This window comes from Ruegeria sp. BC8 (genome assembly GCF_056535705.1).
Genome location: NZ_JBQFIV010000001.1, coordinates 591,581 through 702,118 on the forward strand (window position 1 = coordinate 591,581; position 110,538 = coordinate 702,118).

At 61.5% G+C, this 110,538-nt stretch carries 113 protein-coding genes and 1 tRNA gene (2 of these 114 only partly in view); 50 read left to right on the top strand and 64 right to left on the bottom strand.

All coding sequences use genetic code 11. The annotated features are described in order from the left end of the window. From ACR3EK_RS03140 to ACR3EK_RS03165, 6 genes are all read right to left on the bottom strand, one after another. A protein-coding gene (locus ACR3EK_RS03140; RefSeq protein ID WP_480632654.1) for a bifunctional riboflavin kinase/FAD synthetase crosses the window boundary here: on the bottom strand, positions 1-834 show its 5' portion. It extends 99 nt beyond the left edge of the window; only the first 834 of its 933 coding nucleotides appear in the window; the start codon lies at positions 832-834; its stop codon lies off the left edge, out of view. Between the two features lie 80 nt (positions 835-914). Further along, positions 915-1,358, bottom strand: coding sequence for a MaoC family dehydratase (locus tag ACR3EK_RS03145; protein ID WP_093964645.1), 444 nt, complete (start codon positions 1,356-1,358; stop codon positions 915-917). Between the two features lie 101 nt (positions 1,359-1,459). Then, positions 1,460-2,335, bottom strand: a complete 876-nt coding sequence (locus tag ACR3EK_RS03150) for a TIGR01459 family HAD-type hydrolase (protein WP_170340548.1) — start codon at positions 2,333-2,335, stop codon at positions 1,460-1,462. Between the two features lie 84 nt (positions 2,336-2,419). After that, positions 2,420-3,511, bottom strand: coding sequence for a DUF389 domain-containing protein (locus ACR3EK_RS03155; RefSeq protein WP_170538049.1), 1,092 nt, complete (start codon positions 3,509-3,511; stop codon positions 2,420-2,422). A 108-nt stretch (positions 3,512-3,619) separates the two neighbouring features. After that, positions 3,620-4,540 (bottom strand): manganese-dependent inorganic pyrophosphatase, encoded by a 921-nt coding sequence (locus ACR3EK_RS03160; protein ID WP_170508930.1) that lies wholly within the window; start codon positions 4,538-4,540, stop codon positions 3,620-3,622. Between the two features lie 110 nt (positions 4,541-4,650). Continuing rightward, positions 4,651-5,634, bottom strand: a complete 984-nt coding sequence (locus ACR3EK_RS03165; protein WP_480632655.1) for a TraB/GumN family protein — start codon at positions 5,632-5,634, stop codon at positions 4,651-4,653. 115 nt (positions 5,635-5,749) lie between these two features. On the opposite strand from ACR3EK_RS03165, the gene ACR3EK_RS03170 reads away from it, so the two are divergent. The 6 genes from ACR3EK_RS03170 (at position 5,750) to ACR3EK_RS03195 (ending at position 11,612) form a co-directional block, all read left to right on the top strand. After that, the gene (locus tag ACR3EK_RS03170; protein WP_480632656.1) at positions 5,750-6,424 is read left to right on the top strand and encodes a DUF2161 domain-containing phosphodiesterase; all 675 of its coding nucleotides are present in this window, start codon (positions 5,750-5,752) and stop codon (positions 6,422-6,424) included. A gap of 167 nt (positions 6,425-6,591) precedes the next feature. Further along, complete coding sequence (gene groES, locus ACR3EK_RS03175) at positions 6,592-6,879, top strand: co-chaperone GroES (protein WP_093964650.1); 288 nt, start codon at positions 6,592-6,594, stop codon at positions 6,877-6,879. A 57-nt stretch (positions 6,880-6,936) separates the two neighbouring features. Continuing rightward, positions 6,937-8,580: a chaperonin GroEL gene (gene groL, locus ACR3EK_RS03180; RefSeq protein WP_170339978.1), complete on the top strand. Its 1,644-nt coding sequence runs from the start codon at positions 6,937-6,939 to the stop codon at positions 8,578-8,580. Between the two features lie 220 nt (positions 8,581-8,800). Then, a complete protein-coding gene (locus ACR3EK_RS03185) occupies positions 8,801-9,643 on the top strand; it encodes a DMT family transporter (RefSeq protein WP_480632657.1) in 843 nt (280 codons plus the stop codon). Positions 9,644-9,681: 38 nt separating this feature from the next. Further along, complete coding sequence (locus tag ACR3EK_RS03190; protein ID WP_480632658.1) at positions 9,682-10,455, top strand: alpha/beta fold hydrolase; 774 nt, start codon at positions 9,682-9,684, stop codon at positions 10,453-10,455. After that, entirely contained in the window at positions 10,452-11,612 is a 1,161-nt protein-coding gene (locus tag ACR3EK_RS03195) for an alpha-D-ribose 1-methylphosphonate 5-triphosphate diphosphatase (protein WP_480632659.1), read from the top strand. Before ACR3EK_RS03190 ends, ACR3EK_RS03195 begins: the two co-directional genes overlap by 4 nt. On the opposite strand, the gene ACR3EK_RS03200 is transcribed toward ACR3EK_RS03195, so the two are convergent. The 3 genes from ACR3EK_RS03200 to ACR3EK_RS03210 form a co-directional block, all read right to left on the bottom strand. Further along, positions 11,609-12,676 carry a 5-(carboxyamino)imidazole ribonucleotide synthase gene (locus tag ACR3EK_RS03200; RefSeq protein WP_480632660.1) on the bottom strand — a complete coding sequence of 356 codons (1,068 nt, stop codon included), beginning with the start codon at positions 12,674-12,676 and terminating at the stop codon, positions 11,609-11,611. The genes ACR3EK_RS03195 and ACR3EK_RS03200 overlap by 4 nt on opposite strands. Then, positions 12,669-13,157: a 5-(carboxyamino)imidazole ribonucleotide mutase gene (gene purE, locus ACR3EK_RS03205; protein WP_480632661.1), complete on the bottom strand. Its 489-nt coding sequence runs from the start codon at positions 13,155-13,157 to the stop codon at positions 12,669-12,671. Before purE ends, ACR3EK_RS03200 begins: the two co-directional genes overlap by 8 nt. An 81-nt stretch (positions 13,158-13,238) precedes the next feature. After that, the gene (locus tag ACR3EK_RS03210; protein ID WP_005981552.1) at positions 13,239-13,463 is read right to left on the bottom strand and encodes a YdcH family protein; all 225 of its coding nucleotides are present in this window, start codon (positions 13,461-13,463) and stop codon (positions 13,239-13,241) included. Positions 13,464-13,628: 165 nt separating this feature from the next. Here ACR3EK_RS03210 and ACR3EK_RS03215 point away from each other — a divergent pair, with 165 nt between their 5' ends. The 4 genes from ACR3EK_RS03215 to ACR3EK_RS03230 all read left to right on the top strand — a co-directional run bounded on the left by ACR3EK_RS03215 (position 13,629) and on the right by ACR3EK_RS03230 (position 16,131). Next, positions 13,629-14,042 (top strand): Hsp20 family protein, encoded by a 414-nt coding sequence (locus ACR3EK_RS03215; protein WP_093964658.1) that lies wholly within the window; start codon positions 13,629-13,631, stop codon positions 14,040-14,042. Positions 14,043-14,045: 3 nt separating this feature from the next. Continuing rightward, positions 14,046-14,270, top strand: coding sequence for a DUF1150 family protein (locus tag ACR3EK_RS03220; RefSeq protein ID WP_093964659.1), 225 nt, complete (start codon positions 14,046-14,048; stop codon positions 14,268-14,270). A 107-nt stretch (positions 14,271-14,377) separates the two neighbouring features. Then, entirely contained in the window at positions 14,378-15,265 is an 888-nt protein-coding gene (locus tag ACR3EK_RS03225; protein ID WP_170585430.1) for a PhzF family phenazine biosynthesis protein, read from the top strand. Next, entirely contained in the window at positions 15,262-16,131 is an 870-nt protein-coding gene (locus ACR3EK_RS03230) for a hypothetical protein (protein ID WP_480632662.1), read from the top strand. The genes ACR3EK_RS03225 and ACR3EK_RS03230 overlap by 4 nt, the downstream gene beginning before the upstream one ends. 37 nt (positions 16,132-16,168) lie before the next feature. Here ACR3EK_RS03230 and ACR3EK_RS03235 read toward each other — a convergent pair whose 3' ends face one another. From ACR3EK_RS03235 to trxB, 4 genes are all read right to left on the bottom strand, one after another. Next, positions 16,169-16,726: a hypothetical protein gene (locus ACR3EK_RS03235; protein ID WP_480632663.1), complete on the bottom strand. Its 558-nt coding sequence runs from the start codon at positions 16,724-16,726 to the stop codon at positions 16,169-16,171. Positions 16,727-16,920: 194 nt separating this feature from the next. Then, the gene (locus tag ACR3EK_RS03240) at positions 16,921-18,639 is read right to left on the bottom strand and encodes a bifunctional sulfate adenylyltransferase/adenylylsulfate kinase (RefSeq protein WP_170340581.1); all 1,719 of its coding nucleotides are present in this window, start codon (positions 18,637-18,639) and stop codon (positions 16,921-16,923) included. 195 nt (positions 18,640-18,834) lie between these two features. Beyond that, on the bottom strand, positions 18,835-20,526 hold the full coding sequence (locus ACR3EK_RS03245) for an adenylate/guanylate cyclase domain-containing protein (RefSeq protein WP_480632664.1): 1,692 nt from the start codon (positions 20,524-20,526) through the stop codon (positions 18,835-18,837). Positions 20,527-20,635: 109 nt separating this feature from the next. Beyond that, complete coding sequence (gene trxB / locus ACR3EK_RS03250) at positions 20,636-21,577, bottom strand: thioredoxin-disulfide reductase (protein ID WP_480632665.1); 942 nt, start codon at positions 21,575-21,577, stop codon at positions 20,636-20,638. A 222-nt stretch (positions 21,578-21,799) separates the two neighbouring features. Between trxB and ACR3EK_RS03255 the strand changes: the two genes are divergently transcribed. Then, positions 21,800-22,300, top strand: coding sequence for an Lrp/AsnC family transcriptional regulator (locus ACR3EK_RS03255; RefSeq protein ID WP_093964666.1), 501 nt, complete (start codon positions 21,800-21,802; stop codon positions 22,298-22,300). 122 nt (positions 22,301-22,422) lie between these two features. On the opposite strand, the gene ACR3EK_RS03260 is transcribed toward ACR3EK_RS03255, so the two are convergent. From ACR3EK_RS03260 to lgt, 4 genes are all read right to left on the bottom strand, one after another. Further along, the gene (locus ACR3EK_RS03260) at positions 22,423-23,205 is read right to left on the bottom strand and encodes a Hint domain-containing protein (protein WP_170357143.1); all 783 of its coding nucleotides are present in this window, start codon (positions 23,203-23,205) and stop codon (positions 22,423-22,425) included. 731 nt (positions 23,206-23,936) lie between these two features. Beyond that, on the bottom strand, positions 23,937-24,695 hold the full coding sequence (pgeF, locus tag ACR3EK_RS03265) for a peptidoglycan editing factor PgeF (RefSeq protein WP_170357144.1): 759 nt from the start codon (positions 24,693-24,695) through the stop codon (positions 23,937-23,939). Then, positions 24,692-25,759, bottom strand: coding sequence for a class I SAM-dependent methyltransferase (locus tag ACR3EK_RS03270; protein WP_480632666.1), 1,068 nt, complete (start codon positions 25,757-25,759; stop codon positions 24,692-24,694). The genes pgeF and ACR3EK_RS03270 overlap by 4 nt, the downstream gene beginning before the upstream one ends. Next, entirely contained in the window at positions 25,756-26,643 is an 888-nt protein-coding gene (gene lgt, locus ACR3EK_RS03275) for a prolipoprotein diacylglyceryl transferase (RefSeq protein ID WP_170365472.1), read from the bottom strand. Before lgt ends, ACR3EK_RS03270 begins: the two co-directional genes overlap by 4 nt. Before the next feature lie 97 nt (positions 26,644-26,740). Between lgt and ACR3EK_RS03280 the strand changes: the two genes are divergently transcribed. The 5 genes from ACR3EK_RS03280 (at position 26,741) to ACR3EK_RS03300 (ending at position 29,948) form a co-directional block, all read left to right on the top strand. Beyond that, a complete protein-coding gene (locus ACR3EK_RS03280) occupies positions 26,741-26,989 on the top strand; it encodes an accessory factor UbiK family protein (RefSeq protein ID WP_170357147.1) in 249 nt (82 codons plus the stop codon). A 322-nt stretch (positions 26,990-27,311) separates the two neighbouring features. Next, positions 27,312-27,812 (top strand): type III secretion system chaperone family protein, encoded by a 501-nt coding sequence (locus tag ACR3EK_RS03285; protein ID WP_093964674.1) that lies wholly within the window; start codon positions 27,312-27,314, stop codon positions 27,810-27,812. A 39-nt stretch (positions 27,813-27,851) separates the two neighbouring features. Beyond that, positions 27,852-28,667 carry a pyrroline-5-carboxylate reductase gene (proC, locus tag ACR3EK_RS03290; RefSeq protein WP_170450929.1) on the top strand — a complete coding sequence of 272 codons (816 nt, stop codon included), beginning with the start codon at positions 27,852-27,854 and terminating at the stop codon, positions 28,665-28,667. Next, positions 28,660-28,998: a tRNA-binding protein gene (locus ACR3EK_RS03295; protein WP_170450927.1), complete on the top strand. Its 339-nt coding sequence runs from the start codon at positions 28,660-28,662 to the stop codon at positions 28,996-28,998. Before proC ends, ACR3EK_RS03295 begins: the two co-directional genes overlap by 8 nt. Next, on the top strand, positions 28,998-29,948 hold the full coding sequence (locus tag ACR3EK_RS03300) for a 2-hydroxyacid dehydrogenase (RefSeq protein WP_480632667.1): 951 nt from the start codon (positions 28,998-29,000) through the stop codon (positions 29,946-29,948). Before ACR3EK_RS03295 ends, ACR3EK_RS03300 begins: the two co-directional genes overlap by 1 nt. On the opposite strand, the gene ACR3EK_RS03305 is transcribed toward ACR3EK_RS03300, so the two are convergent. Continuing rightward, a complete protein-coding gene (locus ACR3EK_RS03305; protein WP_170369629.1) occupies positions 29,945-30,523 on the bottom strand; it encodes a thymidine kinase in 579 nt (192 codons plus the stop codon). The genes ACR3EK_RS03300 and ACR3EK_RS03305 overlap by 4 nt on opposite strands. 356 nt (positions 30,524-30,879) lie before the next feature. Between ACR3EK_RS03305 and ACR3EK_RS03310 the strand changes: the two genes are divergently transcribed. Then, entirely contained in the window at positions 30,880-31,341 is a 462-nt protein-coding gene (locus ACR3EK_RS03310) for a hypothetical protein (protein WP_170340605.1), read from the top strand. Positions 31,342-31,432: 91 nt separating this feature from the next. Here ACR3EK_RS03310 and ACR3EK_RS03315 read toward each other — a convergent pair whose 3' ends face one another. Beyond that, entirely contained in the window at positions 31,433-32,182 is a 750-nt protein-coding gene (locus ACR3EK_RS03315; protein WP_480632668.1) for a hypothetical protein, read from the bottom strand. A gap of 192 nt (positions 32,183-32,374) precedes the next feature. Beyond that, positions 32,375-33,499 carry a beta-ketoacyl-ACP synthase III gene (locus tag ACR3EK_RS03320; protein WP_480632669.1) on the bottom strand — a complete coding sequence of 375 codons (1,125 nt, stop codon included), beginning with the start codon at positions 33,497-33,499 and terminating at the stop codon, positions 32,375-32,377. A 166-nt stretch (positions 33,500-33,665) separates the two neighbouring features. On the opposite strand from ACR3EK_RS03320, the gene ACR3EK_RS03325 reads away from it, so the two are divergent. Genes ACR3EK_RS03325 through ACR3EK_RS03335 form a run of 3 tightly spaced genes read left to right on the top strand, consistent with a single transcriptional unit; the run spans position 33,666 to position 38,226 of the window. Next, entirely contained in the window at positions 33,666-34,133 is a 468-nt protein-coding gene (locus tag ACR3EK_RS03325; RefSeq protein WP_480632670.1) for a MarR family winged helix-turn-helix transcriptional regulator, read from the top strand. After that, positions 34,130-35,167, top strand: coding sequence for an efflux RND transporter periplasmic adaptor subunit (locus ACR3EK_RS03330; RefSeq protein ID WP_480632671.1), 1,038 nt, complete (start codon positions 34,130-34,132; stop codon positions 35,165-35,167). Before ACR3EK_RS03325 ends, ACR3EK_RS03330 begins: the two co-directional genes overlap by 4 nt. An 11-nt stretch (positions 35,168-35,178) precedes the next feature. After that, the gene (locus ACR3EK_RS03335; protein WP_480632672.1) at positions 35,179-38,226 is read left to right on the top strand and encodes an efflux RND transporter permease subunit; all 3,048 of its coding nucleotides are present in this window, start codon (positions 35,179-35,181) and stop codon (positions 38,224-38,226) included. Positions 38,227-38,282: 56 nt separating this feature from the next. Here ACR3EK_RS03335 and carB read toward each other — a convergent pair whose 3' ends face one another. Continuing rightward, complete coding sequence (gene carB / locus ACR3EK_RS03340) at positions 38,283-41,636, bottom strand: carbamoyl-phosphate synthase large subunit (protein ID WP_480632673.1); 3,354 nt, start codon at positions 41,634-41,636, stop codon at positions 38,283-38,285. A gap of 172 nt (positions 41,637-41,808) precedes the next feature. On the opposite strand from carB, the gene ACR3EK_RS03345 reads away from it, so the two are divergent. From ACR3EK_RS03345 to ACR3EK_RS03355, 3 genes are read left to right on the top strand one after another with little or no spacing between them, the layout of a single operon-like run. Continuing rightward, positions 41,809-42,942 carry an aminodeoxychorismate synthase component I gene (locus ACR3EK_RS03345; protein WP_480632674.1) on the top strand — a complete coding sequence of 378 codons (1,134 nt, stop codon included), beginning with the start codon at positions 41,809-41,811 and terminating at the stop codon, positions 42,940-42,942. Next, a complete protein-coding gene (locus ACR3EK_RS03350; RefSeq protein ID WP_480632675.1) occupies positions 42,897-43,544 on the top strand; it encodes an aminotransferase class IV family protein in 648 nt (215 codons plus the stop codon). The genes ACR3EK_RS03345 and ACR3EK_RS03350 overlap by 46 nt, the downstream gene beginning before the upstream one ends. Further along, positions 43,541-44,212: a CPBP family intramembrane glutamic endopeptidase gene (locus ACR3EK_RS03355; RefSeq protein ID WP_480632676.1), complete on the top strand. Its 672-nt coding sequence runs from the start codon at positions 43,541-43,543 to the stop codon at positions 44,210-44,212. Before ACR3EK_RS03350 ends, ACR3EK_RS03355 begins: the two co-directional genes overlap by 4 nt. Positions 44,213-44,217: 5 nt before the next feature. On the opposite strand, the gene ACR3EK_RS03360 is transcribed toward ACR3EK_RS03355, so the two are convergent. Continuing rightward, positions 44,218-45,444: a class I SAM-dependent methyltransferase gene (locus ACR3EK_RS03360; RefSeq protein ID WP_480632677.1), complete on the bottom strand. Its 1,227-nt coding sequence runs from the start codon at positions 45,442-45,444 to the stop codon at positions 44,218-44,220. A 205-nt stretch (positions 45,445-45,649) separates the two neighbouring features. Here ACR3EK_RS03360 and aspS point away from each other — a divergent pair, with 205 nt between their 5' ends. Beyond that, positions 45,650-47,425, top strand: a complete 1,776-nt coding sequence (aspS, locus tag ACR3EK_RS03365; protein ID WP_170441700.1) for an aspartate--tRNA ligase — start codon at positions 45,650-45,652, stop codon at positions 47,423-47,425. 263 nt (positions 47,426-47,688) lie between these two features. Here aspS and ACR3EK_RS03370 read toward each other — a convergent pair whose 3' ends face one another. Beyond that, on the bottom strand, positions 47,689-48,408 hold the full coding sequence (locus ACR3EK_RS03370) for a response regulator (RefSeq protein WP_480632678.1): 720 nt from the start codon (positions 48,406-48,408) through the stop codon (positions 47,689-47,691). A 134-nt stretch (positions 48,409-48,542) separates the two neighbouring features. Here ACR3EK_RS03370 and mce point away from each other — a divergent pair, with 134 nt between their 5' ends. Both mce and ACR3EK_RS03380 read left to right on the top strand, forming a co-directional pair. Next, entirely contained in the window at positions 48,543-48,947 is a 405-nt protein-coding gene (gene mce / locus ACR3EK_RS03375) for a methylmalonyl-CoA epimerase (RefSeq protein ID WP_093964690.1), read from the top strand. Positions 48,948-48,969: 22 nt separating this feature from the next. Then, positions 48,970-49,245, top strand: coding sequence for a DUF1467 family protein (locus tag ACR3EK_RS03380; protein ID WP_093964691.1), 276 nt, complete (start codon positions 48,970-48,972; stop codon positions 49,243-49,245). On the opposite strand, the gene ACR3EK_RS03385 is transcribed toward ACR3EK_RS03380, so the two are convergent. Beyond that, on the bottom strand, positions 49,246-49,947 hold the full coding sequence (locus tag ACR3EK_RS03385; protein ID WP_480632679.1) for an EI24 domain-containing protein: 702 nt from the start codon (positions 49,945-49,947) through the stop codon (positions 49,246-49,248). After that, positions 49,944-50,522: a nitroreductase family protein gene (locus ACR3EK_RS03390; protein ID WP_480632680.1), complete on the bottom strand. Its 579-nt coding sequence runs from the start codon at positions 50,520-50,522 to the stop codon at positions 49,944-49,946. The genes ACR3EK_RS03385 and ACR3EK_RS03390 overlap by 4 nt, the downstream gene beginning before the upstream one ends. A 123-nt stretch (positions 50,523-50,645) precedes the next feature. On the opposite strand from ACR3EK_RS03390, the gene ACR3EK_RS03395 reads away from it, so the two are divergent. Then, positions 50,646-50,921, top strand: coding sequence for a DUF167 domain-containing protein (locus ACR3EK_RS03395; protein ID WP_480632681.1), 276 nt, complete (start codon positions 50,646-50,648; stop codon positions 50,919-50,921). On the opposite strand, the gene ACR3EK_RS03400 is transcribed toward ACR3EK_RS03395, so the two are convergent. Then, complete coding sequence (locus ACR3EK_RS03400) at positions 50,918-51,157, bottom strand: hypothetical protein (protein WP_093964694.1); 240 nt, start codon at positions 51,155-51,157, stop codon at positions 50,918-50,920. The genes ACR3EK_RS03395 and ACR3EK_RS03400 overlap by 4 nt on opposite strands. Before the next feature lie 151 nt (positions 51,158-51,308). Between ACR3EK_RS03400 and ACR3EK_RS03405 the strand changes: the two genes are divergently transcribed. The 5 genes from ACR3EK_RS03405 to ACR3EK_RS03425 all read left to right on the top strand — a co-directional run bounded on the left by ACR3EK_RS03405 (position 51,309) and on the right by ACR3EK_RS03425 (position 53,204). Beyond that, complete coding sequence (locus tag ACR3EK_RS03405; RefSeq protein ID WP_367647963.1) at positions 51,309-51,974, top strand: M48 family metalloprotease; 666 nt, start codon at positions 51,309-51,311, stop codon at positions 51,972-51,974. Next, positions 51,971-52,339 (top strand): YigZ family protein, encoded by a 369-nt coding sequence (locus ACR3EK_RS03410; RefSeq protein ID WP_170365505.1) that lies wholly within the window; start codon positions 51,971-51,973, stop codon positions 52,337-52,339. The genes ACR3EK_RS03405 and ACR3EK_RS03410 overlap by 4 nt, the downstream gene beginning before the upstream one ends. 69 nt (positions 52,340-52,408) lie before the next feature. Then, positions 52,409-52,660: a DUF6455 family protein gene (locus ACR3EK_RS03415; RefSeq protein WP_170357168.1), complete on the top strand. Its 252-nt coding sequence runs from the start codon at positions 52,409-52,411 to the stop codon at positions 52,658-52,660. Positions 52,661-52,677: 17 nt separating this feature from the next. Then, a complete protein-coding gene (locus ACR3EK_RS03420) occupies positions 52,678-52,950 on the top strand; it encodes a DUF6455 family protein (RefSeq protein ID WP_280525634.1) in 273 nt (90 codons plus the stop codon). Then, positions 52,947-53,204, top strand: coding sequence for a DUF6455 family protein (locus ACR3EK_RS03425; protein WP_170364760.1), 258 nt, complete (start codon positions 52,947-52,949; stop codon positions 53,202-53,204). Before ACR3EK_RS03420 ends, ACR3EK_RS03425 begins: the two co-directional genes overlap by 4 nt. A 5-nt stretch (positions 53,205-53,209) precedes the next feature. Here the strand turns inward: ACR3EK_RS03425 and ACR3EK_RS03430 are convergent, their stop codons facing one another. Next, on the bottom strand, positions 53,210-53,452 hold the full coding sequence (locus ACR3EK_RS03430; RefSeq protein ID WP_260065055.1) for a CDGSH iron-sulfur domain-containing protein: 243 nt from the start codon (positions 53,450-53,452) through the stop codon (positions 53,210-53,212). A gap of 229 nt (positions 53,453-53,681) precedes the next feature. Here ACR3EK_RS03430 and ACR3EK_RS03435 point away from each other — a divergent pair, with 229 nt between their 5' ends. Continuing rightward, entirely contained in the window at positions 53,682-53,870 is a 189-nt protein-coding gene (locus ACR3EK_RS03435; protein WP_244952318.1) for a hypothetical protein, read from the top strand. 58 nt (positions 53,871-53,928) lie between these two features. Here the strand turns inward: ACR3EK_RS03435 and rimO are convergent, their stop codons facing one another. Beyond that, positions 53,929-55,320: a 30S ribosomal protein S12 methylthiotransferase RimO gene (gene rimO, locus ACR3EK_RS03440; protein ID WP_170365509.1), complete on the bottom strand. Its 1,392-nt coding sequence runs from the start codon at positions 55,318-55,320 to the stop codon at positions 53,929-53,931. A gap of 98 nt (positions 55,321-55,418) precedes the next feature. Here rimO and ACR3EK_RS03445 point away from each other — a divergent pair, with 98 nt between their 5' ends. Next, positions 55,419-57,398, top strand: coding sequence for an AsmA family protein (locus ACR3EK_RS03445; RefSeq protein ID WP_480632682.1), 1,980 nt, complete (start codon positions 55,419-55,421; stop codon positions 57,396-57,398). 31 nt (positions 57,399-57,429) lie between these two features. On the opposite strand, the gene ACR3EK_RS03450 is transcribed toward ACR3EK_RS03445, so the two are convergent. The 4 genes from ACR3EK_RS03450 to ACR3EK_RS03465 are packed head-to-tail and all read right to left on the bottom strand — an operon-like array spanning position 57,430 to position 61,992. Further along, positions 57,430-58,926 carry a phosphomannomutase/phosphoglucomutase gene (locus ACR3EK_RS03450; protein WP_170368015.1) on the bottom strand — a complete coding sequence of 499 codons (1,497 nt, stop codon included), beginning with the start codon at positions 58,924-58,926 and terminating at the stop codon, positions 57,430-57,432. 15 nt (positions 58,927-58,941) lie between these two features. Beyond that, positions 58,942-59,775 (bottom strand): 3-deoxy-8-phosphooctulonate synthase, encoded by an 834-nt coding sequence (gene kdsA / locus ACR3EK_RS03455; RefSeq protein ID WP_170340066.1) that lies wholly within the window; start codon positions 59,773-59,775, stop codon positions 58,942-58,944. A gap of 5 nt (positions 59,776-59,780) precedes the next feature. Further along, positions 59,781-61,355 (bottom strand): KpsE/RkpR family capsule polysaccharide export protein, encoded by a 1,575-nt coding sequence (locus ACR3EK_RS03460; protein ID WP_480632683.1) that lies wholly within the window; start codon positions 61,353-61,355, stop codon positions 59,781-59,783. Continuing rightward, on the bottom strand, positions 61,333-61,992 hold the full coding sequence (locus ACR3EK_RS03465; protein WP_093964707.1) for an ABC transporter ATP-binding protein: 660 nt from the start codon (positions 61,990-61,992) through the stop codon (positions 61,333-61,335). Before ACR3EK_RS03465 ends, ACR3EK_RS03460 begins: the two co-directional genes overlap by 23 nt. Positions 61,993-62,226: 234 nt before the next feature. On the opposite strand from ACR3EK_RS03465, the gene ACR3EK_RS03470 reads away from it, so the two are divergent. Further along, a complete protein-coding gene (locus tag ACR3EK_RS03470; protein ID WP_170340662.1) occupies positions 62,227-62,814 on the top strand; it encodes a uracil-DNA glycosylase family protein in 588 nt (195 codons plus the stop codon). Then, positions 62,807-63,595, top strand: coding sequence for an SseB family protein (locus tag ACR3EK_RS03475; protein WP_480632684.1), 789 nt, complete (start codon positions 62,807-62,809; stop codon positions 63,593-63,595). The genes ACR3EK_RS03470 and ACR3EK_RS03475 overlap by 8 nt, the downstream gene beginning before the upstream one ends. A gap of 52 nt (positions 63,596-63,647) precedes the next feature. Here ACR3EK_RS03475 and yghU read toward each other — a convergent pair whose 3' ends face one another. Beyond that, complete coding sequence (yghU, locus tag ACR3EK_RS03480; RefSeq protein ID WP_480632685.1) at positions 63,648-64,526, bottom strand: glutathione-dependent disulfide-bond oxidoreductase; 879 nt, start codon at positions 64,524-64,526, stop codon at positions 63,648-63,650. A 241-nt stretch (positions 64,527-64,767) separates the two neighbouring features. On the opposite strand from yghU, the gene ACR3EK_RS03485 reads away from it, so the two are divergent. After that, positions 64,768-65,286, top strand: coding sequence for a YHS domain-containing (seleno)protein (locus ACR3EK_RS03485; protein ID WP_480632686.1), 519 nt, complete (start codon positions 64,768-64,770; stop codon positions 65,284-65,286). Between the two features lie 56 nt (positions 65,287-65,342). Here the strand turns inward: ACR3EK_RS03485 and ACR3EK_RS03490 are convergent, their stop codons facing one another. Further along, positions 65,343-65,996, bottom strand: a complete 654-nt coding sequence (locus ACR3EK_RS03490; RefSeq protein ID WP_170365522.1) for a J domain-containing protein — start codon at positions 65,994-65,996, stop codon at positions 65,343-65,345. Positions 65,997-66,177: 181 nt separating this feature from the next. Beyond that, positions 66,178-67,044 carry a methylenetetrahydrofolate reductase [NAD(P)H] gene (gene metF / locus ACR3EK_RS03495; RefSeq protein ID WP_170436534.1) on the bottom strand — a complete coding sequence of 289 codons (867 nt, stop codon included), beginning with the start codon at positions 67,042-67,044 and terminating at the stop codon, positions 66,178-66,180. A gap of 94 nt (positions 67,045-67,138) precedes the next feature. On the opposite strand from metF, the gene ACR3EK_RS03500 reads away from it, so the two are divergent. Both ACR3EK_RS03500 and ACR3EK_RS03505 read left to right on the top strand, forming a co-directional pair. After that, positions 67,139-68,044, top strand: coding sequence for a LysR family transcriptional regulator (locus ACR3EK_RS03500; protein WP_480632687.1), 906 nt, complete (start codon positions 67,139-67,141; stop codon positions 68,042-68,044). 108 nt (positions 68,045-68,152) lie between these two features. Then, the gene (locus tag ACR3EK_RS03505) at positions 68,153-68,938 is read left to right on the top strand and encodes an inositol monophosphatase family protein (protein WP_170404728.1); all 786 of its coding nucleotides are present in this window, start codon (positions 68,153-68,155) and stop codon (positions 68,936-68,938) included. Positions 68,939-69,014: 76 nt separating this feature from the next. Here the strand turns inward: ACR3EK_RS03505 and bhcD are convergent, their stop codons facing one another. Genes bhcD through bhcA form a run of 4 tightly spaced genes read right to left on the bottom strand, consistent with a single transcriptional unit; the run spans position 69,015 to position 73,363 of the window. After that, positions 69,015-70,001 (bottom strand): iminosuccinate reductase BhcD, encoded by a 987-nt coding sequence (gene bhcD, locus ACR3EK_RS03510; protein ID WP_480632688.1) that lies wholly within the window; start codon positions 69,999-70,001, stop codon positions 69,015-69,017. Positions 70,002-70,015: 14 nt separating this feature from the next. Then, positions 70,016-71,179: a 3-hydroxy-D-aspartate aldolase BhcC gene (gene bhcC, locus ACR3EK_RS03515; protein WP_480632689.1), complete on the bottom strand. Its 1,164-nt coding sequence runs from the start codon at positions 71,177-71,179 to the stop codon at positions 70,016-70,018. Continuing rightward, positions 71,176-72,162: a beta-hydroxyaspartate dehydratase BhcB gene (bhcB, locus tag ACR3EK_RS03520; RefSeq protein WP_480632690.1), complete on the bottom strand. Its 987-nt coding sequence runs from the start codon at positions 72,160-72,162 to the stop codon at positions 71,176-71,178. The genes bhcC and bhcB overlap by 4 nt, the downstream gene beginning before the upstream one ends. Before the next feature lie 10 nt (positions 72,163-72,172). Continuing rightward, entirely contained in the window at positions 72,173-73,363 is a 1,191-nt protein-coding gene (bhcA, locus tag ACR3EK_RS03525; RefSeq protein ID WP_480632691.1) for an L-aspartate--glyoxylate aminotransferase BhcA, read from the bottom strand. A 196-nt stretch (positions 73,364-73,559) separates the two neighbouring features. On the opposite strand from bhcA, the gene ACR3EK_RS03530 reads away from it, so the two are divergent. Beyond that, entirely contained in the window at positions 73,560-74,399 is an 840-nt protein-coding gene (locus tag ACR3EK_RS03530; protein WP_170357183.1) for an IclR family transcriptional regulator, read from the top strand. Here the strand turns inward: ACR3EK_RS03530 and ACR3EK_RS03535 are convergent. The 3 genes from ACR3EK_RS03535 to putA are packed head-to-tail and all read right to left on the bottom strand — an operon-like array spanning position 74,375 to position 78,926. Next, the gene (locus ACR3EK_RS03535) at positions 74,375-74,746 is read right to left on the bottom strand and encodes a GFA family protein (RefSeq protein ID WP_170340688.1); all 372 of its coding nucleotides are present in this window, start codon (positions 74,744-74,746) and stop codon (positions 74,375-74,377) included. The genes ACR3EK_RS03530 and ACR3EK_RS03535 overlap by 25 nt on opposite strands. Further along, positions 74,743-75,486, bottom strand: a complete 744-nt coding sequence (locus ACR3EK_RS03540; RefSeq protein ID WP_170357184.1) for a rhomboid family intramembrane serine protease — start codon at positions 75,484-75,486, stop codon at positions 74,743-74,745. Before ACR3EK_RS03540 ends, ACR3EK_RS03535 begins: the two co-directional genes overlap by 4 nt. Positions 75,487-75,527: 41 nt before the next feature. Continuing rightward, entirely contained in the window at positions 75,528-78,926 is a 3,399-nt protein-coding gene (gene putA / locus ACR3EK_RS03545; protein ID WP_480632692.1) for a bifunctional proline dehydrogenase/L-glutamate gamma-semialdehyde dehydrogenase PutA, read from the bottom strand. A gap of 102 nt (positions 78,927-79,028) precedes the next feature. On the opposite strand from putA, the gene ACR3EK_RS03550 reads away from it, so the two are divergent. Then, on the top strand, positions 79,029-79,517 hold the full coding sequence (locus tag ACR3EK_RS03550) for an Lrp/AsnC family transcriptional regulator (RefSeq protein ID WP_170368032.1): 489 nt from the start codon (positions 79,029-79,031) through the stop codon (positions 79,515-79,517). Positions 79,518-79,547: 30 nt separating this feature from the next. Then, the gene (locus ACR3EK_RS03555) at positions 79,548-80,114 is read left to right on the top strand and encodes a tetratricopeptide repeat protein (protein ID WP_480632693.1); all 567 of its coding nucleotides are present in this window, start codon (positions 79,548-79,550) and stop codon (positions 80,112-80,114) included. 54 nt (positions 80,115-80,168) lie between these two features. Here ACR3EK_RS03555 and ACR3EK_RS03560 read toward each other — a convergent pair whose 3' ends face one another. Further along, a complete protein-coding gene (locus tag ACR3EK_RS03560) occupies positions 80,169-82,058 on the bottom strand; it encodes a PhoX family protein (RefSeq protein WP_480632694.1) in 1,890 nt (629 codons plus the stop codon). Between the two features lie 307 nt (positions 82,059-82,365). Between ACR3EK_RS03560 and ACR3EK_RS03565 the strand changes: the two genes are divergently transcribed. The 4 genes from ACR3EK_RS03565 to ACR3EK_RS03580 all read left to right on the top strand — a co-directional run bounded on the left by ACR3EK_RS03565 (position 82,366) and on the right by ACR3EK_RS03580 (position 87,368). Then, a tRNA-Gly gene (locus ACR3EK_RS03565) sits at positions 82,366-82,439 on the top strand. A gap of 128 nt (positions 82,440-82,567) precedes the next feature. Further along, positions 82,568-84,388 carry an ABC transporter transmembrane domain-containing protein gene (locus ACR3EK_RS03570; RefSeq protein WP_480632695.1) on the top strand — a complete coding sequence of 607 codons (1,821 nt, stop codon included), beginning with the start codon at positions 82,568-82,570 and terminating at the stop codon, positions 84,386-84,388. A gap of 154 nt (positions 84,389-84,542) precedes the next feature. After that, entirely contained in the window at positions 84,543-86,432 is a 1,890-nt protein-coding gene (locus ACR3EK_RS03575; RefSeq protein WP_480632696.1) for an acyl-CoA synthetase, read from the top strand. 12 nt (positions 86,433-86,444) lie between these two features. Next, positions 86,445-87,368: an alpha/beta hydrolase gene (locus ACR3EK_RS03580; protein WP_480632697.1), complete on the top strand. Its 924-nt coding sequence runs from the start codon at positions 86,445-86,447 to the stop codon at positions 87,366-87,368. Between the two features lie 6 nt (positions 87,369-87,374). Here the strand turns inward: ACR3EK_RS03580 and ACR3EK_RS03585 are convergent, their stop codons facing one another. The 16 genes from ACR3EK_RS03585 to ACR3EK_RS03660 form a co-directional block, all read right to left on the bottom strand. Continuing rightward, complete coding sequence (locus tag ACR3EK_RS03585; protein WP_170405376.1) at positions 87,375-88,211, bottom strand: alkaline phosphatase family protein; 837 nt, start codon at positions 88,209-88,211, stop codon at positions 87,375-87,377. A 158-nt stretch (positions 88,212-88,369) separates the two neighbouring features. Beyond that, positions 88,370-90,007 carry an ABC transporter ATP-binding protein gene (locus ACR3EK_RS03590; RefSeq protein ID WP_170357191.1) on the bottom strand — a complete coding sequence of 546 codons (1,638 nt, stop codon included), beginning with the start codon at positions 90,005-90,007 and terminating at the stop codon, positions 88,370-88,372. After that, entirely contained in the window at positions 90,004-90,819 is an 816-nt protein-coding gene (locus ACR3EK_RS03595) for an ABC transporter permease (RefSeq protein ID WP_170340710.1), read from the bottom strand. The genes ACR3EK_RS03590 and ACR3EK_RS03595 overlap by 4 nt, the downstream gene beginning before the upstream one ends. Continuing rightward, on the bottom strand, positions 90,816-91,772 hold the full coding sequence (locus ACR3EK_RS03600; protein WP_170340107.1) for an ABC transporter permease: 957 nt from the start codon (positions 91,770-91,772) through the stop codon (positions 90,816-90,818). Before ACR3EK_RS03600 ends, ACR3EK_RS03595 begins: the two co-directional genes overlap by 4 nt. 15 nt (positions 91,773-91,787) lie before the next feature. Next, positions 91,788-93,374, bottom strand: coding sequence for an ABC transporter substrate-binding protein (locus tag ACR3EK_RS03605; protein ID WP_480632698.1), 1,587 nt, complete (start codon positions 93,372-93,374; stop codon positions 91,788-91,790). A gap of 127 nt (positions 93,375-93,501) precedes the next feature. Continuing rightward, positions 93,502-95,496 (bottom strand): CocE/NonD family hydrolase, encoded by a 1,995-nt coding sequence (locus ACR3EK_RS03610; protein ID WP_480632699.1) that lies wholly within the window; start codon positions 95,494-95,496, stop codon positions 93,502-93,504. A gap of 51 nt (positions 95,497-95,547) precedes the next feature. After that, positions 95,548-96,651: a glycerate kinase type-2 family protein gene (locus tag ACR3EK_RS03615; RefSeq protein WP_480632700.1), complete on the bottom strand. Its 1,104-nt coding sequence runs from the start codon at positions 96,649-96,651 to the stop codon at positions 95,548-95,550. Next, a complete protein-coding gene (dtd, locus tag ACR3EK_RS03620; RefSeq protein WP_480632701.1) occupies positions 96,651-97,088 on the bottom strand; it encodes a D-aminoacyl-tRNA deacylase in 438 nt (145 codons plus the stop codon). Before dtd ends, ACR3EK_RS03615 begins: the two co-directional genes overlap by 1 nt. A gap of 24 nt (positions 97,089-97,112) precedes the next feature. Continuing rightward, positions 97,113-97,793, bottom strand: coding sequence for a nitroreductase (locus tag ACR3EK_RS03625; RefSeq protein ID WP_480632702.1), 681 nt, complete (start codon positions 97,791-97,793; stop codon positions 97,113-97,115). 99 nt (positions 97,794-97,892) lie between these two features. Beyond that, on the bottom strand, positions 97,893-99,008 hold the full coding sequence (locus ACR3EK_RS03630) for a TFIIB-type zinc ribbon-containing protein (protein WP_480632703.1): 1,116 nt from the start codon (positions 99,006-99,008) through the stop codon (positions 97,893-97,895). 6 nt (positions 99,009-99,014) lie between these two features. Further along, complete coding sequence (locus tag ACR3EK_RS03635) at positions 99,015-99,332, bottom strand: CPCC family cysteine-rich protein (protein ID WP_170404669.1); 318 nt, start codon at positions 99,330-99,332, stop codon at positions 99,015-99,017. Positions 99,333-99,341: 9 nt separating this feature from the next. Continuing rightward, the gene (locus ACR3EK_RS03640; RefSeq protein ID WP_480632704.1) at positions 99,342-100,490 is read right to left on the bottom strand and encodes an SPFH domain-containing protein; all 1,149 of its coding nucleotides are present in this window, start codon (positions 100,488-100,490) and stop codon (positions 99,342-99,344) included. 22 nt (positions 100,491-100,512) lie between these two features. Beyond that, a complete protein-coding gene (locus ACR3EK_RS03645; protein ID WP_480632705.1) occupies positions 100,513-101,466 on the bottom strand; it encodes a DUF2927 domain-containing protein in 954 nt (317 codons plus the stop codon). Positions 101,467-101,479: 13 nt separating this feature from the next. Continuing rightward, on the bottom strand, positions 101,480-102,670 hold the full coding sequence (locus ACR3EK_RS03650) for a toxic anion resistance protein (RefSeq protein ID WP_170340124.1): 1,191 nt from the start codon (positions 102,668-102,670) through the stop codon (positions 101,480-101,482). A 30-nt stretch (positions 102,671-102,700) separates the two neighbouring features. Further along, positions 102,701-103,615, bottom strand: a complete 915-nt coding sequence (locus ACR3EK_RS03655) for a 5-bromo-4-chloroindolyl phosphate hydrolysis family protein (RefSeq protein WP_480632706.1) — start codon at positions 103,613-103,615, stop codon at positions 102,701-102,703. Between the two features lie 177 nt (positions 103,616-103,792). Continuing rightward, positions 103,793-104,668: a pseudouridine synthase gene (locus ACR3EK_RS03660; RefSeq protein ID WP_480632707.1), complete on the bottom strand. Its 876-nt coding sequence runs from the start codon at positions 104,666-104,668 to the stop codon at positions 103,793-103,795. On the opposite strand from ACR3EK_RS03660, the gene ACR3EK_RS03665 reads away from it, so the two are divergent. Further along, the gene (locus tag ACR3EK_RS03665) at positions 104,667-105,137 is read left to right on the top strand and encodes a nucleoside deaminase (protein WP_480632708.1); all 471 of its coding nucleotides are present in this window, start codon (positions 104,667-104,669) and stop codon (positions 105,135-105,137) included. The two genes, ACR3EK_RS03660 and ACR3EK_RS03665, sit on opposite strands and share 2 nt — an antisense overlap. A 7-nt stretch (positions 105,138-105,144) precedes the next feature. Here ACR3EK_RS03665 and ACR3EK_RS03670 read toward each other — a convergent pair whose 3' ends face one another. Together ACR3EK_RS03670 and ACR3EK_RS03675 are read right to left on the bottom strand one after the other, a co-directional pair. Then, positions 105,145-106,323: a M24 family metallopeptidase gene (locus ACR3EK_RS03670; RefSeq protein ID WP_480632709.1), complete on the bottom strand. Its 1,179-nt coding sequence runs from the start codon at positions 106,321-106,323 to the stop codon at positions 105,145-105,147. After that, positions 106,320-107,012 (bottom strand): metal-dependent hydrolase, encoded by a 693-nt coding sequence (locus ACR3EK_RS03675; protein ID WP_480632710.1) that lies wholly within the window; start codon positions 107,010-107,012, stop codon positions 106,320-106,322. The genes ACR3EK_RS03670 and ACR3EK_RS03675 overlap by 4 nt, the downstream gene beginning before the upstream one ends. Positions 107,013-107,069: 57 nt before the next feature. On the opposite strand from ACR3EK_RS03675, the gene ACR3EK_RS03680 reads away from it, so the two are divergent. Beyond that, positions 107,070-107,756 carry a ceramidase domain-containing protein gene (locus tag ACR3EK_RS03680; RefSeq protein ID WP_170441783.1) on the top strand — a complete coding sequence of 229 codons (687 nt, stop codon included), beginning with the start codon at positions 107,070-107,072 and terminating at the stop codon, positions 107,754-107,756. Here the strand turns inward: ACR3EK_RS03680 and ACR3EK_RS03685 are convergent. From ACR3EK_RS03685 to ACR3EK_RS03695, 3 genes are all read right to left on the bottom strand, one after another. Then, on the bottom strand, positions 107,716-108,474 hold the full coding sequence (locus tag ACR3EK_RS03685) for a class I SAM-dependent methyltransferase (protein WP_480632711.1): 759 nt from the start codon (positions 108,472-108,474) through the stop codon (positions 107,716-107,718). The two genes, ACR3EK_RS03680 and ACR3EK_RS03685, sit on opposite strands and share 41 nt — an antisense overlap. 6 nt (positions 108,475-108,480) lie before the next feature. Beyond that, the gene (locus ACR3EK_RS03690; RefSeq protein ID WP_170369522.1) at positions 108,481-109,044 is read right to left on the bottom strand and encodes a DUF4202 domain-containing protein; all 564 of its coding nucleotides are present in this window, start codon (positions 109,042-109,044) and stop codon (positions 108,481-108,483) included. Positions 109,045-109,245: 201 nt separating this feature from the next. Then, the gene (locus tag ACR3EK_RS03695; protein WP_170340142.1) at positions 109,246-109,407 is read right to left on the bottom strand and encodes a hypothetical protein; all 162 of its coding nucleotides are present in this window, start codon (positions 109,405-109,407) and stop codon (positions 109,246-109,248) included. Positions 109,408-109,634: 227 nt separating this feature from the next. Between ACR3EK_RS03695 and gatC the strand changes: the two genes are divergently transcribed. Next, positions 109,635-109,922 (top strand): Asp-tRNA(Asn)/Glu-tRNA(Gln) amidotransferase subunit GatC, encoded by a 288-nt coding sequence (gatC, locus tag ACR3EK_RS03700; protein ID WP_005981734.1) that lies wholly within the window; start codon positions 109,635-109,637, stop codon positions 109,920-109,922. Positions 109,923-109,925: 3 nt separating this feature from the next. Then, positions 109,926-110,538, top strand: the 5' end (the start) of a protein-coding gene (gene gatA / locus ACR3EK_RS03705) for an Asp-tRNA(Asn)/Glu-tRNA(Gln) amidotransferase subunit GatA (RefSeq protein ID WP_480632712.1). The gene runs 875 nt beyond the window's last position; 613 of the gene's 1,488 nt are visible here — the first part of the coding sequence; its start codon is at positions 109,926-109,928; its stop codon lies off the right edge, out of view.

Consider the following 110,538-nt stretch of genomic DNA (forward strand, 5'->3'; position numbering starts at 1 on the left):
TTCGACCAGACCCACCGAGAGGGTCGCCCCATAAAGATCGCCGGAGAAGTCGAACAGGAAGGTTTCGATATTCGGCACCTCGCCATGGAACATCGGCCGCACCCCGACCGAGGCCGCACCGTGATAGCTGCCGGCATGTGGGCCATCCAGCACGTCGACCAGAACCGCGTAGACGCCGAATTTTGGGGGGTGGATTCCTTCGATCGACATATTGGCCGTGGGAAAGCCCAATTCGCGGCCGCGCTGTTCGCCGCCGATAACCTCGCCTTCGATCCGGTGCCAGTGGCCCAGCATGGCCGCCGCGTCCCGCGGGCGGCCGTCGCTCAGGGCTTGCCGGATCGCGGTGGACGAGACCACGTGATCGGACTGCTGCATCAATGGGGCGATGGTGACACCGAACCCCATCTGCTGGCCGAACTGAACCATGTCCTGCGCCGTGCCGCTGCGGCCTTTGCCGAAACAGAAATCGGCCCCGATCACCACATGGGCCAGACCCAAACCTTCGCAAATCACGTTGTGGGCGAATTCCTCGGGCGTCAGCCCGGCAAGCGCGGCGTTGAACGGCAGTTCGTACAGCTTCTGCACGCCCAGCTTCTCTAGCCGGTGCGCACGCGCATTGCCGCGCATCAGACGAAAGGGCGGGGCATCGGGGGCGAAATACTCGCGCGGGTGCGGCTCGAACGTTAGAACGCCCAAGGGTGCCTCGGGGCATGCCTGCCGGGCCAGATCGATCACCGACTGGTGGCCAATATGAACGCCGTCGAAATTCCCGATCGCAACGCTGGCGCTGCGGTCTTCTGGGTCTACAAACTGGAAATCCCGGATGATCTGCATGGGGCTTGCCTAGCGGGACTGTCCGCCGGGTTCAAGCGGCAGTTCCGGACCAGCGTCCAGCAGGGCGTCAAAACCTGCCGTCAGTCGAATTTCCGTGACGGAGCCAGAACCATCGCCTCGCCAACCAGAACCTTCTTGCCGTCTACTGCGCAATGGCAATCCAGCTTGACCCGGCGCTTGGCGAAGTCGATGTCGATCACCTTGACCTCGGCATAGACCATGTCGCCGGGGCGGACCGGCGCAAGGAATTTGAGCGACTGACCCATGTAGACGGTCCCATGGCCCGGAAGCTGTTCACCGATCACGGCCGAGATCAGACCGGCGGTCAGCATCCCGTGGGCGATGCGCCCTTCGAAGATCGTATCGCGGGCATAGTCGTCATCCAGATGCACCGGATTTCGGTCGGTTGAAACCTGGGCAAACATCTCGATGTCTTCGTCCGTCACCACTTTCCGCAGGTAGCGGGTCATGCCCATTTCGATGTCTTCGATACAGATCGTTCCGCGTGGAAGATTGTCCAACATGTTGCCCTCACTATGCATCGGTCCGGCAACAAAAAATCACCAACGACCCAAGGTTGGCAACTTTATTACTTCGCAACTGCAGAAAATCAAGCGTTTTCTGCTTAGCGTAGGCGGCCGATCGTATAGGTTGGGTTGATGTTTTCCTTGGAAATATAATCGCTTAAAGCATCCGGATCCGGCTGGTGCGACGTTTTTGTTTCCGATGCGGCCAGACCACCGCTGATGAACAGGGAATCGATTCCCTCTCCCATGCCGCCGGCGATGTCGGTATGCGGACCGTCGCCGATGGCGAGAATCTCGTCATCCGGAACGTCCGTTCCCAGCGCATGCAGGCGACGCCGGGCCAGATCATAGATGGGCGGGTGTGGTTTGCCGAAATACAGGCTCTCGCCGCCCATTTCGGTATAAAGCTTGGCCAGCGCACCGGCGCACCATTCCCGCACTTCGCCCCGATCGACAACGATATCAGGATTGGCGCACAGCAGCTTCAGGCCTTTCTGCTTGGCATACAGGAAGTCCGGGCGGTTCACGGCCGGGTCGGCCATCGGGTCGAACGGGCCACAGCAGACGATCCCCTCGGCCTGGTCCAGCGGCACGCGTTCGATGTGGATCGGATGTTCCAGGATTTTCAGCGGCTCGAAGAAGCCGGCGTCGCGCTCCCACTCACCCATGAAATAGACTTTCTCGCCCACGGCCCCGCGGAACATGGCGGACCGGGCCGAGTCACCACTGGTCGCGATGGTGTCGTAGCAGTCCGCGGGGACGTTGAACTGTTTTAACTGCTCGGCAACCCCGGCACGCGGCTTCGGAGAGTTCGTCACCAACACCACTTTGCCGCCCCGGTCGCGATAGGCCTTCAACGCGGCAACAGCTTCGGGGTAGGCGGTGATGCCGTTGTGGACGCAGCCCCAAAGATCCACGAACAGCGCCTTGTAACGGTCGGAAATCTGGTCAAGCGCGGAGATGATCTGGGTCATGCGGGCCTCGGGCTGTTGAAACGGCGTTGCGCCACCTATGGCAAAGCTGGCCCCGCTTGACCAGAGGTAGCCGGGTGCTGGCCGTCATTCCTCGTCGCTCAACTTTTCGACATCCGGGGCCTGTTGCACGGTTTCGGTGCCAAGAATGACCTGCGCGCCGATGCGGGTCTGGTACCGGATGACGGCGAGATAGCCGGGGCCAAGTTCATCCTGCAGAACGTCCACCAGTGACGTTTCCCGTAGGCTCTCGGGCAACAGCCCGGCAACGGACGAGACCTTGAATTGCGCCTCGGGCGGCAGATCTACGATCACCCAGACCTCGGCCCGTTTGCGCTTGGCATTCACGTCGATGCGGATGATCTCGACCGATACCGGGTCCGCCCAGTCGCGGATCGCTTGCGCAACCTCGGCCTCGGTACGGGTTTCCAGGTAACGGTTGTAGGTCGATTTTCCCAACTGGACCACGACGAGGGCCAGGAACGCCATGGTTATGACCACACCGGCAGTAAAGTTGAGCTTGCGCCGGCCCTTGCCGAATGCAACCGACCTTGCGGCATAGACGATATAGACCGCGCAGGCCGACAGAACGATCGCGCCAAGGTTGGTCGCGAACAAAAGACCCGCCTCGTAGGCGTCGGCGGGTTCCCCGAAATACAGCAGGATCCCGGACGCGGATAATGGCGGAACCAAAGACACGCCGATGGCGGCGCCGGGCAGCAGGCTCAGTTCGGCCTTGTTGATCTGAACGTATGCGCCGGCCACGCCGGCCGCGAGCGCCACGATCAGATCTTCGGTGCCCGGGTCGGTGCGGGCCAAGACCTGATCGGGGATCAGGATGCCGCGCGGGACATCGGCAAGATAAACCAGGATCCAGGCCATCAGAACGCACAGTACCGCCGCAATGCAGACCGTCAGGGTCAGAACGAAAGCGCGTTTCAGCCAGCCCATGACCATCGCAGCCGCAATGCCCAGAATTGGTGTCATCAGCGGCGCGACCAGCATCGCGGCAATGACCACGGCGCCAGAGTTCCGCAGCAGTCCCATGGTTGCGATGATCACCGAAAGGGTCAGCAGCATGGCAAAGCGCCGCCAATAGGCAAGCCTGTCGCCGCCTTCGAACAGCAGAATGCTGCGTGTCGTGCTGTATTTCCGTGTGACCACCGTGTCTCGATCCACCCTGTCCCTTCGTCCAGCCTAGCAACGATTTGCCATCCGGCAAACCTTTCGACGCGCAAACAAAAAAGGCGCCCGGTGGGGGCGCCTTTCGCTGAACTGTGAACGGGATCAGACCTTGAGGTTCGGAATGATCTGCTTCTTGCGGCTCATGATGCCTGGCAGAACAACCGTGTCGCCGGACACGGAAGCGCCAAAGCTTTTTTCGGCAACCGATTTGACCAGGTCGTTCGGCACCAACAGGGTGGCCTCTTCGTTCAGGATGTCGACGACGAACAGCAGCACCTGGTCCACACCGTCTTCCTGGGCCACCTCGACCATCGACTGGGCCAGGCTGTCCTTGCGGTCAAGCACCACGCCCGGTGCGGTAGTTTCCAGAACGGACACGCGGAACTTGGTGCCGTCGACCTCGTATTCCTTGCTGTCCATGCGGATCAGTTCGGCGTCCGAGAAAGACGATACGTCCGATTTCGCGGCGAACATGTCGGCAGCATAGGCCGAAACATCCAGACCCAACTCGGCGGCCAGCTTCTCGGCCACTTCGCGGTCATGCGCGGTGGTCGTGGGCGAGCGGAACTCCAGCGTGTCCGAGAGGATGCAGGTCAGGGCCGCGCCCTTGACGGCCTCGGGCATCTTGGCGGCGTCGTCGCCCATCAGGTCGATCATGATGGTCGCCGTGCAGGCAAGCGGGCGAACGGTAATGTCGATCGGGCCTTTGGTTTCCAGCCCACCGACCAGCTTGTGGTGGTCGATGATGGCGCGGATGTCGGCATTGTTGACATTGGCAGGCAGCTCGGCCGGGTTGTTTGTGTCAACGATGACGACGGGCGCATCGGTTTCGACATCCTCGATGATGCGCGGCTTGGGCAGGTCCCAGCGCTGCAACATGAAGGCGGCTTCGGTGTTGGGTTCGCCCAACAGAACGGCCTCGGCCTTTTCGCCTTTGACTTCGTTCAGATACCAGGCCCACAGGATCGGCGATCCGGTCGAGTCGGTGTCGGGAGATTTGTGGCCAAATACTTGGGTGGTCATGTCTGTTTCCTGCACATAAGGAGTTTGCGCGCCTTATAGGGTGGTCCATTGGCGTTGTCACCCGGCAGAAACACGGCTGCGACGGTTGGTCTGACAGAAGCGCTGACCGCTCAGAATTGTGCGCGGCTCAGTTGATATCCGGCGCGTTCCAGCTGTTGCAAGAGTCCGTGGTCTCCACCCAGATGGCCGGCACCAACCGCGATCACCGCCGTCTGGTTTTCGATGGTCAGGATCGTTTCCATCCAGTTGTCATTGCGTTGAACCAGAAGCTGGTCCTCGAATGCGGCCCATTCCTGTGCAAACACATCAGGCGCCAGGCCCGAAGCCTCGCGCCCATATATCTTTGCGAATTGCAGGATTTCTGCGTGCTTCTCCTCGAAATATGCGCTGGCCATCGTCACCATGTGGTCATCGCCGGCGTCAAAGGCATCGACCATGCGCACCAAAGACTGCACCTGCTCTTCAAGCGTGTGGCTGTCGAAGATCGCGATCAGGTCGTCGATCTGTTCCAGAGAGTATTGCGGTTTGCCTTCAGCTTCGGCCAGTTCGGTCAGGCGCGCATCCATTCCCCGGTCTGCATCTGGCACCTGGAGCATGCAGGGTGGCATACCCAGCATCATCGACAGGAACCAAGGGCGCAGTTTCGCGGCCATCCAACCGGGAATGCCGCGTGCCGAAAGCGCCTTGGAAATCACGGCCCAGTCCTCTTCGCTCATCAGATCGATCAGAGTTGGTCCCGAGTTGATCAGAACCGGGCTGAAATCCTTGGCCAGGTCTTGTTCGAAAGCGGACATGTCGGATTGGGTGATCTCGAAGTAAAACGCGTCGGCTTCGCTCAATGTCGGCGCCAACCGGTCGACCACCGGGCCCATTCGCGGATCGTTGACGTGCAATGTGCCAATCAGATGCAAAACAGTGTTGTCCTTCTGTGCAATCCAGTGATTGCCTTCGGGATATGCCATCTGACTGGTGGCCGCGTTCAACTCGGCCCGGGCCTCAGGCGTCATGTCTTGCCGCAAATCGCGCCCGTCACAGGCGGCATTGGCCACAATTGGATGCAGAGCAGCAAGCAGGGCAAAAAGAAACACGCGCATCGAGACCATTCCGATTGTGGCTGAAAGAACTTGGGAACAGATAGCCACGCCCGCCTACCGCGCGCAAGCCGTGTATCCGTATGGCGTTTCTCGGAAAAAACCATAGCATGGCGTCATGAACCGCGAACAGGATCTCTATCCTCCGATCAAGGCGCTATTGCAGCGGCAAGGGTACTCCGTGAAAGGAGAGGTGGGCGCCGCCGACATCGTGGCCGTCAAGCCCGGTTGTGATCCAGTGATCGTTGAATTGAAGCTGAGATTTTCGCTGGCCTTGTTCCATCAGGCCGTGACCCGGTTGAAGGTATCGGATCAGGTCTATGTGGCCGTCTGCAAGCCCACCGGCCGGTCGGCGCGCCGGGCGTTGCGGGACAACCTGTCCCTGTGTCGTCGGTTGGGGCTGGGTTTGATCACCGTTCGTGCGGATGGGCGGGTCGAAGTCCATTGTGACCCTGGACCCTATGCGCCGCGAAAGAACAAGGCCAAAGCTGCGCGACTGTTGCGCGAGTTCGAGCGGTTGGAAGGGGATCCGAACTCGGGTGGGGCAACCCGGCACGGAATCGTAACTGCCTATCGGCAGGATGCCCTGAAATGTGCCGCGCATCTGGCCGAACACGGGGCGACCAAAGGTGCTGAGGTCGCCAGTGCCACCGGCGTTGCGGCCGCGACGCGCCTCATGCGCGAAAACCATTATGGCTGGTTCGAAAAGGTGGCAAAGGGCGTCTATGAACTGTCGCCTTCCGGGTCCGAAGGTCTGAAGCATTGGGCTTACAGCTGGGAAGACCCGACCTGACCAGGCCGGCCTCAGGCTGCGCGCGAAAAAAATTCATCACCGATTGTTGACTCGCCGGAAATCACCCCCTAGCTATGCGTGCGTTAGCACTCGACCAAGCTGAGTGCTAACGCCCCGCAAGACCGCGGGGGGAGGAAAACAACCTTTGAGCCCAAGGAGCTGCAAAGATGGCATTGAAACCGCTTCATGACCGCGTGCTGGTTCGCCGTACCGAAAGCGAAGAGAAAACCGCAGGCGGCCTGATCATTCCCGACAGCGCAAAAGAAAAGCCCAGCGAAGGCGAAGTCGTTGCAACCGGCGAAGGCGCGCGGAAAGACAGCGGCGAACTGATCGCGATGGCTGTGAAGCCCGGCGACAAGATCCTGTTCGGCAAATGGTCCGGCACCGAGGTCCACGTCGACGGCGAAGAGCTGCTGATGATGAAAGAAAGCGACATCATGGGGATCATCGAGTGACGCGCACGCGCTTGCTCTGATCGTCATTTCAAACACATTTCTCGAGGAGAAAAAGACATGTCTGCAAAGGACGTCAAGTTCGACACCGATGCCCGCAACCGCATGCTGAAGGGTGTGAACATCCTGGCGGATGCTGTGAAGGTGACCCTCGGCCCCAAAGGCCGCAACGTGGTTCTGGACAAATCCTTCGGCGCGCCGCGCATCACCAAAGACGGTGTTTCGGTCGCCAAGGAAATCGAACTGGAAGACAAGTTCGAGAACATGGGCGCGCAAATGGTGAAAGAAGTCGCCAGCCGCACCAATGACGAAGCCGGTGACGGCACCACCACCGCGACCGTTCTGGCTCAGGCCATCGTCAAGGAAGGCCTCAAGCAGGTTGCTGCCGGCCTGAACCCGATGGACCTGAAGCGCGGCATCGACATGGCAACCGCCAAAGTCGTCGAAGAAATCAAGAACGCTGCCCGCGAAGTCAAAGACAGCGACGAAGTCGCGCAGGTTGGTACCATCTCGGCTAACGGCGAAGCTGAAATCGGCCGCCAGATCGCAGACGCGATGCAGAAGGTTGGCAACGAAGGCGTCATCACCGTCGAAGAGAACAAAGGTCTGGAAACCGAGACCGACGTCGTCGAAGGTATGCAGTTCGACCGTGGCTACCTGTCGCCCTACTTCGTCACCAACGCTGACAAGATGGTCGCCGAGCTGGAAGACTGCATGATCCTGCTGCACGAGAAAAAACTCTCGTCGCTGCAGCCGATGGTTCCGCTGCTCGAGCAGGTGATCCAGTCGCAGAAACCGCTGCTGATCATCGCCGAGGACGTTGAAGGCGAAGCGCTGGCAACTCTGGTTGTCAACAAGCTGCGCGGTGGTCTGAAGATCGCTGCCGTCAAGGCTCCGGGCTTCGGCGATCGCCGCAAGGCAATGCTGCAGGACATCGCAATCCTGACCGGCGGTCAGGTCATCAGCGAAGACCTGGGCATGAAGCTGGAAAACGTCACCATGGACATGCTTGGCACCGCCAAGAAAGTGTCGATCACCAAGGACGAAACCACCATCGTCGACGGTGCTGGCGAGAAGGCCGAGATCGAAGCACGCGTTGCCCAGATCCGCACCCAGATCGAAGAAACGACCAGCGACTACGACCGTGAGAAGCTGCAAGAGCGCGTTGCCAAACTGGCAGGCGGTGTTGCCGTTATCCGCGTCGGTGGCATGACCGAAGTTGAAGTGAAAGAGCGCAAGGACCGTGTGGACGACGCTCTGAACGCAACGCGCGCCGCCGTTCAGGAAGGTGTCGTCGTGGGTGGCGGTGTTGCCCTGGTTCAGGCCGGCAAGGCTCTGGCCGATCTGAAAGGTGTCAACGCCGATCAGGACGCCGGTATCAACATCGTTCGCAAGGCCATCGAAGCGCCGCTGCGTCAGATTGCTGAAAACGCAGGTGTCGACGGTGCCGTCGTTGCCGGCAAGGTTCGCGAGTCCTCGGACACCGCCTTCGGCTTCAACGCTCAGACCGAAGAATATGGGGACATGTTCAAGTTCGGCGTGATTGACCCGGCCAAAGTGGTGCGTACCGCTCTGGAAGACGCAGCCTCGGTTGCAGGTCTGCTGATCACCACCGAAGCGATGGTTGCCGACAAGCCCGCCAAAGAAGGTGCAGGCGCCGGTGCTGGCATGCCCGACATGGGCGGCATGGGCGGCATGATGTAAGACGACCGGGTTCGCGCCAGCGAATTCAGACAACCCGCAAGGGAAAGTCTTACCGAAAATTTCAGCGGGGTCGCCTTCGGGCGGCCCCGTTTTGGTTTATATCAGTAATCCGCGGGGTTTCGGCCGGCGCTGCTTGCAATTCTGGGGATCGCCGCAGCCGGTCACGCGGAAGCGCAGGAAAGCGGGTGTCCATTGTGTGCAGACACGATATTGGAGGGGTATGCAGCTGTTTCTTCTGACCGCCCTGACAATGTGTGCCTTTGCGGCCAATTCCATCCTGAACCGGTTGGCCATGGAGAGCGGAGCCAGCGACCCGGCGAGTTTTGCCGTTGTTCGTGTGCTCTGTGGTGCGCTCGTTCTTTGCGTTTTGGTCGTGTCGCGGGGTGGCACCCTGCGGGTGTTCGACAGGCGCCGAGTGATCGGAGCAGGCTCCTTGTCGCTTTACATGGTCGGGTTCTCGATGGCCTATCTGTCACTTGATGCGGGATTGGGCGCCTTGATCCTGTTTGCGGTGGTCCAGATCTCGATGGTTCTGGCCGGCACCCTGACGGGGGCGATCCCGACTTTTCGACAGGTGGCGGGGGCAGCAATTGCAATGGCCGGATTGGCCTGGGTTCTGTGGCCAGGCGCTGAGGCACGAGTTGACCCGACAGGGGCAGCCTTGATGGCCGCCGCAGGGGTCGGGTGGGCTGCGTATTCGATTGCTGGTCGGTCCGAGCCCGATGCGCTGGCGGGAACGGCCTCGAACTTTGTGGTGGCCCTGCCGGTGACCGCTGGCATTTTGATCGCCGGCGCTCCGGCGTGGAACTTGACCTGGGCGGGTTTGGGGCTGGCGGCCGTATCTGGCGGCGTAACCTCGGGGTTGGGGTACGCCCTGTGGTATCGCCTGCTGCCCCAGTTGGCGCCTGCGGTTGCAGCCGTAGTGCAGCTGAGCGTCCCGGTGATTGCGATCATTGCAGGTGTGGCGCTGCTCGGCGAGCAACTGAGCCTGCGGCTGATGGCAGGGGCAGGGTTGGTTGTGGGCGGTATTGCATTGGCAGTTATGCGCGTGAGGCGGCGCTAGGTCTTTCCTCTCTGAAGAATAGCGATTATCTGGCAGCCATGCGGATCCTGTTTTTCATATTGCTTTTCCTGATGCCGATCGCCGCGCAGGCAAAATGCGTTGTCCTGCTGCATGGGCTTGCCCGGACCGAAGCATCGTTTTCGGTCATGGAGCAGTTGTTCAAGGTGCACGGGTACACCGTTTTGCGGCCGGGTTATCGCTCGACGGATCTTCCGATTCCGGAACTGGCCGACCGGACCATACCCGAGGCGTTTGCGGCGTGCGGAGATGACACCGTCAACGTTGTCGCGCATTCGATGGGGGGTATCCTGTTGCGCTACTGGCTGCAGGATCACCATCCGCAGAATCTGGGCCGCGTCGTCATGCTTGGCCCGCCCAACCAAGGCAGCCAATTGGTCGATGAACTGGGCGATTGGGAAGTGTTCGGTCTGTTGAACGGCCCCGCCGGCCTGCAGCTGGGTACGGGTCCCGAAGGTATTCCGCGTCGCCTGCCACCGGTCGACTTCGAGCTGGGGGTAATTGCAGGCGAGAACTCCTTGAATCCGGTCTTTTCGTCGCTGGTTGATGGACCGGATGACGGCAAGGTCGCTGTCGAAGAAACCAAAGTCCAGGGCATGACCGACCACATCGTGCTGCCGGTGACGCATACGTTCATGATGAACAACCCGCAGGTCATGGCGCAGGCTTTGCACTTCATCGAGTTCGGTGAGTTCGATCCCAACATAACCTGGCTGGACGGTGTGATGGACATCATTGATGAGATCTGCATCGGAGAGGACTGCGCCGAACCCGCCTCGGAACCCACGCGATGACCGCATTGGAGCTGACCTTTTCCGGGGCGCAGGTTCTGCACCCTGATCGCGGACTTGTCGGTAACGATCTCTCAATCGCGGACGGCTTGATCCAGGAGGGCAGCGGTGCGCCGGTCGTTGATCTGAGCGGCTATCTGATCCTGCCGGGCATCATCGACCTGCACGGGGACGGGTTCGAGCGTCACATCGCCCCGCGCCGGGGGGCCATGAAGCAGATGGACGAGGGCATCCGCGCCGCCGAGGCCGAACTGGCAGCCAATGGCATCACCACCGCCGTGCTGGCGCAGTTCTACAGCTGGGAGGGCGGCGTACGCGGCCCAGAGTTCGCCGCCGACGTGTTCCGCGCGATCGCGGCGGTGAAGGGCAGCGTGGTTACCGACCTGATCCCGCAGTTGCGGTTCGAAACCCACCTGCTGGATGACTATGCCGACCTGCCGGGGCGCATCGCCGACTGGCAGGTGCCCTATGTCGTGTTCAACGATCATCTGCCCCATGACCGTCTGGCGCAGGGGCGTACCCCGCCGCGTTTGACCGGGCAGGCGCTCAAGGCTGGTCGCAGCCCCGAGGCGCATCTGAAGATGCTGCAGGCGATGCATGCCCGGACCTCCGAGGTACCCGCCGCGCTTGATGCGCTGTGCGCGGCGCTGGCCCAACAAGGCGTGCGTCTGGGCAGCCATGACGACGCGACGGCAGAGGCCCGTTCCCAATGGCGCAAACGCGGCGTGCATATCGCCGAATTTCCCGAAACGCTCGAAGCGGCCGAGGCTGCCAAGGCTGCGGGCGATCACGTCATTCTGGGCTCGCCCAACGTGGTGCGGGGCGGATCGCACAAGGGCAACGTCAGCGCGCTGGACCTGATCGCCATGGGGCTGTGCGATGCGCTGGCGTCGGATTACCACTATCCCAGCCCACGCAGGGCGGCGTTGATGCTGATGAAATCGGGGTTGCTGGATCTGGCGGGCGCGTGGGCGCTGGTGTCGTCGGGGCCCGCGCGGGTGCTTGGCCTTGAGGACCGCGGGTCGCTGCACCCCGGCAAACGCGCCGATCTGGTCATTCTGGACGCTGAAACGCAGCGCGTGGCGGCCACCATCGCCGGCGGCCGGGTCAGTTTCCTGTCGGGGGATGTCGCCGGGCGGTTCGTCGCCGCAGCGCGCTAGCGTTTGATCCGGTTGAAATGGCCCATCTTGCGGCCCGGCTTGACCTCGGCCTTGCCGTACAGGTGCAGGGCCACGTCGCGCTGTTGCGCAAGCTCGGGCACGCGGTCCATGTCGTCGCCGATCAGGTTCTCCATTACAACATCCGCGTGACGCTGCCCGTCGCCCAGCGGCCAGCCGGCCACGGCGCGGATATGCTGCTCGAACTGATCGACCGCACAGCCGTTCTGCGTCCAGTGACCCGAGTTGTGAACGCGCGGCGCGATCTCGTTCACGATCAGGCCCTGCGGCGTCACGAACAGTTCGACCCCCATGACGCCGACATAGTCCAGCGCATTTAGGATATTCGCGGCCAGCAGCACCGCGTCGGTCCGCAGGGCAGGGGACAGGCGCGCGGGCACCGTGGTCGTGTGCAGGATGCCGTCGCGGTGCACGTTCTCGCCAGGGTCGAAGCAGGCCACCTGGCCGTCCAGCCCGCGGGCGGCAATGATCGACACCTCGTGGCTGAAATTGACGAAGCCTTCCAGGATCGCGGGCGCGCCCTGCATGTCGGCCAGTGCGGACCGGGCGTCCTCGGGCGACTTCAGCCGCGCCTGCCCCTTGCCGTCATAGCCGAAGCGGCGGGTCTTGAGGATGGCCGGCGTGCCGATCCGTTCGATGGCGGCCTGCAGGCTGTCCAGGTCGGTCACATCGGCAAAGGGTGCGGTGTTCAGGCCCAGGCCTTGCAGGAATGTCTTTTCTGTCAGCCGGTCCTGACTGACCCGCAGCGCCTCGCGTCCCGGGCGGATGGGGCGGTGCGATTCCAGAACGTCCAGCGCCTCGGTCGGGATGTTTTCGAACTCGTAGGTGATGACATCGACCGATTGCGCAAAAGCGGCCAGCGCCTCGGCATCCTCATAAGGTGCGGTGGTTACGCGATGCGCCACCTGGCCCGCCGGCGGGTTGGCGCCCGGCTCGAAGATATGGGTCACAAAGCCCAGCCGCGCCGCGGCCATCGACAGCATCCGCCCCAGCTGGCCGCCGCCCAGAATTCCGATCACCGCGCCGGGCTGCAAGGGGTTACTCATCGCGGGGCTCCTCGGGGATCGAGTCCGACAGCGCCGCGCGCCAGGCGTCCAGCCGGTCGGCCAAGGCTGCGTCCTGCAGGGCCAGAATACCGGCGGCCATCAGGCCGGCATTGGCGCCGCCGGTCGAACCGATGGCCATGGTCGCAACCGGGAAACCCTTGGGCATCTGCACGATGGAATAGAGCGAGTCGACACCGGACAAGGCCCGCGTCTGTACCGGAACGCCGATCACCGGTACCCGCGTCTTGGACGCCATCATCCCCGGCAGATGTGCGGCACCGCCAGCGCCGGCGATGATCACCTGCAGCCCGCGCTGCACGGCGGTCTTGCCGTACTCCCACAAACGAACCGGCGTGCGGTGGGCCGAGACGATCTTGGTCTCGTAGGCCACGCCCAGTTCGTCCAGTATCTCTGCAGCGCCTTTCATGGTGGGCCAGTCCGACTGGCTACCCATGATGATTCCGACTTTGATCTCGCTCATCCGCCCTGTTCCCCGCCTGCTTTAGGAAGCGCGCACTATAGTGAAATCCGCTTGCGTGGCAATGCGGTTGACCGCGCCGGATCAGGCGATGATGTCAGGGGTCAGGCGATCCTCGATCAGCCGGATGATATCCTTCAGGCGCAGCTTCTGTTTCTTGAGCCGCTTCACCGTCAGCTGGTCGGCAGTGCCGGTCGCCTCGAGCGCCTTGATCGCCTCGTCCAGGTCGCGGTGCTGCTGGCGAAACACCTCCAGTTCGACGCGCAGAACCTCGTCGGTTTTCATCGAAATGTCGGTGGGCGCGTTCATGGGCGACTCATGTGTGGCTGGTGGTGCGTGTTACACAAGATAGTGCGTTCAAGTGAATCCGCCTAGACCTTGTGGAGACACACGTTTCATCCCATATTGTCTTGTGCGCAGCTGCCGTTACGGGGCCGCGCATCACGTCGCTTTGACAAAGAAGGACGAGAAAACGTGTCAAAACTTACTCTTGGCTCATACCCGCATCTTCTGGGGTTCGAGCAGCTGGAACGCCTTCTGGAACGGTCTGCAAAGGCCGGAAACGAAGGGTATCCGCCCTACAACATCGAACAGACGTCGGATCATTCCTACCGCATTACCTTGGCCGTAGCCGGGTTTGCCGAGGACGACCTGTCGATCACCATCGAAGATCGGCAACTGGTGATCCGGGGTCGTCAGCGCGACGACAGCGAGGGGCGCGTGTTCCTGCACCGCGGCATCGCGGCCCGTCAGTTCCAGCGCATGTTCGTGCTGGCCGACGGTGTCGAGGTCGGCGAGGCCATTATGGAAAATGGCCTTCTGCATATCGACCTGACCCGCGCCGTGCCCGAAACCGTTGTGCAGACGATCAACATAAGGAAGGGGTAAGCCATGAATACACCGTATGAAATCAACACCGAAGGCAATCGGATCGTCTATGTGAAGGCTGTGAACGTGGCCAACCTGCCGCACGAGGTGCGCACGCAGGTGGGTGATCTGGATCATCTTTATGCCGTTCACGATTCAGATGGGCAGCAACTGGCGCTTGTCGCCGATCGAAAGCTGGCCTTCGTACTGGCGCGGCAGCATGACCTGTCTCCGGTGGCCGTGCACTGACACGGCCACAGACCGATTCAACGTGACAAGCGGCGCGTGAGGCGTCAAACATGCCACCCGCGGGTTTGCATTCCCGGCACTTTCTGACTGCAGGCACGAGAGGGCGCATGAGCTGGTTCGATTTCGATTGGGTGGATGCTTTCAGCGACACGGCATTCGGCGGAAATGGCTGTGCAGTCGTGCATGGTGGCGCGCATTTGCCGGAAACGGTCTGCACGGCGTTTGTCCGCGAGACGTCTTTGGTCGAATGCACGTTTACCGGCCCATCGGATGTGGCGGATATTCGAGTGCGGTATTTCCTTGCCAGCCGCGAAATTCCCTTTGCCGGACACCCGACCATTGCGACCGTGGCAGCCATGCGCTCCCGTGGAATGATATCTGGTGACGCATTGACGCTGGAAACCGGAGCAGGGATCGTGTCGATCGAGCTGCATGGCGACCAGATCGAGATGACCCAGATCGCGCCCGAATTCGGCACGCGGGTGCCGGAAGACCTTGTTGCAGCTGCGATCGGCCTACCTGCAAGTGCGATCATTTCGCCGCCGCAGATGGTTTCGACCGGGCTGCCGTTCTGCATTACAGTTCTGCGGGATCACGCAGCCTTGCGCGCGGCACAACTGAATGTGGATGCGCTGCAACGGGTGGCGGAAACTGCCGGATATGCCGGGTCCGACATGGCCGAACCCTTTCTGGTGACCCTGCAGGGGGCCACGGCTCAAGGGGATACGTTCTCGCGTCTGTTGCTGGCGCCGCCCAGCCCGCCCGAAGATCCGTTCACCGGCTCCGCCACCGGCGCAATGGCGGCTTACCTGTGGAAATACGGGCTGATGCCGAAAGACAGCTTTATCGCCGAACAGGGCCACGACATGGGCCGTCCCGGCCAGGCGACCGTAACGCGGGTCGGGCCAACGGATGCGATGACGGGCATCAAGGTTGCCGGGCGCGGGTTCGTCCTGATGCGCGGACAGACCGACCTGCCGGACAGCCTGCAATGACCGAACCTGCGATCGCGATTCTGCCCTATGGCCACCGTCTGGGGCCGAAACTGGCCTCGGTTCCGCTGGCAGATCTGAATTGGCCGCTGGGCTGCCCCGAGCGCCTGTCAGGAAAGACCGTTGGTGACCTCGCGCCCTCCGACCACCTGATCATGTATCCCAATTCCACTGTACACCTGCGCCTGCGACGCGGCACGCGGGCTCGGATATCGCTGATGATGGGCGAGCCATCGGCCATACATGGCAAGCACGATCGGATGCTGCGCTGGACCTGGCGGCGTTTTTTCCGGGTGTTCACTTTTCACGACGTATTGCTGAACAGCCTGCCCAACGCGGTTTTCCTGCCCTACGGCGTGACCCAAGTTCCCGAGTGGCAGGATCTGAGCGTCGTCAAGACGCGGTCATGTTCGCTGATCGCGTCGGCGAAGCGCGATCTGGAGGGGCACCAGCTGAGGCACAAGCTGATCGATTGGGCCCGCGACACAGGCGCTGACATCGACATCATGGGCCGCGGCTATCAGCCGTTCGAGAACAAGTCAGACGGGTTGGCACCTTATCGTTATTCGGTCGTCATCGAAAACGTGCGCGAGAGGAACTACTTCTCGGAGAAGCTGATCGACGCCGTTCTGTGTTCGACAGTCCCGATCTATTGGGGGTGCCCCAATATCGGCGACTTCCTCGATACCGAGGGGATGATCCTGTGCGAAACCGAGTCGGACATCCAGCAGGCCGTGCAAATGCTGTCGGGGGAAGACTATGAAAAACGCCTGCCGTATCTGCGGGCGATGCAACCGCAGGCCGCCATCTATGGAGAGTTCGAACTGAGGGCCGCCGAGGCCTTGCGGGATCAGCTTTCAGCAGGCTGACTGTGCCGAACGCGCACTTTGGCTGTGCCGGAGTGGGTCAGTGCCGCGAGACACGTTCCAAGTAATCGATCGCGTCCTGCAATTCTTCCAGAATGTCATACCAGCCGTCCACGTCGTTCAGCCGGCGGAACTCGGCTTTGACCGAGTCGTGGTGCATCATGTCCTTGGCCTCTTTGAGACTGTCGCGCGCCGAGTCTGGCTCCATGTTGCCGGCAGCGGTCTTGGCCGCATCGATGACCTCAAGGATCTGACGAAGACGGGTCGTGCCGGGCGTCGGCGGAACCGGTGGCACGACAAGCCCCAAAGGGTGATCCTGGGGCGGCGGCTGCAGTGTATCCAGCGCCTTTTGAATCTTGGCTTTGATCTTGTCGCATTCCTTCACCCAATCCGCGTAGGTGCGGATCGATTTCAGAAGGTCCAGCAGCCAGTCTATGGGGATAAATGGTGTCAGGCCCCCTGCCATAGCCGGTGCAGCCATCAACGCCGGAAGTTGCAACCGGGAAAACTGGGCGATCTTGTAGTCGGCAATTACCGCTGCGCGGTTGTCTCCCGCAAACATGGCTCCGCCATCTTCGGTGCTTTTTTGAGTTGCCATATGTTCACCCTCCCAAAGGATGCAGACAAATTATGTCTGCGCAAAATATGCGAAATAGTAGCATTTTCTGGAGGAAACGTCGAACGACCGCCAATCTGCGCGGATGGAAGGGGGGTGTTCAAAGCAGTGTTCTGGAAATGAAAGACCCCCGGAGATGTCTCCGGGGGTCAGTGTTGACAGCAACTAGCTGTGGCTCAGGATCCGGCAATCAATCCCATGCTTTCCAGCTTCAGCAGAACCTGATGGGCACAGTTGTCCACGTCCACATTCTCGGTCTCGACGCGCAGTTCCGGGTTTTCCGGCACGTCGTAAGGGTCCGAAATACCAGTGAACTCTTTGATCTTGCCTTCACGCGCCAGCTTGTACAGGCCCTTGCGGTCGCGGCGCTCGCATTCCTCGATGCTGGTGGCCACGTGAACTTCGCAGAACGCGCCGAACTGCTCGATCTCCTCGCGCACGGCGCGGCGGGTGGTGGCGTAGGGCGCGATCGGGGCACAGATGGCGATGCCGCCGTTCTTGGTGATCTCGGAGGCCACATATCCGATGCGGCGGATGTTCAGGTCCCGGTGTTCCTTCGAGAAGCCCAGTTCCGAGCTGAGGTTCTTGCGGACAATGTCACCGTCCAGCAACGTGACGGGACGGCCGCCCATCTCCATCAGCTTGACCATCAGAGCGTTGGCGATGGTCGATTTGCCCGAGCCCGAGAATCCGGTGAAGAAGACGGTAAAGCCCTGCTGGCTGCGCGGCGGATAGCGGCGGCGCAGTTGCTCGACCACCTCGGGGAACGAGAACCACTCGGGGATCTCAAGCCCCTCGCGCAGACGGCGGCGCAGTTCGGTGCCCGAGATGTTCAGGATCGTGACGTTGTCGCGGTCCTCGATCTCGTCCGCGGGTTCGTACTGGGCGCGTTCCTGCACATAGACCATGTGTTTGAAATCGACCATCTCGATGCCGATCTCGTCCTGGAATTTGCGGAACAGGTCCTGGGCGTCATAGGGGCCGTAGAAATCCTCACCCTGGCTGTTCTTGCCGGGGCCGGCATGGTCGCGGCCGACGATGAAGTGGGTGCAGCCGTGGTTTTTGCGGATCAGGCCGTGCCAGACCGCTTCGCGCGGGCCGGCCATGCGCATCGCCAGGTTCAGCAGGCTCATGGTGGTGGTCGAGGCCGGGTATTTGTCCAGCACCGCCTCATAGCAGCGCACGCGGGTGAAGTGATCGACATCACCGGGCTTGGTCATGCCCACAACCGGGTGGATCAGCAGGTTGGCCTGCGCCTCACGCGCGGCGCGGAAAGTCAGTTCCTGGTGTGCGCGGTGCAGCGGGTTGCGGGTCTGGAAAGCCACGATGCGGCGCCAACCGACCTTGCGGAAATAAGCGCGCAACTCGTTCGGGGTGTCGCGGCGCGCCTTGAAATCATAATGCACCGGCGGCTGGATGCCGGTCACGGGGCCGCCCAGATAAACCTTGCCTGCCACGTTGTGCAGGTAGTTCACGGCCGGATGCGCATCATCATCGGCACCGAACACCTTCTCGGCCTCACGCGATTTGTCCGGGGTCCAGCGGTCGGTAACGGTCATGGTCGCCAGGATCACGCCTTCCTGGTCGCGCAGCGCAATGTCCTGACCCAGTTCGATCTGATCGGCGAAATCTTCGTTCACATCCAGTGTGATCGGCATCGGCCAAAGGCTTCCGTCGGCCAAGCGCATGTTTTCGACGACGCTGTCATAGTCTTCCTGACTCAGAAAGCCCTTGAGCGGGTTGAACCCGCCATTCATCAGCAATTCCAGATCACAGATCTGGCGCGGGGTCAGGTCCCAGCTGGTCAGGTCGGCGGCTTCGACTTTCAGCTTTTGGGCGGACTCATAGGAAACATACAGTTCTGGGATCGGAGCCAGGTTACTCAACATCGTCATCGCAATACTCTTGAGGCAGTGTGGTCAGTCAGTGATTCAGGTGCATTTCCGGGCCATGTGCCCCGGTCGTCAGTCGAAGTCCATATACATTCATGAAACAAAGGAGGATATGCGCGGTTTTTCCCCGGAATGGAAGGTTTTTCCGGGCCGGAACCGAAAAAGCGACGAAAATCCCACCGGATGGGGACAATATCGTCAACCGGCGGCGATCTGTTCTGGTGAGGTCAGAAGTTGGTCCAGATCCAGAGCGCGCTCGACGGGCAGGGCAGGGACGGGCTCGGTTACGCCCCGGAGCTGGAACAGACGCAGGTCAAGGCCATCGGTCTCAAACCCGGCCGCGCGCAGCACGGCTTCCGAGACCAACAGCTCGGCCCCGAGCGCTTTGGTTTCTCCTTCCAGCCGACTGGCGACGTTCACGGCGTCACCGATGATGGTCCGCGCGGCGTGGCCGGCAGCGCCGATCTCTCCCAACACAAGGTCGCCCAGGTGCAGGCCCATGCCGATGCGGATCGCGGGGCTGTTTTCCTGGGACAGCTGCTGGTTGAACTGCGCAAGCGCATGACTGATGTCGATCGCAGCTTTCAGGGCAGAACGGGCCGAGCTGGACGTGTCGGGTGTTTCGAACACGGCCAAAAGGCCATCGCCCATGTATTTGTCGACGACCCCGCCGTCTGCGGTAATGGCTGGAACAATGGCGTCAAAGAACCGGTTCAGCAGGAACACGATGTCATAGGGCAGTTGCCCCGTTGTGCGCGCGGTAAACCCGCGCATGTCCAGAAAAAGCACGGCCAGTTTTCGCTCTTGCCCCTGGCTGGCATGCGCCCGCTGGCGTCCACCATCCGGCCGGAAAACACGGAAAACCGTCAAGGGGCTAGAGGGGCGGACCTGGCAGGCAAGGCGCGTGCGCTGTGTGGCCCCCACGGCTTTCAGGCTGCGGGCTTCGACCTCGCTGGGCGGTGGAAGTGACTCGGCGCCATCCTCGACGATGACACGGCAGGTGGTGCAGCGCCCCCGGCCGCCGCACAGTGCAGTATGCGGAATACCGTTGGCTTGTGACATCTCAAGCAGCGTCATGCCTTTCTCTGAGGTCACTTCTGGCCCATCGACATATCTGACGCGCACCGAGTGTCGTCTGCGCCAAAGCTTGCCTCCGAAATGGAACGCAAGAGCTGCAGCAAGCGCGATCCAGAAGGCCATCAAGGCGTTGTCCTTGACGCTGAACAAAACCTGGAACTCTTCGGGGCCGGGCCAGTTGTAATGCTCGATATACTGTTCGCGTAGATCCGGATCCGCAAAATCCATCCAGATGCGCCGCCCTTCGGTCAGCAAACCGGCCAGGGCAAAGCTTGGGATGAAGACGGCAACTCCGATCAGATAGGGTACGGTTTGGCGCCACCACGAAGTCAGTCGCAGCCAGATATGCAGTCCGATGCACCCGTGTATCCAGACGATCAGCATCAGCAGACTTTGCATCCAGATGGCCGAATTTGGCCACATCAGAATGATGATGTAGCCCATCTCGTCATTCACGTCGAAAACCTGATGCGCATAGCGTGTCTGGACGATGTGCGAGATCAGTTGCAGCGGAATGAGAAGGCCAAGAACGATCTGCAGGGCCGTATGAAAAGGCATTCGCAGGGTTCGGCGCTGGGCGATCGACACCAATGCCAGACCCGCATGTACGATCAGGGCAAGATACAGGACAGCGCTGCCAATCGAATGGCGCGTGACCGTTTTCCGAGAGTCCTGCATGTCATGCAGGTAGTCGGTGTGAAACAGCCCCAGCCCGATATTGATGAAGTGGAAGAAAGCAAAGGCAAACAGCACAAGACCACTGATGATCCTGAGACGGGTCGCCCAACTGCCCTGCCAAAGGGGGGTGTTCAAAAGATCACCTGAAATCTGCCGCGCTCGGGCAAGTCTGCGTTGCCGCGCTGTGTGGGTCAAGGTGCCAGAGGAGGGCGGTACGCAGCGCCGAAGACGCTGCGCGTCGCGGTCATTCCTGTTCGGCAAGGAACCGTTCGGCATCCAGCGCAGCCATGCAGCCCATTCCGGCCGAGGTGACCGCCTGCCGGTACACATGGTCGGTCAAGTCGCCGGCCGCGAACACGCCGGGGATCGAGGTCTGCGTGGTGCCGGGTTTGGTTTTGACATAGCCGCCCATATGGGTTTCCAGCACGTCCTTGACCAGTTCGTTGGCAGGTGCGTGGCCGATGGCGACGAACACGCCCTTGCAGGGGATCTCGGTGATTTCGCCCGTCTTGACGTTCTTCACCCGCACGCCTTCGACGCCCAGCGGGTTATCTGTGCCAATCACTTCCGCCAGCTGGTGGAACCACAGCGGCTCGATCTTGTCGTTCTTGAACAGGCGCTCCTGCAGGATCTTCTCTGCCCGCAGCTCGTCCCGGCGGTGGATCAGTGTGACCTTGCTGGCGAAATTGGTCAGGAACAGCGCTTCTTCCACGGCGGTGTTGCCGCCGCCGATCACCACGATCTCCTGTCCGCGATAGAAGAACCCGTCACAGGTGGCGCAGGCCGAAACACCGAAGCCCTTGAATTTCTCTTCCGACGGCAGCCCCAGCCATTTGGCGCGTGCGCCGGTCGCCAGGATGACCGCGTCCGCAGTGTAGACGGTGCCGCTGTCGCCCTTGGCGGTGAAAGGACGTTTGGACAGATCCAGGTCGTTGATGATGTCACCGATCACCTCGCAGCCCATGGCCTTGGCGTGATCCTGCATGCGCACCATAAGGTCGGGGCCTTGAACTTCGGTGTCGCCCGGCCAGTTCTCGACTTCGGTGGTGGTGGTCAGCTGGCCGCCCGGTTCGATGCCCTGCACCAGAATCGGGTTCAACATCGCGCGGCTGGCATAGACGCCCGCAGTGTATCCGGCAGGCCCCGATCCGATGATCAGAACCTTGGTGTGTCGTGTCTCGGCCATGGAACCCCCACTCGATTATTGCCTGAGCGCCGTCGTGGGCGCCGGGCTTCGATATAGCGATAGCATCGATCGGCTTAAAGCCCCTTCGTCTCACGCGTCCGTCATGTGGTTCCAAGGTGCCGGCTTGCCTGATCGACAGACAAAGATTATTGCGCTGGTGCGAAAGAATATTGCGCATGGCACCTGCGCTGATATAAGAACCGAAAATTTTAGGAGCACCGCATGGTCACGACACGGCTGGACGAGATCGACCGAAAGATCCTTGCAGAACTGCAGGCAGACGGACGAATGACCAATGTCGAGCTCGCAAAACGTGTCGGAATCTCGGCCCCACCCTGCCTGCGGCGCGTGCGCACGTTGGAGGAGGCTGGCTTTATCCGAGGATACCACGCCGAGGTCAACGCCCGGGAACTGGGGTTCGAAGTTCAGGTCTTTGCGATGGTAGGCCTTGAAAGCCAGGCCGAAGCGGAATTGCGGGCGTTCGAAGACCGCTGCCGAGACTGGCCCTTGGTCCGGGAATGCCACATGCTGAACGGCGAGGTCGACTTCATCCTGAAATGCGTCGCCCCCGACCTCAGCAGTTTTCAACAGTTCCTGACGGGTGAGTTGCTGACCACGCCGAACGTGGCCAGCGTCAAGACTTCGCTTGTCATCCGCGGTGCAAAAGACGAACCCGGCGTGCCGTTCGACGTATTGGAAGAACGGATGAACCGGACGGCGTAACGCCGGCGCGTCTGGTTTGCGATGCGCATGGCGGCAGCACCGCCACGATGGCCAGAGAAATGGCCCAACTCAGTAAAATCTGCATGTTGCCCCCCAAAATGCAGTGGTGATGGTCAAAGCTGTCACGCCGTGATGGCGTCGATCTCGCCCTCCCCGGCGCGTGCCATAAGCAGCGGACCGAAATCGTGCAAGGAATGGATATGCGCGAACAGGTTCAGGTAGATCGAGCGCAGCGAGTGGCTCATCATCCGGACCGCGTTCACGCCGGGATGATAGGTTTCGAACTGCAGCCCATCGACATTGATGACCGCGTGGCGCTCCAGGCAGATGTGGAACAGCTCGACCGGAGTGGGCGGCTGCGTTTCGATCACGGACATGCCGTCCTGAAATTCGGCAACGGGTGTCAACATCGGCTGGCCACCTCCAAGATGCCGCAGATGCGCCGGTGTTGCCAGCAAGCGGGCTGCGGGGCCGGCAATGACACCGGACAATGGTTTTTGCATGCCGAACGTGTCTGCCATGATGCGGGTCAAAGGGCGTGTCCGCCCGCGCGAGTCTTCGCGGCCAGGTACCAAAGTGACCGAGCCTTTCCACAACACCTTTTCGGATGCGCCGGTCTGGGTCAGGACCGTGTCGCCCGGCATCAAGTCCTCGATGGCGACCGGGCCGTGTTCCGTCTCGACCAGAGACCCACGTGTAAAGGCGCAGAACGCGTCTTCGAAAACGGGCAGCGCCGGTGCGATGTGGCGTGTCTGCGAAACTTCCCCGTTTTTCAGCAGCGCACTCACCTCGTATCGACGCAGTTGCGCCTTCTGTTTGGTGCCTGGACGCGGTGCTTCGCGCAGCAATGCCGAAGTGTCGAGGGCATTCTGCGCGGCACGTGCCAGTGAATTTGGAATAGTCATATTATTCCGTTCCTTCCAATACGCCGAACAGGCGGGAAACATCCCCGTGGAGGCCCGCCTGACAGCTTGATTCTTTGTCTTGAAAAAAGTGCGCCACCTCCATGCGGGTACCGACATGGCCGCGCATGGCGAATGGATTTCGCATTCGTTTGGTCAACACAATGACCCCCCAGACAAACTCGTACACTGCGAACGTAATTGTCCGCACACAAACGCCCTGAAAAACGTCGGCTGCGAATACCAGCCTCGGTTCACGCACCGGCCCAGAGCAGCTTCCGGTGCGCGTCTTGCCCTGTTGAGGCCGGCAGCTGGCCCCAGAGGGATTTCGTATCAGCGTCGCGCGGCCAACCGGCGCACGACCCTTGCAGAGTGACTGGAAACCCGCTTCCAGGGCATTTCCGGTTGTTGGTCCCTGGTGGCCGCGACAACGGCGCGAAGAAAGCGAGATTTCAACTTCATATTCATGTCCTGCTCGAAGTTCGGGCCTAAGCCCTTTTCCCTTTGTAAAGCCAATGTGACGCGTCTTTGCGGCAGCGATGTGGCTGTTCCGGGATCAATTGAGGACAATGATGAAGTCTTGCGGCACCCCCTGAGTTCGGATGCCAGAAATCAGACGTTCGGAGAACGGATAACCATCTGAGCACTGGCAAAAATTAACAACGATTCTGATGACAGATAGACACAATAAATGTGGCGGAAAAGTGGCGCTTTCGCCTTAATTCGGTCGATCTTTACAATCGTATGGCGGAAATCAGGCGGCCGTAATCCGCCTCGCCGGCGTGGGTCGCGCGCCGGTAGGAATAGAACTTGTCGGGATCCGAATAGGTGCAATGCCGCGTCCATTCTGCCTGCCCGACGCCGGCCTGACGCAGCTTGTGAAGGCCAAAGGCCGGCAGGTCGAAATGCATCCGGTCGCCTTGCCCATTTGCAAAGAAACGCGCGTTGTCCTGGCTTTCCAAAAGGAAGTCTTCCAGAAACTCCGGGCCAACCTCGTAGGCGCGCTGCGAGATCGTCGGGCCGATGACGGCGATGATGTTTTTGCGGTGCGCACCCAGCGCCTCCATGGCGTCCAGCGTCGCCTCAAGGACACCGTCCAGAGCACCGCGCCATCCCGCATGTGCCGCCCCGATCACTTTAGCTTGAGGATCCGCAAACAGTACCGGCTGGCAGTCTGCCGTCAGGATCGTCAGCGCGAGGCCCGGCGTTGCGGTAACGATTGCATCGGCCCTTGGCTTCTCGCCTGCAATCGGCTTGTCGACGGTGATCACGTGTGGGGAATGTACCTGATGCACGCCGACCAATGCATCCAGTTTGACGCCCATGGCCTCGGCCACTCTGCTTCGGTTCAGCGCGACCGCCTCGCTCAGGTCGGACGAGCCCGTGCCACAATTCAGCCCGCTGAAGATACCGGACGAGGCGCCGCCCTTGCGACTGAAGAACCCGTGTCGAATCGGTGACAGCAAATCCGAGGTCAGAATTTCCAGAGTCATGTCCCAAGTCCCGATGGTGGCATCGCAGTTTTCGGGTAGAGGCCCAGCACCTTGAACAGGTTTCCCATTTCCTCTGGGTGCGTCAACCGCCGATGTGCCCGAACCAGCGTTTCCAGTTTTGATCCGGTCAACGCGCCGGCCAGAGATTGTGCGCGTTGGGTGATGCCCAGACGCTCAAGAAACACACCCTGAGGCGTCAGCCGCGTATGGGCGCAGCCCGTCGCGCCCGCCGCCAATGCCAGCGTTTCGTAATCCACATGTGCAGTCAGGTCGGCCTGACCCGGTGTGGCGAGCGGGTCGACGTATTCGTGCCCCTTGACGGCCTGCAACGTGTCGCCCAGCGAACGCCAGTCGCCATAGTCGATGACGAGAGCCATACCACCGTGGCTACGGATGATGCGGGCCGTTTCGGTCACGATGGGAACCGCCGCCGCGCACAGCTCGACCAGATCACCGTCCCGTGTATCCTCGAGGCGCGTCGCCAAGGCCGCTTGCGTCGCCCTCGGGCCAAGGCCGAATGCCAGCTGATCGCCCTGCAGGCCCACAAGACGTTCGCACCAGCCGTCGCCGTCGCGCAGAAACTGGCGGATGGGCAAAGCGTCGAAAAATTCATTGGCCACAAGAAATAGCGGAAGCTCTGGGAGATCGCCCACCGAAACGATCCAGTTCGGTGCGTGCGCATCCAGGGCCTCGGCCTGAAGTCCGCGCAGAACGGGCGAGGCTTCGAGCAATACCACCTGCGCGGCGTCGTGAAACCCGGGCACGCCCCGGGTAGCCCGCAGAATATCGGCCATGAGTGTTCCGCGCCCTGGGCCTAGCTCGGCGAGCGCAAACCGGCCGGGTCTGCCTTGATCAATCCAGCCCTGCGCGAGACAAAGACCAATCACTTCGCCGAACATCTGGCTGATTTCCGGAGCGGTGACAAAGTCTCCATGTGTGCCCAATGGGTCGCGAGTGGTGTAGTAGCCGTGCGTTGGATGCAGAAGACATTCGGCCATGTAGTCCGCCACGCTCATCGGCCCGTCTTGCCGGATGCGGTCGGTCAGGTGGCCAAGCAGGCTCATGCCGCCCGCCGTGCCCGTAGGGCGAACCACAAGCCGACGGCGATCATCGGTACAGATAGGATCTGGCCCATCGTCAGGCCGTACCCGCCCACTTGCCACGCAAGTCCAAGCGGGTTTCCGGCCGAAACGAATTGCGCATCGGGTTGACGAAAGAACTCGACGATGAAGCGCGAAGCGCCATAGCCCGCCAGAAATACGCCCATGATGCGGCCGGGCCAATGAAATGCGCCGCGCCTATACACCAGCCACAACAAAAGCAGGCCCAACAGCACGCCTTCCAGTGCAGCCTCGTACAACTGCGACGGGTGGCGGGCGCAAAGTCCGGCAGCGACATTTGCGCAATCCTGAGCTGCCGCGCCGGGAAAGATCACCGCCCAGGGCAGTTCGCTGGGTCGGCCCCACAGCTCGGCATTGACGAAATTGGCCAAACGGCCAAGCAACAGGCCGGGGGGGACCGTATGGGCGATCAGGTCGGCCAGCGAAAGCAAGGGGGCCGAATTGCGTCGCGCGAAGACCAGCGATGCGATCACCACACCCAGAAGGCCGCCGTGAAAGGACATGCCACCCTGCCAGACCTTAAGGATCTCAAGCGGGTGGGACAGGTAGTATTCGGGCTGATAGAACAGAACAAAGCCCAATCGCCCGCCGATGATGACCCCTAGGATGATCCAGGTGATCAGGTCCTCCAACTGGTCCGGTCTCAGGGGCGGGGATTGATCCGGCCACAAAGCGGGACGGCGCACCGCCATCACTGCCATGCGCCACGCGATCAGGATGCCCGCGATATAGGCCAGCGCATACCACCGCAGCGCGAACTCGATCCCGAAGGCGGAAATCGAGAACAGCTCGGGTGACAGATCGGGGAAATTCAAAACAGCTTGCATGTGCGTCTCATTGCCCGGGGTTGGCTGACCAAGTCAACCTTGAGACTGGGCTCTCTATCCCCCATATAGAAGGCATTCGCGATTCCGGAGTAGACACATGCAAACCCGCAACAAGTTTCTGGACGATATGTCCCAGTTGATGACCAACGCAATGGGCGTGGCGCAGGGTGCGCGGGAAGAGGCTGAAACGGCGATGAAGTCCTTGGTCGACCGCTGGCTGGCGGATCGCGACTTTGTAACGCGAGAAGAGTTCGATGCCGTCCGCGCGATGGCCCAGAAAGCGCGCGAAGAAAACGCGGCGCTGGAAGCGCGGATCGCCGCGCTTGAAACCAAGCTGGACAAATAAGCCCAGCCGTAGATCGGCATTTCAGAATTTTTGGCAAGACCTTACACCGCTCAACCCGCGCTGGGTTTCGCAGTGTGGGGAGTCTCGCCGCATTGTAAAAATAAATCAAGGCAAAGCTGCAGGGTGCGCCAATATTTTGGTGGCCGTTGCCAGCTGTCCACAACTTATTGCTGTTATCCCCAAGAATGGGGGTTGCCAGAGTCCCAGCCACAGCGCACCATATTTAGTACAGGCCTATGGGGGAAGCCCGGCTTGTAGAGCAGGCAACTAGCGCTGGGGCGCTGCCAGCCCCGAAATGCTAGGTATTAAGTGAGGTGGCACCATGGCACTTTCCGAGCAGTATTTCGAAGAAGACATTCATCCGATTGATATTGTCGAACATCTGGCTGAACACCACGATTGGGATTTCGACCGGATCGGAGACGACCAGATCGCCATGGCGGTCGAAGGACAGTGGCGCACCTACTCGATCACGCTGGCCTGGTCCAACTATGACGAGACTCTGCGGATGGTCTGCTCGTTCGAGATGGAGCCGCCCGAGGACCGGGTTTCCGATCTCTATGAATTGCTGAACCGCATGAACGACCAATGCTGGGCCGGCGCCTTCACCTACTGGGGCAATCAGAAGCTGATGGTCTACCGCTACGGTCTGGTGCTGAGCGGCGGGCAATCGGCCAGCCCCGAACAGATCGACACGATGATCACCGCCGCGGTCCTGAGCGCCGAGCGTTACTATCCGGCGATCCAATTGGTAACCTGGGGCAACCGTACGCCCGAGGATGCGATGCAAGTCGCCATTGCAGAGGCTTACGGCCGCGCGTAAAGCTTTGCCCCAAACCGTAAAGGCAGGGGAGGGGCAATCATGGACATGTCACGCGTCGCGGATCAGGGGCTGGTGCTTCTGGGATGCGGAAAGATGGGGTCGGCCATGTTGGCCGGCTGGCTGGAACATGGCCTGCCTGCCGCATCCGTATGGGTGATCGACCCCAACCCTTCCGAATGGCTCAGGGCGCAAGGGGTCAATATCAACACCCCACTTCCTGAAGAACCTGCCGTCGTGTTGGTTGCCGTCAAACCTCAGATGATGGGCGAGGCATTGCCGGCAATTCAGGCGTTGGGGGGCGGCGGAACCCTGTTCATCTCGGTCGCCGCCGGAACTTCCATCGCCACGTTCGAGCGTGTTCTGGGTGCTGGTACTCCGATCATTCGGGCCATGCCGAACACGCCTGCGGCGATCCGGCAAGGCATTACAGCGCTGATTGGAAACGCCAGCACGTCGGGTTCTGACATGACCCTGGCCGAAGATCTGCTTTCGGCCATCGGTGATACCGTGCGCCTGCAGGATGAGGCGCAGATGGACGCGGTCACCGGTCTCAGCGGCTCGGGGCCGGCCTATGTCTTTCATTTGATTGAGACGCTGGCTGGCGCCGGTGAGGCGCAAGGCCTTCCGCATGATCTGGCCATGCGCCTGGCCAAGGCGACGGTCGCCGGGGCAGGGGCTCTGGCGATGGCGTCCGAGGAAGATCCCTCGCAATTGCGCATCAATGTCACGTCACCCAACGGCACGACGCAGGCAGCGCTGGAAGTCCTGATGCATGAACAGAAAGGGTTTCCAAACCTGTTGCACCGTGCCGTAAAGGCGGCAACCGATCGATCCAAGGAGTTGTCCGGTGAGTGAAATTTCCTTCGACGACTTCCTCAAGGTCGACATCCGCGTAGGTGAGGTCATCCGGGCCGAACTCTATCCCGAGGCGCGCAAGCCCGCGATCAAGATGTGGATCGACTTCGGCGACGAGATCGGCGAGCGCAAGACCTCGGCGCAGGTTACCGCGCATTACACGCCCGAATCCCTTGTGGGCAAACAAGTGCTGGCCGTGGTCAATTTCCCGCCGCGTCAGATCGGGCGGTTCATGTCCGAGGTTCTTGTTCTGGGTCTGCCGGACGAATCGGGCGAGATTGTTTTGATCGGTCCTGATGGCAAAGTTCCCGCGGGCGGGCGGATGCACTGATGAAACTGTTGATCACCCGTCCAATGACCCCTGCCGTAACGGCCCGTGCGCGGGATGAGTTCGACGTCGAAATCCGAGATAGCAACGCACCGCTCAGCATTGACGAGATGGCGCGCGCATTGCGGGACTACGACGTGGTCGTTCCGACTTTGGGTGATGTCTTTTCGGCCGATGTCTTTGAAATGGTCACGGCTCCGCGGTGCAGACTGTTGGCCAATTTTGGAGTGGGTTTCAATCACATTGATGTGGCGGCCGCGCAGGCTGCTGGTGTTCGCGTGACCAACACACCGGGGGCGGTCACGGATGCAACGGCGGACATTGCCATGACTCTGCTGCTGGCAACGGCCCGCCGCGCGGGCGAGGGTGAACGGCTGGTCCGTTCCGGCAATTGGCAGGGCTGGCACCCGACCCAAATGCTGGGACAGCACGTCACCGGAAAATGGGTCGGAATCATCGGAATGGGACGGATCGGGCAAGCCATTGCCCGGCGCTGTCATTTCGGATTCGGGATGCAGGTCAGTTATCAATCCCGCACGCCCAAGGATCTGGATTTCCCTGCCGAGTTCGTTCCCGATTTGGCGGCCCTGGCTGCTGTGGCCGATTTTCTGGTCGTCGCCGTCCCCGGTGGCGTTGACACCTTCCACCTCATAGACGCTTCGGTTCTTTCGGCTATGCGGCCGTCGGCCATTTTGGTCAACATCGCTCGCGGAGAAGTCGTGGACGAAGCTGCACTGATCCATGCGCTGAAAAACGGCCAGATCGCCGGGGCCGGGCTGGATGTCTACGAGTTTGAACCCGCCGTGCCGCAGGCGCTGCGCGAGATGGAGAATGTCACCCTGCTGCCGCATCTGGGTACTGCGACCGAGGAAGTGCGCACGGATATGGGGTGCATGGCATTGGACAATGTGGCGGCATTTGTCGCCGGGCGACCGCTGCCAAATCTGGTCTAACTGCCCACGGCCTCGCGCCAGTGTTTACGGCAGAGCGAAACATAGGTCTCGTTTCCGCCGATCTGCACCTGCGCACCCTGAGTGATGGTTTTGCCGTTTTCGTCCTGACGGATCACCATCGTGGCTTTCCGCCCGCATCTGCAGATGGTGCGGACCTCGCGCATTTCATCGGCCAGGGCCAGCAGAGCCGCTGATCCTGGGAACAGCTTGCCCTGAAAATCCACCCGCAACCCGTAGGCCAGAACCGGTACTTTCAGGTCATCCACCGCACGAGCCAATTGCCAGACCTGTTCTTCGGTCAGGAACTGCGCCTCGTCCACAAAAACACAGGCCACTGTCCCCTGATCAAGACGGTCTTGGATCATCGCGAACACATCGTCGTGGGGAGTGAACGTATCGGCCTGTTCCGAGATTCCGATCCGCGATGCGATGCGCCCCTGGCCCGCGCGCCCGTCAATGGCTGCGGTCATCAGATAGGTGTCCATGCCGCGCTCGCGATAGTTGTGCGACGCCTGAAGCAGCACCGTGGACTTGCCTGCGTTCATGGTTGAGTAGTTAAAGTACAGCTTGGCCATGGGCTGGGTCTAATCGGCTCACGCCGCACGAGCAAGTCGTCAATGTCCTGAAAGAAATCGACGCCGCCATTGCAGTCGCAGAGGCCGAGCAGATGCTCTTGGGGATGGATAACCCCGCTTCCGCAACAGCGACACCGCCGGCCACGAAATGGCCGAAACAGCGCAGGGCCTGAAATACTGCCCCACAAACACTCTTTACCGGCATTAACTGCCGCCACTCACTCACAAAACCCCCGCATATCTGAGGGATAGCCAACATATGACATTTCAATTATGACTCGAGTATGGGAAATTTCCCCTCCCTTTCCCCGGTGCGGACAGCCGGGCAAGAGGGCGCAGCGAACAAAGGTACAAAAATGGCAGATATCGGGGCCTATCTGAAAAAGCACACCGAAGCTTTGGTCAAGGACGTGGGGATCGAGGCAGCATGCGAGATCACAGGGAAATCCAAGGCCACATTGGGCCGGTATTACTCCGACAATCCTGAGCACAGTGACCGGTTCATGCCGGTGGATGCGGTCGCACGTCTGGAAAACGCGGCCAGCTACCCGCATGTGACCTCGGCCCTGGCGGACCTGAAGAACATCACCTTGTCCTATGATGAGCGCAATTCGACCCGTACGCGCACCGGGGGCGTCAATTCGGACGTGATCGCACTGAGCCAGCGGTTTGCGATGCTGATGACCGAATACCAGGCCGCGATCGAGGATGGCATCATTACCGTCAACGAAGCCAAGCGTCTGCTGAAAGAAACTTCGTTGCTGCAACAGGTTCTGATCGAGATGAAATTGCACCTCGAAGAGGAAAGCGTCAGCTGACCTAGTTTCCGAAAAGCCGCCATGGGGCGGTGAAAAAGGCGATGTGCGCATCGCCTTCCTCAAGCTGAGCTGAAGTAGCTCTTAGCCTTAGTCAGTTTTCGTCGTTGTTGGCATTGTTCCCGCGTCCGGGGCTTGAGCCTTCGGGCCCATTTCCGCCCCCGTTGTTGCCTTTGCCGCCGCCATTGTTGCCCTTGCCGCCGCCTTTCCCGTCACCGTTGTTGCCTTTGCCGCCGCCGTGACCGCCACCCTTACCGGGCTTGCCGTCACCATGGCCGGGCTTGCCGCCGCCTTTGCCGGGTTTGTCTCCACCCTTACTGGGTTTGCCGCCGCCATCGCCAGGCTTGCCGCCGCCGTTGCCGGGATCATCATTTCCGCCGCCGTTGCCCGGATCGTCGGATCCGCCATCACCGGGGGCATCGTTCCCCCCGCCATTGCCGGGGCCGCTGTTGCCGCCGCCCGACCCGGATCCGCCGCCAGCGGATGGGCCGGTGCTGGATGCGGGTTGAAACCCGCTGGGGTCGTTTTCGCGGCCGTCAAAGCTGTTGGCGTTGGAAATCGATCCGGTCGGCAAATCGCTCAGCAGATTGGCCAGCCCCGGACATTGCTGCGAGGTATTTGCAAGAACCGACCCGAAATCTGCCCGTTGTTGCAGATGCGAGAGGAAACTGGGCGTAACCTGCGAACAGCCGCAAAGGGTTGCATAGTCACCATTGTTGGCCGCGACCCGTGCTGTATTGGCGTTGCAGACCTGAGGCTCGGCCATGGCCGCGCTGGCTGCAGCAACCCCCAAAAACGGGGCGACAACCCAGGCCGCCATTCCTGACTTAGAACTCTTGAACATGGCGCACCTTTCTTAACCTAGCGTCACCTGACATGCGGAATTGCATGGCCTTCCAGATGGAGGCCGCGGGTTAAGCTGCGCTGTATCAATTCTGAAGAAGTGTTCAGGAATGCAAAAACAGTCCGCCTGCGCGGGCGAAATATTCGAGGTTATTGCTTGTTACGCCGGACGTAGACTTACGGCGCCGGCGTGTCAGGCGTGGCGTTTGACGATGACGGACCCCACCGAATACCCTGCACCGAACGAGCAGATCAGGCCGACATCGCCATCCTGAAGATCGTCTGAATATTTGGAAAAGGCGATGATCGACCCGGCTGACGATGTATTGGCATAGTCCTGCAGGATGTTGGGTTGTTCGCCCGGCTCGGGCTCTCGGCCCAATACCTTTTTGCCGATGAAATCATTCATCGTCTTGTTGGCCTGGTGCAGCCACAGCCGCTTGAGATCGCCGCTTTCGATCCCTTCGGAATCCATGTGGTCGCTGATGTGTTTGCTGACCATCGGCAGCACTTCCTTGAACACCTTGCGACCGTTCTGCATGAACTGCATGTCGCGGCGGTCTGTCAAACCATCTGGGCGCGTGCGCCGCAGAAAACCGTTGTTGTTGCGGATGTTGTTCGAAAACTCGGTTGCGCAGCGGGTCGACAGGATTTCGAAATGCGGGCCCTTTGCATCCTCGATGCGCTCGATCAGCGTGGCGGTGGCCACGTCACCGAAGATAAAGTGGCAATCCCGGTCGCGCCATTCCAGATGCCCTGAGCAGATCTCGGGGTTGACCACCAGCGCCGACCGTACGGACCCCGACCGGATCATGTCGGCCGCGGCCTGAATGCCGAACGTCGCCGAAGAACAGGCCACGTTCATATCAAACCCAAAACCAGTGATCCCCAACGCGTTCTGGATTTCGACCGCAATGGCGGGATAGGCGCGTTCATGGTTCGACGCGGCACAGATCACCAGATCGACATCCGCCGCAGTCCGCCCGGCCTGGGCCAGCGCCTTGTTGCAGGCGTCCAGCGCCATCTCGGTCATGATGCCCGGCTCGTCATCGCTGCGCTGGCGCAGCAGGGGATGCATCACGTCCGGGTCCAGCACGCCGGTCTTGTCCATGACGTAGCGGTTCTCGATGCCCGAGGCCTTGACGATGAACTCTTCCGAGGAGTGCTGCATCGGCTCCATCTCGCCCGCGGCGATGGCATCGGCGTTGGCAGCATTCATCTTGTCGGCATAGGCGTTGAAGGCTTTGACCAGCTCGGCATTGGTGATGACGTTTTCGGGCGTGAAAACCCCGGTACCGGTGATTGCGGGCGTGTACATGTCGGGTCCTGAATGTTTCGGATTCGCCCAAAATGCAGTCACAGCGCCCCCAGATCAAGAGATGTTGACCCAAGGGAACGGCATAGGTTTGCGCAAATTCAACTTCACATCTTGAATAGTTCGAAATCCGAAGTATATCACCGCTCGACTCGCGCGGAGAGCATCCATGACCAAAGACATCAGTGAACGGCTGGCCCGACTGACCCCTGAGATCCAGGCGATGATGGGCGTCTATGCGCTGTACTGGAAACTGGAAGAGAGTTTCGGCTGCATTGATACCGATCTCAGCCATCAGGAATGCCACATGTTGATCAAGTTAGATCAGCCCAAGCGGATGGGAGTGTTGGCGGCCGACATGCTGACCGTGCCGTCGACCATTACGGCCACCTCCGATGCGCTTGAGGCGGCCGGTTATCTGACCCGCCAACAGGACCCCGATGATCGCCGTGCGTGGTTGCTGGTGCTGACCGACAAAGGTGCCGAGGCCCGCAACATGCTGGTCACCACCGCCGGAGAGCTGTTTCACCGTGCCTCCGGGTTGGATGACGAGGAAACCGCTCAATTTGCCCGGCTTGCCCGCAAGATCCGGGACAACATTCTGAAAACGGGAATACCCGAGGGATTGACGAAATGAAGCTGCTGACTTCGCTGGGCCTTGCCCTTGCCGTACTGGCCGCACCGCTTGCGGCGCAAGACGACACCAAGCCTGTGAAACTTATGGTGGTGCATGAGACCGTTCCCGGATTTTCACGCCAGTTCTTCGGGCGCGTGGCCGCGCGGCAGACTGTCGATCTGGCGTTTCAGGTCGCCGGACAGATCGTGGAACTGCCCGTCAACGAAGGGTTCCAGGTGCCCAAGGGCAGCCTAATTGCAAAGCTGGACCAAGAGCCGTTCGAACTGGCACTGGAACGTGCACGTCTTCAGAAGGATCAGGCTGACCGCACCGTGGCCCGCCTGTCGCGCCTGCGGGGGACGACTGCAAGTCAGGTCGCTGTCGATGACGCTGAAACCGCCGCCCAACTGGCCGCGATCGCGGTGCGTGACGCCGAGTACAACCTCGAGCACACGACCCTGACCGCGCCGTTCGATGCGCTGGTATCGCGGCGTGAGGTCGAGAACTTCACCACCGTGGCCGCAGGAACGCCGATCGTCCGGATCCACGATCTGTCCGAATTGAGGATCGAGGTCGATGTGCCCGAAATCCTGTTCCAGAGGACCAGCCAGGAAGATGGCATTTCGATCACGGCAAAATTCCCCGCAAGTGACGAGGTCTTCCCGTTGGAAATCCGCGAATTCGACGCCGAAACTTCGAGCGTCGGCCAGACGTTCCGGATTCAGTTCGGCCTCACGCCGCCGGAAGACTTGCGGGTGCTGCCCGGATCATCGGTAACCGTCAATGTCCAGGTCGATGACAAACGCACTGGCATCATCGTTCCTCCGACCGCGATTGTCGCCGACGCCGAGGGCAATCTGGGCGTCATGGTCTTTTCGCCGGTCGGTGCGGATGTCGGCACCGTACGGCGTGTTCCCGTGACCATCGAACCAACCCAGACAGGAGACGTCCGGGTTCTGACCGGATTGTCGGACGGCGACGAAATCGTGGTGGCCGGCGGGTCCGTTCTGACCGATGGGCAGACCGTGCGCCGCTTTGCCGGCTTTGCGAACTGAAGGGGGCGATGATGAATATCGCACGCGCCTCGATCGACAGGCCGATCTATACGTGGCTGGTGATCCTGATCGCCTTGCTGGGTGGGATCTGGGGATTTTCGTCGCTCGGGCGGCTCGAAGATCCGGCCTTTACCATCAAGAACGCCGTAGTGTTGACCACGTATCCCGGTGCGACGGCTGAACAGGTGGCCGAGGAGGTCTCGGAGCCTTTGGAATCTGCCATCCAGCAGATGGGCGAGGTCGATGTCATCACCTCGGTCAACCGTCCCGGTCAATCGCTGATCGAAGTCGAGATCAAGTCTACCTACGATGGCAGCGAATTGCCGGATATCTGGACCCGACTGCGCGCCAAGGTCCGGGATGCGGCCCGTGGATTGCCGTCCGGTGTCAGCCAACCTTATGTGAATGACGGGTTCGGTGACGTGTTCGGTCTTTTCTATGCGGTCACCGCGGAAGGGTTCAGCGACGCCGAAAAGCACGAATTGTCGACCTTCTTGCGGCGCGAGTTGCTGACCGTTGAGGGCGTTGCAGACGTTGAAGTGCAGGGCTTGCCGGACGAAGCCATTTTCATCGAGCCGGACCTGGCCATTTCGGTCAACCAGAATGTGCCGTTGCAGTCGATCAACGAAGCGATCGCCAACGCCAATTCGGTCCAGTCGTCAGGGACGCTCCGGTCAGATGACGATCGCACCACGATCCTGACGGCCGAAGGATCGGACAGCGTGTCCGAGATCGCCGGGCTGTCGGTTGGCTCTCAGGGGCAAGTGATCAACCTCTTTGACATGGCCGATGTCTACCGGGCCCGCCAGACCGATCCTGACATCATGATCCGGTTCAACGGCGTCGAAGCTTTCACCCTGGGTATTGCCGGCCTGTCGACGGAAAACATCGTGGAAGTCGGAAAGCGCGTCGACGCCAAGCTGGCCGAGCTGGATGTGGAAATTCCCGCGGGCGTCGATGTATTGCCGATCTACCAGCAGCACGTCGTCGTCGAGCAGGCTTCGAACGATTTTCTTGTGAACCTGGCCATGTCGGTTGCCATCGTGGTGGCGGTGCTTGGAATATTCATGGGTTGGCGCGCGGCAGTCGTTGTGGGCTCGACCCTTCTGTTGACCGTCGTCGGGACCCTGCTGTTCATGGCGCTGTTTTCCATCGAGATGGAGCGCATTTCGCTGGGCGCTCTGATCATTGCGATGGGGATGCTGGTCGATAATGCCATCGTGGTGGCCGAGGGTATGCAGATCTCCATGCTCAAGGGAAAAAACTCGCGCGATGCTGCCGACGAGGCCGCGTCCAAGACACAGATCCCCCTGCTTGGGGCCACGGTCATCGGGATCATGGCCTTTGCCGGGATTGGGCTCAGCCCGGATGCGACGGGCGAATTCCTGTTCTCGTTGTTTGCGGTGATCGCGATCTCTTTGCTGCTGAGCTGGGTGCTGGCCATCACGGCGACACCGTTGTTGGGGCATTATTTCTTCAAACAGGGCAAGGACGTGGATGTCGACGCCTATAGCGGTATCCTGTTCCGAACTTACGGGGCGATCCTGCGCTGGGCATTGCGGTTCCGTTGGCTGGTGGTGGCCGGTTTGGTCGGGGTCACCGTGGTCTGCTATGCCGGCTTCGCGATGGTGAAACAGCAGTTTTTCCCGGACTCCAACACGCCGCTGTTCTTCGTCCATTACAAGCTGCCGCAGGGGACTCCGATCGCGCGGACGAGTGCCGATATGCAAGTCTTTGAAGACTGGCTGGCCCAGCGGGATGATGTCGTCTCGGTCACCACGTTCGTGGGGCAGGGCGCGACGCGGTTCATGTTGACCTATTCGGCCGAGAAGCCCAACCCAAGCTATGGGCACATGATCATCCGGACCGAAACGCTCGAGGACATTCCTGTCCTGCGCGCCGATCTGGAGGCCTTTGGTGAAACTCAATTCCCCGAAGGCGAATTCCGGACCAAGCGTCTGGTCTTCGGCCCCGGCGGCGGTACCCCGATCGAGGCGCGGTTCTCGGGCAGCGATCCGGTCGTGCTGCGGCAACTGGCCGACGAGGCGGTGCGGCGCATGTCGGCGGCATCGCCAAATGCGCTGGACGTGCATCACGACTGGCGTGAAATGGAATTGGCGGTCCAGCCGATCTATGCGACCGAACGTGCGCAGACGGCCGGTGTCACCCGCGAAGACATTGCCGCCACCCTGCAGTTTTCGACGGATGGCATCACAGGCGGCGTGTTCCGCGAGAGGGACCGCCTGATCCCGATTATCCTGCGTCGCCCGGCGGATGGAGAATACTCGATCGTGGATCAAGTGGTGTACTCGGACCAGTCACAGAAATTCGTTCCGATCGAGCAGATGGTGGACGGGTTCCAGTACAAAGCGCTCAATACTTTGGTGCATCGGCGCGATCGCGTTCTGACCGTCACGGTGGGCGCAGACATCCCGGCCGGCCTGACCGCAGCCCAGGTCCATTCCGAGGTTCGCGATGCGATCGAGGACATGGAACTGCCGCTGGGCTACAAGCTGGAATGGGGCGGCGAGTTCGAGGATTCCGGCAAAGCGCAAGCCAGCCTTGGCAAACAGTTGCCACTGAGCCTGTTGATCATGGTTCTGATCTCGGTGCTGCTGTTCAACGCGATCCGGCAACCGGTCATCATCTGGCTGCTGGTGCCGATGTCAGTGAACGGCGTGGTGATCGGGCTGCTGGGCACGGGCCTGCCCTTTACCTTCACCGCGCTTCTCGGGCTGCTCAGCCTGTCAGGGATGCTGATCAAGAACGGTATTGTTCTGGTCGAAGAGATCGACCTTGTCCGCGCAACGGGCAAGCCTCTGCGCGACGCGATCATCGAAGCCTCGGTCTCGCGTCTACGCCCGGTCATGCTGGCAGCGATCACCACGATCCTGGGGATGGCGCCGCTGCTGACCGACGCGTTCTTCGTGTCGATGGCAGTGACGATCATGGGTGGTCTGGCTTTCGCGACGATCCTGACCATGGTCGCCGCGCCGGTGTTCTACCTGCTGTTCTTCACTCGGGAAGAACAGCGCAGGCTGGCGGCCCAGACTGCATGATCCCCAAAAAAAGCCCCGGCGAAAGGCCGGGGCTTTTTGCTTGTCCGCTGCGGGCTTCAACCCTGTAGCGATTTGACCTCCACATCCCCTTCAGCCTGCGCCTTGATGGCCAGCGCGGCGGCATGGCTGGCCGCGGCCGTGGTGTAGTAGGGGATCTTGTCATACAGCGCGATCGAGCGGATGGCCTTGCTGTCCTCAACTGCCTGCGCGCCTTCGGTGGTGTTCATGACCAACTGGACCTGACCGTCCTTCAGCATGTCCACCACATCAGGGCGGCCCTCGTAGACCTTGTTGACCACGTCACAAGGCACGCCCTTGGACTCCAGCCATGTCTGTGTTCCGCGGGTGGCCACCAGCGAGAATCCCTGCTCGACCAGAACCTGCGCAGCCTCGATCATCGCCGGACCCTTGTCGGCATCCTTGATCGAGATGAAAGCCCGTCCCTTGGACGGCAGCACCATGCCCGCGCCCATCTGCGCCTTGAGGAAGGCGCGGGGGAAATCGCGGTCCCAGCCCATGACCTCACCGGTCGAGCGCATCTCGGGACCCAGGATGGTATCGACACCGGGGAAGCGGGCGAAGGGCAGCACCGCCTCTTTCACCGAGAACCAGGGCATGTCCGGGTCGGCCAGGGTCATCTGGTCGGCGATCTTGGTGTCTTGGCCTTCCTTGTAGGGTGGGCGTTGCGGGAAGTTCGACAGCGGCTCGCCCGCCATCACCCGCGCGGCGATCGAGGCAATGGCGCTGTCGGTCGCCTTGGCCACGAAGGGCACGGTGCGGCTGGCGCGCGGGTTGACCTCGATCAGGTAGATCTCGTCATCCTTGATCGCGAACTGCACATTCATTAGCCCGACCACGTTCAGCGCCTTGGCCAGCTTGAAAGTCTGGTCCTTGATCTCGGCGATGATCTCTTTCGACAGCGAATAGGGCGGCAGCGAACAGGCCGAGTCGCCCGAGTGCACGCCGGCCTCTTCGATATGCTGCATGATGCCGGCCACATGGACATCCTTGCCGTCGCACAGCGCGTCCACGTCCAGTTCGACCGCGCCGGCCAGATAGCTGTCCAGCAGCACGGGGCTGTCGCCCGAGACCACCACGGCCTCGTTGATGTAGCGCTTCAGCTGATCCATGTCGCGCACGATCTCCATCGCGCGGCCGCCCAGCACGTAGGACGGGCGGATCACCAGCGGGAACCCGATCTCTTCTGCAATCTCAAGCGCTTGCGCGTCGGTCGAAGCGATGCCGTTCTTGGGTTGTTTCAGGCCCAGATCGTTGACCAGTGCCTGGAACCGTTCGCGGTCTTCGGCCAGGTCGATCGCGTCGGGCGTGGTGCCCAGGATCGGAATACCTTCGGCCTCGAGCGCATTGGCCAGCTTCAGCGGGGTCTGACCACCGAACTGAACGATCACGCCGTGCAGTGTGCCGTTCTGCTGCTCGGTGCGCAGGATCTCCATCACATGCTCGAAGGTCAGCGGCTCGAAATACAGCCGGTCCGAGGTGTCGTAGTCGGTCGACACCGTCTCGGGGTTGCAGTTGATCATGATGGTTTCATAGCCCGCGTCGGTCAGCGCGAAACAGGCGTGACAGCAGCAATAGTCGAACTCGATCCCCTGGCCGATCCGGTTCGGGCCGCCGCCCAGGATGACCACCTTCTTGCGGTCGCTGGGGCGGGCCTCGCATTCGACCTCGCCCATCGTGGGGGCCTCGTAGGTCGAATACATGTAGGGCGTCTGCGCCTCGAACTCGGCGGCGCATGTGTCGATCCGCTTGAACACGGCGGTGACGCCCAGATTGTGGCGGGCGCGGCGCACGTTGGCCTCGTCGCGGCCGGCCAGATTGCCCAGACGCGCGTCGGTAAAGCCCAGCATCTTGAGCCGGCGCAGGCCGTCCTCGGTCATCGGCAGGCCGTCCTTGCGGACGGTGCGTTCCGCGTCGATGATCTCGCGGATACGGGCCAGGAACCACGGGTCGAACTTGGTGACGGCAAAAATTTCGTCGTCGGTCAGACCGTGGCGCATCGCCTGCGCGATGGTGCGCAAACGGTCGGGTGTCTGCTTACTGATGGCCTTGATGACATGTGCCTTGTCGTCGCTGCTTTCGACCGCATCCCATGGGCCGATGCTGAGGCCCGGAATTTCAACTTCGTCAAACCCGGTCAGGCCCGATTCCATCGAAGCCAGCGCCTTTTGCATCGATTCGTGGATGGTACGACCGATGGACATGGCTTCACCCACCGATTTCATCGCGGTGGTCAGGTAAGGCTCGGATCCGGGGAATTTCTCGAAAGCGAATTTCGGGATTTTGGTGACGACATAGTCGATAGTCGGTTCGAAAGACGCAGGCGTGACCTTGGTGATGTCATTGTCCAGCTCGTCCAGCGTGTAGCCCACCGCCAGCTTGGCGGCTATCTTGGCGATCGGGAAGCCTGTCGCCTTGGACGCCAGCGCTGACGAGCGCGACACACGCGGGTTCATCTCGATCACGACCATGCGGCCGTCTGCCGGGTTGATCGCCCATTGCACGTTCGATCCGCCCGTTTCGACGCCGATCTCGCGCAGAACGGCGATCGAGCCGTTGCGCATGATCTGGTATTCCTTGTCGGTCAGCGTCAGCGCAGGGGCCACGGTGATCGAGTCGCCGGTATGCACGCCCATTGGATCGACGTTCTCGATCGAGCAGACGATGATCGCGTTGTCGGCGGTGTCGCGCACCACCTCCATTTCATATTCTTTCCAGCCCAGAAGGCTTTCGTCGACGAGGATCTGGTTCACCGGCGAGGCATCCATTCCCGAGCGGCAAAAGTGGATGTAATCCTCACGGTTGTAAGCCACACCGCCGCCGGTGCCGCCCAATGTAAAGGCGGGGCGGATGATCGCGGGCAAGCCGATGTTTTCCAGCTCGTCCAAGGCCATTTGCACGCCGGCATCCAGGTCGGCAGAACCGTCGGCTTTTTTGGGGGCGGTGACGATGGTGGCCTTGGGGTTTTCAAGACCCAGGCGGTCCATCGCTTCGCGGAACAACTTGCGGTCTTCGGCCATTTCGATGGCCTCTCGCTTGGCCCCGATCATCTCGACGCCGAATTTTTCCAGCACGCCCATCTCTTCCAGCGCCAGCGAGGTGTTCAGGCCTGTCTGCCCGCCCATTGTAGGCAGCAGGGCGTCGGGGCGTTCCTTTTCGATGATCTTGGCGACGACCTCGGGCGTGATCGGTTCGATATAGGTGGCGTCGGCCAGTTCCGGGTCGGTCATGATCGTGGCAGGGTTCGAGTTCACCAGGATGACCCGATACCCTTCCTCGCGCAGCGCCTTGCAGGCCTGGGCGCCGGAATAGTCGAATTCGCAAGCTTGCCCGATGACAATGGGCCCCGCCCCGATGATCATGATCGACTGGATGTCGGTTCTCTTCGGCATGGCCTGGTCCCTTCGATTTTGCACGAGTCGCGGGCGCCGCCCAAGCGCCCAAATTGTCGTGCGTTATAGGGACCCGGGCAAAAGGTGCAAGGGGGATCGGAAACGGAAGCGAAATTGCCGCTTTCCCCCCTTTCCCTTGGCACCGTATTCTCTATATGCCGCTGAACGGCAGATGAGGAAGCAATTGCGCATTCGTTTCGATCAGGGACCCGCCGGTCCGGGCACCGGTTTCGACCGGCCCGCCCAGGTGATCCGCGCCGACCGGGCGGAGCAGGTGCCCCAGGCATTGGCGGCGCTGGATGACGCGCGCTCGCAGGGCGGCTGGCTGGCCGGATTTGCCAGCTACGAGCTTGGCTATGCGCTTGAGCCGAAGCTGGCCGCAAGGCTGCCCGCGAACCGTCGATTGCCGCTATTGTGCTTTGGGGTGTTCGACGGCCCGAGCGTGCAGGACCTGCCGTCCGGTGCGGCCGGGCTGACTGCATTTCAGCCGCGTTGGAGCGAGGCGCGCTATACCGAAGCCTTCCGCGCCGTGCATGATGCGATCGGGGCCGGGGACATCTATCAGGCCAACCTGACCTTTCCCATCGACCTAGAAACCGAGGGCGACAGTGCCGCGCTCTATGCCGCGCTGACCGCCGGGCAGCCGGTCGGCCATGGCGCGCTGGTGCAGCAGGACGGGCTGCCCGATCTGCTCAGCCGCTCGCCCGAGCTGTTCTTCCGCACCGATGCCGACGGGATGATCGAGACCCGGCCGATGAAGGGTACCCAGCCGCGCAGCGCCGATCTGGCCGAGGACGCGCGGCGGCGCGATTTCCTGTCCTCGGACGAAAAGAACCGGGCCGAGAACCTGATGATCGTGGACCTGCTGCGCAATGACATCAGCCGCGTGGCGCTGCCGGGAACGGTTCAGGTGCCCGAGCTGTTCAAGGTCGAGACCTACGCCACCGTGCACCAGATGGTGTCGCTGGTGCAGGCGCGGCTGCAGGTGGGGGCCGGGCTGTCCGACATCCTGTCGGCGCTGTTTCCGTGTGGATCGATTACTGGGGCGCCCAAGATCCGTGCGATGGAGATTCTGTCGGATCTGGAGCCCTGGCCGCGCGACATCTACTGCGGCACCATCGGCTGGGCCGCCCCGGACGGGCGGTCGGAGTTCAACGTCGCGATCCGGACCTTGATGGTCGAGGGCAATCGGGCCACGTTGAACGTCGGCGGAGGCGTCGTCTGGGACAGCACCGCCGCGTCGGAATATGAGGAAGCGCTATGGAAAGCCCGGTTCGCGCACCAACTGAGCCTGATTTCCGCCTGATCGAAACCTTTGCGTTTCGGCCCGGGCAGGGCTTTGTACGTGTGACCCGTCACCTGCGGCGCATGGCGCGGACTGCGGACTGGCTGGGTGTTCGGTTCGACGTGCGGCGCGTCGGCAAAGTGGTGGACGGTGTGTCCGGAGCGGACTCGCTGCGGTGTCGGCTGACGCTGGACATCACCGGCAAGCCCGAGGTCACTACGGGGCCTCTGGCAGACAACCCGCCGGGCTGGACGGTGGGTCTGGCGACAACAAGGCTGACGTCCTCGGACACCTGGCTGCGCCACAAGACCACCCGCCGCGCGATCTATGATCAGGCACGGGCGGAAATGCCCGACGGCGTGGACGAACTGTTGTTCCTGAACGAACGGGATGAACTGTGCGAGGGCACCATCACCAACCTGTTCGTCGAAATCGACGGCGGGCGCCTGCTGACACCTCCGGTTGCCGCGGGCCTGCTGCCGGGCATCCTGCGCGAGGAGTTGATCGAAACCGGACGCGCGGCCGAGACGGTCTTGACCCTGCATGACCTAGGCGCCGCGCACCGGGTCTGGATGGGCAATTCCTTGCGCGGTTTGATACCGGCCAAGGTGATGCTGCCATGAGCGACCGCAGCTCTGCGCGTGGATTGCAGGTATCGAACCTGCGCCTGAAGGCTGAATTCGTGGCGTTCTATGTCGCGGTCCCCTTGCTGATCGCGGTTCTATTTCCACCCGACTGGATGTTTCCGGCCCTGTTCTTCTTCACCGCCATCGGAATCGCCCTGCTGCACCACACCCCGGGCTATTCCTGGGCCGAGCTGCGCTATGGCTGGCGCAACTGGCGCTGGGCCGAGGTGATCGGGTTTTCATTGGCAATGGCGGCAATCTGTTCGGCCCTGGTGATGGCCACGCGCCCCGATGCGGCCTTTTTTCTGCTGCTGAACCGGCCCGAATTTCTGGCCGTGATCTGGCTGGGCTATCCGTTGCTGTCGGCGCTGCCGCAAGAGCTGCTTTTCCGCACGCTGTTCTATCGCCGCTATCACGCGATCCTGCCTGACGGCGCGGCCTTGCCGCTGCTGAACGCCGGGCTGTTCGCCTTTGCGCACCTGATGTATTGGAGCTGGATCGTCACCGTGATGACATTCGCGGGCGGGCTGCTGTTTTCCTGGGCCTACCGCAAGCGCGGGTCGTTCTTCTATGCGGTGCTGCTGCACGCAATCGCCGGCAACATCATCTTTGCCGCCGGGTTGGGCGTGTTCTTCTATTCCGGCAACGTGCAGCGCCCGTTCTAACGGCTCTACTCGGCGGCGTTGCGCATGTCCTGATCGGGCTGGTACAGATAGTCACGCGTCAAAGGCACCGCGTCGCGGCGGTGGCCCAGCTGCAATTGGAACACGGTTTGGTCGCGCACTTCGAACACCAGGATGCAGGCGGTCAGGTAGAACCGCCACATGCGGATGAACCGGTCATCATACATCGCGCGCACCTGGTCCAGGTTGCTCTCGAACCGGTCGCGCCAGGCGCGCAGGGTCAGGGCATAATGCAGCCGCAGGCTTTCGACATCCAGAAACCACAGACCGGTGCGTGCTACGGGTTTGACGATTTCCTCGAGCGACGGGACATAGCCGCCCGGGAAGATGTACTTGTTCAGCCAGGGCGACTGGCCGGTGGGCGGCCCGTTGCGGCCGATGGAATGGATCAACGCCACGCCGTCGGGCTTCAACAGGGCTGCGACCCGGTCGAAATAGGTGCGCAGCTGTGGCGCGCCCACATGCTCCAGCATCCCGACCGAGACGATCCGGTCGAACTGATCCTGCATCTGCCGGTAGTCCATCAGCCGAATGTCGATGCGGTCGGTCAGCCCGGCCTTCTGCACCCGCGCGGTCGCGGTGCGGTGCTGGTTCTGCGACAGGGTCAGCCCGGTCACCTGCACGCCGTGGTCACGCGCCAGCGTCAGGGCCAGACCGCCCCAGCCGCAGCCGATGTCCAGTACGCGCATTCCGGGCTCGAGGCACAGCTTGCGCGCGATATGCGCCTTTTTGGCGGCTTGCGCCTGTTCCAAAGTCATCCAGGGCTGCTGGAAATAGGCGCAGCTGTACTGCATGTCAGGGTCCAGCATCAGCTGGTAGAAGTCGTCGGACAGGTCATAGTGATGCGCCACGTTGCGCCGCGCCGAGCGGACCGAGTTGCGCTGCAGGATCGGTCGCAGCAGATACCCGGCCCAGTCCTGGATCTGCTGCAGCAGGGGCAATGACCCGCTGGCCGCGCATCGAATCGCGATCCGCATGGCACTTTCCAGGCCGCCCTCGTCGACGGTCAGGGTGCCGTTCATGTAGCCCTCGCCAAAAGCCATCTCGGGATTGCGCACCAGGCGCGCCATCAAAGCGGGGTCATGCAGGGTGATATGCGCCTCGGGCTGCGTGGCGTCGCCATAGGTGCGCGCCGTCCCGTCAGGATAGGTGATCCGCAGAGTTCCGCGGGTGATGAAACCCCGCAATACGCGATCCAAAACAGTTTGCCACATCGGCCGAACACCTCCTTGCTCAAGGGGCTTGGCTCCCGCGTGCCGGGAAAACTATTCGAGTTCACATGTCCAAAAGATAGCGATTTTTTCGAATTTGTCTGCATTCCGGGCTCCGATGGAGGCGCATCGTGCTCCAACCCTTGACTTCCCGACCCGATCGCGGTGTATCGGCGCGACGAATTCAGCGCCCGAAGGGATATCATCCATGCACGCCTATCGCAGCCACACCTGCGCCGATCTGACCGCCGCAAATGTCGGTGAAACCGTCCGCCTGTCGGGTTGGGTTCATCGGGTGCGAGATCACGGCGGCGTGCTGTTCATCGACCTGCGTGACCACTACGGCGTGACCCAGGTTCTGTGCGACGGCGACAGTGCTGCGTTCAGCGCGTTGGAGAAAGTGCGCTCGGAATGGTGCATCCGCATCGACGGCACAGTCAAGGCGCGCGATGCCGAGTTGGTGAACCCCAAGCTGCCCACCGGCGAGATCGAGGTCTATGTCCGCGAACTGGAAGTGCTGGGCGCGGCCGAGGAGCTGCCGCTGATGGTGTTCGGCGATCAGGAATACCCCGAGGAAACCCGCCTGCGCTATCGCTACTTGGACCTGCGTCGCGAGGCGATGCAGCGCAACATGGCACTGCGCTCGGACGTGGTGGCCAGCATGCGCCGCCGCATGTGGGATCAGGGCTTCCGCGAATATCAGACGCCGATCATCACCGCGTCCAGCCCCGAGGGCGCGCGCGACTTCCTGGTGCCCTCGCGCCTGCATCCGGGCAAGTTCTATGCGTTGCCGCAGGCGCCGCAGCAGTTCAAGCAGCTGATCATGGTGTCGGGCTTCGACAAGTATTTCCAGATCGCGCCCTGCTTCCGTGACGAGGACCCGCGCGCCGACCGGTCGCCCACGGATTTCTACCAGCTCGACCTCGAGATGTCCTTCGTAACCCAGCAGGACGTGTTCGACACGATCCAGCCAGTTCTGACGGGAATCTTCGAAGAATTCGGCGGTGGCCGGAAGGTTGATCAGGAATGGCCGCAGATTTCCTACAAAGACGCGGCGCTGTGGTATGGCACCGACAAGCCCGATCTGCGCAACCCGATCAAGATGCAGGTGGTGTCTGAACACTTCCGCGGGTCCGGTTTCGCGATCTTCGCCAAGCTGCTGGAACAGGAAGGCACCGAGATCCGCGCGATCCCCGCGCCCGGTGGCGGCAGCCGCAAGTTCTGCGACCGCATGAACGCCTTTGCCCAGAAAGAAGGTCTGCCCGGCATGGGCTATATCTTCTGGCGCGATCAGGGTGAGGGGATGGAAGCGGCCGGCCCGTTGGCCAAGAACATCGGCCCCGAACGCACCGAGGCAATTCGCCAGCAGCTGGGCCTTGGGGTCGGTGACGCGGCGTTCTTCTTGGGTGGTAAGCCCAAAGCCTTTGAAAAAGTCGCCGGCAAGGCGCGCGATGTTATCGGCGAAGAGCTGGGCCTGACCGACAAGGACCGGTTCGCCTTTGCCTGGATCGTGGATTTCCCGATCTACGAGAAGGACGAGGAAACCGGCGAGATCGATTTCGAACACAACCCGTTCTCGATGCCGCAAGGCGGCATGGAGGCGCTGCAGGGCGACCCGCTTGAGGTCAAGGGCTATCAGTACGACCTAGCCTGCAACGGTTACGAGCTGGTGTCGGGTGCGATCCGGAACCACAAGCCCGAGATCATGCTCAAGGCCTTCGAGCTGGCCGGTTATGGCGAGGACGAGGTCAAAAGTCGCTTTGGCGCGCTGTTCAACGCGTTCCACTATGGCGCTCCGCCGCACGGGGGTTGCGCCGCCGGTATCGACCGGATCGTCATGCTGCTTGCGGACGAGGCCAACATCCGCGAGGTCATGATGTTCCCGATGAACCAGCGTGCCGAAGATCTGATGATGCAAGCGCCGTCGGACCCGACTTCGGATCAGCTGATGGAACTGGGCCTGCGGGTCATCCCTCAGGAATGAGCCAAGGACCGTACACAGAGTGTGAAAAACCTTTGGGTGCGGTCAAAACTACTGCGGTGGCGCGAAGCGAATTTTCCGCCAAGCACTTCAGTGCTTATCGGTGCCTGCGTTTTCCAAGTGGCTAAAATCCCTTGAACTTGAAATCAGTCCAGCCAGTTCGGCTGTTTTTCGCGGTTGGCGCGAATGGTCCGTGCGGATCTGCGGGTGTGCCAATACCACCAAGCGCAGAGCATGGCTGTTGTCACGAAATAGGCCAGTGTCATTCAGATCGCCTTTCGTCTTTCAAGACGGCTTTGGACAAGACCGGCAACGCGCGCAGCCAAAGCTGTTACCGGAGCGCCCTTGGCGCGCGAGGATGCGAGGTCATGGGCTGCTTGTTCCAGAACCGTATCCTCGGCATCTCGGGCAACACCGCGCAGGAATTGCGCGGCATAGTCCAGCGTGCGTGAATCCGCAGGCCCGGTCAGAACATCTGCGATATGCGCCATGTCATCCTGATAAGCCAGCGGATCGGGGCAGATCTGTTCGTCTTTGACGGATTGGAGCGTACCCGGACGGCGGTCTTCGGGGAGGTTCTCCAGGATGGCCCTTTGGAAGCTGATCAGCGAATTCAACGGTTTCGCCAGAAAACCATCGGCTCCGGCTTGCAAGGCAAGCGTTTCGGCGCAGTCGTCGCCGGACATACCAAGGATGACGCTGATACGTGGGGAAACCGCGTTCAGTTCCGCGATCAGGTCTGCGCCAGAGCCGTCCGGCAGACCCATATCAACCACGATCACCGACGGGCGATAGATCTGAAGGTGCCTGCGCGCCGACCTCAGGCAATCGGCCCGGCGGATGCGGGCGCCGCTGTGCAGGCACATCAGTCGCATTGCATCACAGGCATAACGACTGTCCTCGACAACCAGAATGGTCTGACCCAGCAAAGGCCGGGTGGCGCTGGGGGCGACGGTGGATGGGGCGAACGGCACCGAATCGTCCATGGCAGAACTCCTTTCAGCAGATGCCTCACGCTAGGAACTCCTGGCTAACACAGGGTTAACGCGCGTTTTGGCGCACTTGCCCTTTGACAGGGCAGCCCCCATAAACGCTGCAACGCAGAACAGAGGAGACTGCCATGATTGGCCGCCTGAACCATGTCGCCATCGCCGTGCCCGACCTCGAGGCCGCATCCGCCCAATACCGCAACGCGCTGGGCGCCAAGGTTGGTGAACCTCAGGATGAACCGGATCATGGCGTTACGGTGGTCTTCATCGAACTGCCCAATACCAAGATCGAGCTGCTGTACCCGCTGGGCGACGACAGCCCGATCAACGGCTTCCTGGAAAAGAACCCGGCGGGTGGCATCCACCATGTCTGTTATGAGGTCGAGGACATCATCGCCGCACGGGATCACCTGAAGGCGACCGGTGCCCGCGTTCTGGGAACCGGAGAGCCCAAAATCGGCGCCCATGGAAAGCCTGTGCTGTTTTTGCACCCCAAGGACTTCAACGGGTGCCTTGTGGAGCTGGAGCAAGTCTGAGCCGGGCTGAGGAGGCGTCGAAATGACAATCACTGCTGCGTTGGTTTTGTTCGCCGTGATCTGGTTCATGACCTTGTTGGTCGTGCTGCCGGTCCGCATCAAGACGCAAGGCGATCTGGGCGACATCGTGCCGGGAACCCATGCGGGCGCCCCGGAAGTTCACCACATGAAGAAAAAGATCTGGATCACCACCGGTATTTCTATCGTGTTGTGGGCGGTGATCGCAGGGATCATTGTTTCTGGCGTAATTTCAGTTCGTGATTTTGACTGGTTGAACCAAATGGAACCGCGCGAGTAATCAGCGCTCAGCCTGCCGCGACACCCCATGAAAGATATGCGTGAACGTTGCGGCTCCGATGATCGGAATGAAAAGGTTCACCAGCGGGACCGACAGGGGGATGGCCATCAAGGTTCCGGCGACCCAGATCGTCCCGGCATGGCGTGCTCGCAACGCCCGCGCACCGTCGCGTCCGATCCGGCGCATGGCCGCCAGCGTGAAATACTCTCGACCCAGCAAAAACCCGTTCATTCCCCAAAAGATGAACGGAGCGAGGGGTGTGAAAAGCGCGTAAAGGATCAACGCCAATACGTTGGCAACAATCAACACGCCCAAGAATCCCAGCGAGTCCAGCACCGCATCCCAGATCGGGACGGACGGAACAGGGGGTAGGTTCGGATAATGCCGGTCTTCAACGGCCTGTGCGACCTCATCCAGAAACATCGAGGTGATGGCTGAGGCCACCGGCACCATCAGAAAGACCGGCAGGATCAGAACCAGAAAGATCCCCGAATAGTTCAGAACGTCGTTCAACCACGGGACGTCACCGACAAATGGCAGCGAAATCTCCTGACCAGCAAGGGCGTTGATGCCCCAAATCGCCACCGCACAGGCAACAACCAGCAGCACAATCGTCAGGCCGACACCGCGCAGTAGCACCGATCGGAATCGAGCATCGCCGAGCTGTCCCAAGGCCGCGAAGAACGCGTTGAGGATAATCATTCCGTCACCCACTCGGTCATCGCGGCCACGTCCGGGCGGGGCCTTTCGGGCGGCGTGGCCCCTTCGGTTGCGATATGAATCAGTCCGGCTATGCGTTCATTGTCGGCCAGGCCCAAACCGCGTTCGCAGAATTCGCGGTCGTGCGACTGCCAACCTGAAAGCCAGTTGGCACCCCAACCCGCAGCAAGGGCTGCGTTGAGCAGTGCAAGGCAGACCGCACCGGCCGAGTAGGTTTGTTCGATTTCCGGGATTTTCGGCGATGGTTTTTGCACTTCGATGACGGCAACAGCGAGATGCCCCATATCGAACTGACTACGGGCCTTGGCAATGTCTTCGGGGCTTTTCCCCAGCGCAACGCCTCGTTCCTCGGTCAGATCGGCCAATCGCGGCATTGCGCCTTTTTCGATGACGATGAACCGCCAAGGTTCCAACTTGCCATGATCGGGGCTGCGAGCGGCTGCGGTCAGCAACGGGATCAATTCGTCGCGTGTCGGCGCCGGGGCCATCAACGTCTTGGCGGGCCGCGACCTGCGCGACTGCAGGAACTCGAACGCAGCCGGGTTTTTCAGCGTCATATGTTAAATTCCTTTACATGGTTCTGTCGTATCTCGGGCAGACACGCGTCGGTTTCAAGGGCAAGATGCAAAACTGTTGGATATTGTGCCACCCGGCACCGTCCAAATGCGGAAGAGAATGTGATGGCAAAACCGAAACTGCGAAACCTGCCGGACCTTGCGTATCTGGCGCGACCCGGGCAATCGCGTCCCGTACGGGTGACTCCCAAAGCTGCGCAGGACCGGATTTCTTTCGACGGGACGACAGTACACATCGCTGTCACCGCCGTGCCCGAGGATGGAAAGGCGAACCAGGCCGTGGTCAAGCTGTTGGCCCGGGCCATGGGTGCTTCACCGTCAGCTTTGACGCTGAAAAAAGGCCATACAGGGCGCGACAAGGTCTTTGTCTACGATCCCTAGGCTGGTGTCTCCCTGATTTGATACACCCCTTCGGGCAGATCCAGAGCGGCGGCAAGATCGCGCACCTGTTCGGGCGAAAGGGTGATTTTCTGCATCTGGTCCGTTCGGGGGTCCAACTGCTCGATCGTGACGCACTCGGCGAAACTGTTGATCACCACGTCTTCTTGCAAAGGCTCCGGGCCTTCGTCCACCAAGGTAATGACTGTCGAGTCGAATTCATGCTCAATCGAAAACATGTTCCCAGACTGCCCAGCCTGCGATCGCAATGCAACCCGCTGATTGGGTTTCGGGCTGTGGTCAGGGGGGCCACATCGCGCTAAGCTTTCCTGCCGGCACGAACAGAAAGGATCCGGAATGCACCGCCTCAGGTTTTTGCTGGTCTTGGTTGTGTCCGCATGCACTGCGGGCGGGTTCATTGCGGTTGATGATTGGTCACCGTCCTCGCCCGAACTGCGCGACTCGGCACTGACGTTTCAGCAGGTCAGCAGGTCGGTCGGGGCAGCCGCGCAAAAAGTCTGTCAGCGCGAGACACGGGGGCAAAACTGCGATTTCGGCATTCTGATCGACACGGATCCGTTTGCCGAGCCAAATGCGTTCCAGACGTTGGACAAGGATGGGCGCCCGTTCATCATTTTCACGCAGGAGATGGTCAAGTCGACGCAGAACGCCGACGAGATGGCGTTCGTGATGGGACACGAGGCGGCGCATCACATCCTGGGCCACATCGCCCGGCAGGTAAAAAACGCCAAGGAAGGGGCCCGCATTTTCGGAGAACTGGCTGAGGCGCAAGGCGAGGACGCGGCAGGAATTGAACGTGCTCAGAAGCTGGGTGCTGAAGTCGGAGTTCAGAGCTACACGAAAGAATTCGAGCTGGAAGCGGACCGGATGGGAACTTTGATCACCTATTCGGCTGGGTACAATCCGCTGGTCGGCATGGCCTATTTCGGCCGGATTCCAGATCCGGGTGACCGCTTTCTGGCGTCTCATCCGCCCAATGCCAAGCGCATCGAAGTTGTTCTGGAAACAGCCGCCCAGCTCGGCCTGACCCAATGACCCAGATCCAGCGGATGGGGGTTGTTCTGACGGATCGAGGCTCGAAATACGCGGTGAGCGGTGCTCCCGTCAGGTCGCGGGATGAGGTCGATGCGGTATTGCGCGACCTTAAATCGGACAAGGCATATGCCAAGGCGACCCATAACACGTGGGCCGCGATTTTGCCGACCGGCGCTCTCAAGGCAGATGATGGCGAAACTGGTGCGGGGATGGTCATATTGCGCATGTTGGAACGCGCCGGTGTGCAGGATCACGTGGTCATTGTGACCCGATGGTATGGCGGCAAAAAGCTGGGCGGAGATCGTTTCAGGCGGGTCCAGGACGCCACACGGGCCTACCTTGACCACCTGGGGGTTGTCTCTTGACCTGAATCAAGGGCACCGTGGGGTTATGGCGCTAGGGTTCTTTTCAGCGAGACAGCGAAAGGAACTCGGATGTCCAGACGCGAAGAATTGCGCCGCCACGCCGCTTTGGTGGATCGAATGGCCCTGAAACTGGGCGTTGACCTGCAGGAGGCCGCAATCGGCGGTTCGGTTTCCATCGACGAAATCACCGACGCGGTGCTGCGCTGTACAGGCTGTACAAACCCCTATCACTGCGACCGCGCGTTGGCGCTTCAAAACAGCGACGGACGGCCACCGGAGTATTGCCGAAACCAGGATTTGCTGGCCAGGCTTGCACCCTAGCGCGGACGGGCAGAACCATGAACGTCCTTGGCCAGACCATGAAGCATGTACGCCTTGTTCTGCGGATGGGGCAGGCGACCGGCGTTGACCTTGTAGATGCCCATCTCACGGGTCGGCTCAGTCCCGACGAATGGGCGCGCATGGTGGGACGGTGCCGGGGCTGCGAGTGGGCTTGCGACTGTAGCGACTGGCAGACGCACCGAGGTGACAGGGTTGAGGCCCCGGAGACATGTCCGAACAGGAACCGATTCGCCAAACTTAAGACGCTGCAGAATCAGGAAAAACAATGAAACATGTGCGACTCGGAGACATAGAAAAACACTTCTGGCTAACGCGGTCGGTTGCGCGCTGCATGGAAATCTCGCTGTCCGAAGCCATCGCCGAAGGGCGGCTGACCGCGCAGGGATACAGCGAAATGGTTACCCGTTGTCGAGCCGCTGACTGCAGCGAAAGATGTGCTGTCTGGCTTGCGTGCCAACAAAGCCGGGCGACCGCTGCCCCGGATTTTTGCGCCAATGCCAAAGCTTTGAATGCGCTGACCTGATTGGCCTAAAGCTTGGAATGGCTTCCGTCGCACAGCGGCGGATTAGCGGTATGCTTGCATCCGCAGAAGAAGACCTTCTTGCTTGATTCTGCTACATATTTTACCGGCTCGATCCCAGTTTCCTTGTGCGAACCGTCGCAGAATGGCTGACGTTTGGAGCGTCCGCAAGCGCACCAGAAGTAGCTTTTGCCTTCAGTCACTTCGATGGGGTAGGGCGACTTCTGGGCGATTTGAGATCCTTTTGGCATTCTGGCGCTCCGGCTGTTGAAAGGGACACCCGAGAGCTTAGCCCAACGCAGAGAAATGTGTAGTTCGCGCGTCCCGGTCCGGCGGTGGCACGTCGCGGTGCAAGCGTGGATTCGCCTCTGATCACACGGATGTGACCGTATCTGTTGCCAGAAAGCCGAACTGCCCGTATCCTTAACCTGGCCCCGAAAAGTTGGGCAATATCAGAAAAGTATTAAAGGATTGATGGACATGAAACTGAAATTCGCTGCCGCCGGCGCCTTTGTTTTGATCCTGACTGCTTGCTCGCAGCAGGAAGAGCCCACCCCGGTTTACGTTCAGCCAAGCTATGACAAATATGGCTCGCCCAGCTGTTCGGCAGGCTATGAACTGGCCACCACCGAGGCCGGCCAGACCGTGTGTAACCCGGTCACTCAGTAAGCTTTTTGCAGACGGTCCCGATTTGGGGGCCGTCTGCTTTCTTCCGCCGGATGGCGGTTCAGCGCACCAGCTTCCCCCACAGATCGTATTCACCAGCCTCGTCGACCTGAACAAGGACGATGTCGCCGGGTTTCAGGTTTTCATGACCGTCGTCGATGAACAGGTTGCCATCGATCTCAGGCGCGTCTGACTTGGTGCGGCAGGTGGCGGCTTCGGCATCCACCTCATCCACGATCACTTGGATCCTCTGGCCCACTTTCGACGCCAGTTTCGCTTCAGAAATCGCCTGGGCCTTTTGCATGAAACGCTCCCAGCGCTCTTGCTTGATCTCATCCGGGACGTGATCCGGCAAGTCGTTCGAGCGGGCCCCTTCAACGTTTTCGTATTGGAAGCACCCGACGCGATCCAACTGCGCCTCGTCCATCCAATCCAGCAGGGTCTGGAACTCGGCCTCGGTCTCCCCCGGGTAGCCGACAATGAAGGTCGATCGCAGCGTGATGTCGGGGCAGATCGCGCGCCAGGCGGCGATCTCGTCCAGTGTCTTGGCGCCGGCAGCGGGGCGCGCCATTCGTTTCAGAACGTCCGGATGCGCGTGTTGGAACGGGATGTCCAGGTAGGGCAAAAGGTTGCTGCCTGCATCCGCCATCAGCGGGATCAACTCGCGCACATGTGGATAGGGGTACACGTAGTGCAGTCGTATCCAAGCATCCAGTTGGCCCAGTTCGCGGGCCAGGTCGGTAATGTGGCTGCGCACCTCCCTGTCTTTCCAGGGATTCACATCGTATTTGCGATCCAGACCAAAGGCCGAGGTGTCCTGGCTGATCACCAGCAATTCGCGCACACCGCTGTCGACCAGTTTTTCAGCCTCGCGCAAAACCGCGTGGGCCGGTCGGCTGGCCAGTTTTCCGCGCATATCCGGGATGATGCAGAACTTGCACTTGTGATTACAGCCCTCGGATATCTTGAGATAGCTGTAGTGGCGCGGGGTCAGCTTCACGCCCGAAGCCGGCAACAGATCCACATACGGATTGGGATCAGGTGGAACGGCGGCGTGAACGGCATCCAGCACCTGTTCATACTGGTGCGGGCCGGTCACGGCCAGGATACGGGGGTGATGTTCGCGGATGTAGTCCGGCTCGGCACCCAGGCACCCGGTCACGATGACCTTGCCATTTTCCACCAGAGCCTCGCCGATTGCTTCGAGGCTTTCGGCCTTGGCGCTGTCCAGAAACCCGCAGGTGTTCACGATCACGGCATCCGCACCTGAATAGTCGGGCGAGATCCCGTATCCTTCAGCGCGCAGGCGCGTCAGGATGCGCTCGCTGTCGACCAGTGCCTTGGGACACCCCAAGGACACCATTCCGATGGTGGGTTGGCCGCTGCGCGGTGCGTCGGTGATCCGGGCTGCGGGTGCCAGATCGGGGCGTAGGTTTGGCGGGTTGGTGCTCATTGCGCGGCATATAGTGGGGAAATCTTCCCCTTGCAAATCCTTCGCACGCGAGGAACATCGAAGCTGAGGCAAAAAGCCGGCAAGGCAGAGAGCAAATCATGAAGTGGCTGATACGCATTCTATTCATTCTGGTTGCGGTCGCGGGGCTGGTGATCGGGGCGTTGCTTTTGATGCCCGGCGACAAGCTGGGCAAAATCCTCGCCGAACAGGTCAAGGCGCAGACCGGACGCGAGCTGACGTTGTCCGGTGATGTCCGCCTGTCCTTTTGGCCGGTTCTGGGAATGGAAACCGGGCCGGTTACGTTTGGGAACGCGCTTTGGGCTAGCTCAGAACCGATGCTGAGCGCGCAAAGCCTGGCAGTTGGCGTGGACGCATCAGCGCTGTTGGCGGGGGATGTGCGCATCCGGCGCGTCGTGGCCGAGGATCCCGTCTTGCAGTTGGAGCTGTCACAAGGGCGGGGCAACTGGGAAATGTCGGCGCCGCAATCCGGGGCGTCAAACACGGGCTCTGGCAATTCAGATGCACCCGCACCCAACTCTGCGGCACCGGCCGAGACCGGAACCGTGACCCTTGACCGATTGGAGCTCAGCAACGCGCGTCTGGTTTATGTGGAAAACGGTGTCCCTCAGATGGACTTTTCCGGGGTCGATCTGATGGCCAGTTGGCCCGATGTCACTGCGCCGATGAAGATGAGCGCATCAATGCCGGTGCCCGGTGGCGCGGTTGAGGTTGATCTGGAAATTCCTGATTTACCTGCCTTCTCCAGTGGCGCGGTGACGCCATTGGTTCTTGGCCTGACAGCGCCGGGCGGAGAGATCAGCTTTGACGGACGCGTCAACCTGGCCGGTGAAATGGACGGGAAAACTCATGTCCGGACCACAAACACCGACGCGATGCTGGCCGCTTTTGGTCAGGGTGGGGTTTCAGTCCCCATGGGACTTGGACGGGTCGCGGATGTGTCCGGCAAGATGACCTACACCAAGGATGGGCGCATTTCCTTGCGGGATATGCGGGCCGTTCTGGATCAGAACAGTTTTGACGGTGCCGCAGATATCGTTATCGCGAGCCCACCGAAGATTACTGCGCGGCTGAGTACTGGTGACCTTGACCTGACGCAGGCAACGGCCGGCAGCGCGCCCAACAGCGGCAGCACGGGCGGAGGAGGCAAACAGGCGCCCAAAGGCTGGTCCCAGGCGCCGATCGACGCGTCACCCCTTTCGTTGGCAAATGGAACGATCCGGTTGAAAGCCAATTCGATCGCTATTCCGGATATGACCTTTGGCCCCAGCGATCTAAGCCTCAGCCTGGATCGGTCGCGTGCGGTTCTGAAAATGGAACCGGCCACGCTGTTTTCCGGAAAGCTGACTGGAGAAGTCGTGGCCAACAACAGAAACGGACTGTCGGTCGGGGGCAACCTGACCGCCACCGGTATCGACCTCAAGCAGGCTTTGACCACATTGGGCGGTGTCGAACGGCTGTCCGGTATTGCGTCCGGAACGTTGCAATTTCTGGGGGTGGGGCAAACCGAAGCCCAAATCATGCGCTCACTCAGCGGCAAGGGCAGCCTGGACGTCGGCAAGGGGGTGATCGCCGGGTTTGATCTGGATCGTTTGATGGGGCGCGGCGAAGGCAGTGGAGGAACCACCGTCTTTAACAGCCTGACTGCCACCTACACGATTCAGGACGGCAACCTGACGAACAACGATCTTCTGATGCAGCTTGACAATTTCCGGGCCGACGGTGCGGGCCGCGTCGGGCTGGGCGCGCGCGATATCGACTATGTGTTCACACCGGTCGCGCTGCGGGCAAACGGGGGCAATGGCATTGCCGTGCCCGTGCGGATCAAGGGGCCGTGGAGCGATCCGTCGATCAAGCCCGACCTGAGCAAGGTGATTGAAGCTGCGACGGAAGAGAAGCTCAAGGAACTGGAGCAGGACGCGAAGGACAAGGCGCTGAAGAAGGTCGGAGAGGAGTTGAATACAACCATCTCCGACAGCGAACAGGTCGAAGACGCGCTGAAGCAAAAGCTTGAGGACGAGGCCAAGAAGGGTTTGCTGAAACTGCTCGGACGGGATTGAGAAAGGGGCGCCTCAGCGCCCCTTTTTTTGCTCAGATGGTCTGGTCGTAGTCGCCCACACCCGGTTCGGTGCGGATTACGGCGTCAATATCGGCGAAAATTGCCCGCATCTCATCTTCGCTCTCGCTGCTTTCGCAGACCACCACCAGGTTGGGCGTGTTCGAAGATGCCCGAACCAGGCCCCAACTGCCATTGTCGAGGATGACGCGGGCACCATTGACGGTCACGACTTCCTTGATCGGCCGACCGGCCAGTGTTTCACCCGCCTCGGCCTTGGCAACGAGCTTGTCCACCAAGCGGGCGAGGATGTCATACTTTTCGGTATCAGCAGCATAGGGCGACATGGTCGGGGTCGACCATGTCTTGGGCAGGGCGCGACGCAGATCGGACATGCTCTGTCCCGGGTTTCGGTCCATCAGTTTGCAGATTTCCACCGCGACCCGCATTCCGCAGTCGTATCCACGCCCGATTGGCTCGGCCAGAAAATAATGGCCCGACTTTTCGAACCCGGCCAACGCGCCGATTTCCTTCACGCGCCGTTTCATGTGGCTGTGGCCGGTTTTCCAGTAATCCGCCTTGACGCCATGGGCCTGCAGTTCGGGATCGCTTGCAAACAGGCCGGTCGATTTAACGTCGGCCACGAAGGTCGCGCCGGGATGCAGCTTGGCCAAATCGCGGGCCATGATGACACCGACCTTGTCGGCAAAGATCTCCTCGCCCTCGTCATCGACCACACCGCAGCGATCGCCGTCTCCGTCAAACCCAAGCGCGAGGTCCGCCCCGCTGGCTTTGACGGCGTCTGCCATGTCGTGCAACATCTCCATCGCTTCGGGGTTCGGGTTGTAGTTGGGGAAGGTGTAATCCAACCGGTTGTGGCTGGGTACGACCTCGACGCCGATCCGCTCAAAGATCTCGGGGGCAAAGGCAGATGCGGTGCCGTTCCCTGTCGCGCACACCACCTTGAGGGGGCGCGACATCTTGAAATCACCGACCAGATCGTCGATATAGGCCTCTTTCACGCCGTCCACGAATTCATAGGACCCGCCGGGGCGTGCCACGCCTTCGCCGTTCAGCACGATATCGCGCAGTTCGGCCATTTCGTCAGGGCCGTGGGTCAGAGGACGGTCAAAGCCCATCTTCACCCCGGTCCAGCCGTTGGGATTGTGGCTGGCCGTCACCATGGCGACCGCGGGAACATCCAGGTGGAATTGGGCGAAATACGCCATCGGGCTCAGCGCAGGGCCAATATCCTTGACCTGGATACCGGCCTGCATGAGGCCCAGAATCAACGCATTCTTGATCGCCAGAGAATAGTCGCGGTAGTCGTTGCCGACCGCGATCAGCGGCTCGATCCCACGCTTGTGCATCTGAGTGCCCAAACCAAGACCAAGAGCCGTCATCCCCGGCAGGTTGATCTCGTCCGGGTATTTCCAGCGGGCATCGTATTCACGAAACCCGGTGGGTTTGATCATCGCATCGCGCAGAAAGCTCCAGGTGTTCGGGGTCACCTCGGGGATTGGTTTGGTCATGGAAAATCTCGATCGTTAAATCTGAACTGGGTTGGCCTTGGCCAGGGCATCGAAACGCATCAATGTGTCAATCAGTTGGCCCATTTGGTCCAACGGGATCATATTCGGCCCATCAGACGGCGCCGTGTCCGGATCCTGATGCGTTTCAATGAATACGGCACCGACGCCCAGGGCCACGGCCGCGCGGGCCATTACCGGTGCAAATTCCCGCTGCCCGCCGGACGAGCCGCCTCGGCCACCGGGCTGTTGAACGGAATGGGTTGCATCCATGACAACCGGATACCCGGTTTGCGCCATTTGCGGCAGGGATCGCATGTCGGCGACCAGCGTATTGTAGCCAAACGAGGTTCCGCGCTCGGTCAGCAGGATGTTGTGGTTGCCCGTGCTTTCGATCTTTTCGACGATGTTCGGCATTTCCCAGGGGGCCAGGAACTGACCCTTCTTGACGTTGACGGCCTTGCCTGTTTCTCCGGCTGCCAGCAGCATGTCCGTCTGGCGGCAAAGGAAGGCGGGGATCTGCAGAATATCCACCGCCTCGGCCGCGATGGCGCATTGCGCTTCGGTGTGGACATCCGTCAGTACCGGAATACCCATCGTTTTGCGAATGTCATCCAACACCTTCAGTCCGGCCTCGATCCCCATCCCGCGTTTCCCGGACAGGGACGTGCGGTTGGCTTTGTCATATGAGGCCTTGAACACATACTGTGCCCCCGCGGCTTCACAAGCTTCTTTCATCCTTCCCGCGATCATCTGTGCGTGATCCGCCGTTTCAAGCTGGCAAGGGCCCGCGATGATGGTCAGCGGAAGGTCGTTGCCAACGGTGACGTTGGCTATTTTTACATGTTTCATGAGCTCTACGAGGATACCTGTTCACGAAGGACTGACGTAGTCAGCGAAATCATCAGGTAGATACCAGCAAACAACAGGAAAGCCAAAATCGTATTTTCGAACTTTCGCGGATAGGTGGGCTCCTGACTGGCGACCGGGTTCACGGAAACGGTGAGGTATCGAACCTTGCGGTTGGCCTCGGTCCGGGCGGTTTCCATTTGCTGCATGGCCGATTGCAGCATCATGTCCCGTGCGGCCAGATCGGCCTGTGCCATCTGGATCCGAACGCTCAACCGCGCCAGCGAGTTTTCGCCTGCGGAGGCGTCCAGCATCTCGGCATTGAGCTCCTTTAGCACGGCCTCAAGCCGGTTGATATCGGCTTGGACACCGTCGACCTTGGCTTTGTTCGGCCGAAGGTTGTCCAGCAACGCCGCCAGTTCCAATTCCTTGTCTTGAAGCTGTATCTCGATCTCGTTGATGCGGGCGCGCAGCCCGGCAATCACGTTTTCGGGGTCCAGCACGGCACCCTGCAACTGTAGTTCGATCAGCGCTTCCTGGGCTTTGCGCCGTTCTTCCTGAGCGTCCTCGAAGGACTGCAGAGCGTCCCGCATCTGATCTTCGCGCTTCAGCTCGGTGAGGCCGTTGATCTTTTCTTCGGCGTAGGAGATCAGCAGATTTGACAGGTCGACGGCAGTGTCTGGGTCGGGTGCTGCAACCTCCATCCGGATGATACCGTCGCTGGGGTCATAGCCGATTGTGACCATGCGCTTGTACAGTTTGAACGCCTCTTCCAGCGTGGCGTCCTGAGGCAGTCTTTGAATCGGATCTATCCAGTCCTGCTTGAAAATCTCGGCAAAACCAGTGTCCCGTTCCAGACGGTTGAGCGCATCCTTGGATTCAAGGAACTCCTGGGTCGCGACCGAGTCCTGCGTGGTGGCGTATTGCGTCCCGGCCAAAAGCCCGCCGATCTCACCAGCGCCACCATCTGCCTGTAGAATGGAAAACGCGGACTCGCTGGCGTACATCGGAGTGGCTATGCGATAGAAGTAATAGCCGACAATAATCGTGGGCAGCAGAACAAAGGCGAATAGACGGGCAAACAGACCAAACAGCTTTCGTCTGCGCCGACGGGCGATGTCCTTCTGAATCTGGCCGATTTCGAATTCGCGCCGCTGTGCCGGGCTCCATTCGGGGCCGGGAAGGGTCTGTTGCTTTTCTTTCACCGTTTGCGGCAGCTGGATCGTGACCTTGTCTTTTGGCTGGTCTTCCGCATCCGCGGTATCGGAAGAACCCGCCGCAAAATCCAGAAGGTTGGAGCGCGGAAACGGATCGATCCCCTTTTTTCGTAGCAGACGCACGGCATCGTAGTCCGACGTCGCAGCCAGACCGTGTTTCTGCGCCAGGCGTCGGGCCATGCGCAGCTGACGACCGGTCAACCCTTCTTTCTTGATGGCATCCAGTTCAGTTCCGGCCGGGGCTTCCTCGGCCGGTTGAGTTGCTTTTCTGATGCGCGAAATCGCCTCGGCACGCGCCTCGACCGTGCCTTCGGCCTGCGAGGCATGGTTCGGGTCGTATTTTTTAACCTTGGGTTTGGTAGTCATATAGCTGCGTCGCCTCTTCCAAGGAGTCAAACATATGAAGCTGCCCATCCACAAGCACGGCGGCCTGGCGGGCGAATTTTTCGAGGGTTTTGGGATTGTGTGACACAATCACCAAAGTCGTGGTTCGCAAGCGTTCCTGCAGGATTGAACCCGCTTTTTTGTTGAATTCGACATCGGTGGTGGCAGGCATACCTTCGTCGATCAGGTACATGTCGAAATCCAGGGCGAGCATCAACGAAAAGGTGAAACGGGCGCGCATGCCGGCTGAGTATGTCGCCAAGGGTTGGTTGAAATACTCGCCCAAGTCGCACATCCAGCTGCAGTAAGCCTCGACATAGTCGGGGTCCATTCCATAAATCTTGGCGATGTAACGGGCATTCTCGAGCGCGGACATCTTCTTGGAAACGCCGCCGGCAAAGCCCATGGGAAAAGACACCCGACACTCTCGGCGGATCACGCCTTCGTCGGGCTTTTCGAGGCCGGCCATCATGTTGATAAGCGTGGTTTTTCCGGTGCCGTTCGGGGCCAGAACGCCAAGTGATTTTCCCAGCTCGACCCGGAACGAGACCCTGTCCAGGATCACCTTGCGGCGAGTCCCGGTCCAAAAGGACTTGCTGACATTCTCGAACTCAAGCATTCACGGCCTGCTCATGTTTTTGCTTTGGGTGCGGCCACCGGTGGCTGGCTGACGGCCGGGTGTTCTACCGCTCCATGTTGGCCACATTATGTCGAAATATGAAACAAATGTTCAATGCGCGTTCGATACGCCTGACCACAATTGTGACGCATAGAGCCGACAACTGGATCGGTTTGCGGGAACGACTATGATCCATCCTAGGATTGCAACAAGCGCCAAAGGGCTGGAGATCAGGTGAAGCCACTTGCGGAAGAAATCAGATCGTGCCGGTTGTGCGCCGACCGCTTCGCTGCGACTGCGACCGCGCATCCGCCGCGCCCGGTGGTGTGGTTCCGCCCCGGTGCGCGCATTCTGATCGCAGGGCAAGCTCCCGGGGCACGGGTCCATGAGAGCGGCCGACCGTTCACCGACCCCTCAGGCGACCGGCTGCGGGATTGGCTGGGGTTGGAGGAAGAGCAATTCTACGATCAGGCGCGGGTTTCGATCGTTCCGATGGCGTTTTGTTTTCCGGGGTACGATGCGCGAAAGGCGGACTTGCCGCCGCCGGCGATCTGCAGGAAGACCTGGCATCACAGGGTGATGAGTGAACTTGGCGATGTTCCGTTGACCATCCTTGTCGGTGGCCACGCGCATAAATTCCATCTGGGCGCACAAGCTTCGGTGACCGATACGGTGCGCAATTGGCAACAGCATGCGCCGCGGGTATTTGCCTTGCCTCATCCGTCATGGCGCAATACGGCATGGCTGAAGAAAAATCCCTGGTTCGAAACGGACCTGTTGCCGGTGCTGCGTGCCCGGGTCAAAGAGGTAATGGATGACTGACACGACCGCGCTGGACATTGCGCATGCCCAGATGGAGGCCGACCCTCAGAGCGATGCCGCGCGGCTGAGGTTTTTCGAACGGCTCGCGGACAACGAACTGTTTCTGTTGCTGACCGAAGAGGCGCGAGACGAAAACATCTCGCCCGAGCTGTTTGACGTGGCAGATGGACGGTTTGTGCTGGCCTTTGACCGCGAAGACAGACTGGCGCAGTTTGCGGGCCGTCCTGCCCCTTATGCCGCTCTGTCCGGACGTGTTCTGGCGGGGATGCTTGCAGGGCAGGGCATCGGGTTGGGGCTGAACCTCGAGGTGGCGCCGTCGTCGATGCTCATCCCTGCCGAAGCGTTGGCCTGGCTTGCGGAAACCCTCAGCCATGCCCCGCAAGAAGTGCAATCCCGTCTGACGGAGTTCCTTCCGCCCGCGGGGTTGCCCGACATTTTGCTGACGGCGCTGGACACCAAACTGGCCACAGCTTCAGGTCTGGCCTCCGCCGCATATCTCGCCGGAACCCGCGCCGAGGGCGGTGGGCAGGGTCATCTTCTTGGTTTCGTGGACGCGGTGCCCGGTGCCCAGACGGCCTTGGCCAAGGCGGTGTCCGAAGCTCTGACATTTTCGGGGATTGAGGCTGGTGCCTTGGATGTCGGTTTTTTCGCGGCCAGCGATCCTGCCGCCGCAGCATTGGCGAAAGTGGGCCTGCGATTTGATATCCCCGAGCCTGTGCGCGCCTCCGGGTCCCGACCTTCGCCCGGAAGCGACCCGGACAGTCCCCCGATCTTGAAGTGAAATCGAGGCTTCGGCGCAGGGATGGTTTGCTCCCTGCGCCAAATGAACAGATTTATTCGGCAGCTGTCTCCAGCTTGTCCTGCGTACGGGTTTCGAAGTCGCTTGCGTTATGCCGTTCGCGCAGTTGGGTGTGCAACTCTCCGAAGGCGCGGTTGACCATGCGGCCCCGCTTCACGGCTGGCCGCGCGTCAATCTCTTGCGCCCATCGCATGACGTTCTTGTAGGACGTCACATCAAGGAACTCGGCCGCGTCGTACAAACGACCCAGAACCAGTTGCCCATACCACGGCCAGATTGCCATATCAGCGATCGAATAGTCTTCGCCGGCGATAAAGGTTTTGTCGGCAAGCTCGCGGTCCAGAACATCCAGCTGGCGTTTGGTCTCCATCGCAAAGCGGTTGATCGGGTATTCCCATTTCTCTGGCGCATAAGCGTAGAAATGCCCGAACCCACCACCCAGATAAGGCGCGCTGCCCATCTGCCAGAAAAGCCAGTTCATCACTTCTGTGCGCTCAGGGCCGGATGCGGGTAGGAATGCTCCGAACTTTTCGGCCAGATGGACAAGGATGGAGCCGCTTTCAAACACCCGTATCGGCGCTTCACCCGAGCGGTCCATAAGAGCGGGGATTTTCGAGTTCGGGTTGATCGCGACAAAATCCGAGCCGAACTGATCGCCGTCACCGATATTGATCAGCCATGCATCATATTCCGCGCCCGCGTGACCCAGGGCCAAAAGCTCTTCCAGCATGACCGTCACTTTCACCCCGTTTGGCGTTGCAAGCGAATACAACTGCAAGGGATGATTGCCGACGGGCAATTCCCTGTCATGGGTCGCCCCTGCGATGGGGCGGTTGATATTCGCGAAACGCCCTCCGCTTTCACTATCCCATGTCCAGACTTTTGGTGGGGTGTATGTGGTGGTGTCGCTCATCTTCTGCCTTTCGTCCCAGAGCCGAGCCGCGCCCGGCCCGACAAGAGTTAGTGTTGCAGAACAAGAACGCCAACCCCCGACGTGGCGGCTGTTCTGTAACAATTGCGGCAAGACTGCTCACGTTTGCTCGTCAATGGTCACAGCGGCGTTAACGGGTCTTCGCCGTCGAAGGGAATTGCTTATTGTCTCTGCAGACAGCCACTCTGGCCCTGCAACCCGTCAAGACACGAGGACATGAAACATGAACAGATTTGCTCTGACCTTTGCTGCTGCAATGGCGTTGGCCGTGCCCGCCTTTGCCGGCCCGCAATATGTCGATGGGACCGGCTTCGCCGTGTCCGGATATGATGTGGTGGCCTACCGTGGGCTTGCTCAATCACCGATCGGACAGTCGCAGCCCGAGGGCGTGCGCGGACGGTCGGACATCACTGCGGAATACAACGGGGCGACCTGGGCTTTTGCGAGCGAAGAAAACCGCGCGAAGTTCCTTGAAAACCCCGCGCTCTATGCGCCGCAATATGATGGGCATTGCGCCTATGGCGTGTCAAAGGGCGGCAAGGTTCCCGGCAACCCCAACCTTTGGCGGATCGTTGACGACAAGCTGTATTTGAACATCACCGATGTCGTGGTCGGTTTTTGGGAAGAAGACGTCCCGGGCAACATCAACCTGGCTGAGGGGAACTGGCCGGGGCTCGAAGGCAATGACGCCTCGACCAACGTGATCCCGAAATTCACGTCCGAAGGCCCGATCGCGAACTGACGTGACGCGCGTTGCAGGCCCGGCAGACCCGCCGGGCCTTTTTCAATTTTGGGTCTTCAACAAGCCTGCCAGAACTGTTCCCGAGTGGCCTGATCCGCCTCGAACCGGATCTTGACGCTGCGCGCGCCGGGAAACTTGCGTTCTCGAATGGTGTCGGGAACAACGACCTCGCCCGCTCCGCCATTCTTGGCCTGGAAGGACAGTATTTCGGTTTCGACCGTCCGAAAGCCGGCCAGAACGGATGTCGGCAGGGCAACGCGGTTTTCACCTTCGCAAACCGGCGTCGCAACGAAATAGGTCAGGTCGCGGCCATAGCATCCGATCGCCTCTGGTACATGGTCCGAATTGCGCGTCGATAGCGGGCAATCTTCCGCGCTGGTCTCGCCAAAGGATAGGGCGCGACTTGGATCGAGCAGCTTCAGGCAGGCGGAAATATCCTTCTCGTCCAGCTCGATGATACGCTTTCTGAGTTTCGGTCGTCGCGGTTGGGCCGGCCCGGCGCCTTTTCCTGCCAACCCGTTTTTGCGCAGATAGTCATAGGCCGACTTCGCCTGCGCAAACTGATTGCAGTCGCCGCCTGTATGGTCGGGATGTGCATGAAAGGCGATGTCACGCCACGCATTCCGGATGTCCGATGCGGTGGCGGTCTGATCGAGGCCCAAGACGTGCAGTGCTTCTACGCGAGCCTGAATTTTCTCGACTGGCTCCATACCAAAATCACTCGATAAAACAACTGGCTCCTATTGTCCGGAGCCTTGAGTTTCTGTCAAATTATCCTGTGAATTGGTGGGCTTGGCGAGGACAGTGCGCCGTTGCAGGGGGAATTGTTCGCACCTTGCAGCGGGCCGCAGGGGGCAATCCCCCTTTGGCCTGTGCAAATGCAAGGAACAGTCAGGCGACGTTTTGCAGATCGGCTTTGGGCGTGATCCCAAGGGCAAAACACACATCGCGGGTCAGTTCGGGGCGGTTCAGCGTATAAAAATGCAGCTTGTCCACGCCTTCATCGATCAGGTCCGAACACAGTTCGGTGCACAGCGCGGTGGCCAACAGGTCGTGCCGGTTGTCACGGATCGCTTTGTCAAAGGCCTGATCGACCCAGTCCGGCACCTGGGCGCCACAGCGTTTGGCAAATTTCTTCGCACCGGCCCAGTTCTCGATTGGCAGGATGCCCGGCACGATCGGCTTGTCGATCCCGGCCTTGGCGCAGGCATCGCGAAAGCGCAAAAAGGTTTCGGCCTCGAAGAAGAATTGCGTCAAAGCCTCGTCTGCGCCGGCGTCCAGCTTGGCTTTCAACCAGTCAATGTCAGCCTGTGCATGTGGCGCTTCGGGGTGAATGTCGGGATAGGCACCGACGCGGATGGTGAAACTGCCCGTTTCCGCCAGTGCTGCGATCAATTCGACCGAGTGGGCGAACCCATCGGGATGCGGGACGAACCGTTCCTGCCCCTTGGGTGGGTCGCCGCGCAACGCAACGATGTCAGTGACGCCGGCCGCGGCAAAGCTGTCGGCTATGGCCAAGGTCTCGCCGCGTGAGGCGTCGACACATGTAAGATGGGCCGCGACTTTCAATCCCGAGGATTTGTGCAACGTCGCCACCGCGTCGCGGGTCAATTCACGGGTGGTGCCCCCCGCTCCATATGTGACCGAGACAAAACGGGGTGCCAGTGGCGCCAGTGTCTGAACCGTATCCCACAGGCGAAACGACGCTTCGAGCGTCTGAGGCGGAAAGAATTCGAAGGAAATCTCGGGCTGGGTCATGGCAGTCTCGCAGGTTGTGTTGCGGCTCTTGTGCCATGGAGTTCTTTGTGAGACAAACTCATATTATTCAAGAACAACATGAACGACGCGAAAGATGCATATCGAATTTCGACACCTGCGCACGATCAAAGCCATCCATGAATGTGGTGGGTTGGCCCGTGCGGCGGATCAACTGAACATCACGCAGTCTGCGCTCAGCCATCAGATCAAAGGGCTGGAGGATCAGGCCGGCGTCGAGCTGTTCCTGCGCCGGTCGAAACCGATGAAACTGTCGGCCGCTGGGCTGCGCCTTCTGCGTCTGGCCGAGCAGATTCTGCCGCAGGTCGAAGCGATGCAGGAGGAGTTTTCCTCGCTGCGCGATGGGCGCACGGGACGGATGCACATCGCGATCGAGTGCCACGCCTGTTTCGAGTGGCTGTTCCCGGTGCTCGAGGCCTTCCGCAAGTCGTGGCCGGATGTCGATGTCGATATCCGGCCAGGTCTGGCCTTTGACGCGCTGCCCGCGCTGCAGAAGGAAGAGGTCGATCTGGTCGTCTCCTCGGACCCCGAAAATCTGCCGGGGGTCGAGTTCATCGAGTTGTTCGACTACAATCCTGTTTTTGTCGCCGCCTCGACCCACCCTCTGGCCCGGAAAGCGTATATCGAGGCCGAGGATTTTCGCGGTCAAACGCTGATCACCTATCCGGTCGAACGCACGAGGCTTGATATCTTCAGCCAGCTTCTCATCCCGGCCCGCGTTGAGCCTGCTGCGATCCGGCAAGTTGAGTTGACCGCCGTGATCCTGCTGCTTGTGGCGTCAAACCGTGGAATATCCGTTCTGCCCGACTGGGTGGTGCGGGAGGTCAAGTACAACTCGGACTATGTGACCCGCCCGCTGACCAAGGATGGCATCACGCGTCGGCTGTATGCCGCGGTGCGTACCGAGGACATGGAAAAACCCTTTGTGCAGGAATTGGTCAAGCTGGCCAGCCTAGAGGCGCGCAAGCTGCAGCAGCAATAAGGTTTTGGCCACGCGGGAAACGGCATGCTGCTATGCGCATCATTCCTCTTGGCAAGGGGGCGTTGCGCCAGTATACGCGCGGTTTGACCGGACAGGAGCCTCGGAACTATGGTTGGCAGTGCAAATCTCAACATCATGATCAAGGCCGCGCGCAAAGCGGGCCGATCGCTGGTAAAAGACTTTCGCGAAGTCGAGAACCTGCAGGTGTCGATGAAGGGCGCGGGCGATTTCGTCTCGAAGGCCGACATTGCAGCCGAGAACATTCTGAAAGAAGAACTGCTGGGCGCGCGACCCACCTACGGTTGGCTGGCTGAAGAAGGTGGTGTGATCGAGGGCGAAGACCCGACCCGGCGTTGGATCGTTGATCCTTTGGACGGGACGACCAATTTCCTGCACGGCCTGCCACATTGGGCGGTTTCGATCGCACTTGAACACAAGGGCAAGATCGTCGCGGGCGTCATCTACGATCCCGCGAAGGACGAAATGTTCTTTGCCGAAAAGGGCGAGGGTGCCTGGATGAACGACATGCGTATCCGCGTGTCGAGCCGCAGCCGGATGATCGAATCGATCTTCTCGACCGGTTTGCCGTTTGGTGGCCGCTCGGACCTGCCGGCCACGTTGCAGGACCTGGCCCGTCTGATGCCCGCCTGCGCGGGTGTGCGCCGCTGGGGTGCAGCTGCGCTGGATATGGCCTATGTTGCCGCTGGCCGCTACGAAGGCTTCTGGGAGCGTCGCCTGAATGCCTGGGATCTGGCCGCCGGCATCATCATCGTGAAAGAAGCGGGTGGGTTCGTTCAACCGTTGAACCCCGAAAGCAGCATTCTGTCTGACGGGGAAGTGATCTGCGCCAACGAACCGATTTTCGACCAGTTCGCCAAGGTGATCCGCGGCTGACTCGTCAATACGGCGGCCGGAAACGACCAGAACCAATTTCTAAGTTCGCGCGGCCGAATTGGCCGCGCGTTTTGTTTCAAAGGCGTACAGTACCCGCCAAACCTGCCTCGGAAGCCAGCCGCGCAGCCACGGACGCCACGGCCAGGTCCTGCAACCCGACCCCGGTCCCATCGAACAGGGTGATCTGGTCAATCTCTGTTCGGCCGGGATGATCGCCATTGATGACTGCTCCAATCGGCGTGATGGCGTCAGGATCCAGCGCGCCCGAAGCCACGGCGTGTTGCGCCTCACCTATGGTGACGGACTGGGCAACCTCGTCGGTGAAGACCTGAGCGGAAGCAACCAGTTCGGGGTCGACTTCCATCTTGCCCTTCGTGTCGGTGCCCATGCAGGCCAGATGCGTTCCGGGCTTGATCCAATCGCGCATCAACAACGGTTCGAACGCCGATGTGATCGTGATGATGACGTCGGCCTGTGCCCCCAGTTCCCGCTGCGAGACGGATTCGAAATCCAGTCCGATGTCCTGCGCGACGGCGGCCAGTTTCGGAAGCATTTCGGGATGGGGATTCCATGCCACCACCTTTTCGAAGTCGCGTTGCTCGGCGGCGGCGCGCAACTGAAAGACCGATTGATGGCCCGCGCCGACCATGCCAAGCACCTTGGCGTCCGTACGGGCCAGGTGCGCGATCGACACTGCCGAGGACGCAGCCGTGCGGATAGCCGTAAGATAGTTTCCACCGACCAACGCGGAAGGCTGTCCGGTATCGGGATCGAACAGGATGACGGTGGATTGGTGGTTGGTCAGTCCGCGATTGGTGTTTCCCGGCCAATAGCCACCAGATTTGACACCCAGAACCAAGCCTTCGGCGTCAAAGCCGGATTTGAACCCATATACGGCGCCGGCATGACCCAGCCCTTCGCGGATGACGGGGAAGTTGCGCGCTCCGCCGCGTGCCATCGCTGAGAACACGTCTTGGATTGCGTCAAACGCCAGCTTGCGGTTGACCAGCTGCTTGCATAGGTCTTCGCCAACGATCTGTATCAGATTGGTTTCAGCGTTCATCTCGTCCCTCATGATCAAAACGCCTTGCCGCGAGCAGAGACCGGCCACAGGGTCTCGACCCTTCCGTTGCGCACGCCGACATACCAGTCGTGCACGTTGCAGGTCGGATCGCAGTGCCCGGGGACCAAACGCAACTTGTCGTTCACCCGCAACACGCCATTGGGGTCGCCGATCACACCGTGTTCGTCCGAACATTTCAGGTATTCGACATCATCGCGGCCAAAGATCACCGGCAAACCGCTGTCGATCGACTGTGCCTTGAGCCCTGCGTCACAGATCGCCTTGTCCGGTTTGGCGTGGCTCATGACGCTGGTGAGTATGAACAAGGCGTTTTCCCATTCGCCCCGATCGATCCTTTGGCCATTTTGGTCCAGAATCCGCCCATAGTCGGCATCCATGAACGCGTAGGACCCACACTGCAATTCGTTGTAAACGCCCGAATTGCTTTCGAAATAATATGATCCCGTCCCGCCGCCCGAGACCAGTTCGCACTCAATCCCGTCCGCCTTCAACCCGTCGACGGCGTTCCGCACCATGGCGATTGCTTCATCCAGTTTTTCCTTTCGCGCGTCATAGCTGTCGAGATGTTGCATCGCGCCCTGATAGGCTTGGAGGCCGGTGAACTTCAGGTTCGGTGCCGCCTCGACAGCGCGGGCAATGGCTACGACATCAGTCGTACTGGTCACCCCACAGCGCCCCGCGCCGCAGTCGATCTCGACCAGGATCTCCAGCTGCGTTCCGTGGGTCTGCGCCGCAGAGGACAGCTCGGGCACATTCTCAATGTCGTCAACGCAGACCAGCGTTCGCGCGCCCAGCTTCGGCAGCCGAGCCAAGCGGTCAATTTTGGCCGGATCGCGCACCTGGTTGGACACAAGGATATCCTTGATCCCGCCACGCGCAAAAACCTCGGCCTCCGAGACCTTCTGACAGCACACGCCAACTGCCCCGCCCAGTTTTTCCTGCAGGCGCGCGACGTCCACAGACTTGTGCATCTTGCCATGCACCCGATGGCGCATGCCGTGCGCTTTGGCGTAGTCGCCCATCTTGCGGATGTTCCGCTCCAGCGCGTCGAGGTCCAGTATCAGGCAAGGAGTCTGGATATCGCTTTCATCCATGCCGATTGCTGCGGGGATGTCGAAGCCGACGTCCAATTGATCGATGTTCACGGGTCTGTTCATCCTTCTCCTCCTTGCCCGGCCAGCCAGGGCAGCTTGTCCAAATCCACATTGCCGCCGGTCAGGATCACGCCGACGCGTTTGCCTCGAAAAACCTCGGGGTTGTTGAGAATGGTTGCCAACGGAACGGCCGAAGATGGCTCAATCACCAGTCGCAGGTGTTTCCAGGCCAGTTTCATGGCCGCCACGATTTCGTCTTCGGAGGCCGTGAAGATGTCGGCAACGTTCCGCGACACGAAGTGCCAGGTGTTTTCCTTGAGCGGAACCAGAAGGCCATCGGCCACCGTCTTGGGTGCGTCGTCGGCGATGATCCGACCGGCTTTGAAAGATCGGTATGCGTCATCAGCCTGCTGAGGTTCCGCGGCATAGATCGCGGTGTCAGGGGCCAGATTTGATACTGTCAGGCACGTGCCCGACACCATACCGCCGCCGCCGATCGGAGCGATAACGGCATCAAGCCCACCTGTTTGTTCCAGCATCTCGGCCGAGCATGTGGCCTGTCCTGCAATGACACGCGGATCGTTGTAGGGGTGCACGAATTCGCCACCCGTTTTGGCCTGCACCTCGGCAAAGGTCGCTTCGCGCGATGATGTCGAAGGCTCACATTCGTTGATCGTGCCGCCAAAACTGCGGACCGCGTCTTTTTTGGCCTGAGGTGCGGTGCGCGGCATGACGACGTTGCAGGGAATACCGCGCCGACCGGCCGCATATGACAGGGACAGTGCATGATTCCCGCTGGAGTGGGTGCAGACGCCGTTGCCGGCGATCTCGTCGGGCAATCCAAATACCGCATTGCAGGCGCCGCGGACCTTGAAGGCTCCGGCCTCCTGCAGGTTCTCGCACTTGAAAAAGAGCCGTGCGCCGGTTTGTGCGTTCAGATACTCCGACGACAGGACGGGTGTACGCCGGATATGTGGTTTGATCCGTTCATGCGCTGCGCGCATGTCGTCGATCGTCAGATCTGCAGCCGAAAGCGTGTCCAACATACCGATCTCCTCAAGCCGCAGCGCGCGAGCGGTTGGTGCCGTTTGCACGGAAGTATTCCTGCGCTGCCGCCACGCCGCTGCCCAGTTGTATCGGGTAGTTCAGATCGGCCATCGCCATCTCGATCGTGGCGAGGCCGGACAGAACCATGACGTCCGTCAGGCTGCCCAGGTGACCGATGCGAAACGCCTTGCCGTTCAATTGGCCCAGGCCGATCCCGAAGGACACTCCATAGGTGTCATAGGTATGGTTAGTCAGGACATTGCTGTCGAACCCATCGGGCACATAGACTGCGCTGACAGTGTCCGAGTAGAGGTCCGGCGATTGAGCGACCAGGCTCAATCCCCACGCGTCGACGGCCCGACGCACGCCTTCAGCCAGACGGAAGTGACGGGCGTAGACGTTGTCCAGGCCTTCGTCAAACAGAATGGACAGGCTTTCCTGCAGTCCGCAGATCAGTTGCAGCGGCGGCGTGTAAGGAAACCCGCCCGAGGCATTGGCGTCCAACATGTCCCGAAAGTCGAAATAGGTGCGGGGCAGCCGCGCACCATCCATCGCTGCCAGCGCTTTGGGGCTGACGCACAGGATTGCCATTCCAGCGGCCAGCATGAACCCCTTTTGCGACCCCGAAACCGCAATATCGACGCCCCAGCCATCGAATTCGAACGGCATCGAGGCCAGCGAACTGACGCAATCGACCATCAGCAGGGCAGGGTGCGCCGAGGCATCCATCGCCGATCGGACCGACAGGATATCCGAGCGCACGCCGGTGGCCGTTTCATTATGCGTCACCAGAACCGCCCGGATGTCGTGGTTCCGGTCGTCGGCGAGGATCGACTGAAACCGTTCGGCAGGTGCTCCGCTGCCCCAATGGCAATCGATGACTTGCACATCCAGCCCATGCCGTTGGCAAAGGTCGATCCAGCGATGGCTGAATACGCCATGGCGGGCCACAAGAACCTTGTCGCCCGGGCTCAGTGTGTTGCTGATCGCAGCTTCCCACCCACCTGTGCCGCTGGATGGAAAGGTCACAATCTGACCCGTGGTCGACCGGAAGACCTGCTTGAGGCCCTCGAGTACCGGAGCAAAGGCCTGAACGAAATCCGGCGCGCGGTGGTCAATGGTCTGGACCTGCATCGCGCGCAGGAGGCGATCCGGGATATTCGTCGGGCCGGGAATAAAGACCGGGTTTTGGTTTGACATCATCATGTCCTCCGCTTTGCCCCAAGTCTGTCTCCCTGTCGGAGTTGATGCAATTTTCTTGAAAAATATTTTCATTATTTGGATTAAATGCGTAACCTGCCATAAACGCAGGATATTCACTTTCTCATTTCGCTGAGTGTTTGTGATCAGCTGAGAAAGCCAGACGGCCTTTCGGCCAAAATCAGGGAGAATCGCCATGTCAGCCCAGAAGCGCCCGCGCGGCCGGCCCAAGTCGTTGTTCAAGGAAAGCTCGGCCGGAACCATGCAGGCGTTGGACCGTGCGCTGGGGGTTCTGACCACAGTCGCACGGCTTGAACGCACCGCGCTCAGCGACCTCGCGCGTGAGATCGACGTGCCTACTGCAACCACGCATCGCATCCTGACGACCTTGCAAAAGCATGGGTTCGTCAGCTTCAGCGAAGAACGTCAGGAATGGATGATCGGAGTCGAAGCCTATCGCACAGGCGCTTCGTTTCTGCGGCACAACAGCGTTGTCGAGATCGGCCGGTCAGTTCTTCGGCGCCTGATGCAGGACAGCGGAGAAACGGCGAACCTTGCAGTTCCCGACGGGTCGGAAGTGGTGTTTGTCGGGCAAGTCGAGACATCGAACCCGATCCGGGCGTTCTTTCCGCCGGGCGCTCGTACGCCGATGTATGCCTCGGGTACGGGCAAAGCGATCCTGGCGGCCATGACCGAGGCATCCCGGGCCAAGGTGTTGGCCGACACCCAGCTTGTGCCATATACGCCCAATACTTGCGCCACACTGGATACCTTGCGCGAGGATCTGACCGAAACGCGGCTGCGCGGATGGTCTTATGATCGAGAGGAGCGCCACTCGGGCATGTCCTGCATCGGAGCCGCAATCTTCAACGACAAGCAGGAGCCTTGTGCCGGAATCTCTGTCTCTGGGCCGACCGCGCGATTCAATCCGGACCGGGCACCCGAGCTTGCCGCCCACGTCGTTCAGGCTGCGCAAGAGATCACGCGGCTGAGCGGTGGTCAAACTCCGGATCAGTCAGATCGATCAGAGGGGTGATTGACCCCGTCATTCCAGGGAATCGGCCCGTGGGTTCTGGGGTTTGCGCCCTCGATGCAGCCAAGGTTGACGCCGCACTCTGCCGGATCCGAGCGTCTTTGGTGATAAACGTATATCCCGCAGGTCTTGCAGAAATAGTGTTTCGCCGTATGCGTTCCCCATGTGTAGAGGCTCAGGTTCTCGGCGCCTTCAAGAATGCGCAGGCTCTCGGTTATGGCGGTCACGGCGGCGGCCCCGCGGCGGATGCAGAAGGAACAGTCGCATCGGGCAGCCGTGGACAGGCCACCGGGGAACTCGGCCTCGATCTTCACGGCGCCGCAATGGCAGGTGGCGGTCATTTGGCTCATCGGCGCGGCACTCTTGGTATGCGGGACTGGCTGAGCTTGTAGCGGTGTTCGGGATGCGGCGGGTGGCCGTGGGTGCGGCCCCAATAAGCTGGTCCGCCTCGTTTCAGCCACAGTGGGATGCACAGGATCAATCCGATAACGAAACCGCCCGTATGCGCCCAATAGGCCACACCGCCTGCGTCAGGGTTGCTGGACACGCTGCCAAGGAACTGCATGCCCAGCCAGACGCCCAGCATCACGAAGGCCGGGATGGTGAAGACCCGGAAGTAGATGATCAGAATCAGCAGGATATCGACGCGCGCCTTTGGGAACATCAGCAGGTACCCACCCATCACTGCGGCAATTGCGCCGGACGCGCCGATGGTGGGTACCAGCGACCCGGGAGCCGTAACGATATGGACCAGCCCGGCGCCGATACCCGCGACCATGTAGAACAGCAGGAAGGGCAGGTGGCCCATCTCGTCTTCCATGTTGTCGCCGAAGATCCACAGGAACAGCATGTTGCCGATCAGATGCATCCAGCCGCCATGCAGGAACATCGACGTCACCAACGTCTCGAGCGCCACGCCGTCGCTGATGCGGGCGGGGATGATCGCATAGTCGAAATAGAACCGGTTGATCAGCCGGGCATCGTCCATGATTCCGACATAGCTGAGGAAAACCAGGACATTCGCCGCGATCAGCGCATAGACGACATAGGGTGTGCGGCCCGAAGGGTTGTGGTCTCGAATTGGAAACATGGGGGGACGCTGGGCTTTTCCCGGCCCAGCGTCAAGTCAGCTTATGCCGCACCGCCGAGAAGTGCGGCGTTCCCTCCGGCGGCCGTGGTGTCGACGCAGACATGGCGCTCGGCCATCACCCGCGACCGGTCGGGCAAGCCGGGGATCAGCGGCAGGATGGGGCCGCCTCGCCGAGCCAGATGACGCTCGATCTGACGCGCGGTGTCCGCATCGCCCCACCACAGAACCCCCGATATTCCCGGCAGGTTCTCAAGCCGGTGCAGGTCAAGCGCGCCCTCGGTCTGAATCGCGGTGCCGCCAAGCGCGAGAATGGCGTCTGCCTGTGCCTTGGACGCCTCGGGGCCGGGGCCCAGGCACAGGAACGGCGCGCGGGGAAACTCGGTCAGCCGGTTCGATTCGCCGGTCGGTCCGGGCATCGAACGGGTCGTCGGCGCGGCAGGCTGCCCGATCGGCGCCGGCAGGTCGGCTGGGGCGGACCATTCCGCGGCCACGACCTGTCGGTCCGGGGCGCAAAAACGAGCCAGATAGTTCGGGCCACCCGCCTTGGGGCCGGTGCCGGACAGGCCTTCACCGCCGAAGGGCTGCGAGCCGACGATCGCGCCGATCTGGTTACGGTTCACGTAAATATTACCGGCGTGGATCGCCTCGGTCACGTGCTGCACCCGGTCGTCGATGCGGGTGTGCAGGCCGAAGGTCAGGCCATAGCCGGTGGCGTTGATGTCGGCAATCACCTGGTCGATCTCGTGTGACTTGAACCGGGCAACGTGCAGGACCGGGCCGAAGATCTCGCGTTCCAGTGCATTGATGCCGGGGACCTCGATCAGCGTGGGCGCGACGAAGATCCCCTGGGGCGGCAGCGCCAGTTCCTTCAACACACGACCCTCGGTGCGGGCCTTGGCGACGTGGTCTGCGATGCCCTGACGGGCCTGTTCGTCGATCACCGGGCCGCAATCAGTCGAGAGCAGCCACGGGTCGCCCACCGACAGGGCGTCCATCGCGCCCTTGAGCATGGTCAGCACGTCATCGGCGATATCATCCTGCAGATACAAACAGCGCAGGGCCGAGCACCGCTGGCCCGCCGACTGGAAGGCGCTTTCGATGATCGATTGCACGGCTTGTTCGGGCAGGGCGGTGCTGTCCACGATCATCGCGTTCAGCCCGCCGGTTTCGGCGATCAGCGGTGTTCCGGGCTGCATGTGCTCGGCCATTGCAGCGCGGATTTTCAACGCCGTCGCGGTCGAGCCGGTGAAGGCCACGCCGGAAACCCGCGGGTCCGAGGTCAGCGCGGCGCCCACCGATGGCCCGCCCGGCAGCAATTGCAGCGCGTCGCGCGGTACTCCGGCCTGGTGCAGCAGCTGCACGGCGCGGTGGGCGATCAACGGAGTCTGCGGCGCGGGCTTGGCCAGAACCGCATTGCCCACGGCAAGCGCAGCCGAGATCTGCCCCGTGAAGATCGCCAGAGGGAAGTTCCACGGGCTGATGCAGGTGAAGGTCCCGGCAGGGTCTGCGTCGGGGATGTTGGCGGCGTAGTAGCGCAGGAAGTCCACCGCCTCGCGCAGTTCGGCCACCGCGTCGGGCAGTGATTTGCCGGCCTCACGCGCCAGAAGGGCGAAGAGCTCGCCATAATGCTCCTCGTAGAGGTCGGCGGCGGCATTCAGGACGCGGCCGCGCTCGGCCGCTGAGGCCTGCCACGGAGCAGCTGCGGCCAGCGCCAGCTCCACATCCGCGGCGCTGGCCGGGGCGACCGCGCCTGGCCGGTCCTCGGGCAGGGCGGGGTTGATGACAGGTTCCTCGGCCTCGGGCGCCGCGTCACCGGCCAGAAGGGGCTGTGCGAACCAGTGATGCGCGCGAAAGGCGTCGCGAGCGGCATCGATCCGGTCCAATGTCGGTGTGTGATGCAGGTCGAACCCTAGCGAGTTTGGTCTTTCAGGTTGAAACAGTTCGGGGCCGGTTGGGATGTGGTGTGCTGGTTTCCGCACGGCCTCGAACGGATCGGCGGCCACCACTTCGGGGGCCACGTTTTCGTCCACGATCTGGTTGACGAACGAGCTGTTGGCGCCGTTTTCCAGCAGCCGCCGCACCAGGTAGGCCAGCAGGTCGCGATGCGCGCCAACCGGCGCGTAGATGCGGCAGCGGGTATTGCGTTGGGCCTTGACGATCTGGTGCAGGGTCTCGCCCATGCCGTGCAGGCGCTGGAACTCGAAGGGCTGGCCCTCAGCCATATGCAGGATCGCGCTGACCGTGTGGGCGTTGTGGGTCGCGAACTGAGGATAGATCCGGTCGGTCATGCCCAAGAGCTTGCGGGCATTGGCGATGTAAGAGATGTCGGTTGCCGCCTTGTTGGTGAAGACCGGGAAGCCGTCGACGCCCTCGACCTGCGCGCGCTTGATCTCGGTGTCCCAGTAGGCGCCTTTGACCAGACGCACCATCAGCTTGCGGTCATACCGCTCGGCCATCTCATAAAGCGTGTCCAGCACCAGCCCGGCACGCGGCCCATAGGCCTGTACCACCACGCCGAACCCATCCCATCCGGCCAGCGCTGGCTCGGACAGAACCGCCTCGATCACCTGCAGCGACAGCGACAGGCGGTCAGCCTCTTCGGCGTCGACGTTCAGGCCCATTCCGGCGGCCTTGGCCAGCAGCGCCAGCGCCCGCAGGCGCGGCACCAGTTCGTGCATCACGCGCTGTTCCTGGGCTACTTCGTAGCGCGGATGCAGCGCCGAAAGTTTAACCGAGATGCCGGGGTTGGCGCGGATGTCGTCCTGCGTGCAGGCATCGGCAATCGCCGCGATGGCACGGGAATATGAAAGGTGATAGCGCGCGGCGTCTGCCTCGGTGCGCGCGGCCTCGCCCAGCATGTCGTAGGAATAGGTGTAGCCCTTGGCCTCCATCCCGGCGGCGCGTTTCATGGCGGACTGGATCGTTTCACCCAGAACGAACTGACGGCCCATTTCCTTCATCGCGCGCCCGACGGCGGTGCGGATGACCGGCTCGCCTAGCCGCTTGATGGCGCCGCGCAGAGCGCTGACCGGCGAGGCCTTGCCCTCGTCCAGCACCTTGCCCGTCAGCATAAGCGCCCAGGTCGAGGCATTGACCAGCGACGACGACGAGTGGCCGAGGTGCTTGCCCCAATCCGAGGGCGCGATCTTGTCTTCGATCAGCGCGTCGATCGTGTCGGCGTCGGGCACGCGCAACAGCGCCTCGGCCAGGCACATCAGGGCGATGCCTTCATCGGTGGACAGGCCGTATTCGGCCAGGAACACCTCCATCAGCCCCGGCGCGGTGCTGGAGCGGATGTCACGCACCAGTTGCGCGGCCGCCTCGCAGATGGCGGTGCGGTCCGCTTGGGTCAGGGCGGCCTGATCGGTCAGGGATTTCAGCAACGCGGTCTGGTCCGCGTAGGTCATGGAGTCGATGGTGTGGCGCAGGCTGTGAGTCATGTGTCCTCCGGTCTTTCACGCAGTATAGTTGCGATTTTGCGGGACATCGGACCGAAAATGAAGTATCCAGCGCCCGATGTCCTGAATTTTGGATCAAACGCCATGCGAAACGACTTTCCGGGGTTGGACCGGTTCGACCGCGCGATTCTGTCCATCGTGGCCGAGGACGGGCGGATCTCGGTCGCTGATCTGGCCCGGCGGATCGGGCTGTCGAAATCGCCGACACAGGCGCGGCTGAAACGGCTCGAGTCCGAGGGGATCATCACCGGCTACCGGGCCATGCTGGACCCGATCCGCCTGGGGCTGGACCATGTGGCTTTTGTCGAGGTGCGCCTGACCGACACGCGGGAAAAGGCGCTGGCTGAATTCAACGCGGCTGTCCGCAAAGTGCCCGAGATCGAACAGGCGCATATGATCGCGTCGAATTTCGACTATCTGCTGAAGGTACGGACCGGGTCGATGACGGAATATCGCGCGGTTCTGGCCGAAAAGATCTCGTCGCTGCCGCATGTGGCCAGCACCTCGACCTTCGTGGCGATGGAGGCGGTGAAAGAGACGGGGCTGGCCGATGCCATTGATGGCGCGGGTTGACGAAAGGGCGATCCGCGTCACCATTGAACTATGAGACACCTAGTTCTTTCCGCAGTTCTGAGCGCGGGCGTTGCGATCCCGGCAATTGCTGAGACCTGTCCGCCTGCGCCCGATCACGCCGCCCGGCTGGGTGAACTAATCGGTCAGATCCAGCAGGCCGAAACCGAGATGGCAGCGCGCGAGATCTCGAACCAGATGTGGGAGTTGTGGGCCGACGCACCTGACGAGGCCGCGCAGACCGTATTGGATCAGGGCATGTCCAGACGAAACGCCTGGGATCTGTTGGGGGCGCTGCAGGATTTCGACCGTTTGATTGCGTACTGCCCCGAGTATGCCGAGGGCTACAACCAGCGCGCCTTCGTGAATTTCCTGCGCCAGGATTTTGACTCGGCCCTGACCGATCTGGACCGTGCTCTGGAACTGTCGCCGAACCATATCGCAGCGATGAGCGGTCGGGCGCTGACCCTAATGGGTCTGCAGAGAATGGAAGAAGCCCGCGTTGCTCTGGCAGAGGCGCTGGAACTGAACCCTTGGCTGCCCGAGCGTCACCTTGCGGCCGATGGTGGGCCTTTGGCGATGCCCGGCCAAGATCTCTGAACGGCGCTGCCACCCCCGACGCTTCGCCGGGGGTGATCGCTGAGGTAAGACGGTTCAGCCGACCAGTCCGTTGTCCTTGCGTTTGATCGCGATGATCGAGGAACGCGGCGTGCCCCCATCTGGCCAGGATCCACCGGGGTGCTGGATGCCTACGAACATGGTCCGGCGGTCGGCCGACCATGTCAGGCCGGTCACCTCGCTGCCGTTCGGGCCGGTCATGAAGCGAACGATTTCACCCGTGATTGGGTCGCCGGCCAGCATCTGGTTGTTGCCATGGCCTGCAAAATCGCCTTCGTTGTCGTCGTTCCCATCGGTCTGGATCCAGACCACGCCGGTGCTGTCGATCATCATCCCGTCGGGCGAGTTGAACAGGTTGCCTTCGTTTACGTTCTCGGACCCGGCATACGCATCGGAATGCACTGTCGGATTGCCGGCCATGACGTACAGATCCCACTGAAACTCGGTTTCTGCATGATCCTGGTTGGCAGGCCGCCAGCGAACAATCTGCCCGTATTTGTTGGCCTCCCGAGGGTTGGGACCATTGACCGAAGTATCATCGCCACCCGCATTGGGTTTGACGCCACGGTTCTTGTTGTTGGTCAAGCAGCAATAAGCCTCGGCAAGAACCGGGCTGGTTGCAACCCATTCCGGTCGGTCCATCGTGGTTCCACCGGCCTCAGATGCAGCGATGCGGGCAAAGATCAGAATCTCGGCCTCGTCCATGCCAGTGGTTTCCGGCGTCAGCGGCACCCATTCACCGGACATATCGTCGTTGAACTTGGCCACATACAGCGTGCCGTCATCCAGCAGACCTTCGGTATCCCCGCCGGGGGTGTAGACGCCGTTCGAGACGAATTTGTACAGGTATTCGCCCCGCTCATCATCGCCCATATAGACGACAATGCGACCATCCTTGGCCAGCTCGACCGCGGCGTTTTCATGTTTGAACCGCCCAAGTCCGGTATGTTTGACCGGGGTGCTGTTGGGATCGGTCGGGTCGATTTCGACCACCCAGCCGACGCGATGTGGTTCGTTCGGGTTCTTCGAAGTGTCAAACCGTGGATCGAACAACTCGTATCCGTTCCAGCTTTCGGCCTTGATGCCGTATCGCTTGAAGCCATCCGCGACCTTTGGAGTATAAGTCGCGCTTTCATTGCTGGAGCCGAAGTAGCCGTTGAAGTTCTCTTCGCAGGTCAGGTAGGTTCCCCAAGGCGTCTTGCCCGACCCGCAATTGTTCATGGTGCCCAGCGACGTTGTGCCGGTCGGATCGGCCTCGGTCTTCAGCAGGTCGTGGCCAGCTGCCGGCCCCACGATCTTCATGGGGGTGTTGTGGTGAATGCGGCGATTGAAAGGGCTGTCCTTGACCACGGTCCAGCCATCCGGGGTTTCGGCAATTTCCATCACCGTCACACCCTGCAGGTTCTGCAACTTTCGAACGTCATCCGCGTTTGCGGGCACACCTTCCTGCGCTGCGGGCAGGTTGATTTTGCGGTTGGGATACTCGTGATTGATGGCAATCAACTGGTGCCCTTGGAACGAGAAGGTTTCCATACCATCAGTGTTTTCGCCAAATACCTTGTCCGAGTTCTCGACCGGTCCACCATCGGTGATGTCATACCCGTCAGCCTCGGAGAACAGCGGATCGCCCCAGCGCATGAGGACCTTCCATTCATACCCCTCGGGCACATGCACGGTGCCATCGGTCTGGGCCGCAATCGGGGTGAAGGCAAAACGAGAAGCGGTCTGTGCGTGGGCTGAGGTCGACCCCAGCAGACCGCTGCCCATGGCCGCAGCACCCGACCCGAAGGCCAACACTCCGCCCAGAAAGCCGCGTCGCGACAGGGCGCTTTCGACGACGCGGTCAAAGTCGTTTTCGTCGGGGCGGGGGAAATGCAGTTCGTCCCAGTCGTCGGCGGAAAGGGTGGCTGGATCAACGTCTTTCATTGGATGATTCCTCGCTGTCGGAATGAATTTGTGAAACGGATTTAGGAACTGATTGTTACAGGTACTTAACAACCCCATTAACCGTTTGGGGCGGTACACACGCTAGGCAGGTTTTCGCGAACGGCAAGCACTGCAATCGTATGCTGCGCCAGTGCGCGACCCCAAAACAAGTGCAATTCAGAGCGATGGGCGGTTGGCCGCGCAGTCTGCAATGGTTGACCGCAAGCAGGCAGTCGCAAAAGCGATGCGTAGGTGGATTTCGGTTCTTGACGACGGCCCGGGCATGGACTACTCAGCCCTTCACCAAGCGGGTATAGCTTAATGGTAAAGCCCCTGCCTTCCAAGCAGGCTATGTCGGTTCGATTCCGTCTACCCGCTCCAAACTCTCCGGAATAAGTTGCGTCAAAAAGCCCTTGTCGGGGTGCTATTGCGCGCAGTCTCCTTGACCCGGCGCGCCTGCGCCGCCAAGAAGCCGTATCGCGAGTCCCAGAAGGTAAAAAGGGTCAGGCATGGCAAGAACACGCTCCGCCAACCAAGCAAACGTGCAGGCGCCCGGTGCTCATGAAGATCGACCCGGATCCCGGAAGCTGGGCGTGCTGGCCTCTTTGTGGCCGTTCATGAAGCCTTATCGACTGCTGATGCTTGGGGCGACGCTGGCGCTGGTTCTGACGGCCAGCATGACCCTGACCTTGCCTTTGGCCGTGCGGCGCGTGGTCGACAACTTCCGCATCGAAGACGGTGAACTGCTCGATTGGTATTTCCTGGCGGCGCTGGGCATCGCGGCGGTTCTGGCGGTGGGAACGGGTATCCGGTACATGCTGGTGACCCGGTTGGGTGAACGTGTGGTGGCTGACATCCGCAAAGCCGTGTTTGACCGCGTCATCGGCATGAGCCCTGCGTTCTACGAACGCATCATGACCGGTGAGGTCCTGAGCCGTATCACCACGGACACCACGCTGATCCAATCCGTTCTGGGGTCGTCGGTGTCGATCGCATTGCGGAATTTCCTGATGTTCATCGGCGGGCTTGTGCTGATGTTGCTGACCTCGGCAAAGCTGACCGGGCTGGTTCTGCTGCTGATCCCGGTGGTGGTGGTGCCGATCCTGGTTCTCGGGCGTCGGCTGAGGGTCATCAGCCGCGAAAACCAGGATTGGATCGCCGCCTCGTCGGGCAATGCGGGCGAGGCGCTGGGCGCCGTTCAGACCGTACAGGCGTTCACCCATGAGGACGCCAGCCGCCGCCAGTTCGGTGACATGACCGAGACCTCGTACCATGTGTCCCTGCGCCGTATCCAGACGCGGGCGGTTCTGACGGTGATCGTGATCTTTCTGGTTTTCTCGGGGATCGTCGGAGTTTTGTGGATGGGGGCGAACGATGTGCGCAATGGCGTGATGACCGAGGGCGTGCTGATCCAGTTCGTGATCTATTCGATCATCATGGCCGGGTCCGTGGCCGCGCTTTCCGAAATCTGGAGCGAGTTGCAACGCGCCGCAGGCGCCACCGAGCGGCTGGTCGAGTTGCTGAACGCCGAGGATACCGTCAACGACCCGGCACAGCCCAAGGCGCTGCCGCAGCCGGTCAAGGGGCAGATAACCTTTGACAACGTGACCTTCCGCTACCCGGCCCGGCCTGACGTTTTGGCGCTGGACGACCTGTCGCTGACCGTGCACCCGGGCGAGACCGTGGCCTTCGTCGGCCCCTCGGGCGCGGGCAAGACGACCGTGATCCAGTTGATCCAGCGGTTCTACGACCCCGAGGCCGGTCAGGTCAGCCTAGACGGGATCGATCTGGGCGACATGCGCCGCTCGGATTTCCGGCAGCACATGGCGCTGGTTCCGCAGGATCCGGTGATCTTTGCGGCCTCGGCGCGCGAAAACATCCGGTTCGGACGGCTGGACGCCTCGGATGCCGAGGTCGAGGCCGCGGCCCGTGCCGCCGCGGCGCATGACTTCATCTCGGCCCTGCCCGAAGGCTATGACAGTTTCGTCGGCGAACGCGGCGTGATGCTGTCGGGCGGTCAGAAACAGCGCATCGCCATCGCGCGGGCGATTTTGCGCGACGCTCCGGTTCTGCTGCTGGACGAGGCGACCTCGGCGCTGGACGCCGAGAGCGAGCGCGCCGTACAGGCCGCTGTCGACCAGATGCGCGCCGGGCGCACCACCCTGATCGTGGCGCACCGTCTGGCCACCGTGAAAAAGGCCGATCGCATCGTGGTGATGGAGAACGGCCGGATCGTGGCGCAGGGCACCCATGACGATCTGGTGGCGCAAGATGGGCTTTATGCGCGTCTGGCGCGTCTCCAGTTCACCGATGGTGTGGCCGCCGAGTGAAGTGACGCGCGGGCATTTCGCGAACCGCCGTAGCGTCATTCTACTTTTTCCCCTTGCCCGAGGGTAAGCCCTCGCTTGCGCAGGGCTGCATTTGCTTACATCTTGGACGCAAGACAGCCTGCAAAAATGCAGGGTAAAAAAGGGGAGGAACCACATGGCCTTTGTGGGCAAGGAAGACAAACTGAGAATGGAGCAGGAAATGCCGTGGGAGGACCGCGACGTCCCCGTCACGCTCCATCAACTGCTCTCGCGGACGGCCGCCAAGTTCCCGGATCGCAACGCGATCAGTTTCCAGATCCTGTCCGGCCCCAAGGACAAGGCCGAAACCCTGACATGGTCGCAACTGCTGACCAAGACGAACCAGGCGGCCAACCTGTTCCGCTCTTTGGGGGTCAAGGAAAACGACGTGGTGGCCTATGTGCTGCCCAACTGCAACGAGACGCTGGTCACCATGATGGGCGGCGCGGTGGCCGGGATCGTGAACCCGATCAACCCGCTGCTCGAGCCAGAGCAGATCGCGTCGATCCTGCGTGAGACCAAGGCCAAGGTCGTGGTCACGCTGAAGCCATTCCCGAAAACGGACGTCGCGCAGAAGGTCGCCGAGGCCGTGCGCCACGCGCCGGGTGTCAACACCGTGTTGGAGATTGACCTGAACCGGTACCTGACGCCGCCGAAATCGTGGATCGTGCCTTTGGTCCGGCCCAAGATGGCCGACAAAGAGCATCTGGCCCACGCCGATTATCTGGATTTCAACAAGGAACTGGCGAAGCAACCCACCACGCTGACCTTCGAGGACAGCAAAGAGGACCGGGTTGCCTGCTATTTCCATACCGGCGGCACCACAGGTATGCCCAAGGTCGCGCAGCACAAATATTCCGGCATGATCTACAATGGGTGGCTGGGCCACACGCTGCTGTTCTCGGAAGAGGACGTGATCATGTGCCCGCTGCCGATGTTCCACGTCTTTGCCTGCCATGTGATCGTGATGGCGGCGGTGTCGTCGGGCGCCCATGTGGTGTTCCCGACCCCCGCCGGTTATCGCGGCGACGGCGTGTTCGACAACTTCTGGAAGCTGATCGAACGTTGGAAAGTTTCGTTCATCATCACCGTGCCCACGGCGATCTCGGCCAAGATGCAGCGTCCGGTGGATGCCGACATCTCGACCGTCAAGACGGCCTTCTCGGGTTCGGCTCCGCTGCCGGTCGAACTGTTCCGCCGGTTCGAGAAAGCGACCGGTGTGACCATCGTCGAAGGTTATGGCCTGACCGAGGCCACCTGCCTGGTGTCCTGCAACCCGGTGGATGGCGAGAAGAAAATTGGCTCGATCGGGATTCCGTTCCCGTACACCGACGTCAAGATCCTGCGCGACAGTCCCGACGGCCCCAAGGAATGCGCGGTGGACGAAGTGGGCGAGATCTGCGTGTCGAACCCGGGTGTCTATGCCGGGAACACCTATACCGAGGAAGACAAGAACGTCGATCTCTACTATTTCGACAAGTACCTGCGCACCGGCGACCTGGGTCGGTTCGATGCGGACGGGTATCTGTGGATCACGGGCCGTGCCAAGGACTTGATCATCCGCGGCGGTCACAATATCGACCCGGCCGAGATCGAAGAGGCCTTGCTGGGTCATGACGCGGTGGCCTTTGCCGGCGCTATCGGCCAGCCCGACGCCCATGCGGGCGAGGTGCCCTGTGCCTTTGTCGAACTGGTCGAAGGCGCCAGCGTGACCGAGGAAGAACTTCTGGAATACTGCAAGGTGCACGTGCACGAACGCGCCGCGCATCCCAAGCACATGACCATCTTGCCCGAACTGCCGAAGACGGCGGTGGGCAAAGTATTCAAGCCAGAACTGCGCAAACAGGCGATCACTCGGGTCTACAACCAGGCGTTGGAAACCGCCGGCGTTGCGGCGCGGGTCGTGTCGGTCATCGACGACAAAAAGCGCGGCCTTGTCGCGCAGCTTGACGCGAACGGCTCATCCGAAGACGATGTGAACCAAGTGCTGGGCAACTTCACCCGGCCGTGGGAGTGGGCCGACTGATCCGGAGGGGCAATGGACTATGAACGTCTGATCGACGAGGAGACCTGGGCGTTCATCCGGCGCACCGCCGAAAGCTATCCCGAAGACGCGGTGGATCGGTCCATCGAGGACCAGCGCCGCGTCTATGACGACATGTGCCGCGCGTTTCGGCAGCCGCGTCCACCGGGCGTCGAAACGCGGGACAGCTCGGCCGATGGGGTCGGGGTGCGCGTCTATTCCTGCGGAGATCCCACCCGAACCGTCGTCTACATGCATGGCGGCGGTTTCGTCGTCGGCGGGCTGGACAGCCACGATGACGTCTGCGCCGAACTGTGCGCCCAAACTGGCTATCGGGTGGTGGCGGTCGACTACCGCCTGTGTCCTGAACATGTTCATCCGGCGCAGTTCCAGGATTGCTGGACCGCGGTGAACTGGGTGGAATCCGAATTCGGCGATCCGCTGGTTCTGGCCGGGGACAGCGCGGGCGGAAACCTGGCCGCAGCCGTCGCCCATCACGCGCGCGGGCGCATCGGGAGCATCCTGGGGCAGGTTCTGATCTATCCCGGTTTGGGCGGCGACCCGAACCAGGGATCGTACATCGAACACGCCCACGCCCCGATGCTGACGCGCGACGAGGTCCTGTTCTATGAAAAGGTCCGCTGCGGCGGCGACGTCCCGGAACATGACCCAACATTCGCACCCCTGCACGATACCGACTTTTCCGGGCTGCCGCCGACGGTAGTCGTGACCGCCGACTGCGATCCCCTGCGTGATGACGGAGCCGCGTACTGCGCCAAAATCACCGCCGCCGGCGGGCAGGCGCATTGGATCAACGAGGCCGGACTCGTGCATGGCTACCTGCGCGCCCGCCATTCGGTGACCCGCGCCGCCGACAGCTTCGAACGGATCTCGATCGCGGTCGAGGCGCTGGGGCAGGGGTTGTGGAACTACGACTGACCGCGCTCAGCGCAGGAACGGCCTGGCCTTCATCGTCTCGGCCACCGGTGCGCCCATGCGGGTCAGGATCGTGGGCGCCAACTGTAATTGGTCAATGACCGTTTCCGCATCGGGACCCTCGGCATCGCCGAAGTAGTACAGCGCCGTTTCCTGCTGCAGCGCGCTGCGCCCGCCGTGGTGGCCGCGCTCGTCCTGGCCGTGATCGGCGGTCACGATCACCTCGTATCCCAACTGCCGCCAGCGGGGGATGAAAGGGGCCAGCATCTCGTCCATGACGAAGCAGGCGTGATCCATCTCTTCACAGTCGTGGTAGAAGCGGTGGCCCATGCTGTCGAGCGTACAGGTATGGAGAATGCCGTAATCCAGCCCGAACCGCAGGCACAGGTTGGTCAGGGTCGCGAACAGGTCGACATCCGACGGCGTCATCTGGTTGGCCTTGCCATAGCCCGTCATCGAGTGGAAGCGGCCGTGGTTGATGGTGGCGCTGTCCGGTTCGTCATATTCGATGTCGCGCACATAGTCGAAAGGGTGGCGGTTGAAGAACTGCGACCAGAAGCTGTGGGTGACGGCACCGGTCACGCCGCCGGCCTCGCGCACCTGGCTGAAAATGTCTTTGTGGTCCAGACGGAATACGTTGCCGTTTCCGGTGCAGCCATGCTCCTGCGGTGTAACGCCAGTGTGGATCGAGGCATAGCAACTGGCCGAGATCGACGGCAACACCGAACGCAGCTTCCAAACCCGCGCCTCGCCGCTGTCGACCCAGCCCTCGAGGTTGCCGAATAGCCGGCGGAAATTGCGCCAGGGAACCCCGTCGAGAATGATGAGCAGAAGCTTGCGGTCCATTGCATGGCTCTCGTATTGGATGACTTATTTGGCCCACCCTAGGAGATTCGGTCAGCCAAGGCTGCCCGTTCGCGCCCGGAATGAGAAAATCCCGACACTTCGATAGAAACAAAGTGTCGGGATTTCAGAGTGTTTTGTCGGCTTGCACAGCCAGCGGCTCAGTTGCCGGCGCTCTCCATCTTGCGGTGGGCCACGACCTCTTCCAGCCAGCCCAGATGCATTTCCGGCACCGAACTGAGCAGCAGGTCGGTATAGTCGTCGAACGGTGGGCTCAGCACCTGCGATTTGGGCCCATAGCGAACCACGCGTCCCTGATACATCACGGCGATGCTGTCGCTGATCGCGCGCACCGTCGCTAGGTCATGGGTGATGAACAGATAGGCCACGTCCTCGATCTTCTGCAGGTCCAGCAACAGCTTGAGGATGCCGTCCGCCACCAGCGGATCCAGCGCCGAGGTGACCTCGTCACAGATGATCATCCTGGGCTTGGCCGCCAGCGCGCGGGCGATGCACACACGCTGTTTCTGACCGCCGGACAGCTCGGCCGGGTACCGGTCGATGAAACCTTCGCCCAGTTCGATCTCGTCCAGCAGTTCAACGATGCGCTTGCGCTTCTCGGCGCCGCGCATGTTGAAGTAGAACTCGAGCGGCCGGCCGATAATTGTACCCACCGTCTGGCGCGGGTTCATCGCAACATCGGCCATCTGGTAGATCATCTGCAACTCGCGCAGGTCCTCGCGCGAGCGTCCGGCCAGATCGGGGCTGAGCTTGCGCCCGGCAAAGGTGATCTCGCCGTCGCGCGGGGGCAGCAGGCCGGTGATCACCCGGGCCAGCGTGGACTTGCCCGACCCCGATTCCCCCACGACCGCCAGCGTCTGGCCCGGATGTACCTCGACATTGACGTTGTGCAGCACGTCGAAATTCAGCCCTTTGTAACGGGCCGTGATGCCATCGACCTGCAGCACGGGTTCGGGCGTGGGCTGTTTTTCCTCGTGTTCGATCGAACGGACCGAGACCAGCGCCCGCGTGTACTCTTCTTGTGGGTTGTTGATGATCTGGTCGGTGGTGCCGTATTCGACCGTGTCGCCCATGCGCAGCACCATGATGTCATCGCTGACCTGCGCCACGACCGCCAGATCGTGGGTGATGTACAGCGCGGCCACGCCGGTGTCGCGGATTGCTTCCTTGATCGCCATCAGGACGTCGATCTGGGTGGTCACGTCGAGCGCGGTCGTGGGTTCGTCGAACACCACCAGATCCGGCTCGGGGCACAGCGCCAGCGCCGTCATGCAACGCTGCAGCTGCCCGCCCGAGACCTGGTGCGGATAGCGGTTGCCGATGTTGTCCGGGTCGGGAAGGCCCAGCTTGGCGAACAGCTCACGCGCACGGGCCTCGGCCTCTTTGCGGCTGAACTTCTTCTGCTCGACCGCGGCTTCGACCACCTGATCCATGATCTTCTTGGCGGGATTGAAGGACGCCGCCGCCGATTGCGATACATAGGTCACCTCGCCGCCGCGCAGTTTGCGGATATCCGACAGCGACGTCTTGAGGATGTCGCGCCCGTTCACCCAGACCTCACCGCCGGTGATCTTAACGCCGCCCCGGCCATAAGCCATCGATGCCAGCCCGATGGTCGATTTGCCCGCACCGGATTCCCCGATCAGCCCCAGCACCTTGCCGCGCTCGAGGTCAAAGCTGACCCCGTGCACGATTTCGATGTCGCGGGGCTTTTCGCCCGGCGGGTAGACGGTTGCGCCGATCTTGAGGTCACGGACCTTGAGAAGGGTATCGCTCATCCCCGGCCTCCTTTCAGCGATGTGGTGCGGTTCAGGATCCAGTCGGCCACCAGGTTGACCGAGATGGCCAGCGTGGCGATGGCCACCGCCGGGTACAGCGCCGCGCCGATTCCATAGACGATGCCGTCTTTGTTTTCCTTCACGATGCCGCCCCAATCGGCCAGCGGAGGTTGAACGCCCAGGCCCAGGAACGACAGGGTCGAGACGAACAGCACCATGAAGATGAAGCGCAGGCCCAGTTCGGCCACCAGCGGGGACAGCGCGTTGGGCAGGATCTCGCGGAAGATGATCCAGCCGCGGCCCTCACCGCGCAGCTTGGCGGCCTCGACATAGTCCATGACTTCGATGTCAACGGCCACGGCCCGGGCCAGACGATAGACGCGGGTGGCGTCCAGCAGGCCCATGACCACGATCAGAACCGGGATGGTGACCGGCACCATGGCCAGAACCACCAGCGCGGTGATCAGCGACGGGATCGACATGATCAGGTCCACGGTCCGCGACATCACCTGATCGGCCCAGCCCCCCAGCACGGCCGCCAGAAAGCCCAGGATCGAACCGGTGACGAAGCTGAGGATGGTGGCGGCGGTGGCGATGAAGATCGTGGTGCGCCCGCCATAGATCATTCGGCTGAGAAGATCGCGGCCGATATTGTCGGTGCCCAGCCAGAATTCCGAACTCGAGGGCTCCCACACGTCGCCGACCACCTCGGCCATGCCGTAGGGCGCCAGGAAGGGCGCAAAGACGGCGATGATGAAATACAGGGCGGTGAAGGCCAGCCCGATCATTGCAGAGATTGGGATGTTCTTCATTTCGGGTGCCTCAGCCTTGGGTTGGCCAGGATCGCGACGATGTCGGCAACCATGTTCAGCCCGATATAGATGGCGGCAAAGATGACGCCGCAGGCCAGCACCACCGGCACATCGCGCTTGGTCACATGGTCCACCAGATACTGTCCCATGCCGGGATAGACGAACACCACCTCGACCACGACGACGCCGACGACCAGATAGGCCAGGTTCAGCATCACCACGTTCACGATGGGGGCGATGGCGTTCGGGAAGGCATGGCGCCAGATGACCTTGAAGTTGCTCAGGCCCTTGAGTTCGGCCGTTTCGACATAAGCCGACTGCATTACGTTCAAAATTGCGGCGCGAGTCATGCGCATCATATGCGCCAGAACCACCATGGTCAGCACGATGACGGGCAGCGCGATCGAGTTCAGCTTTTGCCAAAAGGACATGCTGTCATTGATCATCGCCAGCGGCGAGAACATGCCCAGCTTGACCGCGATGAAATAGACGAGGACGTAGCCGATCAGGAATTCCGGGATCGAGATTGTCGTCAGAGTAACGGCTGAGATCAGCTTGTCGGGCCAGCGGTTGCGGTAGCGTACCGCGACGAGGCCAAGAAAAATTGCAAGGGGGACCGAGACGATGGCCGCCCAGAAGGCAAGAAACAACGTATTGCCCAATCGGTTGCTGACCGACTCGGCGATGTCCAGCTTGTTGGTCAGGGACGTGCCCATGTCACCTTGGACAATTCCGCCAAGCCATTCGAAATACCGGGTCAGGGCGGGACGGTTCAGCCCCATCTCCTCACGGAGGTTGGCAAGGGATTCAGGGGTGGCGGACTGCCCCAGGACGGCTTGCGCGGCGTCTCCGGGTAGGGCCTCGGTCAACCCGAAAATCAGGGCCGAAGCGCCAAACAGCAAGAGGAATCCCAGCGCCAGGCGCTGGGAAACCAGTTTGATGATAGGATGCATACCTGTCGATCCGAGTTAGACGAACCACATCTTGCGGGACATGTTGCCGTTCATCATCTCTTGGGTCGGATCAGTTTCCCAGCCATCCAGCTGGTTGCTGATGCCTTCGACAAAGTCGTTGAACATCGGGCAGATCAGGCCGCCCTGGTCACGGACCATCATGCCCATCTGGCTGTAGATGGTCTTGCGCTTTGCCGGATCCAGCTCGGCACGCGCGGCAAACAGCAGGTCGTCGAATTCCTTGACCTTGAACCGGGTGTCGTTCCAGTCGGCGGTGGACAGATAGGCAGTTGCGTACATCTGGTCCTGCACCGGACGGCCGCCCCAGTAGGACGCGCAGAACGGCTGTACGTTCCAGACTTCGGACCAGTAGCCATCATTCGGCTCGCGCTTGATCTCAAGCGGGATGCCGGCCTGCTGGGCGGTCTGCTGGAACAGGGCTGCGGCATCCACGGCGCCAGGGAAGGCTCCGTCGGCCACACGCAGAATGATGGGCGACCCGTCATGACCGGACTTCTTGTAATGTTCGGCGGCTTTTTCAACGCTGAACTCACGCTGCGGGATCGTCTCATCGAACAGCGGGTATGCTGCGTTGATCGGCATGTCATTCCCGACCGAGCCATAGCCGCGCAGTACCTTCTCGACCAGCTCTTCGCGGTTGATCGCGTATTTCAGAGCGGTCCGCAGTTCGTTGCTGTCGAACGGCGCCGTGTCACAATGCATGATGAACACGTAGTGGCCGCGTCCTGCCGTGGAATGTACGGTCAGGTTGGGCGCACGACCCAAGAGGTCGGCAACCTTGGGCTCAACCCGGTTGATCGCGTGGACCTGACCCGACTGCAGCGCAGCCGTCCGGGCCGTGGCATCGTTGATGACCACCACTTCGACGCTGTCAAAGTTGCCGAAATCCGGGTTCCAGTGGTTCTCGAATTTGGAGAACAGGTGGCGCACACCGGGTTCGTCCGCTTCCAGCTTGTACGGACCGGTGCCGATACCGGCGCCCGGGTTATCCATTCCGCCGTCCGGCTGGATGATCAGGTGGTAGTCGGCCATCAGGTAGGGAAGATCGGCGTTCGGCTCGTTCAGGGTGACCTGAAAATATTCGCCATCGGCCTTCATCGACTCGATGCCCTTCATGATGCCCAACGCGCCCGACTTCGAATCTTCGTTCGAGTGGCGCTGCATCGTTTTCAGCACGTCCTCGCTGGTCATGGTCTTGCCGTTGTGGAACTCGACCCCCTGACGCAGTTTGAACGTCCACACCTTGGCATCGGCGCTGCCTTCAACGCTTTCGGCAAGGCGCGGCTCGATCGTGCCGTCGGGGGCGACTTCTACCAGTTGGTCACCGAACTGCTTGCCGTTCTGGAACGGAACCGAGCTGGCATAGGTGGCCGGGTCCAGCGAGTTCGTGGATTCACCGCCCTGCAGGCCCAGTTTCAGATCGCCACCTTTCTTGGCGCCAGCGGCGCGGGCCGCGTCGGCGAAGACGGTGCTGGCCATGGCAGCCGATACACCCAATGCGGCTGCCTTCCCCATGAATTCACGTCGGGTCAGTTTCCCGGCGGTCACCTGGCTGGCCATGTGAGTGAGTTGTTCGTTCATTCGGATATCTCCCAGTTGAGTGTTTTGTGTGCCCGTTTTACGGGCTTTTTATTGACGCATGAGTCAACGTTGGCGCATTTCGTCGCGGCGGGCAAGGTCAAATCTCGGGGACTTGCCACCAGCAAAATCACATCTGATCACGAGGTATGGTGTCCTCCACGGTTTTGGAAAAAATCTTCACATCGTTTTCAAAGGCATCAAGCGTCGCGCGCAGATGAAAGTTGGATCGGTCCGACCACATCTCGCAATTGGCCTCGGTTCGCAGTTGGATGCCGTCGCGCCGGGTCTCTTGTACCCATTCGCAGCGACCGCGCGCGCTCAGCGGATCGTCCGGATGGATCGACCACCGTTCAAAAGCGGTTCCGCCGCTGACCAGACCATGATCCGCGTCTTCGACCAAGCCGAAATCATCTTCGATGACCAGATCGATGACGCCGGTCGTCATGTCAGTTTCGACGCGCCGCGCATGGGTCGCCTCTCGCAATTGGGTCACTTGCCACGGAGAGTCCGCATCGGGTGGGGCAAATTGCCATTCATCCCGATCCGACCTGTCGCGCTGGGGGATCGTGAACGTGCCGCCTGTCAGGTGGAGCTCCGCTGTTTCCGGCGAAGGCCAGATCAGCGGCCAATAGGCGCTTGAGACGGCAACGCGCAGGCTGTGGTCCTTGGGAACCCGGTAGGCGACGTGGTCCAGCACAACTTCGATGTCGTAGACCTGTCCGGGTATCAACGTTTTGGGGGACGAATGCCCCTCCGTATGGGTCAGATTCAATACACCATAGGTGATCCGAGTCGCAGCTCCGTCGGGGTGGATTTGGTTCAGCCGAACGGCAATCTGGGCTTGTGGTTTGTCGACACTCAGCTTCAAGCGCAGGCGCGGGGCACCGACAATGTCCAGATCTGCGGTCAGAGGGGTCGTGTCGAAACAGGCGGACAGAGCGTCATCTGCCCGCTGGTCGCCCGGCATGTCCGGACCCAGCCAGATGGCGCAATATTCGCCGCCATCCATGCCGCAATGATGCGGCGAGCGGATTTTGGTATCCAAGGGGCCGTCCTTACCCAGCCCGGCTTCGGAAAGCGGAAGGGTGACCGTCGGCAGGTGGGACGTGGCGCTGGCATCCTCGGTGATCCAATGGCCCGGGCGTTCGGCATACCAGCGCGCCGGGCGCACGCCATCCATCAGATAGGCGCGATAGGCCGGGTCCTGTTCAACTCCGGTCTTTTTGCCCTTCAGCCAGCGGTCCCACCAGCGCAGCGCCTCTTGCAGGAAGCCGATGCGTGGTTCGGGCACGGCAAAATGCGGGTACTTGTGCACCCAGGGGCCGACGATGCCCTTGACCGGCGCAGTCAGGTTCTCGACCAGCCAGGGCACCGTGTTCTTGTAGGCATCACCCCAGCCGCCCACCGCCAGTGTCGCGGCTCGGATCGCGCCGGGGTCTTCGCAGACAGACCCATGTCGCCAATAGGCATCGCGGGTCTGATGCCGCAGCCAGACCGAGGGCAGAAACGGTTCGGCCGTCAACCGCTGCAGCCACATCTCGCGCCAGTCGTCACGCAGCGCCGGGTCGGGCGGGCGGGACGAATACGACCACATGGTGGCCCCCCAGCCCAGATTCTCGTTCAGAAGGCAGCCGCCCTTGTAATGGATGTCATCGGCATAACGGTCGGCGGTCGAACACAAGGTGATGATGGCCTTCAAGGGTGCGGGCTGCAGCGCCGCCACCTGCAGCGCGTTGAAGCCGCCCCAACTGATCCCCATCATCCCGACTGCGCCGCTGCACCATGGCTGTTGGGCTAGCCACTCGATCACCTCGACAGCGTCGTCCAGTTCCTGCTGGGTGTATTCATCCTCCATCAGTCCCTGGCTGTCGCCGTTGCCGCGCATGTCGACGCGGATGCAGGCGTAACCCCGTTTGGCAAACCAGGGATGGGTCAGGGCATCGCGCGCCGTCGTGCCGTCGCGCTTGCGATAAGGCAGGTATTCCAAAATGGCGGGCACCGGGCGCTGCGCCGCATCGACAGGACGCCAGATCCGCGCCGACAGGCGGCAGCCGTCCGACAGAATGATGCCCTGATCCGGAACGTCTTCGATCTCGGCCAGTGAGTTCTTCGCCTGAGTCATGTGCCTAGTCTCAGGCGCATCGGCGGATGGTGTGCGAGGAAAAGCGTCAATTCATTCCTTCGTTGCGACAAGCAGATCCATGACATTGGTTCCCGTGGGGCCGGTCACCAGCAGAGCACCGACCCGGTCAAGGAACGATCCCGCATCGGCCTCGCGCAAGGCTTGGTCCGCCCCATCGGTCCATGTCGCGCCGGTCACGACTCCGCCGGCCGCATCGGTCGGCCCGTCGGTGCCGTCGGTTCCGCCGACCACGACACACAGCCCCTCGCATCCCTGAATCTCGCGCGCCAACGCCAGGGCCAGCGCTTGGTTGCGCCCGCCTCGGCCCGGGTTTTCGGGCAGGACGACCGTCGGCTCTCCGCCAAAGATCATCGCGCCCGGCGGCATCCGGCGCAGCCGCGCGCCGATATCTGCGGCGACGGACAGATAGTCGTCGTGCAGGGCCTCTTCCTCAACCAAAACGTCCAGACCGGCGGCACGTGCCGCGTCAGCTGCGGCGCAGCGCGCATGGGCGTTCGAGGCAATGATCTGGGCATTCGCTTCGAATTGCGGGGCGTCGGGCAAGGCGCCGATGCCCGATCCGATGACGCCGATGTCGTCCCCCGGCACGTCCGAAATGGCCAGGACCGTCGCGCGCGCTCCGCCGAAACCGGTCAGCAGACCGCCGCCCTTGATCCGCGAGATCTCGCGCCGGCGGGCGTTCATGGCGGTGATGTCCAGCCCCTCGGACAGCAACTGCGCGTTCAGCCGCGCCAGATCTTCGAGGGCGGCCCCCGGCACAAGATCCTCGGCCAGCGAAGACGCTCCGCCCGAGACCAGCAGCAACAGATGCGTGCCAGGCTCCATGGCCTGAACCGCCGCGCGCAGGGCTTGGCCGCCCTTCAGGCTGCGGGCATCGGGCACGGGGTGAGAGGCTTCGATGACCTGCAGATGTGACGCCAGCCCCTCGGTATGGCCGTCTTTCGTGACCACAAGGCCCGGTGTTTTGCCGAAATGGTCTTGCGCCGCGTTCATCATCGCCGCCGCGGCCTTGCCCACCGCCAGAATCCGATCGGGGCGCGGAACATCGGGCAGTGCCGCCTTGACCGCACCATAGCCGTCAACGGCAGCAACGCCCGCCTTCCAGATCGCGATCGCCTGATCCTGCATCGTCATCACATGTCCATCCAGATCGTGACCGGGCCGTCATTGACTAGGGACACCGCCATATTCGCACCGAAAGACCCGGTTTCGGTCGGAACGCCAAGCGCGGCCAGCGCGCGGGCAAAGTGTTCGTACAGGCGTTTGCCGGTTGCGGGATCCGCCGCCGCCGCAAATCCCGGCCGGTTCCCGCGCGACGTGTCGGCGGCCAGCGTGAACTGGCTGACCACAAGGGCCGAGCCGCCGATATCCAGCACCGACCGGTTCATCTTGCCCGCGTCATCCTTGAAGATCCGCAGCTTGGCAATCTTGGCCGCCAGTTGCTCGGCGTACGAGGCGTCGTCGCCCTGCATGGCACAGACCAGCACCAGCAGCCCCGGCCCGCACTGGCCGATAACTTGCCCCTCGACAGAGACCGATGCCTCGGACACCCTTTGTATCAATGCGCGCATGTCGATGTTTTTCTCAAAGTTCGCTTACTCGGTCGAAGCCCCACGCCAGGTGACAAACTCGTCCAGCGTGGCGCGTTCGGTCCGGAATTGGTTGGCCGGATGATCGTCATTCGGATAGCCGAAGGAAATCGCGCACAGGATCAGCCGGTCATCGGGGATGTTGAAATAGCGGTGCAGGAACGGCCCATAGGCGGCCACCGCCGCCTGTGGGATCGTGGCGATTCCCAAGGCCTGTGCCGCCAAGGTGAAAGCCGTTACAAACCCGCCGCAATCCATCGCGCCATAGGGGCCGAGTTCCGCCGGGCTGGACAGGATGGCGCAATGCGGGGCACCGAACAGGTTGAAGTTTTCCATCATCTGCCGAGACGATCCGGCACGGTCGCCCTTCTCTACGCCGACTGCCTCGTACAGGGCCCATCCGCAGGCGCGGCGCCGGTCCTGATAGACGCCGGAATAGCCGGTCGGAAAGGGCAGGTCGGGCTGCGCCTGGCCGGTTTCGGCTTCGGCCCGCAAGGCGCTGCGGAACGCATCCGTTTCCGCGCCGCTGGTCACGACCACCTGCCAGGGCTGCGCGTTGCACCAGCTGGGCACCCGGGCGGCGCTGGTCAGAATCTGTTCGATGTCACCCAGCGGCACCGGATCGGCTCGGAAGGCGCGGCAGGAATGGCGCGCGGTCAGAAGCGTATTCAGATCGGCCAGGGTCACGTCGTCCTCTCCTCCGGGGCAGCCGGCGGCAGGATGGGTGAGAAGCCGGGGATGTTCAAGGGGTTCCACAGCAGAGTTTTCGGCGGCGGAGCCCGGCGGTCATTGCTGTCCGGTCGCCACCAGATACCCGATACCGGCTGCCGCCAGCAGGCCCAGGACCACCGCAATCGTGATCTTGATCGCCGACCAGGGCCGTTCGCCCTGCACCTGACCGGTGCGACCGTTGACGACAAAGCGATAGGTCTGGCCGCGATACTTGTACGCGGCCATCCAGACCGGCAGCAGGATGTGCTTGAAGGTCAAGTCGCGAATGTCGGTTTCGATTGCATGGATGCGCTGCCGGTCGCCGCCGATGTCAAAGCGGACGTCACGCTCGATCACGCGGGCCATGTGGCCGCGGGCTTCCTGATAACCTTGCTGCAGATCGACCGTGTAGGCCTCGGCCCGGAACCCGGCCAGGTACTCGGGCTGATAGGGCTCGAGCGCGGGCAGGTCCCAAGGTTGCAGCGCGTCGGTGTAGGACTTGGGCAGCGATTGCGAGGCCAGCACGAGCACGTCGTCAAAGAACCGGGCCACCCGGCTGGATTTCGGCGTCCAGCGCACCTTGGGCACTTGCTGCTGCACCCGCTTGCCGTCACGCATCACCGTCCGGGTTTCGTAATAGACTACGCCCCGTTCGCCGCGATAGGCCGATTTCGTGTCGGCGTCGAACGTCCAGTAGGGCACATAGATGCCCTGCATCCTGCGGCCTTTGCGGGCGTAATCCTTGAGCCCGTTCGGCGCGAACCACAGCCGCCCCAGCCAGTCACTCATGGCCTTGTGCGCGGCGCGTTCGTCCAGCGCAAAGGGCAGAACGCCGCGCGGTTTGATGTGCCGGTTCACACCGGTATCGGTCACCACCGGGGTGGCGCAGAACGGGCATTCCGCGGCGTGGGTGTTGGGGTCGAACTCGACCTGCGCCGCGCAGTTTGGGCAGGTCAGAACCTGCGTCTCTTCGATCTCGCTGTCGGGCAAGCGGTCGGCGATGGCGGCGTCGAAGTCCAGTTCGCGCAGGCTGGCGCCGCCCCAGGGGCCAGCCCCGATCGGTTCGGAATGGCCGCAATGGTCACAGGTCAGCGTGCCGGATTGCGGGTCGAACCGATAGTCCGCGCCGCAATTGTCACATGGAAAACGATGTTCCGCAGAACCGGGTGGCGGAGCAGGGGGCTGTGTCATGGGTGGTCACGTGTCGAGGGGAAAGTGAAGATAGGCTGCGCGCTGCTCCTCAGGCAGGACATGCGGCAGCATCGCCGCTTCGCAGGCCTCGATCGCCCTGAAATTCTCGCGCGCCTCGGCCAGCGTCAGGCCGTGATTGGCGGCAGAGGGCTCGCGGGGGTTCTTGTCGTACAGAATGTCCTCGTCCTCCCAAAAGCAGATCGCGCAGATCAAGTAGGCCCCGCGCTTGGCCAGGGTGACATAACCGCAGCACGGGCAGATGAATTGCGGCGGCTGCGGCGCTTTGCGCCCGCCTGTCTTCGAGCGTTTCCGCGATGCGGGCATGCCGATGCCTCACGCGCCGGGCGGCGGAGGCGGCAGGATCGTGAACAGCTGCGCGAGTTCCTGCACCTCGCCCGCTTTCTTCCAGCCGTCCTGACCGGGCGTCCACACGAAAGTGTCCCGCGTAATTTCTCCCTCGCTGGCCATGCGGCCCATCTTGGCCTTCGAGAACGGACCGCTCGTCTGGCCATCCACCGCGATATGCCAGACATGCTCGACTGGCGGCGGGGGCGGCGGGGCCGCATGCGCTGATGGTTGCGGGGCAGCGGGCGCGGGCGCGCCCCACGGGCCAGACGGCTGACCCGCTGCCATGTTCGAAATCTGGTTCGCCATCGCCATGCCCATTCCCATACCAAGGCCGGCACCCATGCCACCGCCTCCATTCGGGTTGCTGGCGGCCGCCGTCATCGCCTCGGCCGCCGAATACTGGGTGAATTTGCCCAGATCCCCCGCCAGCCCCATCGAGGTACGCTTGTCCAGCGCCGCCTCGACCGCCGGCGGCAGCGAGATGTTCTCGATGTAGAACTCCGGCATCTCCAACCCATAACCGTCCAGCACCGGCGAGACCTCGGCCGCGATCAGTTTGCCCAGATCGGCGGTGTTGGCGGCCATGTCCAGAACCGGAATGCCCGAGCCTGCGATGACCCGGCTGAATTCCTGCACGATGATGTTGCGGATCTGAAAGCTGATCTCGTCCATGGTGAATTCGCCATCGGTACCCACGATCTCGACCAGGAAACGGGCCGGGTCCTTGACCCGGATCGTGTAGGTGCCATAGGCGCGGATCCGGGTCGGGCCGAATTCCGGGTCGCGCAGCATGATCGGGTTCTTGGTGCCCCATTTCAGGTCGTTGAACCGGGTCGTGTTGACGAAATAGATCTCGGACTTGAACGGCGACTGGAACCCGTGATCCCAGTGCTGCAGCGTCGTCATGATCGGCATGTTGTTGGTCTCAAGCATGTAGAGGCCGGGCGTGAACACGTCGGCCAGCTGGCCTTCGTGCACGAATACGGCCGCCTGGCCCTCGCGCACGGTCAGCTTGGCGCCATACTTGATCTCGTGGCCCTCGCGCTCGAACCGCCAGACCATCGTGTCGCGGGTGTCGTCCACCCAATGAATGACATCAATGAATTCTCCGGTCAGAAAATCGAAAATTCCCATCTGGGTTCTCCTGTCATCGGGGTCAGAGCGACTGCCCCATCAATTCACGGGCGATGATCCGCACCACCGGCTCGGCCTCTTGCGCGGTCATGCCGGGTTTCAGTCGCGGATCATACAACATCGTCAGCAGCTTTTCGTCATGGCTGGTCAGTAGGGCGAATTCGTCGTCATCATTGAAGATCGACGGCCGCGCCCGTGGGCTGTCATTGGGCAGGCCCAGCCCCTGGGCGATTTCCTCGTGGATGCAGCTCAGCCGCATCAAGTCAGGGTGCTCGGCCCGCACCAACGCAACCGCACCAGTATAGGTGTTGGGTGCCCCGTTCGACGCCGAGGCGAAGACAAAGCAATAGAACGAGCGCGGTAAATCTTGAAACAGGTTCAACTGAGCCTGTCCGATATTGGGAAACAACTGGCGCAGTCGCGTTTGCACGAATTCCGTATCGTCATCGCCGGCGACGAACACATGGAAGTTCGCGTTTCTGGTTACGGTCGAGATCGGGTGGCCAGTCAAGGACGACATGCGTTCGGAATAGGCCCGGATCTGTTCCTTGTCGGCCGCACGTTGGTCTGGCGATACTGATGGCCCGAACTCTGCCTGTATCCGGACCGGGCCAGACCAGCGGCTTAGCCTTCCGATGGTACGTTGGCTGCTGCCGGATACGGCGGCGCCGGGATACTCGCTGTAGAACGCGATGGCTTCGAAATTCCGCGCCAAATCATCCGCATCAAACGGGGTGTCCGGCCCGCCACCGTCTGTACGCATCAGACCACGGGTCAACAGGTCGCGCTCGACGCGCTGATAATATCGCGCCAGATCCCGGCTTGCGGCCGAAGGTTCGACATAAGCATTGGCCAATTGCGGCTGGGACGGGCGCGCCTGCGGGGCAATCGAGGACTCGAGCGCGTCATCGCAATTGGCCAAGATCAGCAATGCAGCTGCCCCCAACCCGTGCCCTAGAAATCTCCGAAGCCGCACCTGCGATCTCTCCTCAGCCCGGAACGGCGGTTCCGGCCGTGTCGCCCAGCCCGTCTTTCCGAGCCTTGGCCGAAGCCAAGGTGTCCCGCAGCTCGGCTTCCATCTTCTTCAGCTCTTCTTCCGCGGCGGCCCGTTTCGCCTTGCCTTCGTCAGCGATGGCGAGGCTTTCATTGATCGTGCCGATCAGATCCTCGTTGGCCTTCTTGACGGCTTCGATGTCGAACACGCCGCGCTCCATTTCCTCACGGATCATCTTGTTCGACTGGCGCAGGTTCGCGGCGTTCGAGGTCAGCAGCTCGTTCGTCAGATCGTTGGCGTCGCGCACGGCGGCGGCGGCCTCGGCGCTGCGCTGGATGGTGACCGCCTGCGCCAGCTGGGTTTCCCACAGCGGCACGGTGTTCACCAGCGTCGAGTTGATCTTGGTCACCAGCGACTTGTCGTTTTCCTGAACCAGCCGGATCGAGGGCAGCGATTGCATCGTCACCTGTCGCGTCAGCTTCAGGTCATGCACACGCCGTTCCAGATCGTCGCGGGCGGCCCGCAGGTCGCGCAGTTCCTGCGCCTTCATCACCTGTTGATCTTCCGGGGCGGCCTGCACCTCGGCCTCTTTCTCGGGGATGTCATGGCTGTCCAGTTCGGTCAGCTTCTCTTCGCCGGCCGCGATGTACAGCGCCAGTTCATCATAGAAATCCAGCGTCTTTTCATACAGCAGATCCAGAGACTTGATGTCCTTCAGAAGCGTGTGCTCGTGCGACAGAAGGTTGTCGGTGATCCGGTCGATCTGATCCTGCACCTCTTCGTAGCGCGCGGTGAACTTGGCGAAAGGCGCGGCGCGGCCCAGCAGTTTCTCCCACCAGCTGCGCTCGCGGCGCACGTCCAGTTCAGACACGGAAAAGCCGCGGATCGTGGTGACGATGTCGCGCAGGCTGTCACCGGCGGGGCCGACATCCTTGTTGCGCACGTCAGCCAGCATGGCCTGGCTGATTTCCTGCAGCTCGGCCTGCGCAGCCGATCCAAAAGCAACGATCGAGTTGGTGTCGCCCATGTCGATTTCGGACATGCGCTTGCGGATTTCGGCGCCCACCGGTTCGTCGGCCTCTTCCAACGGCACGATCTCGGAACTCGGCTCGGGCAAAGAGACTGCTGCAACTTCCTGAACCAGCGTTTCGGCCTCGGCCGCCTTTTTCTTGATTTCGTCAGACATGAGAAGCTTCCCTGTTCTTGGTTTGGCCGGTCAGTCGAGCCGGACGCCTTCGCGCTGCAGTCGTTCACGCAGCACGTCGATTTCGACCGTCAGATCACTGCGGTCATCCAATAGCATCTTTCGGGTGCGGGCCGAGAAATTCTGCTCGAGGTCGTCCAGCAGCGCCGAGTAATCGGACAGAGCCTGCGGGTCGCGGGTGCGCGCATAGACATCGGCAAACTTGATCGTCGCATCGCGGGCGCCCTGCAGATAGACGGTCAGGTATTTGCGGGCACCGGCCAGATCGCGCGGGTCCTCCTCGACCGTGCGGAACAGATCGCGAGCGGTGGTCTGAAACCGCTCGACCCGGGCTTCGATCCTGCGGTCGCCGGCCCGTTTGATGGCATCCGTCATTTGGTTCAGATGGGCTTCGGCATCTTCGACCACGCGGGCGACCCGGTCCTGTTGATAGGTGTCCACACCCGCCATGCCTTTGTTTTTCATCGGGTCGAGCCCGAAGGCGACGGAATGCAGGGCCGTTGCCACACCGCCGAACAAGACCGGCGCCAGCAGGCTGACCTGGCTGGCGGCCTCGGCATCCAGATAGTCGTTGCGATAAGCGGCCAGACCCACCCCCAGCCCGGTCAGCACCGACGAAAAGATCTTGCGGGGAAAGGCTGGGCGGCGCGCGGTGCGGCGTGCGTTGTAGGCATCCTCGGCTTTCAGCCCTTCCCGCAGCAGAAAGGCCGCAGCGGTCAGAATGCCGGCGGCGACCAATCCAAGTGTCATCCCGATCGCGCCGTCGTTGAGCGACAGAAAGACCAGCGGGATCGCCGGAACGAACATCACATTGGCGCGGGCGCCGACCGGGTTCACCCGGGCACCATCGTATTGCCCGCGCGGGGCGGGTGCGTCGATGTCGGATTGGCCGTCGGGGCTGAACTTTCCGCCGTATCGCTTGGCCATGGCGTCAGAGCCCCCCAAGCCAACCGGTGCAGACGCCGAACAACAGCACCAGCAGGGCCGCGTAGGCCATTTTTTGCACTCCGGTCCCGGACATGACGTCCTCCAACTGCGGTTGTCCCCTTGAAAACCTAGGGGATCAAGGGGCTTGGCGCTAGGGGGAAGGTTCGATAACCCGCGTCAATTGCGTGATTTCTTGCCGACCGGCCTGCGGGATCTTTGAGGGTGGCTTGGGCGTTTCGCAGCAGCCGGTGGGGTTTCAGGTTCCAGACCCAACTGGTCGCGCAGAACGCGGCGGCGGATTTCCTCGACCTCGCCGGGTTTGAGGTTGCCCAGCTGGAACGGTCCGTAGGACACGCGCAACAGCCGGTTCACGGTAAAGCCAATGTCTTCGATCGCGCGGCGGATTTCCCGGTTCTTGCCCTCGCGCAGTCCGATCGTCAGCCATGCATTCGCGCCTTGCTGGCGGTCCAGCGTCACGGTCATTGGCTGGAACTTTTCGCCCTCGATCACAAGACCCTGGCGCAGGGGGGCGAAATCCTCGTCCTTGGGGCGGCCGTTGATCCGCACCCGGTACTTGCGCAGCCAGCCGGTCGAGGGCAGTTCAAGCTTGCGCTTGATGGCCCCGTCATTGGTCAGCAGCAGCAGGCCCTCGGAATTCAGGTCCAGCCGGCCGACGCTCATGACGCGGGGCATGTCCTCGGGCAGGTTGTCGAAGATCGTGGGGCGGCCCTTTTCGTCGCGGTTCGTGGTCACAAGGCCGGTTGGCTTGTGATACAGCCACAGGCGCGCGGGTTCGGGCTCGGCCACGGGCTTGCCGTCGACGGTGATCCTGTCGCCGGGCGTGACGTTCAGCGCCGGGCTGTCGATGGTCTTGCCGTTCACGGTTACGCGGCCCGCTTCGATCATGCGTTCGGCCTCGCGGCGCGAGGCGATGCCGGCACGGGCCAGCACTTTGGCGATCCGGTCGCCAGGAGGAGGGGTGTTGCTCATGCCCTGCGCATAGCGCATCGGCGCGGCTTGCGAAAGGTGGGTTTCTGGGGCAGTCAGGGGCATGGTCTTCAGAACGCATATGGACAAGGCGCTGGAACAGGCGCGCGCGGCGGGTGATCGGGGCGAGGTTCCGGTGGGCGCGGTGATTGTGGCGCCCGATGGCCGGATCATCGCGGCAGACGGCAACCGTACGCGCGAGTTGCACGACCCGACCGCGCATGCCGAGATCCTGGCCCTGCGCGCCGCCTGCCGGGCCGTCGGGTCCGAGCGGCTGACGGGGCATGACCTGTATGTCACGCTGGAGCCCTGCGCCATGTGCGCCGCGGCGCTGGCGGCGGCGCGGATCCGGCGGGTCTACTACGGGGCCGCCGATCCGAAATCGGGCGGCGTGGCGCATGGGGCGCGGGTGTTCTCACACCCTCAGGCCCATCACAGCCCGGAGGTCTATGACGGAATCGCGGCCGAGGACTGCGCCCGGTTGTTACGCGAATTCTTTGCCGCGCAGCGCGGTGGCGGCGGGCCCAAAGGCTGAGGCGCGCTCAGGCCGGTTTCACGACCAGTTCGCGGGGGATGTCGGCCAGAGGTTGCCCGCCCGTCGGCGTGACCACGAAGGTTTCGGTGATGGCCAGGCCCCAATCGGGTGTCCACAGACCCGGCATCAGGTGAAAGGTCATGTTGTCCTGCAGAACGGTGCTGTCGCCGGGGCGCAGGCTCATGGTGCGCTCGCCCCAATCGGGCGGATAGCTCAGGCCTACCGGATAGCCGGTGCGGTTGCCTTTGATGTAGCCGGCCCGGGCAAAGCTGTCATAGACACAGGCGGCGATCTCTTCGCAGGTGGCGCCGGGGCGGGCGGCGGCCAGCGTGTCCTCGATCGCGGTCAGGATCGCGGTTTCCGCGCGCCGGATATCGGCAGGCGGGTCACCCAGAAACAGGCTGCGGCTGGCCGGGCAGTGATAGCGGCGGTGGCAGCCTGAGATCTCGAAATAGGTCGCCTCGCCCGGTGTCAGCGGACGGTCGTTCCAGGTGATGTGCGAGGCCGAGGCCTCGGCCCCCGAAGGCGCGATGGGCGCGATCGCGGGATAGTCGCCCGCAAGACCCGGCAGCCCGGCGATGCCCGCCGCCTGAACCTCGGCCACAAGCACGTTCTTGGGAACCCCGGCGCGGAACCCGTCGCGCAGCACCGCGTGCATATGCGCGGTCAACTGCCCGGCCTTGCGCATCAAGGCGATCTCGGCCTCGCTCTTGACCGCACGCTGCCAGTTGACCAACCCCGTCGCGTCGACCAGCGCATCGCGGCCGAACGCGGTCTCAAGGATCCGGTGGCTTGCGGCCGAGTAGTAATAATTGTCCATCTCGACACCCAGATGGGTCGTCCAGCCGTGGTCGCGCAGCAGCGATGCCAACGACTCGACCGGGTGATGGTCGGGGTGCTGCACATGTTCTTCGGGCCAGTCGAACAGGTCGGCGGGGTCCAGCCAGGTGGTCTGCGCCGCGCCGGGCTTGTCCTGCGTCCGGCCCCACCACAGAGGCGCGCCGTCGCGCGGGACGACCACCATCTGCGGGACGTAGAAGCTCCAGCCGTCATAGCCCGTCAGCCAGGCCATGTTCGACGGGTCCGCAACCAGCAGGGTCTCGATACCCCGCTGGGCCATCGCGAACCGGGTCTTGGCCAGCCGCGCCGCGTATTCTTCCGCCGAGAAGGCCAGCGCGGGTGTCAAAGCTCGATCTCCTGCAGGACCTCGGGCTCGATGACGGTTACGCCCGGCAGCCCGTCCGCCAAGTCATTGGCGGATTGTTCCAGGATCGGGAAAGTCCGGTAGTGACAGGGGATCACCGTCTTGAAGTCGAAATACCGCCGGGCGGCATAGGCGGCGGCTTTCATGTCCATCGTGAAATAACCGCCCGCCGACAGGATGCCGATATCGGGTTTGTAGTAGTCGCCGATCCACTCCATGTCGGCCATGATCGTGGTGTCGCCCGACACATAGACCGTGTGACCATCGGCCGACAGGACGAAGCCCACCTCGGACCCGCCGGCGCGCGGGCCATCGGGCGTGGCGAAGGTCGAGCTGTGCGAGGCCGGCACCATGTCGACCTTGACCCCGTTCAGATCGACCCGACCGCCCTTGTTGAAGCCGATGGTCTCGATCCCTTCGGCCTCGGCCCAATGCGCCATGACGTCGTATTGGCCCACCACGGGAATGTTCAGGCGTTTGGCCAGCGGCAGAACGTCGGCAACGTGGTCGAAATGCGCGTGGGTCAGCAGGATATGCGTGGCGCCCTGGACGGCGGCCTCGTGCTGATCCTCGGGCAGCATCGGGTTGCCGCTCAGCCAGGGGTCGATCAGCAGGACCTGTCCCGCCGCGTGAATTCGGAAGCTGCCATGCCCCAACCAGATGATTTTCATGAAAGACCCTCCTGAAACCGGTTCAGGGTCAGCCTAGCATCGGCTATGTAAAAATCCATGGACTGGATGCGAGAAATCGACGGCTATTGCGAGCGCCTGTCGCCGGCCTATTGGGCCGAACCCGTAAACGCCGTGACCAACGCGGCCTTTCTGCTGGCGGCATGGGTGATGTGGCGGCGGGTGCGGGGGCAGGGTCTGTCCTTGGCCAACTTGCTGGTCGCCATTCTGGCGGTGATCGGTATCGGCAGCTATCTGTTCCACACCCATGCGCAGGTCTGGGCCGCGCTGGCGGATACGACGCCGATTTTGCTGTTCATCCTGGTCTATATCTTCGCGGTGAACCGGGACATCTGGCAGCTGTCTACGACGAAGGCGGCGGTGCTGACGGCCTTGTTCATCCCTTATGCGGCGCTGACCATTCCAGTGTTTCAACTGGTTCCCGGGCTGGGCGGGTCGGCCGCATATGCTCCAGTGCCTTTATTGATCCTGATCTATGCGTATCTTTTGCGTGCGCGCAGGCCGCAAGTGGCCCGGGGTCTGGCGCTCGGGGCTGTGATCCTGATTGCGTCGATCACTTTTCGCGCGCTCGATGCCCCGCTTTGCGCCCGCGTCCCGATGGGGACGCATTTCATGTGGCACATCCTGAACGCCACCATGCTGGGCTGGATGATCGAGGTTTATCGCCGGGCCATGACGGATGCGGTCAGTCCGGCAGACGCCGCGCCAGATAAAACCCATAGCTGACATAGTCGGAATAGGTTTCATACAAAGCGATCTCGGCCTGTTCGGCATCGACAATGGCTGCGGCCTGCTCGGAATGGCCATGCCGGTCGAGGAAGGCAGGGAAGCTGCGTTTCAGGGGGAGGTAGTAGTTCTCCATCCAGCAGTCGGTGCCCAGCGGGAAATAGCCGACGGGTTCATAACCGGCGGTCTCGATCTGGCGGATCTTCTGTCCGGCGGTCGCAACTTCGGGATAGGCGGCATCCCAGTGCCGTGTCAGCGGTTCGGGGCGTCGATCGGTCAGCCAGGTCAGTTCGGACACAGACAGGACCCCGCCGGGTCTCAGGAACCGACGCCAGGCTTTCAAACCGTTCTCGAACCCCATGTTGTAGATCGCGCCTTCCGACCAGATCACGTCAAGGCTGGCATCGTCGAAGGGCAGGTTCTCCATTGACGCCTCAAGGGTGTGAATGCGGGCCGCCAGACCCAAGCCCTGCGCACGCCTGTTTAACTCGGCCAGAAACTCCGGCAGGAAATCCACTGCCGTCACCGATGCGCCCAGATGGCGCGCAAGGCAGAAGGCCGCAGCGCCGGTTCCGCAGCCAATATCGGCGATCTTCAGTCCGGGATCGGCTTGTACGCCCGCCAGCGTCAGCGCCAGTTGCGTTGCCGCGTCGCTGCCGGGGCCTTGCCGGTCGTTGGGCAGGTGCAGGTCGATCAACAGCTGCATGTCATCAGTCATGACCCGTCAATCCTTGAAGGCGCTGGCCAGGTCTTCGGGTAGGTCGAACTCGTCCAGCACGCGTCGGCGCGCCTCGGCCGACATCTTGCGGGCGGTCTTTTCGACGATGCGCTGGATCTTTTCGTCCGAGTGTTTCGTGGCGAAGGGCGCAAAATACCATTTCAGAAAGACAAAGCAGATCACGTCCTCCAGCGCCTGAACGTCGTCGTCGCGCTTGATGCCCTGTTTGCGCAACATGCGACGGGCGGCGTCGATCTCGGCCTGATCGTACCCGGCCTCGGACATCAGCTCGGCCACGACCTGCGCGTGATGCTCGGCCTGGGCTTTGCGCCAGGCCAGATAGCCCGCGCGCCCTTCAGGATAGGCCGAGCGGGCCAGCTTCCAGCGCTCGACATGCTGGCCGCGGGCGGCGATCTGCAACGGCTCGGAGGCGTCGGGGAACAGCCGGTCCAACTCGGCGCTCATCCGTTCGCCATAAAGCAGCGCGGCGGGGCGGCCGTCTTCCTGGGTGGGATCGGCCGAATTGGCCGTATCAATTGCATCCAGAACCTTCTGCTTGCGCTCTGTCATGGCATCTCCTGCTTTGGCAACGGCACCTCGGGACATTCGGTCATGCTGACCTGAAACTCTTGAGTGAATGAACGATAGAGCACCGTGCTTCAACAAAAAAGCGCCGACCCATTCAGGGCCGGCGGCGCCACGAGGGCAGGTGCAGGATCGGGGCGGAAAAAGGGGGGAGAACCGGCCCGATCCAACAGGGAAGCGGTAGGGTTAGTTGCGGAGCGAAGATTTCTCCTGGCTCACCTGGTCCGAGGGGTGCTGATCGGGGAAGGTCAGCGTCGGTGTCAGGTCGCCCATGGGAACCCCCAGCGCGAGCGCCGGCGCGGCAGCGGTTGTCAGAACAACGGACACAGCAATCAACATGCGTTTCATGATTATTCTCCGGACTGAACTGTTTCGTTCAGTACATAAAGTAACTTTTTGCGCCGGCTTCAATCGTCAAAGTGAACTAATTCGTTCACTTTTTTGCATAGCGGGTATTCAAAATTGTTTGGCTTGTCGGCAACCGCGTGGACTTTGGACAAATCGCTGTGGCTCAGTGGTCTTGCGACTGCTGCATCAGACGGGTAAATGCCCCTGTAACGCATATGAGGTTTCCCATGTCGATTGACCAAAGCACCGCCGCCAAGGTGGCCAAACTGGCCCGGATCAAGGTCGAGGATGACGCGCTGCCCGCGCTGGCCTCGGAATTCAATACGATCCTGGGGTTCATCGAACAGCTGAACGAAGTTGACGTCGAAGGGGTCGAGCCGATGGTCTCGGTGACGCCGATGCGGCTGAAGCGGCGCGAGGACGTGGTGACCGACGGGAACATGCAGGACAAGATCCTGTCCAACGCCCCCGACGCGCGCGAGGGCTTTTTCGCGGTTCCCAAGGTGGTGGAGTAAGACATGTCCGATCTGAACAAACTGAGCCTTGCCGAGGCCCGCGACGCCCTGCGCAACAGAGATGTGACCTCGGTCGAGCTGACCGAGGCCTGCCTGAAGGCGATCGACGCAGCCGATGTCCTGAACGCTTTCGTGCACAAGACCCCGGAAATCGCGCTGGAGCGTGCGAAGGCCGCAGACGAGCGGATCAAGGCGGGCGACGCGCCTGCCATGTGTGGCCTTCCGATCGGCATCAAGGATCTGTTCTGCACCAAGGGCGTGCCCTCGCAGGCTGCGTCCAAGATTCTGGACGGGTTCAAGCCCGAATACGAATCCACAGTCTCGCAGCAACTGGCCGATGCGGGCGCGGTGATGCTGGGCAAGCTGAACATGGACGAGTTCGCCATGGGTTCGTCCAACGAAACCTCGGTCTATGGCAATGCGATGAACCCTTGGCGGCGCGGCAATGATGACGCGCAGCTGACCCCGGGCGGTTCCTCGGGTGGCTCGGCGTCTGCCGTCGCAGCCGATCTGTGCCTGGCAGCGACCGGAACCGACACCGGTGGCTCGATCCGGCAGCCCGCCGCCTTTACCGGAATCACTGGCATCAAGCCGACCTATGGCCGTTGCTCGCGCT

Bases quoted from the DNA above. Each gene is read 5' to 3' on its own strand.
- ACR3EK_RS03150 (WP_170340548.1), bottom strand. From the start codon at position 2,335: ATGACCCAGATCATCTCCGCGCTTGACCAGATTTCCGACCGTTACAAG.
- ACR3EK_RS03410 (WP_170365505.1), top strand. From the start codon at position 51,971: ATGACCCAGATCCAGCGGATGGGGGTTGTTCTGACGGATCGAGGCTCG.
- ACR3EK_RS03465 (WP_093964707.1), bottom strand. From the start codon at position 61,992: ATGCTTGAGTTCGAGAATGTCAGCAAGTCCTTTTGGACCGGGACTCGC.
- ACR3EK_RS03680 (WP_170441783.1), top strand. From the start codon at position 107,070: ATGGACTGGATGCGAGAAATCGACGGCTATTGCGAGCGCCTGTCGCCG.
- ACR3EK_RS03570 (WP_480632695.1), top strand. From the start codon at position 82,568: ATGGCAAGAACACGCTCCGCCAACCAAGCAAACGTGCAGGCGCCCGGT.
- ACR3EK_RS03615 (WP_480632700.1), bottom strand. From the start codon at position 96,651: ATGACGATGCAGGATCAGGCGATCGCGATCTGGAAGGCGGGCGTTGCT.
- ACR3EK_RS03380 (WP_093964691.1), top strand. From the start codon at position 48,970: ATGACAATCACTGCTGCGTTGGTTTTGTTCGCCGTGATCTGGTTCATG.
- ACR3EK_RS03385 (WP_480632679.1), bottom strand. From the start codon at position 49,947: ATGATTATCCTCAACGCGTTCTTCGCGGCCTTGGGACAGCTCGGCGAT.
- ACR3EK_RS03305 (WP_170369629.1), bottom strand. From the start codon at position 30,523: ATGGCCAAGCTGTACTTTAACTACTCAACCATGAACGCAGGCAAGTCC.
- gatC (WP_005981734.1), top strand. From the start codon at position 109,635: ATGTCGATTGACCAAAGCACCGCCGCCAAGGTGGCCAAACTGGCCCGG.
- ACR3EK_RS03300 (WP_480632667.1), top strand. From the start codon at position 28,998: ATGAAACTGTTGATCACCCGTCCAATGACCCCTGCCGTAACGGCCCGT.
- ACR3EK_RS03280 (WP_170357147.1), top strand. From the start codon at position 26,741: ATGCAAACCCGCAACAAGTTTCTGGACGATATGTCCCAGTTGATGACC.
- ACR3EK_RS03400 (WP_093964694.1), bottom strand. From the start codon at position 51,157: ATGTTTTCGATTGAGCATGAATTCGACTCGACAGTCATTACCTTGGTG.
- putA (WP_480632692.1), bottom strand. From the start codon at position 78,926: ATGACTCACAGCCTGCGCCACACCATCGACTCCATGACCTACGCGGAC.
- ACR3EK_RS03185 (WP_480632657.1), top strand. From the start codon at position 8,801: ATGCAGCTGTTTCTTCTGACCGCCCTGACAATGTGTGCCTTTGCGGCC.
- ACR3EK_RS03370 (WP_480632678.1), bottom strand. From the start codon at position 48,408: ATGGACGATTCGGTGCCGTTCGCCCCATCCACCGTCGCCCCCAGCGCC.
- ACR3EK_RS03580 (WP_480632697.1), top strand. From the start codon at position 86,445: ATGGACTATGAACGTCTGATCGACGAGGAGACCTGGGCGTTCATCCGG.
- bhcC (WP_480632689.1), bottom strand. From the start codon at position 71,179: ATGAACAGACCCGTGAACATCGATCAATTGGACGTCGGCTTCGACATC.
- ACR3EK_RS03315 (WP_480632668.1), bottom strand. From the start codon at position 32,182: ATGTTCAAGAGTTCTAAGTCAGGAATGGCGGCCTGGGTTGTCGCCCCG.
- proC (WP_170450929.1), top strand. From the start codon at position 27,852: ATGGACATGTCACGCGTCGCGGATCAGGGGCTGGTGCTTCTGGGATGC.
- ACR3EK_RS03325 (WP_480632670.1), top strand. From the start codon at position 33,666: ATGACCAAAGACATCAGTGAACGGCTGGCCCGACTGACCCCTGAGATC.
- lgt (WP_170365472.1), bottom strand. From the start codon at position 26,643: ATGCAAGCTGTTTTGAATTTCCCCGATCTGTCACCCGAGCTGTTCTCG.
- ACR3EK_RS03395 (WP_480632681.1), top strand. From the start codon at position 50,646: ATGGCAAAACCGAAACTGCGAAACCTGCCGGACCTTGCGTATCTGGCG.
- yghU (WP_480632685.1), bottom strand. From the start codon at position 64,526: ATGAGCGACACCACCACATACACCCCACCAAAAGTCTGGACATGGGAT.
- ACR3EK_RS03415 (WP_170357168.1), top strand. From the start codon at position 52,409: ATGTCCAGACGCGAAGAATTGCGCCGCCACGCCGCTTTGGTGGATCGA.
- bhcD (WP_480632688.1), bottom strand. From the start codon at position 70,001: ATGAACGCTGAAACCAATCTGATACAGATCGTTGGCGAAGACCTATGC.
- ACR3EK_RS03420 (WP_280525634.1), top strand. From the start codon at position 52,678: ATGAACGTCCTTGGCCAGACCATGAAGCATGTACGCCTTGTTCTGCGG.
- ACR3EK_RS03330 (WP_480632671.1), top strand. From the start codon at position 34,130: ATGAAGCTGCTGACTTCGCTGGGCCTTGCCCTTGCCGTACTGGCCGCA.
- ACR3EK_RS03260 (WP_170357143.1), bottom strand. From the start codon at position 23,205: ATGACTATTCCAAATTCACTGGCACGTGCCGCGCAGAATGCCCTCGAC.
- ACR3EK_RS03210 (WP_005981552.1), bottom strand. From the start codon at position 13,463: ATGAACGCGCCCACCGACATTTCGATGAAAACCGACGAGGTTCTGCGC.
- ACR3EK_RS03255 (WP_093964666.1), top strand. From the start codon at position 21,800: ATGGTCACGACACGGCTGGACGAGATCGACCGAAAGATCCTTGCAGAA.
- ACR3EK_RS03235 (WP_480632663.1), bottom strand. From the start codon at position 16,726: ATGGCAACTCAAAAAAGCACCGAAGATGGCGGAGCCATGTTTGCGGGA.
- ACR3EK_RS03240 (WP_170340581.1), bottom strand. From the start codon at position 18,639: ATGACGATGTTGAGTAACCTGGCTCCGATCCCAGAACTGTATGTTTCC.
- pgeF (WP_170357144.1), bottom strand. From the start codon at position 24,695: ATGACTCTGGAAATTCTGACCTCGGATTTGCTGTCACCGATTCGACAC.
- ACR3EK_RS03225 (WP_170585430.1), top strand. From the start codon at position 14,378: ATGAGCTGGTTCGATTTCGATTGGGTGGATGCTTTCAGCGACACGGCA.
- ACR3EK_RS03350 (WP_480632675.1), top strand. From the start codon at position 42,897: ATGGAAAGCCCGGTTCGCGCACCAACTGAGCCTGATTTCCGCCTGATC.
- ACR3EK_RS03600 (WP_170340107.1), bottom strand. From the start codon at position 91,772: ATGCATCCTATCATCAAACTGGTTTCCCAGCGCCTGGCGCTGGGATTC.
- ACR3EK_RS03230 (WP_480632662.1), top strand. From the start codon at position 15,262: ATGACCGAACCTGCGATCGCGATTCTGCCCTATGGCCACCGTCTGGGG.
- ACR3EK_RS03675 (WP_480632710.1), bottom strand. From the start codon at position 107,012: ATGAAAATCATCTGGTTGGGGCATGGCAGCTTCCGAATTCACGCGGCG.
- ACR3EK_RS03690 (WP_170369522.1), bottom strand. From the start codon at position 109,044: ATGACAGAGCGCAAGCAGAAGGTTCTGGATGCAATTGATACGGCCAAT.
- kdsA (WP_170340066.1), bottom strand. From the start codon at position 59,775: ATGAAACATGTAAAAATAGCCAACGTCACCGTTGGCAACGACCTTCCG.
- carB (WP_480632673.1), bottom strand. From the start codon at position 41,636: ATGCCGAAGAGAACCGACATCCAGTCGATCATGATCATCGGGGCGGGG.
- groL (WP_170339978.1), top strand. From the start codon at position 6,937: ATGTCTGCAAAGGACGTCAAGTTCGACACCGATGCCCGCAACCGCATG.
- ACR3EK_RS03505 (WP_170404728.1), top strand. From the start codon at position 68,153: ATGGTTGGCAGTGCAAATCTCAACATCATGATCAAGGCCGCGCGCAAA.
- ACR3EK_RS03200 (WP_480632660.1), bottom strand. From the start codon at position 12,676: ATGAGTAACCCCTTGCAGCCCGGCGCGGTGATCGGAATTCTGGGCGGC.
- groES (WP_093964650.1), top strand. From the start codon at position 6,592: ATGGCATTGAAACCGCTTCATGACCGCGTGCTGGTTCGCCGTACCGAA.
- ACR3EK_RS03425 (WP_170364760.1), top strand. From the start codon at position 52,947: ATGAAACATGTGCGACTCGGAGACATAGAAAAACACTTCTGGCTAACG.
- bhcB (WP_480632690.1), bottom strand. From the start codon at position 72,162: ATGTTGGACACGCTTTCGGCTGCAGATCTGACGATCGACGACATGCGC.
- ACR3EK_RS03490 (WP_170365522.1), bottom strand. From the start codon at position 65,996: ATGGAGCCAGTCGAGAAAATTCAGGCTCGCGTAGAAGCACTGCACGTC.
- ACR3EK_RS03660 (WP_480632707.1), bottom strand. From the start codon at position 104,668: ATGCCCCTGACTGCCCCAGAAACCCACCTTTCGCAAGCCGCGCCGATG.
- ACR3EK_RS03345 (WP_480632674.1), top strand. From the start codon at position 41,809: ATGAGGAAGCAATTGCGCATTCGTTTCGATCAGGGACCCGCCGGTCCG.
- ACR3EK_RS03310 (WP_170340605.1), top strand. From the start codon at position 30,880: ATGGCAGATATCGGGGCCTATCTGAAAAAGCACACCGAAGCTTTGGTC.
- ACR3EK_RS03560 (WP_480632694.1), bottom strand. From the start codon at position 82,058: ATGAAAGACGTTGATCCAGCCACCCTTTCCGCCGACGACTGGGACGAA.
- ACR3EK_RS03430 (WP_260065055.1), bottom strand. From the start codon at position 53,452: ATGCCAAAAGGATCTCAAATCGCCCAGAAGTCGCCCTACCCCATCGAA.
- purE (WP_480632661.1), bottom strand. From the start codon at position 13,157: ATGAGCGAGATCAAAGTCGGAATCATCATGGGTAGCCAGTCGGACTGG.
- ACR3EK_RS03485 (WP_480632686.1), top strand. From the start codon at position 64,768: ATGAACAGATTTGCTCTGACCTTTGCTGCTGCAATGGCGTTGGCCGTG.
- ACR3EK_RS03500 (WP_480632687.1), top strand. From the start codon at position 67,139: ATGCATATCGAATTTCGACACCTGCGCACGATCAAAGCCATCCATGAA.
- ACR3EK_RS03530 (WP_170357183.1), top strand. From the start codon at position 73,560: ATGTCAGCCCAGAAGCGCCCGCGCGGCCGGCCCAAGTCGTTGTTCAAG.
- ACR3EK_RS03590 (WP_170357191.1), bottom strand. From the start codon at position 90,007: ATGAGCGATACCCTTCTCAAGGTCCGTGACCTCAAGATCGGCGCAACC.
- ACR3EK_RS03165 (WP_480632655.1), bottom strand. From the start codon at position 5,634: ATGCGCGTGTTTCTTTTTGCCCTGCTTGCTGCTCTGCATCCAATTGTG.
- ACR3EK_RS03170 (WP_480632656.1), top strand. From the start codon at position 5,750: ATGAACCGCGAACAGGATCTCTATCCTCCGATCAAGGCGCTATTGCAG.
- ACR3EK_RS03320 (WP_480632669.1), bottom strand. From the start codon at position 33,499: ATGTACACGCCCGCAATCACCGGTACCGGGGTTTTCACGCCCGAAAAC.
- ACR3EK_RS03630 (WP_480632703.1), bottom strand. From the start codon at position 99,008: ATGACACAGCCCCCTGCTCCGCCACCCGGTTCTGCGGAACATCGTTTT.
- ACR3EK_RS03285 (WP_093964674.1), top strand. From the start codon at position 27,312: ATGGCACTTTCCGAGCAGTATTTCGAAGAAGACATTCATCCGATTGAT.
- ACR3EK_RS03355 (WP_480632676.1), top strand. From the start codon at position 43,541: ATGAGCGACCGCAGCTCTGCGCGTGGATTGCAGGTATCGAACCTGCGC.
- ACR3EK_RS03635 (WP_170404669.1), bottom strand. From the start codon at position 99,332: ATGCCCGCATCGCGGAAACGCTCGAAGACAGGCGGGCGCAAAGCGCCG.
- ACR3EK_RS03585 (WP_170405376.1), bottom strand. From the start codon at position 88,211: ATGGACCGCAAGCTTCTGCTCATCATTCTCGACGGGGTTCCCTGGCGC.
- ACR3EK_RS03160 (WP_170508930.1), bottom strand. From the start codon at position 4,540: ATGACCACCCAAGTATTTGGCCACAAATCTCCCGACACCGACTCGACC.
- ACR3EK_RS03595 (WP_170340710.1), bottom strand. From the start codon at position 90,819: ATGAAGAACATCCCAATCTCTGCAATGATCGGGCTGGCCTTCACCGCC.
- dtd (WP_480632701.1), bottom strand. From the start codon at position 97,088: ATGCGCGCATTGATACAAAGGGTGTCCGAGGCATCGGTCTCTGTCGAG.
- ACR3EK_RS03360 (WP_480632677.1), bottom strand. From the start codon at position 45,444: ATGTGGCAAACTGTTTTGGATCGCGTATTGCGGGGTTTCATCACCCGC.
- ACR3EK_RS03655 (WP_480632706.1), bottom strand. From the start codon at position 103,615: ATGGCCAAGCGATACGGCGGAAAGTTCAGCCCCGACGGCCAATCCGAC.
- ACR3EK_RS03685 (WP_480632711.1), bottom strand. From the start codon at position 108,474: ATGACTGATGACATGCAGCTGTTGATCGACCTGCACCTGCCCAACGAC.
- ACR3EK_RS03195 (WP_480632659.1), top strand. From the start codon at position 10,452: ATGACCGCATTGGAGCTGACCTTTTCCGGGGCGCAGGTTCTGCACCCT.
- ACR3EK_RS03650 (WP_170340124.1), bottom strand. From the start codon at position 102,670: ATGTCTGACGAAATCAAGAAAAAGGCGGCCGAGGCCGAAACGCTGGTT.
- ACR3EK_RS03640 (WP_480632704.1), bottom strand. From the start codon at position 100,490: ATGGGAATTTTCGATTTTCTGACCGGAGAATTCATTGATGTCATTCAT.
- ACR3EK_RS03435 (WP_244952318.1), top strand. From the start codon at position 53,682: ATGAAACTGAAATTCGCTGCCGCCGGCGCCTTTGTTTTGATCCTGACT.
- ACR3EK_RS03575 (WP_480632696.1), top strand. From the start codon at position 84,543: ATGGCCTTTGTGGGCAAGGAAGACAAACTGAGAATGGAGCAGGAAATG.
- ACR3EK_RS03190 (WP_480632658.1), top strand. From the start codon at position 9,682: ATGCGGATCCTGTTTTTCATATTGCTTTTCCTGATGCCGATCGCCGCG.
- metF (WP_170436534.1), bottom strand. From the start codon at position 67,044: ATGACCCAGCCCGAGATTTCCTTCGAATTCTTTCCGCCTCAGACGCTC.
- mce (WP_093964690.1), top strand. From the start codon at position 48,543: ATGATTGGCCGCCTGAACCATGTCGCCATCGCCGTGCCCGACCTCGAG.
- rimO (WP_170365509.1), bottom strand. From the start codon at position 55,320: ATGAGCACCAACCCGCCAAACCTACGCCCCGATCTGGCACCCGCAGCC.
- ACR3EK_RS03555 (WP_480632693.1), top strand. From the start codon at position 79,548: ATGAGACACCTAGTTCTTTCCGCAGTTCTGAGCGCGGGCGTTGCGATC.
- ACR3EK_RS03450 (WP_170368015.1), bottom strand. From the start codon at position 58,926: ATGACCAAACCAATCCCCGAGGTGACCCCGAACACCTGGAGCTTTCTG.
- ACR3EK_RS03550 (WP_170368032.1), top strand. From the start codon at position 79,029: ATGCGAAACGACTTTCCGGGGTTGGACCGGTTCGACCGCGCGATTCTG.
- ACR3EK_RS03335 (WP_480632672.1), top strand. From the start codon at position 35,179: ATGAATATCGCACGCGCCTCGATCGACAGGCCGATCTATACGTGGCTG.
- ACR3EK_RS03605 (WP_480632698.1), bottom strand. From the start codon at position 93,374: ATGAACGAACAACTCACTCACATGGCCAGCCAGGTGACCGCCGGGAAA.
- ACR3EK_RS03390 (WP_480632680.1), bottom strand. From the start codon at position 50,522: ATGACGCTGAAAAACCCGGCTGCGTTCGAGTTCCTGCAGTCGCGCAGG.
- ACR3EK_RS03535 (WP_170340688.1), bottom strand. From the start codon at position 74,746: ATGAGCCAAATGACCGCCACCTGCCATTGCGGCGCCGTGAAGATCGAG.
- trxB (WP_480632665.1), bottom strand. From the start codon at position 21,577: ATGGCCGAGACACGACACACCAAGGTTCTGATCATCGGATCGGGGCCT.
- ACR3EK_RS03665 (WP_480632708.1), top strand. From the start codon at position 104,667: ATGGTCTTCAGAACGCATATGGACAAGGCGCTGGAACAGGCGCGCGCG.
- ACR3EK_RS03695 (WP_170340142.1), bottom strand. From the start codon at position 109,407: ATGAAACGCATGTTGATTGCTGTGTCCGTTGTTCTGACAACCGCTGCC.
- ACR3EK_RS03475 (WP_480632684.1), top strand. From the start codon at position 62,807: ATGACTGACACGACCGCGCTGGACATTGCGCATGCCCAGATGGAGGCC.
- ACR3EK_RS03220 (WP_093964659.1), top strand. From the start codon at position 14,046: ATGAATACACCGTATGAAATCAACACCGAAGGCAATCGGATCGTCTAT.
- ACR3EK_RS03540 (WP_170357184.1), bottom strand. From the start codon at position 75,486: ATGTTTCCAATTCGAGACCACAACCCTTCGGGCCGCACACCCTATGTC.
- ACR3EK_RS03445 (WP_480632682.1), top strand. From the start codon at position 55,419: ATGAAGTGGCTGATACGCATTCTATTCATTCTGGTTGCGGTCGCGGGG.
- aspS (WP_170441700.1), top strand. From the start codon at position 45,650: ATGCACGCCTATCGCAGCCACACCTGCGCCGATCTGACCGCCGCAAAT.
- ACR3EK_RS03270 (WP_480632666.1), bottom strand. From the start codon at position 25,759: ATGAGCCTGCTTGGCCACCTGACCGACCGCATCCGGCAAGACGGGCCG.
- ACR3EK_RS03460 (WP_480632683.1), bottom strand. From the start codon at position 61,355: ATGACTACCAAACCCAAGGTTAAAAAATACGACCCGAACCATGCCTCG.
- ACR3EK_RS03145 (WP_093964645.1), bottom strand. From the start codon at position 1,358: ATGTTGGACAATCTTCCACGCGGAACGATCTGTATCGAAGACATCGAA.
- ACR3EK_RS03610 (WP_480632699.1), bottom strand. From the start codon at position 95,496: ATGACTCAGGCGAAGAACTCACTGGCCGAGATCGAAGACGTTCCGGAT.
- bhcA (WP_480632691.1), bottom strand. From the start codon at position 73,363: ATGTCAAACCAAAACCCGGTCTTTATTCCCGGCCCGACGAATATCCCG.